Consider the following 115,343-nt stretch of genomic DNA (forward strand, 5'->3'; position numbering starts at 1 on the left):
TTATCTGCTAAATATCCAGACACTTTTGATAAATACTACCGTCCAAAATGGGAGCTGGCTCGCAAAATGGAAGCCGAAGGTAAACGCTTCTACAGCGCAGGTTTACCACAGCTTTGTCAGGTTTGTCAGATACCAATGACCTTTACCGAAATGGGCGATGATCCGACTCAGTTTAGTTATCGCCATAGCATCTACCAAAGCGAACGCTACCACACCTGTTCAGATGGTTGTCATGACATTTTCGAACGCGAGCCTGAGAAATATATACAAGCATGGCTACCTGTAAATCAAATTTTACAAGGCAATTGTGGTGGCGGTGACCTTGAAACCATGCTCCGCGATTATTACCGCATGAATGTGGGTGCCGACAATCTGGATATTGAAGGTTCACCAGATCAACAGCGCTGGAAAAAATGGAAAGGCAACGCAGCTTAAGCACAAGGAATTGTTCAGGCAGTCATCAAGCTGCCTGATAGGAAATAAGGAGATTGAACATGACTGTTCGCGCGATACACAACAACTATCAATTTGAACCGCTTGATCTGCAAAAAAACTATGGCGATCAATTCCTACTTTACGTGGGTTGGGATCATCACACCCTTTTTTGCTCGGCACATGCCATGCTTGTCTCGCCTCAACAAACTTTTGGGCAGTTGATTGAGCAACAAATTACAGGTGGTTTTGCCCAACATCCAGATTTTGCCAAAATTGATTGGTCAAAAGTGCAGTACATCTTAGATGATCAAACAATCACTCCAGAGAGTACAAAAACTTTGGCAGAGCTGGGTTTTGGTCATAAGTCATTACTTCGTTTCGTTACGCCAGAATTAAATGGCTATAACGACAGTTACGTTTAATTCGGAGGTGTGTCATGAGTTATCAAGTCACCATTGAACCGATCGGAACAACGATTGAAGTAGAAGAAGACCAAACCATTTTAGATGCCGCTTTACGCCAAGGCGTTTGGTTACCCTTTGCCTGTGGTCATGGCACTTGCGGGACATGCAAGGTTCAAGTCACCGACGGTTTTTACGATTTTGGTGAAGCCTCGCCATTTGCACTCATGGATATTGAACGCGATGAAAACAAGGTGCTTGCTTGTTGCTGCAAACCACAGTCCGACATGGTTATTGAAGCCGATGTCGATGAAGACCCAGATTTCTTAGGTCATTTGGTTCAAGACTATCAAGCGACCGTAATTGAAATAAAAGACCTGTCGCCGACCATTAAGGGTATTCGTCTACAGCTAAATCGTCCAATCGAGTTCCAAGCGGGTCAATATATCAATGTCCAGTTCCCAGATATTGAAGGAACACGTGCATTTTCAATTGCCAATTCTCCAAGTGAAGTGGGCATTGTTGAGCTGCATATTCGTAAAGTTGAAGGCGGTGCAGCGACGACTTATGTACATGAACAGCTTGCCACGGGTGATCAGCTTGATATTTCAGGCCCTTACGGTCAATTTTTTGTACGCAAGTCAGATGATCAAAATGCTATTTTCATTGCAGGTGGCTCAGGTCTTTCAAGTCCACAATCGATGATTTTAGATTTGCTTGAGTCTGGAGATAGTCGCACGATTTACCTATTCCAAGGAGCGCGAGACTTGGCAGAGCTATATAACCGAGAATTGTTTGAACAACTCATGAAGGACTATCCGAACTTCCGTTATATCCCTGCTCTTAATGCGCCAAAAGCAGAAGACCAATGGACTGGATTTACCGGATTCGTGCACGAGGCTGTCGCTAATTACTTTGAAAATCGATGTGGCGGACACAAAGCGTATTTGTGCGGCCCACCGATCATGATCGACTCGGCAATTTCAACGCTCATGCAGAGCCGTCTATTCGAACGCGATATTCATACTGAACGTTTCATAAGTGCAGCCGATGGTGCTGCTGGACAGGCGCGTTCGGCTTTGTTTAAACACATATAGAGAAAACCCTTAAATAACCCGATTTATAAACATGGGCTTTGTATTTGTAATTTAGAAAGCAAATACAAAGCTCACAGGAGTTCTGCATTCCAAATTTACAGGTTAAACAGACTCAGACTTTTAAAGACCGTTAAGGAATAACGTTTTTTTAGTGACAAGCCAAACAACACAGAATAGGACATTCTATGAATAACAAAATTGCTGCAATCATATGTGGTGTAATCAGCACCCTTTACCTTCCTTCTGCATTTGCGACAGAAAATGGTTCCGACTCTTTTGCCTTAGGTGCTGAAGGTATGATGGCCGGTGCCCTACCACCTGCTGGTGTCTACTTACTTAGTTATTATCAAAATTATCATGCATCAGAGTTTCAAAATGGTCCCGATCAGTTCCATGTTGATGTCAACGCCGTGGTTCCTCGTTTGGTCTGGATGACCGATCAAAAAATAATGGATGGACAACTCGGGTTTTATGCAGCCCAGCCATTGGTTGATCTACGCCTTAAAGTAAATGGAATGGCCGACTCAAACCAAGGTCTCGGAGACTTGATTTTGGGTGGTATGCTCGGCTGGCATCAAGGAAATCATCACTGGATTGCAGCTCTAGAAACCGTACTGGGGACAGGTGAATACGACACTCCAAGTGAGACACATCCAGTTGAAGCTAATCTCGGGAAAAACTATCACACCATTCGACCTATTCTTGCCTATAGTTATGCCAATGCGGCAGGTTTAGATCTTTCAACTAAATTTTCTTATAGCTGGAATACGCGTAACGACGCGACCGACTATAAGTCGGGACAATACATTGCGGGCGACTATAGCTTAGGTTACCGCATTAATCCCAAACTCAAAGTTGCAGTTGAAGGCTACGCTTTTAAACAAACTACAGATGACAAAGTAAACGGAAGTGACATTGGGTTTAAAGGACAGGCTTTTGCAATTGGTCCAGGCATTCAATATGCCGATAAAAACTGGTCTATTGAAGCCAAATTTTTAAAAGAAACCGAAGTCGAATATCGTCCCGAAGGCCACACTAGCTGGCTAAAACTGATTTGGGCTTTCTAAAACACATCAATGCATAGCTTCAATCTTTGAGGCTATGCATTCACTTTATTTAAAAATCAATACCGTTTGAATCATCTATCGGGTTCTGATCGAGCGTAAAAACGGTGCGTTTATATGGAATACCTTCTAAATCATAAACCTGATAAATACAGTCAAATAAAAGCTGTAAGTCTTCACTTCGGTCCATTGCGCGTGCAGTAATGAAAATCGGGCTGACTGCACCGTTATCTAAAATCGGAATGTAGTTTAAATGAGGAAAACGGATGGTGTCGGCACTTGCTGGAATAATACATATCCCTTCTCCCGCTGCGACTAGGCCCAGAGCCAATTGAATTTCGCGTATTTCATGCAAATTTTTCGGAACCAAACTATGCTCGGCAAAGATGTTTAAAAGCTGAGTGGAAAAATTAGGTTTAGGCGATGTGGGATACATAAACATCTTTTCATCAATCAAGTCAGCTAGATATACCCCTTCCGTACGCTGAGCTATGGGATGACTCGTATGCGCGGCAACTACCAAACGCTCTTTACGTAAAAGAATACGTCTCACAGCAGGGTCACTAATTCTTAAACGACCAAACCCGACATCAATACGCCCTTCTTTTAATGCCTGTAACTGTTCAGTTGTGCTTAACTCCATGAGTTGAATGTTCAGATGAGGTTGCTGCTGGCGAAATAAATAAATAATTCGTGGCAGTAAACCGTAGAGCAAAGACCCAACAAAACCAATGGTCATACTTCTTTCAATGAGACCAATACGCTTGGTCATACTTTTTATTTCTTCAGCATTCGACAAAAGTTTAACAGCATGCTGATAAAAGAAATGTCCGGCTGGGGTTGTCTGTAAAGGACGGCTTCCTCGCTCAAACAGTTGAATTCCAAGCTCACTTTCCAGATTTTGAATCTGTCGACTCAAAGGTGGTTGAGCAATAAATAGTTTTTCGGCCGCCTTTGTAAAGCTCTGTTCTTCAACAACAGCCACAAAATACCGTAAATGTCTTAGTTCCATCAGGTTTCCATACCTTTAAGATATAAAAAAATGCAAATTCAGTCTTAGACACAGTTTAACCATTCTTTTAAGGTATATACAAGCAACAAACCGATGAAGTGATGAATCGCTTGGTGAAAAAAGCCTTCTTGCCAACCTTCCCGTGATTCATCTTCATCAATTCACGGTTAAACACCCAGCGCACTCAGGCGCTTCATTGACAATATTAGGATATCAAGACCTTTAAGAGTAGCTAAGGCCTTGGTGACTTCCACACTTTTGGAAAGTCGGAGAACGGACATGCCACGTATTCCTGTAATCAATACTAGCCATCTTGACCGTATTGATGAATTACTTGTCGATAACATCGATACAGGTGAATTTAAACTTCATCGCTCAGTGTTTACTGACGAAGCTCTATTCGACCTCGAAATGAAATACATCTTCGAAGGTAATTGGGTTTATTTAGCACACGAAAGCCAAATTCCAAACAATAATGACTACTACACCACGCACATTGGTCGTCAGCCGGTCATTATTGCACGTAACCGTAACGGCGAACTCAATGCCATGATCAATGCGTGTTCACACCGCGGAGCACAACTTTGCCGATACAAACGTGGTAACAAAGCAACATATACCTGCCCTTTTCACGGTTGGACGTTTAATAACTCGGGTAAATTGCTCAAGGTTAAAGATCCAAGTGAAGCAGGCTATTCTGACTGTTTTAACCAAGACGGCTCACATGACCTGAAAAAAGTGGCTCGTTTTGAGAGCTACAAAGGCTTCTTATTCGGTAGCTTAAATCCCGACGTTCCGTCACTTGAAGAGTTCTTGGGTGAAACCACCAAAATCATCGACATGATTGTTGATCAGTCTGAACATGGCCTTGAAGTTTTACGTGGTTCATCTACCTATACCTACGAAGGTAACTGGAAACTCACCGCTGAAAATGGTGCCGATGGTTACCACGTTTCTGCTGTTCACTGGAACTATGCAGCAACAACTCAACACCGTAAAGAAACTCAAGCTGCCGATAACATCCGCGCGATGAGTGCAGGTTCTTGGGGTAAACAAGGCGGTGGCTCGTATGGCTTTGAAAATGGCCACATGTTGCTGTGGACACAATGGGCAAACCCAGAAGATCGTCCAAACTTCCCGAAAGCAGATGAATACACCGAAAAATACGGTGAAGCGATGTCGAAATGGATGATTGAGCGTTCACGTAACTTGTGTCTCTATCCAAACGTTTATTTGATGGATCAGTTCGGTTCACAAATTCGTGTACTTCGCCCACTTTCAGTCAATAGAACCGAAGTCACCATTTACTGTATCGCGCCTAAAGGCGAAGCACCAGAAGCACGCGCACGTCGTATCCGTCAATATGAAGATTTCTTTAATGCCTCAGGCATGGCAACACCAGACGATTTAGAAGAATTCCGTGCTTGTCAGGCAGGCTACGCAGGTATTGCACTTGAGTGGAATGACATGTGCCGCGGTTCAAAACACTGGATTTATGGACCAGACGATGCAGCAAACGAAATTGGTTTAAAACCCATGTTAAGTGGTATCAAAACTGAAGATGAAGGTCTTTATCTTGCCCAACATCAATATTGGTTACAGACCATGAAACATGCGATTGCATCAGAGAAAGAAATTGCTGATCAGGGAGAAACAGCATGAGTGCTCAAGACAAAGCAACTTTAGAAAATATTGCTCAGTTTCTCTATCGTGAAGCTCGTTTTTTAGATGATGAACAATGGGATGACTGGCTTGAATGCTATGCACCGGAAGCATCTTTCTGGATGCCAGCTTGGGATGATGACGACAGATTAACTGAAGATCCGCAATCTGAAATTTCACTTATTTATTATCCGGACCGTCAAGGTTTAGAAGATCGAGTGTTCCGTATTAAAACCGAGCGCTCATCTGCAACCATGCCGGACACACGCACAAGCCACAATATTGCCAACGTTGAAGTCGTAGAGCGTGATGGCGACAAAGTCACTGTTCGCTTTAACTGGAATACTTTGAGTTTCCGTTACAAGACAAATTACAGCTATTTCGGTATGTCACGTTATGTGATCGATTTTTCAGGTGATCAACCAAAAATCTTGAGCAAGTATGTCGTTTTAAAAAATGACTACATCAACCAAGTAATTGATATCTATCACCTTTAAAACATACCCCCTCAGCTAAACGGATTGTTGGCTGAGGGTGAAAGTTTCAAATATTTTGTAGGATACATGCCATGTCAAACCACAATGTTGCACTTCAATTTGAAGATGGTGTTACACGTTTCATTAACGTCGCTCAGGGCGAAACCTTATCTGACGCAGCCTATCGCCAAAAAATTAATATTCCTTTGGATTGCCGAGATGGTGCATGTGGAACTTGCCGCGCATTTTGCGAGACCGGTAGTTATGACATGCCAGAAGAAACCTATATTGAAGATGCATTAACCCCTGAAGAAGCTGAGCAAGGCTATATTCTTGCTTGCCAATGTCGACCAACTTCAGATGCGGTATTCCAAATTCAAGCGTCGTCAGATGTTTGCAAAACAGAAATTCATAGCTTCCAAGGCACATTAGCCCGCGTTGAAAATTTATCAGATTCAACCATTACATTTGATATTCAACTTGATGAAGGTCAACCGGATATTCATTTCCTTGCAGGCCAGTATGTAAATGTTGCAATTCCTGAAACTGGCGAAACACGTTCATATTCATTTAGCTCAAAACCGGGCAATCGCTTAACGGGCTTTGTGGTACGTAATGTACCAAATGGCAAGATGAGTGAATTCTTAAGTAAAAATGCCAAAGCTGGCGACAAAATGACGTTTACCGGTCCATTCGGTAGCTTCTATTTACGTAATGTAGCTCGCCCAGTACTGATGTTGGCAGGCGGTACAGGCATTGCCCCATTTATGTCGATGTTACAAGTGCTTGAAGAAAAAGGTTCAGAACAGCCTGTTCGTTTAGTCTTTGGTGTCACTAATGACTTTGATTTGGTTGCTCTAGAAAAACTCAATGAATTGCAGGCGAAATTCCCGTGGTTCGAATACCGAACTGTGGTTGCAAGTCCTGAAAGTCAGCATGAGCGCAAAGGCTATGTAACGGGTCATATTGAAAGTGAATGGTTAAACGGAGGTGATGTCGATGTTTATCTATGTGGTCCAGTACCAATGGTAGAAGCGGTACGTGGCTGGTTAGAAACTGAAAATATCAAACCTGCTAATTTCTTGTTTGAAAAATTCTCTGCAAACTAACTCAAGGTGGAGAAGTGATCTATGTCAAACCGTCAAAGATTTACTAATAAAGTCGTGATTGTTACAGGTAGTGCCCAAGGTATTGGCCGTGGCGTGGCACTACAAGTCGCGGCTGAAGGCGGCCAAGTCATCATGGCTGACCGCTCTGAATATGTTGAAGACGTTCTCAAAGAAATTCAGAGTGCAGGCGGTGATGCTGTCACGATTAACGCTGACCTTGAAACCTATGCAGGCGCGCAAGCAGTTGTTGCAAAAGCCATTGAACATTATGGTCGGGTAGATATCCTGATTAATAACGTAGGCGGCGCGATCTGGATGAAACCTTTTGAAGAGTTTTCTGAAGAAGAGATCATTAAGGAAGTGAATCGCTCGTTATTTCCAACGTTATGGTGTTGCCGCGCTGTGTTGCCCGCTATGATTAAGCAACAATCGGGTGTTATTGTAAATGTATCTTCAATTGCAACCCGTGGTATTAACCGTATTCCCTACTCTGCATCTAAAGGCGGTGTAAATGCTCTAACAGCATCACTCGCTTTTGAACATGCTAAAGATCGGATCCGAGTCAATGCCGTTGCGACTGGTGGAACTGAAGCACCACCTCGTAAAGTGCCACGTAACACCAACCCATTAAGTCAAAATGAAAAAGACTGGATGCAGCAAGTGGTTGATCAAACCATAGATCGAACATTTATGGGCCGTTATGGCACAATTCAAGAACAAGTGAATGCAATTTTATTTCTTGCATCAGATGACGCATCCTATATGACTGGCTCAGTTATTTCGGTCGGAGGTGGAGATCAGGGTTAACCCTGATCTTTTTACATGATTGGGTAAATAATATGATTTGCATGGAGGCAATCAAACAATGGCAACCCTGTTCAAGACATTAAAAAATGACTGGTCCATATCAGCCACTGTTGCTGGCTTTCTTGCGGTTTTAATTTCTTACTCAGGCCCACTGATTATTTTTTTCCAAGCTGCTCAACGTGCCCATGTCTCTACCGATATGATGGTGTCATGGATTTGGGGAATTTCAATTGGTGCCGCCGTTTCAGGGATTTATCTTTCAATTAAATATAAAACGCCTGTCATAACTGCGTGGTCTGCACCAGGTACTGCCCTATTGGTTACCCTGTTTCCAAACGTCTCACTGAATGAAGCAGTAGCTGCCTATATTACTTCTGCCATCGTTATTTTTTTAATTGGCGTTACTGGTTACTTCGATAAGTTACTTAAATGGATTCCGCAAGATGTCGCTGCCGGCATGATGGCAGGTATTCTTTTTCAATTCGGTATTGGCCTATTTACTGCATCTGATAGCATGCCTTTTATTGTCTTTAGCATGCTCATTGTTTTTTTAATTGCCAAACGTTTAATGCCGCGCTACACCATGATTTGGGTATTAGCTGCCGGAGTTTTATTAAGCCTCATTTTAGGCAAGATGAATCCGGTTGATGTGAGTTTTAGTTTAGCGATCCCGCAGTGGATTAGCCCAGAATGGACATGGAACTCAACGCTCAACCTCGCTGTTCCTCTCATTCTAGTCAGCCTAACCGGCCAATTTTTACCGGGTATGGCGATTATGAAACTCAGCGGTTACGACACGCCAGCCAAACCGATTATTACTGTCACTAGTATTGCCTCTTTAGCCGTTGCCTGTGTCGGCGGTATTACAATTGTGCTTGCCTCAATTACCGCAGCTTTATGTATGGGCAAAGATGCACATGAACTCAAAGAAAAACGCTATATCGCAGGAATCGCCAACGGAATTTTTTATATTTTAGGAGGCTTATTTGCTGGCAGTATTGTCATGCTCTTTAGCCTCCTTCCTAAAGAGTTGGTTGCAGCACTAGCAGGTTTAGCCTTGCTTGGAGCAATTGCCACCAATATTTCTGTTGCCATGAAAAATGACAATCAACGTGATGCCGCACTTATTACCTTTTTAGCCACGGCATCAGGCATGCATTTTCTTGGATTAAGCTCAGTTTTTTGGGGTATTTGTATTGGTGTAATCGCCCATTTCATTCTTACACCACGATCAGCTCCCATCACAAATTAAGTTTTTTATCTAAATCCCCCAGCTAAAATAAAGCTTAAATCGCCAAATCAGACAGCAAATAATTTGCTCATTCTGATTTGGCGATTTTTTATTGAATATAAATTAAATTTCATTTTTAAGATCAATCTCTAAAATAATTAAATAATAGACTTTAGTATTTTATTTTTATATTTTCACTTCAATTCATAATATAAATCTATCTATATTTTTAACTGTGATTCTCACCAATAAAATCTATAAAAAAACATCTATAAAACCCTCAGAATTCTCATAATACAATATTCGACCCCATTTTAAACATTGTAATAAGACCAACTCAACCAATTAAAATAAACAATATTTTTCAATTATTTAAATCAACAAAAGTAAGATACCTAAAAGACATAAAGATATATCAATTAGGTTTTTGACTCTAATCCAATAACAAAATAGTTTATTAAAAAATAACGCGATGCTTCACAAATTGGAGGTGAAGAAAATGGATACGAGCAAGGTTAATATTAATGAGTTAATTGATAAAGCCAGTTTTACATCTTTTCATTGGAAAGTTTTAATCTGGTGCTTACTTATTATTATTTTTGATGGATATGATTTAGTTATTTATGGGGTTGCTCTTCCTCTGTTAATGCAGCAATGGTCATTAACTGCGGTAGAAGCTGGGTTACTCGCCAGTGCTGCGCTATTCGGGATGATGTTCGGTGCCATGATTTTCGGCACACTTTCAGACAAACTGGGACGTAAAAAGACTATTCTAATTTGTGTCACCTTATTTAGTGGTTTTACCTTTATAGGTGCCTTTGCTAAAGGGCCAACTGAATTTGCTATTTTACGCTTTATCGCAGGCCTTGGTATTGGTGGCGTTATGCCAAATGTCGTTGCGCTTATGACCGAATACGCACCAAAAAAAATCCGCAGTACATTAGTGGCAATCATGTTTAGTGGCTATGCAATTGGCGGCATGACATCAGCACTACTCGGCGCATGGCTGGTTAAAGATATGGGCTGGCAAATCATGTTTTTAATTGCGGGTATTCCCCTGTTATTGCTCCCGCTCATTTGGAAATTTTTGCCAGAGTCTCTCACCTTTTTAGTGAAATCAAACCATAGCGAGCAGGCAAAAAATATTGTTAGTAAAATTGCACCTCAAACTCAGGTAAACGCCAATACACAACTGGTGTTAAACGAAAGCACAACCACAGATGCACCTGTCCGTGCGCTTTTCCAACAAGGCCGTACCTTCAGCACATTTATGTTCTGGATTGCTTTCTTTATGTGCCTACTCATGGTGTATGCCTTAGGAAGCTGGTTACCTAAACTCATGCTGCAAGCGGGCTACTCATTAGGTGCGAGCATGTTATTCCTCTTTGCACTTAATATTGGCGGCATGGTCGGTGCAATTGGTGGCGGTGCTTTAGCAGACAGATTCCATTTAAAACCTGTTATTACGATCATGTTTATTGTGGGATCGGCAGCTTTAATTCTGCTTGGCATCAATAGTCCACAATTTATTTTATATAGCCTGATTGCAATTGCTGGTGCTGCCACAATTGGTTCTCAAATCTTACTCTACACTTTCGTTGCACAGTTCTATCCGACAGCACTTCGTTCAACTGGCATGGGCTGGGCATCTGGAATTGGACGTATTGGCGCAATTATCGGACCAGTTTTAACCGGAGCTCTACTCACCTTTGAGCTTCCTCACCAAATGAATTTCTTAGCGATTGCAATTCCTGGTGTGATTGCTGCACTTGCAATATTTATGGTCAATCTAAAAGCGTCTGTTGCTGCACAAACTCCATCAACTTTTAACCCTCAAAACACACTTACCCAGCAGTAAATATATGCGCCGAGGACTGGCGCATCTTTTTGGAAATGGATTATGGAATTATTACACTGCTTTAAGCCACATGCTTTAGCGATAGCAACATTATTAGGTTTCTTGACTAGCTCAAGTTTATGGGCAGCAGATACGGCTCAACAAAGCGAAGATGAATGGAAGTTCACGCTAAAGAATGCCTATATCAACCGTAATTTTGATAATGATGCACTCAAAGATACTGGTAGCTGGTCTCAGGCAGCATCGCTATTTTATAAATCGAAAATGCATGACACCCCTCTGCAAATTGCAGATAAGCCCATTACCATTGGTGCCGATGCTTCTGTTCAATACGCCGTGCGCTTGAGTTCAGATAAACATGTTGCGGACACGGTTTTGCCTTTTAATAAAGAAACTCAGTCACAAGCATCTGACTTTTTAAAATATGGTGCAACATTAAAGCTGGGCTATGACAAAACCCTTTTAAGTGTCGGTGAACTCTGGCTAGACTTACCTGTAACGGCTGTCGATGCTAGCCGACAACTGCTTGCCTCTTATTGGGGAACCAATCTTAAATCACAACTTTCAGATCAGCTTTATGCAGAAATTGGTCGGGTTGAAAAAGTATCTCCAAGAAATGAAGAAGACTTTAAAAAGTTTTCATTTACTGCAAATGGAGTTACTAAAGAATCTGATGGCTTAAATTACATAGATCTGCGCTATCAATTTACACCGTCACTCAAGGGCGAATACTACTTTGGTAATTTGGAAGACCTCTACAACAAACACTATGTCGGGCTTGAGCATAATTGGAAACAACCTAATTTTGCCCTCACCTCTAAGTTTAAATACTTCAATGCAAAAGATGACGGCAATACTTTTGATATTGATGCACAAAACATTGGGGTGTTAGAAACACTTAAAGTAAAGAACCATACCTTTGGTTTGGGTTATCAACAGATTATGGGTGAGTCGGCTTATCCATTACCAGATGGTTTCTTACCAGAGACCTATTTCATTAATTGGAATGCTACAGGTTTCTTTAAAGAAGATGAAAAGTCTTACCATGTTATGTATGGCTATGACTTTAAAGATTATGTACCGGGCTTAAATGCGATGGTGAAATATGTGTATGGCCATGACTTTAAAGCAGCCAATGGTGAGAAAAACCATGAGACTGAGTCAAATGTGATTTTAAATTATGCATTTCAGCAGCCGTTCTTAAAAGGCGTTGCCCTGCAATATATTCGGATTGATTACAACGTTAAACACGGCAATGACTTTGGTGAAGACCGCCTGTTTGTAAACTACACCAAAAAGTTTTAATAACTTTTGATTCAATCTAAGCGGGCCAATTTTGGCCTGCTTTTTATATTATTTCGCTAATAAAAAAACGCTCTTACGAGCGTTTTTTTATTAGCCTTGCAAATTAAGCAACATGCTTTTGTACAATAATCGAACCGACCGAATAACCAGCGCCGAAAGATGAAATCACGCCATATTCGCCATTATCCACTTCGTGGCCTGTACGGTGTAAAGCAATAATCACACCTGCTGAAGAGGTATTGGCAAACTCATCTAGAATAATTGGTGCTCGGCTTAGATCTGCCTCTTTACCAGCCACATATTTCAAGATTAATTCATTCATGTTGGCATTGGCTTGGTGTAACCAGAAGCGCTTAATATCGTTTGCAGTTAACTGCATTTTTTCCAACTGTGCATTAATGATTTTTGCTACGAGCGGACAAACATCTTTAAAGACTTTGCGGCCATCTTGACGGAATAACTTGTCGTCAACCACTGCATCTTCGCTACGGTTTAAGAAACCGAAGTTATTGCGAATGTTGTTTGAAAATTGAGTAAATAAATGAATATCTAAAATTTCAAAACCAGTTTTAGTCGTGGTTTCTTCAATAATAGAAGCCGTTGCAACATCACCAAAAATGAAGTGACAATCACGGTTACGGTAGTCTAGGTGACCCGATGTAATCTCAACGTTCACCAATAAAACACGGCGAGCACCCGAACGAATTGCATCAGCCGCTTGTTTCAAACCAAAAGTGGCAGCTGAACATGCTACGTTCATGTCGTAGGCATAACCTTGAATGCCAAGTGCCGATTGAATTTCAATCGCTACTGCCGGATAAGCACGCTGCATGTTTGAACATGCCAAAATTACAACATCGATATCTTCAGCAGTTACGCCTGCATTTTCCATTGCCTGCTTCGCAGCAATCACGCCCCACTCTGCTTGAAGTGAAAGTTCATCATTTGAACGTTCAGACAAACGAGGACGCAAGCGATTTGGATCGAGAATACCCGATTTCTCAATGACGTAACGGCGCTTAATACCAGACGCTTTTTCAATAAATTCAGCACTAGAACCACGTAACTCTTCTAGCTCACCTGCTGCAATTTTCTCTGCATTCTCTTGGTTATATTGTTCCACATAAGCATTTAAACTGTCGGCCAGTTCTTCATTAGAAATGATTTCTGTTGGGTGAAATAACCCAGTACCTGTGATACGAATGCCCATGTAAAACTCCTAAAAAAATGAATAGGGTCTGTTAATCTTTCATTTATAAATTGCGTTGTAGGCTAAACAACAACATAAACAGACCCCGATCTATCTTAACTGATTCCCAAACGATCCCATAACTTTTGCAGTCGAGTTGGCGAAATAGGCATCTTGGTTTTCATCGGCTGAGAAAATAAAGAAATGCGAAATTCTTCCAACATCAAATACAATTCTTTGATTTTTGGATCGTTTTTGAATTTAAATACCTTGTCCATCCATGGATCGACATCGTCAATAGCAGCATGATCTCGCTGTAGATTATTTGGCAATCGATCTAAACGCAATAGCAATGCTTTTAAATAACGCGGGTATTCCTGCCAAAGATCAACCGGTTGGCGGTAAACAAAATTGCCAAGTGACATGAGATCTAGTTGATCTTCAATATCATCAATACTGCGTCCAAACACATCTGGATCAAGCACTAAAAGCTGACGACGGATTTGTTGCCATTGAATATAAATATCACTTAATTGCTCAAGTGCTTGCTGACCATAACTCAAAAATTGCTTTTTGACCTGCTCGAGCAGTTTGTTAAATTCATCTGCATTAATTGGCAAAGTTGTAATTGCCATCTGCAACGTTGCATAGACCAACATCTGCTCAAGCTTAGCTTTATCACCCAAAGGTGAATAAGCCAACGCGAGCGGTTTTGAAATCTGCTTTTTCAACTGACGAACCAAGTCGCCAAGCTGCATATGGACCAGACGAATAATCCCTTCACGATGCTGTTTAATGGCTTCGGCCTGATCATTAAAGGTTTGAATAACAACGCCTGAGTCATCTTTAGCTTCAATTTCAGCAAAAGCTTTTGTCGGGACCAAAGCCTGATATTGTTTCACAACAACACCCGTCACTTTATGTGAAGCCTCAAAAGTAAAATTCTCAGGGAAGTTTTTAAACTCACCTTTTTGCTGTTTCACTGGACGATGTGTTTCTACACGGCAACGCGCTTTTAATTCAGGTAAATCACGGCCTTTAGCAATCAACTTACCTTTTTCATCAATAACCTTAATGAAAGGCACCAAATATGGATCAATGCGTTCAAACGAGAAATCTTTGTCAGTAATTTGCTCACCACGCAAGGCAAAAGCTAAATAACTAAAGATATGTTCACGTAAATGTACAGCATCAATGCCTTGCATGAGCTTACGGGCTGTATCAGGAATTGGCACCACATTACGACGCTTGTCTTTTGGTAAAGCTTTAAGTAAAGCCTCAATTAAATCTTGGCGCCAACCCGGAATTCCCCATGACCAAATATTTTCATCAACCTGAGGCAGCGCCTGCACAGGAATTTGAACAGTTGCACCATCTTCGTCATGGCTCGGGTCAAAATGATATGTGGTTGCTAAACGTAGCTGACCATTGTGCAAATGATCTGGAAATTGCTGCGTTGTTGGTCGGTCATTGAGCCAAAGCGCGTCATCGTCAATAAATAAATAACGTGGATTATTTGCTTCTACTGTGGCACGCCAGTCTTCAAAACTACGACGGCTCGCAATTTCTTCCGGAATTTTAGACGCATAAAACTGATAAATCGTTTCTTCATCGACCACTAAATCACGACGACGCAATTTATCTTCAACTCGCTCCACTTCTTCAAGTTTAAGCAAGTTGTGTTTTAAAAATGGTGGGATCGTACCCAAATTACCTGTGGTTAATGCATCGCGTAAGAAAATCTCATGAGCAGCAGGTTGGTCAACTTTCTCAAAATTAATTAACCGTTTTGGTTCAATAATTAAACCAAACAGTGAAATTTGAGCATACGCATTTACGATCCCAGCTTTCTTAGACCAATGTGGCTCAAAATAGTGATATTTCAATAAGTCACGTGCAGCAAGCAAAATCCATTCAGGGTCAATTTTGGCTAAAGTACGTAAGTACACTTGAGATGTTTCGACCATCTCAAAAGCCATCACCCAAGAGGTATTGGTTTTGTGCAACGTACTTGCTGGAAAAACTTTAGCCTTTTGCTGACGCACCGCCATAAAGGTATTGCGCTCATCAGTTTTATTGGCAATGAACGATAATAAACCTGTCAGCAATGCACGATGCAAGTTTTCATAATTTGCAGGTTTTTCATTAAAGCTGAGTTTTAAACCTTCTGCTAACTCAACTAATTGCTGGTGTGTCTGTTTCCATTCACGTAAACGTAACCAACTTAAAAAATTCTGCTTAGCAAACTGACGTCGTTTATTTTCAGACATCCCTGCTTCACCTTTAGGATTTAAAGTCTCCCAAAGTTTCAAATAAAACAGAAAATCTGAATCTGCTTCTTTAAACAAAGCATGCTTTTGGTCAGCCTGCATTTGTTTATCTGCTGGACGCTCACGCGGATCCTGAACAGCTAAAGCACTCACCACAACCAAAATTTCTTTAAGTACACCAAAATGAGCGCCGCCAACAATCATACGAGCGAGTCGTGGGTCAATTGGCATACGCGCCATCATTTGCCCGACTTTAGTCAGCTCATTTTTCTTCTCGTTAAGTGCACCTAACTCAATCAACAATTTACGGCCATCATTTACAAGGCGGAAATCTGGTGGCTCAATAAAGTCGAAGTTTTCTAGCTCACCTAACCCTAAGCTCTGCATTTGCAAAATAACAGATGCTAAGTTGGTTCGTTTAATTTCTGGTTCGGTAAACTCAGGGCGACTTAAAAAATCTTCTTCGCTATATAAACGAATACACACACCTGGAGCAATACGACCACAACGCCCTTTACGCTGATTGGCTGCGGCTTGAGAAATTGCTTCAATTGGTAAGCGTTGTACACGTGAACGGTAGTTATAACGCGATATACGAGCAAAACCACTATCAATCACATAACGAATATTTGGAACCGTAAGTGCAGTTTCGGCTACGTTCGTCGCAATAATAATACGACGACCTTTTCCACCCGGACTAAAAATCTTTTGTTGTTCAGAAACAGCTAAGCGTGCATACAACGGTAAAATTTCAGTATGTCTTGGTCCGTACTTTTGCAACGTTTCCTGCAACTCGCGAATTTCTTGCTCTGTGCTTGAGAAAATTAGAATATCAGCATGTTCTGGATGATCTTTTGCTTCTGCATCCGCAAAGCATTCTTCTACCGCTTGTACAACTGCACGAGGAAGGTTTTCTTCGAAATCATCAAACTCGTCGTCATCACTGCCGCCAATATTCATTTCTGAAATTGGGCGGTAAAGCACTTCGACAGGATAACTACGCCCTTCTACTTCAAAAATAGGTGCGTCATTAAAATAATTACTAAAGCGATTTACATCTAAAGTGGCCGAAGTCACAATCACTTTTAGATCTGGGCGTTTTGGCAGTAATTGCTTTAAATAACCCATAATAAAATCGATATTGAGTGAGCGTTCATGCGCTTCATCAATAATGATCGTGTCATATTTAGACAAGAAGCGGTCATTGCCTAACTCGGCAAGCAAAATACCATCGGTCATTAACCGCACAATTGAATCTTGCGAACCTTGTTCATTAAAACGAATTTTAAAACCAATCGATTCACCAAGCTTTTCGCCAACTTCTTCTGCAATACGCTGAGAAACACTACGTGCAGCTAAACGACGTGGCTGGGTATGACCAATCATACCGGTTAAGCCGCGGCCTGCTAACATTGCAATCTGAGGAAGCTGTGTGGTTTTACCCGAACCCGTCTCACCCGCCACAATAATGACCTGATGCTTTTGAATTGCATCAATTAAACGATCAGCATATTGAGAGACAGGTAAATCCTGATTCAGTTTAATTTTAGGGAGACGTTCAAAACGCTGTCTTACTTTGGCATTCGATTGTTCAAATAATTTTTCAATCTCTGCTGCATTGGCTTTTTTATCTTTACGCAAACGATTTAAACGGTAACGATCTCTTGCCATTACCCACTGATCAATATTTAAATCATTCTGCACAGACAAATTTTCCTGAAAATACAACAATCCTCTATTTTACGCTCTAATGACCATAAGGTAAAACAATTGGGTTTTTATATATTTTTAATTTTTTAAAATTTTGCCCTTGAATTTTGTCTCACTAGACTTCATGTTGTTAGGCAAGTTTCTTTTACGATAACTGTCATTTGATTTACATGTTTTTGCAGTCAAATCGAATACAGTGTTTGGGGACTTAAAAATCGTAAATTTATTACTTATTCGATTTTCCGATTTTAGTCATGTAAAAATACTATTTCCCCAATAAAGAATTTTTATTTATTCTAGATCTCGTAAACAAGTTTAAATATAAACCTCAATCATGGAGACAATGATGAGCTTGATTAATACTGAAGTTAAACCATTCCAAGCAACTGCTTACCACAACGGCCAATTTGTTGAAGTTAACGAAACTAACCTTAAAGGTAAATGGTCTGTTGTATTCTTCTATCCAGCTGACTTCACTTTCGTTTGTCCAACTGAACTTGGTGACTTAGCTGACAACTACGCTGAATTCCAAAAACTTGGTGTTGAAATTTATGCTGTATCTACTGATACACACTTCACTCACAAAGCTTGGCACGACACTTCTGAAGAAATCAAAAAAATCCAATATCCATTAGTTGGTGACCCAACTTGGACTCTTTCTAAAAACTTCGACGTTCTTATCGAATCTGAAGGTTTAGCTGACCGTGGTACTTTCGTTATCGATCCAGAAGGTAAAATCCAAATCGTAGAACTCAACGCTGGTGGTATCGGCCGTGACGCATCTGAACTTCTTCGTAAAGTAAAAGCTGCTCAATACGTACACGCTCACCCAGGTGAAGTTTGCCCAGCTAAATGGAAAGAAGGCGAAGCAACTCTTGCTCCATCTATCGACCTAGTTGGTAAAATCTAATCTCTTATTAGATTTTAAAAACTCAAAGAACCACCCCTCATCGGGTGGTTCTTTTGTTTTGAATAAGCACATCACATTTTCTACTGATACTTTTACAATTATGCCCTTCCCCATTACAAGAAGTTTGAGTAATGTCGAATAAATAACCGATGTTTTTTGAGCTTAAATCATATGAAATAAAAGGGGAAAAATTTATGGCGAATACTGTGGCAGTCACTTCATGGAAATACAATGCGACTTCACGTCATCTAAAAATATTTTATAGCGATGGTTCGGGCGAACTTTATCATCCTGTACCAGAATTTATTTATGACAACTTATTACGCTCAACAGACAAAGCTGCTTTTGTACATAAATATTTAGAATTCGACTTACACTTTACTCGCCTGTCTTTAGTCAATGCGTTATAACCTAATAAAGTAAGGCCTGCGTTGAACAGGCCTTTATGAACGACTAAATCATATTTTTAAATGACTTATCTCGCCACTACAATACATAAACCAGCGCCTACGGGTAAAATACTGCTCATAAAATTTTCATCTTTTTTAATTAAAGACAAGAATGAACTGACCTCAGCCGCATGTGAAATGACATTATCAATAATGAGTACGCCACCTTTTGGCTTCATTAAACGTTTTAAATCTGGCCAATAATTCTCATAAGCAGGACGCTCAGCATCTAACAAAATAAAATCGAAAGTTTCCTGAGCTTCTTTTAAATAGTCGGCTGCATCTCCTACCCAAAAATCAACCAATTCATCTAATGCCAGTTCAGTCGCATGGCGTTTCGCCTCATTACTCCGATTGGCATCGATTTCAAGCGTGGTTACTTTACCGTGTGTTGCTTGTGCCGCCTCAGCAAGCCATAAAGTAGAATAACCTGTTGAAGTCCCGATTTCTAAAATTGATTTGGCTTGCTGCATTCGAATAAATTGCGATAGCAGTTTCGCAGACTCAGCCTCAATATTGCGATACCTTAGCAAACGATCTGCCTGCTGGGCATCATGTCGTTTAAAGGTGTCATATAAATCGGCAACTCTTTGTAAGAAAAAAGTATTTGGCATATATCCACCCTTTAAAATCGTTATTTTATATGACAGCCGTTTGAATTAAGTGCTTTGAATTAACTTAAAGCGCGGCACGATACTTCCATCAGCCATTTGAACCGTTTCAGTAAACATATCTAGTGGACGTACCCAAGTTGAATAGTCACCATAAAGACACTGATAAACGACTAATTCTTCTTCAGTCTCGCTGTGTTTTGCTACAGAAAAAACTTGATAGAGATTACCTTTATAATGCTGATAAATGCCGCGTTGCAATGACATGAAAGTACCTTTTAATGTTATGACATAAAATCTTTACAGCCATATAACATATATAAATTTTTAAATACTTTCACTTTAAAACGCTACAAAAGATAAAAAAGCTTATTTTAGAGATAAATTATTGATCTTATTTATGAATGGTTTCAATAATTCAAAAAACCGATTAAATATATAAAAACATACTGTTTTACCTATTTTATGTTTTAACGTACTATGCATCTATTGAAAGAATTTGGATGCATTGGAGTAAAAAACAGATGTTAGATCAAAACATTAAAACTCAATTAAAAGCTTACTTAGAACGTTTAGAAAGTCCAATCGAATTAGTTGCTGCTTTAGATGAGTCAGATAAAGCTGCTCAAATTAAAGAACTCGTCACTGAAATCGCCGAGCTTTCTGACCAAGTCACTGCCCGTTTTGATGGCAACAATACACGTCGTCCAAGCTTTGGTGTGGCTAAAGCAGGTGAACAGCCTCGTGTGTTCTTTGCAGGATTACCAATGGGCCATGAGTTTACGTCTTTGATCTTGGCACTGTTACAGGTATCTGGCTATGCACCTAAAGTGTCAGATGAAGTGCTCAACCAGATTAAAGGCTTAAACCTCAAAGCAAACTTTGATGTGTTTGTATCGCTAAGCTGTCATAACTGTCCTGATGTAGTACAGGCGCTTAACCTGATTGCGATTTATAACCCGAACACAACAGCAACCATGATTGACGGTTCCTTCTTCCAAGACGAAGTCGAACAACGCAAAATCATGGCTGTACCGATGGTATTCCAAGACAACGAACACATTGGCCAAGGTCGTATGACCCTTGAAGAGATTGTGGCGAAACTTGACACTAACTCAGCTGAAAAAGACGCAACAGCACTAAATGCCAAAGATGCATTTGATGTATTGGTGATTGGTGGTGGGCCTGCTGGTGCTACAGCTGCGATCTATGCTGCTCGTAAAGGCATTAACACAGGTATCGTAGCTGAACGCTTTGGTGGTCAGGTCATGGATACCATGGACATTGAAAACTTCACCTCTGTGCAAAAGACACAAGGTCCTAAGTTTGCTGCCGAGATGGAAGCCCATGTCCGTGAATATGATGTTGATATCATGAACTTGCAACGTGTGAGCAAAATCACGGGTGCCAATCAAACTGCAAATGGCTTGGTTGAAGTTGAACTTGAAAACGGCGCAAAACTTGAATCAAAAACAGTGATCCTTTCAACAGGTGCACGTTGGAGAGAAATGAATGTACCGGGTGAGCAAGAATACCGTACCCGTGGTGTCGCGTACTGCCCACACTGTGATGGTCCGTTGTTCAAAGGCAAACGTGTTGCAGTGATTGGTGGCGGTAACTCAGGTGTTGAAGCTGCGATTGACCTTGCAGGAATTGTTGAGCATGTGACACTGGTTGAATTCGATACCAAACTTCGTGCTGACCAAGTGTTGCAAAACAAATTGCATAGCTTGCCAAACACAACTGTGATTATGAATGCGTTAAGTACAGAAGTGCTGGGTGATGGCTCACAAGTGACTGGTCTTAAATATAAAGACCGTGCCACTGATGAAGAGCATGTGGTAGAGCTCGCAGGGATCTTTGTACAGATTGGTTTACTGCCAAACACTGACTTCTTGAAAGACAGTGAAGTTGAGTTAACCAACCGTGGCGAGATCATTGTCAATGACCGCAACGAAACCAATGTTCAAGGTGTGTTTGCTGCGGGTGACTGTACGACTGTACCTTACAAGCAAATCATTATTGCCACAGGTGAAGGCGCTAAAGCATCACTCTCTGCGTTTGATTACATCATCCGTTCTGGGCAGTAAAATCGGTCAAATCATTATGGTTTAGTTCAAGCCTAGCATTACAAAATGCTAGGCTTTTTTAATAATAGAGTTACAACTTCTTAACAATTTTCGATCTTTATTAATCATTTACTTTATGTTTATATTTTAGACATCCATATTTGGATGCCATGAATTAGAAGGAAAAACACAATGAATAAATTACTTGTTGCTTTAGGTCTTGCTGCGACTGTTGCCCTTGTTGGTTGTAATAAAGATAAAGCTCCAGAAACTGGCGCGACTACAGGTGAACATTTAGAAAATGCTGCTCAACAAGCAAGTGCTGATATCAAGTCTGCTGGTGATAAAGCTGCTGATGATATTGCAACTGCAACAGACAACGCTTCAGACAAAATTGATGCTGCTGCTGACCATGCTGCTGATGCAACCGCTGATGCTGCTGCGCAAACTGAAGCGACTGCACGTAAGGCAACTGCTGATACAGCTCAAGCTGTTGAAAATACTGCTGCTGAAGTGAAAAAAGACGCTCAACACTAATCGTCTTTAGTATAAAAAAGCCCCTATTGATTAGGGGCTTTTTCATGTCTTTAAAATCTATTATGAAATTAAGCCTTCATCACGCATCGCAATTTGTACAGATTGACGTTCTGCAACTTTATTACGTAATGCAATAATGTGCTTATATGGTGTTAAATCATGCTCAATTGAGTTTGACCAATTTGTTAAAACAAATAGATAAGCATCTGCTGGACCGAAATTATCATTTACTAAATAATCGTAATCAGATTCAGACAAATAATTATCGATATATTTTAAAAGACGATCAATTTCTGCATAAGCTTTGGTTTTTTCATCAGTGGTTAACGGCGCCCCAAAGAAGACTGCATAAGCATCATGTAATTCAGAGTTCAAATATCCCAACCACTCCAATACTTTCGCACGGCCCATCCCTGATGGCGGAATTAAATCCTGCTTAGGATCATGCTGAGCAAGGAAAGGTAAAATCGCAACATTTTCAGTTAACATTAAACCCGGATTAATTTCTAATGCCGGTACATATCCCTTTGGATTAATTTCGTAATAGTCGGCGCCTTTTTCTGTTTTATGTGTTTTTAAATCTACTCGTTCTAAGTCAAAATCAACATTAATTTCATTTAAAATAATATGTGCAGCTAAAGAACATGCGCCTGGCGAATAATATAATTTCATATCTGATCCTTGTTATCTCATATTAACGTTTTAAATTGCTTCTAGAAAACCTGCAAGGTTTGCACAATTCCTTAATTGTAAAAAAGCGTAAACTTATAAAATACTTACACCATCTAATATTCTTGAAAAATTTATTCCTTGCAAGTTGTCTTGCGTGACGATTGTTTAAAATATGATAAAACACATTTGCGTCACGCAACTTTTCCGTTAATTACGCTTAAAAAGCTGACTAAGCCAATTCATTAATTCAGTTAAGAAATCAAAAATACCGTTTTTCTTATCATCATCAGGATGGCTTGAGTCTTTTCCATTTAAATCTAGATCGACAATTACAGGGTCATGATCTGAAGAACGATAAGCATCTTCACCATAGAACAAGGCCTTTTGCTCATCAGTTTTATATTCTTCATTGTAGTCTAAAGCTGTTGGCTCATCTGCATTGATATGCCATGCAAAAGTTCTTACCACTTTTGGATATAAAGAGGCATCTGCAATTGCATGGTCTAAGTTACCTGCTCCACCATTACCATTGGCATCACTTGCAACACCAAAAACATAGCTATATGCCTGAGCCCCTTGCCCTACCTTGGCGTCATTCAGCAAAACTTTGTAGTTCGCTTTTTCAAATGACAAAATTGGTTCTTCTTTTGCATAGCTGTTCATATCCCCGACAAGTAAAGCATTTTGCTTAGGCACTTGAGTTGGATTTTTCGCGAGCCACTGCACAATTTGATCAACTGCTTTTACACGAGTCGGGTTCCAGCAACCTTGACCATCTTTCTGGTCTGCATCACTTGAGTTAGCATCAACTCCGCTACAGCTTTTCGATTTTAAGTGGTTTGGAATAACAGTAAAGGTTTTATTGCCACGAACGGCTTGGAAACTTTGCGCCAATGTTGTTCGGTTCTTGTCGCCTAAATCAAGCACAACAGCTTTGTTTAAAGGCTTAACACGCTTGCTGTTATAAATAATAGCAACCGCAATTGCATCACCACCTAAACGGTCTAAGTTTTCAGGAACGACGTATTTCCAGTCGCTACCTAAAGCACTCGTTAAATGAGCAATTGCACTGTTAGGCCCATAACCATTGTTCGCAATTTCCATTAAACCGTAGACATCGGCATCAATCGCTTTGAGTGCACTCACAATTTTACGGTGCTGTTTATCAAACTCAGCTTGTGTCGTTGCGCCGCGCTCTGTTGGGAAACCCGTTGCACCATTGTCATAATTCAAAACGTTAAATGAAGCTACGCGAATGTGATTAGCATTTTTGGTAATGACACTTTGACGCGGGTTTGTTTGAGTAATCACTTCAGGTTGATTGCGCCCAAGTACAGGTTGCACACGCCAACCATTAAAACGGTATTCCAAAATACCTTCAGCATTTTTAAGTTGATAACCCGAACGTAGCGTATTGGCAGCGCTAAAATTTGTCGGTAACCAAGGAGTACGGTTTTGATTGTTATAGCCGTCATCAAAAATAATTTTCGACAGTAAGTTTTTCTGGGCTAGAGCTTTAGCTTCAGGAGATAACGCTGGGTATAAATTGGTTGGAATATATAAGCGACCTAGGCTTAAGGATAGTTCACCATAACGACCGTAATTGTAGTTCTCGCTCACCGTTAAAGTCTGAGGTAATTTGACCAACATGCCTTGATAACGCTGCGGTGAATTAATTGAGCCACCCGTTAAACTAGCAAACGGAAGTTCAAGGTTAATCGGCTGAACTTGATTTGCCATATCGCTATTACAAGCTTGAATATCTTGTTGTAATTGATCTAATTGCAACTGGTTTTGGTAGGTCGTTAAACGTCCACGTAAAATAACCTCATCGCCAACTTGCCCACCTTTCACGGCACTACTATTCGGAATATAAACAAAAATGGCATTGCTGACATTTGCACGTGCTTTCGTATCAGGTGTTTGAACATAAAAACCTGAGAAACCATTGGCATAACGATAGTCGGCAGTAATCACCCCACGTACGGTATAAGTCTGGTTTTGCGCTGCGGTTGCTAAATCAGCAATTGGTGTATCTGGGCTTGAACAACTTACTGTTTCAACCGGAGGCTGAGTTGTAGAACCCGATAAATTTGAAAAGTCATTTCGGTTTGTCCATACCGACCATGAACGATCCAAATCAAATGCTGCGGTTGCATCAATACTTAAAGCTGGGTTCTCAGTTTCAAGACGCTTAAAACTATTTCCCAAGCTTGAAACTGCTGTCCCCCATCCCGCAGCTGGACGTTCACCAATACGGCCAAAACGGTCTACAGGCATTCCTTTATAAACCAGTACAACCGCATCATCTCCATTAAAAGATAAAGCAGCGACCTGATTTACTTTACTACCAAGTTCAGCCTGTAACTCTGAGCGACCTACCAAAAACTTCTGCTTAGTGGTTAATGACCCTTGTAAACGGAAAGTCGCTGTTTTTGCGGTTCCACCATTATTAAATTGTTGAATTTCATAGTCGGCTAAATTAACTGTAGTGCCGTCTGGATTATAAATTTCCAAACCTTTGCGGTTACTACTGCCGTCAACATATTGACTAAACATGAGCTGTGCTTGTGCCCAAGGACTATAGGTAAAAGCACCCAGTGCCCCTAATAGCACAGAAAGTGTGCGTAATTGAAAAGTTTTCATGAGTAAATATGTTCATTTGAAATTTATATAGATTCTTAGATTAAATATTGAACATGACATCTACATGAAGAAAAACACCGAAACATTTGACTTGACCACATGAAGACTTAAAATACCGCATTTGAATTTCAATATTGCCAAGGTTATGTCGATCGATCAGTTAGAAACGCAAATTGCAGACTTAGATAATTTGCCTGAACACCGTGAAATTGTGACGTTTATGCGTCGTTCAGCACCCCTTAATACGTCTCAACGCACGGCATTAGAACAACATCGCGATTTAATTTTGGAATATCCTGTTGGTGACTTACGCCAACACTTCGAACATCCAGAACGTCCTTTAACTGTTGAAATCGGTTTTGGTATGGGTCGTTCATTAGTGCTTATGGCAAAAGCAAACCCTGAACGTAACTATGTGGGTATTGAAGTCCACGTACCTGGTATTGCTCAGTGTCTTTATGAAGCTGGTATGGCAGAACTTAAAAACTTACGTGTACTTGATGCAGACGCAATTCAGGTTTTACGTGAAATGCCAGACAACAGTATTAACTGCGTACAACTTTACTTCCCAGACCCTTGGCAAAAGAAACGTCATTTCAAACGCCGTTTTGTTATTCATGAACGTATGCAATTGGTTGAACAGAAACTTGAGCTTGGTGGCACATTCCACGCAGCAACAGATTGGGAACCGTATGCGGAATGGATGCTTGATATTTTAGATAATCGTCCAGATCTTGAGAACTTGGCGGGTAAAGGCAACAGTTACCCTCGTCCAGACTGGCGTCCAATCACTAAGTTCGAACGTCGTGGTATTGAGTCAGGTCATAAAATTAATGACTTTATCTTTAAAAAGATTAAGTAAATAATAAAAAAAAGGCTTAGTAATAAACTAAGCCTTTTTATTTTAAAACCAATCTAGTGAAAAAGTAGAATTAAAAATTAGCTGAGCATAAAGAGTTAAATGAAAATAACTTTTGAATTATTAGTTATATAAATATAATAATAACCATCATTTTAACCAAACAGAAATAACAATGAAGCTTTTCACATTTCTAATTTGCATAATTGTCTCAAGTGGCTGCTTTGCCTCAACTCAAGAAGACTTTGAACTTAAATATTACAAGTTAATGGAACGATACATTCAAACACAATCGGACAGAAATCAAATCATTTCCACAGAAGCAAAAACTGAGCAAGAAGATCTTGTTAGGTCTAATAAACTCAAAGCTCTTGATTGCAAAGGATGGAAAGAAAATATTGAACTTTTTGACTTTATCTTAAGTAGATTTAAAGAATATGAATCAGCCTCAGAAGAGGTTAGAACAATGGGATATACTAAAGAAAATCTACAGGAAGATTCTGAATGGCTGCGTGAGCAATTACACAAGCCAGAGAACCAATGTAGATAAACCAAAATTCAAAAAACCGCCGAAGTGCGGTTTTTTATTACCTGATAAAAGCGGATACAGACAACTTAAGGAGCGGATGCTCATTTTGTTTCCAAGTAACTCTTGAGGTATGTTAAATCCTTCTTTAATCCACCCTCAAAACAAAAAACTCACAAGCAATATAATTTTCTTTAAATACCACTTTATTTATTCTCTAGACTTATTAATATTCATAAATCATGTTAAAGATATAAGAATGAACGCTTCACTAACTAATTACTTAAACTCACGAAAAGTCAGAAAACAATATGTTAAAAATTTTAGGGCGCGATAACTCCATTAATGTTCGCAAAGTCTTATGGCTGTGTGAAGAACTAAATCTTGAATATGAAAGAGAAGATTGGGGACGAGGCTTTCGCTCTGCTCAATCACCTGAATATTTACAATTAAACCCAAATGGACAAATTCCGGTTGTTTTAGATGGCGATTTAGTCCTTTGGCAGTCCAACAGTATTATCCGTTATTTGGCAAATGCTTACGATAAAGAACATCAGCTTTACCCTTCTCAAGCTAAAGAAAGATTCTTTGTTGACCAGTGGATTGACTGGCAAGCGATCGAGCTGAATAACAGCTGGACTTATACGATTATGTCTCTACTTAGACATTCTCCAGATCATCAAGATCCAAACTTATTACAACAAGGTATTGATGACTGGAATCATCATATGCAGATTCTTGATCAACAACTCGAAAAAACTCAGGCCTATGTTGCAGGTACTGAGTTCACTCTAGCGGATATTCCAATTGGTCTATCTGTACAGCGCTGGAAAGCCACTCCTTTTAACCATCCAACGCTTAAGCATGTCGACCAATATTTTGAACTGTTAAATCAGCGTGCTGGCTTCTTAAAATGGGGCAATAACGGCGAACCTTAATTTTAAAAATAAGCTTTAAGCTGAGTGATGGCGCTTCAAAATGCCATCACTTAAAAGTTGATACACCTGTTTTAAATCATCTCGATTTGCTTTAGCCAATAAGTCTTGATGCATTGCCAAGATATTATGATCTCCCCTTACCGCAGGCCCAGTTTGCATTTGCTTTGGATCATTCTCAGTCGCTTTTTTAGCTGTTTCCAAAATTAAAGGATAGAGCAAGCTAAAGTCCACCTGCTCTTTATCTACAACCTGTTTTGCCATATCAAAACAGTAATTACTAAAATTACAAGCGAACACAGCCGCTAAGTGTAAAGTTAAACGTTGTTTTGAAGTATATTGATATACTCGGTTACTTAGGCTATTTGCTAAATCTGAAAGTAGCTCCTGATCGACATCTCTTATTGCTTCAACAAATAACGGCGTTGCAGACCAAACAACATCTCTTTCTAAGCTAAATGTTTGTAATGGATAAAACACCCCTGCTTTTTTATGTACATGACTGATGACTTCAATATCAGTACTGCCCGAGGTATGAACAATAAGTGTGTCAGGAAAGAATTCATGAACTTGTTTTACAAGCTCTGCAATTGCACTATCTGAAACTGCCAGAATAATTAACTCAGTCGGTTGAAATTCGCGAAGAGACTGACAGGCTTTTGCTTGGATTTTCTCTGCAAATTTCTGGGTCTTCTCAAAATCACGCGCATAGACTTGTACGATGTGATGACCTTGAGCCAAAAGTACTTTTGCCAAATGAAAGGCAACTCGCCCACTTCCCACCAAACTGATTTTCATATCAATCCAACACTATTTGTTTCAACAAAAAAGCTTCTCAAAATGAGAAGCTTTTTTCAAATTAAAATAACTAATTTTTTAATTCATCAGAGCATTATTGAGCTACTGAAAACTCAATACGACGGTTTTTAAAACGCCCTTCTTCTGTCGTGTTCTCTGCAACTGGTTGATCAGAGCCATGACCTTGTGCAACTAATTTAGACCCATCTACACCTTTAGATGTTAAATAGTCGACCACAGCTTGAGCACGGCGTTGTGATAAAGCTTTATTTGCCGCAGCATTACCAGTCGAGTCAGTATGACCGCCTACATTTAATTTCACACCGCTTACTTTATTTAAAAGTGTTGCAGCTTGATCAAGAATAGCTTTGTTATCTGCCGGAATGTCACTAGAGCCACTCGCAAAATTAATGATTTGCAAGTTAAGCGCTTTCACTAACGCATTTACATCGACATTGTTCGGGTCAATTGAGCCCAAAGCAGTTTGCGAAGCAGTTAAGCTATTACTTACAGACTGTTCAGTTGTTTCTGGTGCTGTAGAAACGACTTCAGTGTGAGGAACAAGTGCTTTTACTTTTGCGGTTAATGCTGCTAAAGCTGCTGCATCACCTGCTTTCAAAGTAATTTTGTCACCTATCCATTCTAAAGATGCATTTGGCACACCTTTTAATGCACCAAGTACGCCCGCCAGCGCATCTTTGTCTGTAAATCCAGCCGCATAAGTTTGACTAGTATCCACATTACAATCTTGAGTTGATGAGAAAACTTGCTTAACTTGGGTTTGTAATGTTGCTAAGAATCCTTGATCACCAATACCTGCCTGACACTGGCTCACAGCACCTTTATCATCTGTACTTAAAGTTAAACTCGCAGGCGCGGCTGCAGTAGTTGCTTCAACACCACTAGCAGCCGTAGGTTCAGGTGCTGGTACAGCTTCTTTATGCTGGCAAGAACGCCATAACCAAGCAATGATAAGACCCAAAATAATTAAGGCAATAATAGGGAGGAACCCACGAGATTTGCCTGTTTTTTCGCTGGCTGCAGCTAATGGCGGGGCTGCTGAAGTTGCATGTGGAACTGAAGATAAACCTGCACCAAGTCCTAAAGGAGCTAATAGACCTACTGCCCATCCCGGTAAATGCGAACGAATGGTTTCTGCGTGCTGACGTAAATAATTCACAATACTCTGTTGATCATTTCCGGCAACATCCGAAATTGCATTAAGGCTAGGTTTAATTGCACTGTTAAGTGTGCTTTCGATTTCATTATTTGGTGCTGTACCACTTAAATGAGTCAGTACAGTATTCTTGATTTGGTCATTATGAGAAAAAAGGTCTGATAACGAGGGAGCCAAACTGTTTTTTAATTGTCCAATAAGATCAGGTTTAGCAGCTAATAATGAAAGTAAAATGGGATAAAACTTAGATAAAGCATTCGATTTTTCGCCTAGGTATCCGTCCTGGTTATTTAATAATGTTGATGATACTTTTTCTTTAAGCAGTTCTATAGGGTTTATCGACATTGATTATTCTCCCGAATCTTATAAGTCGTAACCAGCAACTTTTGATTATTCAAATACTTCTCTTTGCTGATAGTTTTTTATTCTAATCCGTGCTCAATCTTTTGTTGTTTTTTAAATAATTTATATACAAATTTCCATCTATTATTTACAAAACAGGTAGACCTCATTGATCTACCTGTTTATATTTTAAATTTAATTTAACTAAGCGTTTGATCAATTAGCAAAAGTTTGAAGTACTTTACCCGTAAGGTTTTGACCCAATAATGGGGTGTTTTTCCCTTGTGATAAAATAGTTTCTTTGCTTACCGTCCAGCTTAATTCAGGATCTACTAATACCCATCCTGCTTCATCTTTCCAACGCGTAGTCATATTAGCAACCTGCGCAGGCACGCTGGTCACTTTTTCAACCCACTCTAAAGGTTCGAATAAACCTTCATTAATAAGCTGAATACCTAAAGATACATAGGTATCAAAAGCGGTAATTCCCGGTTGAGTTTCAGCAAACGGCGCCATTTTTGCAGAACTGCTTAAAGGCTCATGATGCGTACAAATCGCATCAATCACGCCTTCTTTTAAGCCTTGACGTAAAAGTTCTTTATCTTGCTCAGAACGCAATGGTGGACGAACATGCGCAAGCGAATTGAAACCATCCGTTAAATGTTCAGTTAAATGCAACTGATGCATTGCGACATCGGCAGTTACAGGTAAACCCTTTGCTTTTGCTGCACGAATTAATTCAACTGATGCACCACACGACAACAAACCAAAGTGCGCTTTTACACCAGTTGCTTCAATCATAAGCAGATACTTTGCAATTGCTACAGTTTCAGCAATTGCAGGAATCATTGGCAAACCTTGGCGAGAAGCAATAAAGCCTTCGTGTGCACATCCGTCTTTAGCAATTTGAGGCTCTTCGGCATAAAACACGACTGTTAATCCGAGACCCGCTGCATATTCCAAGGTACGAATAACCACATCATCATTTTCAAAAGCAGCATTCGCGTTAGAAACAGCAGTACAACCACCTTTTTTCAGGCCCGCCATATTTGCAGGTTGTTTACCATTTAAGCCTTGGGTTTGGGCACCAATGATATGCATGTGAATGCCACCATCATGCCATGCCTTTTCAATCAAGCCATGAATAAGCGCACCATTGTCTTGTACAATCGGCTTTGAGTCAGGTGGAGTAATGACATGCAAAATACCATTGCCACGTGCTGCCTTGCCTTCCGACTTTAATGTCCCATGCTGTTGTTGACCCGGTTCACGTAAACGCGCACACAAATCAACCATGGTTGGCATTAACCATTTACCTTGTCCATCAATGGTTTGTTCAACTTGCTCTACCGGAGCAACCAACTTGCCATTTTCAAGATATACAGTTTGTACGCTGTCAGTTTTCTGGATTGGGTCTAACACACGTACATTTTCAATTTTTACAATACTCATGTGATCCATTCCTTACAACGTAATCGCTTCAATTAAACCTTGCTCTTGGAGTTGGCCTTGCATTGATAACGCCAATACAGCCATACGAACTGCAATACCATTAGTTACTTGTTTCAAAATAACCGACTGGTCTCCATCAGCAACACTTGAATCAATTTCTACACCACGATTCATCGGTCCCGGGTGCATCACGATACAGTCCGGTTTAGCTAAACCAAGACGTTCTTTGTTTAAACCATACATTCTGTAAAATTCAGACTGTGAAGATAATGCTGGAGAGTCAATACGCTCATTTTGAATACGTAAAGCAATAATTACATCACAATCTGCAATTCCAGCATCCATGTTGTTGAATAAGCGAACATGCTCGCCATATTCAGAAAAGCCCACCGGCAATAATGTATTCGGTGCAATCACACGAATATCTTTACAGCCCAATGTTTGCAGTGCAGCCACATCTGAACGAGCAACACGAGAGTGTTTAATGTCACCAATAATGGCAACACTTAAATCTTCAAACGGTTTTTTAGTTTCACGGCGAATCGTCAGCATATCGAGCATCGCTTGCGTTGGATGTGCATGACGGCCATCCCCTGCATTAATAATTGCGACTTTTGGACATACATCTTTAGCAATGAAATGTGCAGCACCCGAAGATGAATGGCGAACAACAAAAATATCCGCTGCCATTGCTTCAAGGTTCCAGAGCGTATCGCGGAGAGTTTCACCTTTTGAAGTACTTGAACGTGCAATATCAATGTTCAATACATTGGCAGACAAACGTTTAGCTGCTGCTTCAAAAGTAGTACGGGTACGGGTGGAATTTTCAAAGAAGAGATTCATAACCGTTAATCCCTCTAAGAGCGGACGGTTAATTAAATTATTATTATCATCTAAAAAGCTTTGTGCGGTATCTAAAATCTTGGTGAGGTTTTCTTTTGAAAGTCCCTCAATCGTTAAAAAATGTTTTAAATTTCCGTCTTGATTGAGCTGAACCTGGCTCGGTTGATGCAACGCTGCAATATGCATAATGGATTCCTATGGGTCGAATCGCGAAAACGTGCATAGTGTAGCTGAATTCCGCTCTTTTCGCAGAAGAACTTTACAGAATAAGGCCCTAAATTGACCAGAAAATTTAGAACCTTATTGGCAATTACCTTAATGCACCAATGTAATGGTGTGGAACTTGTGCCCGATAAATATCTTCGGCGGTAATTTCTGACTCTTCTTCGACTTTTATAGCAGCAATTTTTTCTTTTTGAGAAGGCTCAGATATTGTATCAAGCAACGATTTCAATCGCTCAACACATCGTTTTAATTCGTCATCTTCAGTTTCTAGTGCAAGCGCAATGACATATTTTGCATAATCTTTATTTTGAACCATGTACATTGCATCTATTACCCGCCCCGTTACTCTACGCATGCGTACATAGATCTGTGTGGCTACCGAGAAAGCATCTGCATTGGCAATAAAACCATTCCCCATCATGTCTTTCATTTATTATTACCCCATCACTTTAAAATAATAAAATGGTTAAAAAATAGCTTTGCTTGTTAAATAAATAACCATTGATAGGATAGAGTTAGCAAAATACATACCACTTTTACTGTATTAATCTATAAAAATCAGTTTATTGGTTGGTTTGTGATAGGTTGCAATAATTTAAAAACCTTTATACATCAAAATAAGTTAAACTTTGCATCGTTAATATTTATATGTTTTGGTCAATCGAGTTTATGAATACCTCTTTACGTTTAAACCACTATTGGATTACTTGTGCTGATGGTTTAGAAGCCCTTTTACAAGAAGAAATAGAACAGCTTGGCACCAAAGTGACAGAACGTAAAGCAGGACGTTTAATCATTGAAGGAACGCTTGAACATGCTTACCGCATCTGTATGTGGTCGCGTCTTGCTTCTCGTGTTTTACTTCCAATTCATACTTATGAACTTGAACATACACACGATGCACGTGATGTAGCTGAAGAGCTTTATGAAGGTGCAATTAGCTTTGACTGGTCACTTATTTTTGCACCACAAAGTACTTTTGCAATTCGTTTACATGCAGAGCGTGAAATTAAGGTTAACACTCAATTTGCAACACTTCGAGCAAAAGATGGTGTTGTCGATTCCTTTATGGAAGCTGTAGGTCGTCGTCCAAGCATTGACACCAAACAACCAGAAATTACGCTCTATGTTTTAGCAGGTAAAACTGAACATACCTACTGCCTAGATTTATCTGGTGATTCATTACATAAACGTGGTTACCGTCGTTATATGACGGATGCGCCAATTAAAGAAAATCTTGCTGCGGCAATCTTGCAAAAAGCTCAGCTTCAGCAACGTAAGCCAGAGATCGTGCTCGACCCAATGTGTGGTTCAGGTACATTTATTATTGAAGCATTAATGATTTTGACTGACCGTGCACCAGGACTTGTTCGCCGTTTTGGTTTTAATGGTTGGCATGGTCATGATCGCGAACTTTGGCTTTCACTTAAAGCTGAAGCAGCAGAACGTCATGAAAAGGCGCTAGAATTACCTTTACCTAAATTTTATGCCTACGATGCAGATTGGGAAGCGGTAAAAGCGACTCGTGAAAATATTATTGCGGCGGGCTTTGAAAAAGTATTAGGTCAAATTCAAATTGAAGAACGTACTTTAGCTGACTGGCCTGATTTTTCTACTGAAGGCAAAACTGCATTTATTGTGACAAACCCTCCATACGGTGAACGTTTAGGTGATAAAGCCTCTAACCGCTCTCTTTACTTAGGTTTATCTGCACTTCTACAAAAACATTTCCCAAATCAATATGCAGCTATTATTGCAGCTCAAATTGAACAAGCCGATGTTTTAGCATTTGAAGCACCTGAAACCTTACGTTTAATGAATGGTAAGTTACCAATTTACATTCGTTTTGGTTCAATTAAGCCAGAAAAAGTAACTCAGCCATTTTTAGCAACTTGGCAAGCTCAACCTATTGAAATGGAAGAAGCTCAAGATTTTGCTAACCGTCTGCAAAAAAATATGACTGCCTTGAAAAAATGGGCAACCAAAGAAAATGTTTATTGCTTACGTTTGTATGATGCAGACTTACCTGACTTTAATGTCGCTGTAGATTTATATGGCGATCGCTTACATGTTCAGGAATATGCACCACCAAAAACGATTGATCCTGAAAAAGCAAAAAAACGTTTTAATTTGGCACTCGCTGCGATTCGTGCTGTTACCGGTTTAAACCGCGATGCCATCTTTATTAAGACACGTGCGCGCCAAACAGGTACTAATCAATATACGAAACAAAGTACAGCTTCAAAACGTTTTATCGTTCAAGAAGGTAAAGCTAAAATTTTAGTGAATCTAACAGATTACCTAGATACAGGTTTATTCCTTGACCACCGTCAAATGCGTTTACGTATTGCTCAAGAAGCTCGTGGTAAGCACTTCTTGAACTTATATAGTTATACGTCTACAGCAAGCTTACATGCTGCTTTAGGCGGTGCTGCAAGCACGACAAGTGTAGACTTATCTAATACCTACTTAAGCTGGTCAAAAGAAAACTTCGTTTTAAACGGTCTTACTGTAGATCATGCAGATGAACAGCACATGTTCTTTGCGAGCGACTGTTTTGAATGGTTAAAAGAAGGTCATGAACAATACGATCTTATTTTTATCGATCCACCGACATTCTCAAACTCGAAAAAATTCTATGGTACTTTCGACGTTCAACGTGACCATGTTTCACTCATTAAACGTGCAATGAACCGATTAAACAGTGAAGGAACGCTCTATTTCTCAAACAACTATCGTGGTTTCGAGATGGATGAAGAGATTGAAGCTATTTTTCAGGTTGAAGAAATCACTTCTGAAACGATTGGACTTGATTTTAAACGTAATCAGAAAATCCACCGTGCTTGGAAAATCCAGCATCCTAGTCTAGATCAATATTAATAAGATTAAAGGTTATTATTACTTCACGGTAATAATAACCTCACCATGAACATTTTTTGATTCAAAATCATATTTGGTAAAGCGGTCTGCTCTTTCGGGTAACGCAATCATTTCCAGTTTCTTCTTTTCTTTACTATCTAAAACATGATTTTGTTTTTGTTCTTGATAAGGAGAAAGTACGCTAGTTCTAAGCGCATCCCATCGAACTTGCTGTAAATAATTATCGCCCAATGCCTGACGTGCTTGTTGTTGTTCTACCACAGGTTTCTTAGCATCGTCTTGAGCTTTCGCAATAATTACAGGTAAAGCTGCATTTACCGCTCCAGTTTGTGTCGCTAATGCCCCTTCACTCAGAGGCTGCGCTGCCAAAACATTCATTGGTATCAGCGTAATAAGGCCCAAAACACACAGTGCAGATCCTTGTTTATTGTTCATTGCATCTATCCTAAATTGTTATTGTTCGTTATATCGAACAAAATTAACAATTTTTTAAACATGTCGCAATCTTATAAATAGACTTCCCGACCATTAACATTGATCATTTTAAAATCTGAAGTATTTCACACGTATTTTGTGAAGATTCACGTTGTTTTATAGATTTTTATCTTAGGTCTGTACGTCAGTGCCAACTCTATAGAAAATAAAAAAGAGAATATGTTTCCATATTCTCTTTTCGGTTTTAGCAGAACAAGCTTAGCTGAGTTTCATTTTATCGAAGACTAAATGCCCATTTTCGCCTTTAACTAAAATGGTATCACCTGCAACAAAATCACCCGACAAGATTTTTTGAGCTAATGTGTTTTCAATCTGTTGTTGAATCGCACGTTTTAATGGACGCGCGCCATAGACAGGGTCGAAGCCAGCATCAATCAATAAATCAAAGGCAGTGTCATCTACAGTTAAACTCATGTCACGATCAACAAGACGTGAACGTAAACGATCCAACTGAATATCGGCAATGCCACGAATTTGTGCTTTTTTGAGTGAATGGAAAATCACAAGCTCATCAATCCGGTTAATAAATTCCGGACGGAAATGCTGACTTACTGCATTCATTACAATAGTACGCACTTCATCGTCTGTTGCACCCTCACCTAGTTCACGTACATCTTGTGAACCTAAGTTCGAGGTCATCACAATGACCGTATTTTTAAAGTCGACTACTCGACCTTGTGAGTCTGTTAAGCGTCCATCATCCAACACTTGTAGCAAGATATTGAATACATCGGGATGCGCTTTTTCAACCTCATCAAACAACACCACACTATAAGGTTTACGGCGGACAGCTTCAGTTAAAACACCACCTTCTTCATAACCCACATAACCCGGAGGTGCACCAACCAAACGACTCACCGAATGTTTCTCCATGAATTCACTCATGTCGATACGAATCATGGCATCATCACTGTCAAACAAGAAGTTAGCCAGTGCTTTGGTCAATTCTGTTTTACCAACACCAGTTGGACCCAAGAATAAGAATGAACCACTAGGACGATTCGGGTCAGACAAGCCTGCACGTGAACGACGAACCGCATTCGATACAGCTACGACCGCTTCATCTTGCCCAACAACACGATCATGTAAAAACTCTTCCATATTAAGAAGCTTTTCACGCTCGCCTTGCATCATTTTAGCAACCGGAATTCCTGTTGCAGCACTAACAACTTCAGCAATTTCATTTTCAGTTACTTTAGTACGAATGAGTTTTGGCTCTTCGTTCTCTTCTGCAACTTCATCTTGCTCCAGTTGTTTTTGAAGCTCTGGAATTACGCCATACTGTAAACGTGCTGCCTCTGCCAAATCACCTTCACGCTGAGCTTTTTCAAAAGCAATACGGGCTTTATCAAGTTCAACCTGAGCCTGTTTAGTACCTTCTACCAAAGTTTTTTCAGACTTCCAGATTTCTTCAAGATCGTTGTATTCTTTCTCGACTTCAGCAATCTGTTTTTCAAGATGAGTGACTTCAGCTTTGCTGCCGACATCTTCATCTTTTTTCACCGCTTCCAATTGCATTTTTAACTGAATTAAACGGCGATCAAGTTTATCAAGCGCTTCAGGTTTAGAGTCAATCTCCATTTTAATACGAGAAGCTGCCTCATCAATCAAATCAATTGCCTTGTCCGGTAATTGACGGTCGGTGATATAGCGATGAGACATTTTCGCCGCAGCAATAATCGCAGAGTCTAAAATTTGCACACCATGGTGAGTGGCATATTTCTCTTTTAGACCACGCAAAATTGCAATCGTATCTTCAACACTTGGTTCATCAACTAGTACTTTTTGGAAACGACGCTCTAAGGCCGCATCTTTTTCAATATATTGGCGATATTCATCTAAGGTTGTTGCACCCACACAGCGCAATTCACCACGAGCCAACGCAGGTTTTAACATATTCCCTGCATCCATCGCGCCATCACCTTTACCTGCACCTACGAGTGTATGTAACTCATCAATAAACAGGATGATTTCACCTTCGTGTTTTGCCAAGTCTTTTAAAACAGCTTTTAAACGTTCTTCAAACTCACCACGATATTTAGCACCAGCCAGTAATGAACCTAAGTCGAGGGATAAAACACGTTTATTTTTTAATCCCTCTGGCACTTCGCCATTCACAATACGCTGTGCCAAACCTTCAACAATAGCAGTTTTACCTACACCCGGCTCACCAATAAGAACAGGGTTGTTTTTGGTACGACGCGATAACACCTGAATGGTACGGCGAATTTCATCATCACGCCCAATCACAGGATCAAGTTTTCCAGATAAAGCCCGCTCAGTTAAATCAATCGTATATTTATTAAGTGAGTCACGTTGGTCTTCGTGATTATTACTCATGACTTTGTCATTACCTCGAATATGTTCAATTACTTTGCGTAAGCTGTCGGGAGTTACACCTACCGCACTTAAAATATTTTTAGTTTCGCCAGTCTCTGCCAAGCCTAATAAAACCCAGTCAGTTGATAAAAATTCATCACCTGCTTTTTGCGCATATCTGTCTGCCAAATTAAGCGCTTTAACCGCTTCTGGGTTTAAGTTGACATCACCTGTTGGATTGGCAATAGTCGGCGCATCTTTTATAGCTTGCTCAAGCTTTTGTTTAAGTTCAGGTAAGCGCGCACCTGCTTGTTGCAACAAACTAATATTTGATGGCTCTTCTAATAAGGTAGACAAAATATGAATACCTGCAATAGCAGTATGGTCTTTACCCATCGCTAAAGATTGAGCATCTGAGAGGGCTTGCTGCAAGCGGTTTGTAAATTTTTCAAAACGCATTCTTGTTATTCCTCACAACAAATTTGTACTTGTCTAATAGATGGGAACACTTCTTCGGATTTCAAATAAATTTTTATATATTTTTCATAATGTTATTTAAATAACAATGAGTAAAACTCCATTATAATATGGGATTGTTTTGTATATATTTCAAGTACAGTTCAGCTACATTTTATTAAAATGCTTGATTATTTAAATTCATGCTTATTCATACTACACTTTTCACAAAGTCTTCATTGAGAATTTAATAATTAAGCTTTAGTTTATCTGGCTAGTTTCCTACTCGTTTTGAAATGAAAAATGCACTTTAAACATATTATATTAACAACAACTTGTCTTTTTACTTCGGCACTGGCAATCGCTCAGCTTCCACAAGATTCCAGAAGACCTGGTGGAATTGCAGTTGTTCCTCTAAGTGCTGATATTACTCAGGTCACTTTTCAACAAAAGCCCGTTTTAATCAGTCAAGAAGGTCAGCAGCGTTATGCTGTATTTGGCATTCCGTTGTCTACTCCAATCGGCAGTATTCAGCTCGACACGAATAAAGCTCCGATTCAAGTAGAAGTTAAGTCTTATCCTTACGCTGAACAACGAATTAAAGTCACTAATCAAAATTATGTGAACCCTAATCAAAGTCAGTTAGACCGTTACGCTCAAGAAGCTAAAGAACAAAATGATGTGTATACCTCATTTACACAAAGTTCATGGCAAACCCTACCAATATTTATACGCCCGACTTCAGGGAAATTTACCAACTCTTTTGGCAGAAAACGCTTTTTTAATGGTGAAGAACGCGCGCCTCACTCAGGGTTAGATATTCCAGCGCCAGTAGGACAAAAAGTAGTTGCTCCTGCAGATGGTGTGGTTATCCAAACTGGATCTTATTTTTTTAATGGACAAACCGTTTTGATTGACCATGGTCAAGGTCTAATCAGCATGTTCTGCCATTTAAGCGCAATTAAAGTAGAGAAAGGCCAACACATCCGCCAAGGAGAAACGTTAGGCTTAGTGGGCAAAACTGGACGTGTGACAGGCCCTCATCTGCATTGGGGCATGAGTCTTAATAATGCTCGGGTAGATCCTCAGCTTTTTCTAAATACAGCTCGTTAATTTAAAGCTTTACGAAAATACTTTGGCGCCTCGATATAGCCTTCTCTTAGGTAAAATTGATGTGCCAAAGGTCTTTGCATGCCAGAATGAAGTTCCATTCTGTCACAACCACGTTGTCTTGCTAACCTTTCTGCTTCTTGCACCAGTAAATGTCCCACTCCTTTGCTACGCATCTTCTCGTCAACGCATAGATAACATATTTTGGCAAAGTCACCTTGCAAAGCTATTTGCGGAATAAAGTAGAGAGATAAAAAACCACAAATTTTATCCTCCTCTTCAGCAACTAAAATTTTTGAGTTAGAGTCATTATTTAATAATTCAAATTTTTCTTGGATAAGAGCGAGAGGTTGTAGATATCCCATCTGTTTGAGTAAGTCACATATTGTTTGAGTATCTTCCGATTTCGCAAAACGAATATTCACTTTTATTCTCCTTATTATTTTTTAGTTATTTTTGACAATAAAAAAGCCAACTCTCATGTCAGCTTCTTTTAATTACTAGCTATCAAAAAACTGCTTTATTCTGCTTCAATAATTTCGAAGTCATGTGTAATTTCCACACCACCATCAGAAAGCATTTTACTCGCTGAACAATATTTCTCGGCAGACAATTCAACTGCTTTTGCGACCTGCTTTTCTTTCACAGCTTTACCAGTTACCACAAAGTGTAAGTGGATTTTAGTAAAGACAGCCGGAATTGCGTCAGCGCGCTCAGCTTTTAAGTTACATACAACATTCGTCACATCTTGACGAGATTTTTTTAAAATTGTCACAATATCAAACGAAGCACACCCACCAAGTCCCATTAATAATAACTCCATAGGACGTGGACCACGGTTTTCACCACCATACTCAGGTGAGCCGTCCATGATGACACTATGCCCACTATCCGATTTCGCTTCAAAAGCAACATTCTCTAGCCAATGTACACTTGTTTGCATTGCAACTACCCAAAAAAAATTATAAATTTAAGCAGGGTCTGTTGACATTTCATCTATGGATTGCGTTATAGCTAAAAATTAATCCAAATAAGACGCAAAACCCAGACAATGGCAATCCTTTGTCCAGTTTTGTAATAAAGTTTGTGAAATTTCAGCCATAATCTGAGTTGCAATTAAAGCAGCGCAGGCATAGCGCAAGACCAAGTTATTTTGTACGTTCCGTTGTTAAGATCTATTTATTTAGAATGGCTAAATTTCATAGTTCTTATTTGGTACGTCTAAAAGAATTGTCTTATGTCGCAACCATCTGTGAAATGTCAACAGGCCCTTGTTTTGTACACTAACATAAAATGAGTTGATAAGGAATTTCATCTCTTCTGTGTAATAGCTCATCTCGAGCTTGTGTGAATTGTTTACCCTATTCGGAACATATTAAGCATGACTTCAAATTTTTCACAACTCAGCACAGATGCTTTATCTCCGGGGCAACTACCTGAATCCGTTAAAGCATTGTTAAAACGTGCTCACATCAACAGATATCCAAAACGAACCACAATTGTTGATGCCGGAACAGAGTCAAAATCTTTATATTTAATTTTAAAAGGCTCAGTTTCAATTATTTTACGTGAAGATGATGAACGTGAAATTGTTGTCGCATATTTGAATCCGGGCGATTTCTTTGGGGAAATGGGGCTTTTCGAACCGAACCCTCAACGTACAGCCGAAGTTCGTACTCGTGATGTCTGTGAAATTGCAGAAATTTCATATGACAACTTCCACGAACTTAGCAAACAATATCCAGATTTAAGTTATGCTGTTTTTGCACAATTAGTTCGCCGTCTAAAAAATACGACACGTAAAATGACAGATCTTGCTTTCATTGATGTGTCTGGCCGTATTGCACGTTGTTTAATCGATCTATCTTCTCAGCCAGAAGCAATGATTTTGCCGAATGGTCGTCAAATTCGTATTACTCGTCAAGAAATTGGTCGTATTGTTGGATGCTCACGTGAGATGGTTGGCCGTGTACTCAAAACCTTAGAAGATCAAGGTATGATCCAAACTGATGGTAAAGCTATTCTTATTTTTGATGCTTCATTAGAAGAAAACCCAGTTTCTGATGATGACTACGACGATGAAGAATAATATTCTTTAAATTTTTAATAAAAAGCAAACTTCGGTTTGCTTTTTTTATATGCAACAATGAGTTAATACACAAAACTTACAAACTATTCTAATTTTATGATTTAAGTTGAATACATATTCTCCGTTAGGCTAACTCAAAATTTCCAAGGATTTCGCTGTATGCAATTTAACCCACTTAGTCGCACAGGCCTTAAACTTCCAGAAATTTGTTTAGGCACCATGACATTTGGCGAGCAAAACTCCCAACAAGAAGCTTTTGAACAACTCAATTACGCCTTGGCACATGGTTTATATTTTTGGGATACGGCAGAGATGTATTCTGTTCCACCCAAACCGGAAACCTACGGTGCAACTGAAACGATTATTGGCAATTGGTTTGCTCAGTACGGACAACGTGACAAAGTCTTTCTTGCATCTAAAATTGCAGGCCCAGGCTTTGGAGGAACCCACATCCGAGAAGGCCATACTCGCTTTAACAGCGACCATATTGCCAAAGCCCTAGATGGTTCACTTAAACGTCTCCAAACGGACTATATCGATCTTTATCAACTGCATTGGCCTGAACGTCATACCAATTTTTTTGGTACACTCGCTTATGGCAATCAGCAAGCACAAAATGATTACGACACAACACCTCTAGAAGAAACATTATTCGCTCTACAAGAAGAGATTAATCGCGGGCGTATTCGCTATATTGGTTTATCAAATGAAACCCCGTGGGGCACTATGAAATTTTTACATTTGGCTGAAAAGCTGGGTGTCAGTAAATTTGTAAGTGTTCAAAACCCGTATAGTCTTCTCAACCGCACCTATGAAATAGGGATGTCAGAGATTGCTAAATATGAAGATGTCGGCTTGCTCGCTTACTCTCCTCTGGCTTTTGGTTACTTAACGGGTAAGTTTAGAAATGGCGCTCGTCCTGCTAATGCCCGTGTAACACTATTTCCTCGCTTTAGTCGCTACAGTAACCCTCAAAGCGAATGGGCAACTGAACAATATGCACAGCTAGCAGAAAAACATGGGCTAAGCTTAACTCAGATGGCTTTAGCTTTTATTAAACAACAGTTCTTCGTGACCAGCACAATTATTGGTGCTACGAATTTAGACCAACTCAAAGAAAATATTCAGGCATTTGAGATTGAGTTACCAAGTGAAGTTCTAAAAGGTATTGAGGCCATCCATACTCAACAACCCAACCCTGCTCCTTAAACAAAAAACGGATGCTTAAGCATCCGTTTTCTTTATCTATAAAGGATTTTATATCTTATTTACGGCTATTATAAACTGCCATTGCCGCAGGTAAGTTTTTACGCATATCACCAATACGCTGAGAGTTAGATGGGTGAGTAGACAAGAATGATGAACCACCGCCACCTTCAAGCTTATTCATTTTTTCCCAAAGTGTAATCGCCGCATTTGGATTATAGCCTGCACGCGCCATCAGCATTAAACCGCCTTGGTCCGCACGACTTTCCAAGCTACGAGAATATGGCAAGCCCACACCTACTTGTGTACCCAACTGAGCAGCAGCAGTACCAAGTTGGCCTACATTATTACCCGCATAGCTTAAACCAATGCCTAGAGCTAAATCAGTTAAAGCTTGAGCACCAATTTTACTTTTCGCATGCTCTTCCAAGGCATGAGTCATTTCATGGCCCATAACAGCTGCGATTTCAGCATCTGTTAGGTTCAGTTTATTCACAATACCTGTATAGAACACTACCTTGCCACCAGGTGCAACGTAGGCGTTAATTGTATCTGACTTCAACACCGCTAACTGCCAGGTAAATGGCTGGCCAGTCTGATTCATCTGGTTGGCATATGGTTTTAAACGGTTGAATACAGCATTAATACGGTTATATGTACTAGAACTTGTATCGAGAGCACCCTTACCACGTGCTTCCTGCACCATCTTATTAAAACCTTGAGCAGATTGAGCATTTAAGGTTGCAGTATCTGCACCAGCCATATCCGCTACTGTTGCACAGCCAGAAATGGTCATCACACTTGCAGCACACAAGCTCAAAAAGAGTTTTTTATTCATAACATTGATCACCTAAATCATTAAAAAGCTGTTTATTCTTTTGCACTTATTATAAGAAATACCACTCATGCTTTGAATCTCTCATTTCTTCATGATCATAGTATTTATGTAACGATCAAGCCGATAATGTCATCAAATAAATCCAGAAAATTAAACAGATTACATTTAAACCCAGATAAACATGACTTAAGGTCTTAACTTTGTTTTCAAGATTAGAACTTTCCCTTTTCCAGAGTAAATAACTATTTTGTATGAGGACGACAGGAATTAACACGCATGCAAACAGAACTGACAAGCTCATAAAAGCGGTCATAAAGAAATCTTCATGATATTCCTGTCCATAAATAACCAACATGGCCAGCGTGGGTGAACCGCCAATAGCAAATAAAAAAGAATAAAAAATTGTTTTTGAAATAGTTGGTTGCAGCTTCATCCTGAGCCCATCATTCCTTATCTATATATAACGTTTTAATCTGAATCTAATAAAACGAAAACTGCACTTTAGTCGGGTATAAAAAAGCCCCCTGTTTGGAGGCCTTTTTTAATCTTTGCTAATTAAGCAGAGAATGGGTGACGTAAAACAATTGTTTCTGCACGGTCTGGACCAGTTGAAACGATATCAATCGGACATTCGATTAATTGTTCAATACGCTTAACATAAGCCAAAGCATTTGCTGGTAATTGGTCGATACTAGTTAAACCAACAGTTGACTCACTCCAACCCGGCATAGTTTCGTAGATTGGCTTCAAGCATTCAAAAGAAACCGCATCTGAAGAACCTACACAACCTGAATCTGTATTTTCATAACCCACACAGATTTTCACTTCTTCTAAACCATCTAAAACGTCAAGTTTAGTTAAGCAAATACCTGAAAGAGAGTTTACATCTACAGAACGGCGAAGAATTTCAGCATCAAACCAACCACAACGACGTTGACGACCAGTAGAAGCACCAAATTCATGACCAACTGTACCTAGGTGTTTACCAATTGGATCACCAGAATCAGCCGCTGCATCGTAAACCAATTCAGTTGGGAATGGACCAGCCCCTACACGTGTTGTATAAGCTTTAGTAATACCTAATACATAATCAAGATGTAAAGGTCCCATACCTGAACCTGAGCTTACGCCACCAGCAGTTGTATTTGAACTTGTAACATACGGGTAAGTACCGTGATCGATGTCTAGAAGTGAGCCTTGAGCACCTTCAAACATTACCGCTTTACCTTCTTTGCGATAGTCATGCAACACTTTAGTCACATCAATCACTAATGGAGCAAGAACTTCACGCCACTGGTTGCAAAGAGCTAATACATCTTCAAATTTAACTGCTTCTACACCGTAGAACTGAGTTAATTGGAAGTTATGTAACTCAAGCATTTCAGACAGTTTTTCTTCTAATGCTGCACCACCACGAACAAGGTCAGCAACACGCACTGCACGGCGAGCTACTTTATCTTCGTAAGCAGGACCAATACCACGACCTGTAGTACCGATTTTAGCGTTACCACGTTTCTTTTCACGTGCCTGATCAAGTGCAATATGGTTAGGCAAAATGAGTGGACAGTTTGGAGAAATACGTAGACGTTCTTTAACAGGAACACCTTCCGCTTCCAAAATTCCCATTTCTTCAATTAACGCGGCTGGTGAAAGTACTACACCATTACCAATTAAGCACAATACGTTTTCACGTAAAATACCTGATGGAATGAGGTGCAAAACAGTCTTTTTACCACCTACGACAAGAGTATGACCTGCGTTATGTCCGCCTTGATAACGTACTACCGCAGCCGCCTGGTCTGTGAGCAGGTCGACGATTTTACCTTTACCTTCGTCGCCCCATTGGGTACCAAGTACCACAACATTTTTGCCCATAATAGCCTCATTACATCATGCTGTTAAAATTGGAAACCACCAGTAAAAAAACTTACCGTTGGCGATTAAATCTTTTCAATATTCCATTGTCCATTTTGCGACACGAATTGATGGGTCGCATATGGAATAGAACTTAAATCATCATTACCCAACAATTGAACGACACGTAAACCTTGAGCACGTGCATTCGAAATTGCTGAGAGTAAATCCTGTTCTGAACCTTTTGGAGCAACAACAGTTTCGATTTCGGCGAACTGATTTGCACCTAAAGCATATAAATCACAACTGAAGCCAGTAGCAGGACGTGCGCGGCCAAAGTGCTCACCAATACCATCGTAACGGCCACCCTGTGCTAAAGGTGCAGCACGGTTCGGTGCATAGACTGCATACATTAAGCCAGTGTGATAGTGATAACTGCGTAGCTCTACAACATCAATACCGATATTGAGATTTGGCCAACGACCTTTAATTTGCGCAAGCGTTGTTTTAAGTGCATCTAACGCTGACTTAAATTCAGCATCTTGTAAGATGTTTGCACTTAAATTCGCCTGTAATGCTTCTAGATCACTAGAATAGCGGCCAAGCGCATAAAAATCAGAACCCATATTAAGGTTTTGAGTAAATTCAGCTAACTCTGGTAATGCTTTTCTTTGGTAAAGATCTGAAAGCTCACGCTCTTCATTTTTTGACAGGCCAGCATACTTTACTAAACTGCGGAACAACCCTACATGGCCCAAATCTAGATGCGCGCCTTGTAAAGTATAGATGTTCTCAATCAACCCCAGCATAACATCGACCATTTCGACATCAGCTTCGATACTGTCATGCCCGTATAACTCTGCACCTAATTGTAGAGGTGCACGTGTGGCATTAAAATTTTGTGGTTTAGTATGTAATACAGTCCCTGAATAACAGTAACGTGCAACGCCTTCAACTGGTCTTACATGTGCATCGATACGTGCAACTTGTGGCGTCATATCAGCACGAACACCGAGTAAACGGCCTGAGAGCTGATCAATGACCTTAAAAGTTACTAAATCCAAGTCTTGATTTGATTCTGATAATGAAGACAACGATTCGATGTATTCAATAAATGGTGTATATACCAATTGATAACCTCGTACCGCGAGGAAATCTAAAGCTTCACGGCGAAGTTTTTCAATGACTTGTGCCTGTTCCGGCAATACATCTGCTACCCCGTCAGGCAGCAACCATGTCTCTGAAATGGTCATATTTCAAGCCTAAAATCTGATCAACGTGGAACGACCCCACATAAAAAAATCGGGAACACACCCGATTTCTCTTAGTGTAGCATGATACTTTCTGCCATGCACCTGACAATTTGCATAAATCTTTCTTAATAAACTCTAAAGTCAAAAAGAAGATTTTATGAATTAACAAGAATATTCAATACCTTATTCTGCTTCACTCACATTATAGGCAAAAGTTCTTCGACCAAAGAATGGGCCAATATCTGAACTATCACCTGGTTGCCAGTTAACTAAATTTAATCTTTGAAGAGCTTGAGCTGCTTGAGTATTAAAAGCAAAACAACCTTTTTCAAGATTTGCGATTTTTAGCTTTTGTTTGAAAGCAATTAATGAGTGCACCTCATTAAGCGGGTTATCATCGGTAGAATACAGATGAGACTTCTCATAAGCTAAATTTCTATCGGCATCCCACCGACTACTTGATATAAAATTAATAAAAAAAGCAGACTGGTTATTATTATTTCCCAATGCGCTTTGAATATCACTAGTTTCTAAGTTTTCTAAAACAGTTAAGTTATAGCCGTACCACTGTGAATTTAGAAGCCTAAAATACTTTTTATCTGAACCTAGATTATTATATCTTTCAATAATTTTCTGCTTTTTCTCACTAAATGATGGATTTGAATCAAAACCAGATATATCTGAAATATAAGATTGATTCCATTGAGCCTCTTTTAAACGATAACAATAACTATTTTTTGGAAATCTAACATTCTTATAGTTTTGATAAAATTCAATTAAATTTTTATCAAGTTGATTATGAAGACCTGTTTCTAGATTTTTATTTTCTTTATAGCCCGGCAATACACGGTCAAAGATATTTTCACCATCCAACTTCACAATTTCAAACTTTAAATTCTTTTTCAAATCAGGGGTTAATTCATAAGTCCAACTGCTAGATGTTAACCTTTTCACAATATTGGTTTGTAAGGTCCCTTTATTTAAAATTTTCTTTTCAGTTAAAACCTCAGTTTCTAACGGCTGGTTATGTGACTTTGCAAAGAAGATTTCATTATTCTTAATTGGATATTGAGTAATTTCAAAAGAATCACTATAGATACCTGAGGAAATATCAGAAGGTTGATAATAAACTTGGTAAATTTTGTCTTCTTTTTCTAAATTATTTTCAGCTTGATCATGGGTATTTTGATCTGAGCCTTCACCACCACAAGCAGCTAAAATAATAGTAGATGTAAAAATTAAAAAACCACTTATTTTTTTTGAGTTAAATTTCATATGAACTCTATAATTAAAATTTTAATGTTTGCGAATCATACAAATAGATATAATTTTACACAACATGAATATTTAGAGTTTTAATTATTTTTAAATTAATAATCATAATAAGGATGTTAATTCAACACCCTTAAATGATTTAAATTTACATTTAGAAAGAGTCACACAGATCCAATAATCGATTTGCATATCCCCACTCATTATCGTACCAGGCGAATACTTTAGCTTGATGTCCAACGACCATAGTTTGGGTTAAATCAACAATGAGTGAATAAGGTGAATGATTAAAATCACTTGAAACCAATGGCTCATCTGTTACTGCCATAATTTCTGCATAGTCTGTTTGAGATGCTTTAATGAGTAACTCATTAATATGATGCACAGTAATTGGAGATTGCGCGATAAAAGTTAAGTCAATTGCAGCCACATTAATAGTTGGCACTCGAATTGAATAACCATCAATACGGTCTTCCATTTTAGGCATAACACGTTTTAATGCTCCGAGTGCACTAGATGTGGTCGGAATAATATTTTGTCCTGAAGCTCTAGCACGGCGTAAATCACGGTGCGCGTGATCAAGTACGGACTGGTCTGCCGTTACTGCATGAATCTCGGTCATAAGCGCAGTTTCAATACCAAAAGCATCATCAATAATTTTTACTAATGGCACCAAAGCCTGCGTAGTACATGACACACTCGATATAACTTGATCAGTCACTTTGACTTCATTATGGTTCACACCATAAACAATAGCTGCATCTACATGATCAAAAGGTGCTGCCCCAATAATGACACGCTTCGCCCCTGCTTGTAGATGACGTGTTGCATCTGCATGAGAACGGAACAGTCCAGTACACTCAAGCACCACATCAATATCTAAACTAGACCATGGTAAAAGTTCAGGTTGTTTCTGCTTTAAAACCTCAACTTTTAGTGTTCGTTGATTTGACTGAATATTCAAAAAAACTTTTTTATTTTCAATCAATATTTCTACATTTCCATTGAAACGGCCATGTGTAGAATCATATTTAAATAAATGCACTAATGTCTGGACATCTGCTATATCGTTAATCGCCACGATTTCAAAATGAAATTGTTTTGGGCTCTCGAACCAGGCACGTAAAACATTACGTCCAATTCGACCAAACCCATTAATGGCGATACGTTGCATGACCTATCCTTATCAACAAAACTACAAACTAAAGAAGGCATATAGTAAAGCACGTCACAGCCAATTGAATATAGATTTTTAGCCAAATCACAGTTTTGTAAGATATTCCTTTTAAAATCGTTGGTTCGGTGGGGTTTTTCCGCTACAATTTAGCGTTTTTAAAAAATAAGCCCCGTATCACATGCTCAGGTTTTGTATAAAACAAACAGGCATTGATACTTTTAGCCAAATTCGAAAATATGGAGTGACTTGGTTGTGAGTACTCGTTTAATGACATCTGCTGAAATTCGTGAAGCATTTTTGCGCTACTTTGAAACGCAAGGGCATACACGTGTCGCGTCGAGTTCTCTTGTTCCTGCCAACGACCCAACTTTATTATTTACAAATGCTGGGATGAACCAGTTTAAAGACTGCTTTTTAGGTCTTGAGAAGCGTGACTATGTACGTGCAACTACATCACAAAAATGTGTACGTGCTGGCGGTAAACACAATGACTTAGACAACGTTGGCTACACTGCACGTCACCATACATTCTTTGAAATGTTAGGTAATTTCTCATTTGGTGATTATTTCAAACGTGATGCACTTAAATTCGCATGGGAATTTTTAACCAGCGAACAATGGCTTGCTTTACCAAAAGATAAACTTTATGTCACGGTTTACCATACTGATGACGAAGCGTACGACATCTGGAACAAAGAAATCGGTTTAGCGCCAGAACGTATTATCCGTATTGGTGATAATAAAGGCGAAAAATACGCATCTGATAACTTCTGGGCAATGGGTGATACAGGCCCATGTGGTCCATGTTCTGAAATCTTCTTTGACCATGGTGACCACATTTGGGGTGGTTTACCAGGCTCACCTGAAGAAGACGGTGATCGTTTCATTGAAATCTGGAACAACGTTTTCATGCAGTTTAATCGTACTGCTGATGGCGTACTTCACCCTCTCCCTGCTCCATCTGTCGATACAGGCATGGGCTTGGAGCGTATCTCTGCTGTATTGCAACATGTTAACTCGAACTACGATATTGACCTGTTCCAACACCTATTAAAAGCTGCTGCAAATATTATTGGTATTGAAGACCAAGGTCAGCCTTCTTTACGTGTTGTTGCCGACCATGCGCGTTCATGCTGTTTCCTTATTGCTGATGGTGTAAACCCAAGCAATGAAGGTCGTGGATATGTACTTCGCCGTATTATCCGCCGCGCTGTGCGTCACGGTAATAAACTTGGGGCAACTGGTACGTTCTTCTACAAAATGTTGCAACCTTTAATTGAAGTTATGGGTGATGCATATCCAGAACTTGCAGCTCGTAAAGATGTGATTGAAGCAACTTTAATTCGTGAAGAAGAACAGTTCGCTAAAACACTTGAGCAAGGCTTAAAGCTACTTGAGGGCGAGCTTGCTCAATTAAAAGATAAGACAATTCCTGGTGCGACTGTATTTAAACTTTACGACACTTACGGCTTCCCAACTGACTTAACTGCTGATATTGCACGTGAACGTGGCTTTATCATTGATGAAGCTGGTTTTGAAGTAGAAATGGCTGCACAGCGTCAACGTGCTCGTGATGCTGGTAAGTTTGCAGTCGACTACAACAACATTGTAAAAGTTGAAGGCGAAACTCAGTTTGATGGTTACATTAACACCACTGGTCAAGGTCAAATTGTAGCGATCTATAAAGATGGCGTACAAGTTGACGAAGTTTCTGAAGGTGATGAAGCGCTTATCGTTTTAAACCAAACTCCTTTCTATGCTGAAAGTGGTGGTCAGATTGGCGACACTGGTATCTTCAAAAACGAAACTGGTATTTTTGAAGTTCAAGATACTAAAAAGTCAGGCGGTGCCTTTGTTCATCAAGGTATTGTGACCGTTGGTAGTCTTAAAGCCGAGCAAAATGTTGAAGCGATTGTTAAAGCAGACATTCGTGATGCAACAGCTCGTAACCACTCTGCAACTCACCTATTACATGCTGCCCTTCGTCAAATCTTAGGTTCACATGTACAACAAAAAGGTTCTTTAGTTGCAAGTGATATCTTACGTTTCGACTTTGCTAATGATCAACCTGTAACTTTTGAACAGTTACAACAAGTTGAGCGTTTAGTGAATGCAGAAATTATCGCAAATAGTGCTGTAACAACCGAACTTCTTGACATTGAAGCTGCAAAAGCTAAAGGTGCCATGATGTTGTTTGGTGAAAAATACGGTGATGAAGTACGTGTACTTTCTATGGGTTCAATTATTGATGAGAAAAACTTCTCAATTGAACTGTGTGGTGGTATTCACGTTAAACGTACAGGTGATATTGGTTTATTCAAAATCACTTCTGAAGGCGGTGTAGCTGCTGGTGTACGTCGTATTGAAGCCGTTACAGGTACTAAAGCGCTAGATGTAGTACAAAAAACTGATGCTGATATCCAGCACATTAATGGCTTATTAAAAGCACAGAAAGACCAAACTGTTGAGCGTGTACAAGCCAATGTTGAATTGGTTTCTGCATTACAAAAGCAGATTGAACAACTCAATCAGAAATTGGCAAACTTCCAAGCGTCAGAATTGATTGATCAGGTACAAACCATTGCTGGTCGTCAAACGCTTATTACCACTGTCCAAGGTGTAGATGCAAAATCACTTCGCAACTTGCATGACAGTGTTAAATCAAAATTAGAGAATGCAGTTATTGTGTTAGCTGGTGTAGAGGGTGACAAAGTTAGCCTGCTTGCTTCAGTTGCATCACAATACACTGCAAATCTAAAAGCAGGTGACATCATCAAGCATCTAGCAACCGAGTTAGGTGGTAAAGGTGGTGGTAAACCTGACTTAGCACAAGGTGGCGCGCCACTTAACGAGAAGTTTGGACAAGTGATCGCAGCATTGCCTGCATGGCTTGAACAAAAATAAGACTTCACTTTTTGTGTAACTGACCCTGAAAAGCCTCTCAGGGTCATGGCTTATATGGAACAACTATGGCATTAATCGTTCAAAAATATGGCGGTACTTCTATGGGTACCCCCGAGCGCATTTTAAATGTTGCTCGTCGTGTGAAGCGTTGGCATGATCACGGTCACAAGGTTGTTGTGGTCGTATCTGCAATGAGTGGTGAAACAAACCGCTTACTTGCTCTCGCTAAAGCCATTACCGAAACACCTGACCCACGTGAGTTAGACCAAATGGTTTCAACCGGTGAACAGGTGACGATTTCCATGTTAGCTATGGCACTTAATTCGATTGGTGTGGAAGCTAAATCCTATACCGGACGTCAAGTCGGTATTAAAACTGACAGTGCATTTACCAAGGCGCGTATCGAGTCTATTGATACAGATGTCATGACCAATGATCTAGATGCAGGCCGTGTTATTGTGGTTGCTGGTTTCCAAGGTTTTGATGCCAATGGAAATACTACAACACTAGGTCGAGGTGGTTCAGATACTTCTGGTGTTGCCCTTGCTGCTGCTTTAAAAGCTGACGAATGTCAGATTTATACTGATGTAGATGGCGTTTACACCACTGATCCTCGTGTTGCTCCTAAAGCCAAAAAAATCGACCGTATTTCTTTTGAAGAAATGCTAGAAATGGCATCATTAGGTTCTAAAGTTTTACAGATTCGCTCAGTAGAATTTGCCGGAAAATATCAGGTTCCTTTACGCGTATTATCAAGTTTTGATAATGATGACGACGGCGCATTTGACGACGAATTTAAAGAAAATGTAGGTACACTCATTACTACTGAGGCAGAAGACACTATGGAACAGCCAATCATTGCAGGTATCGCTTTTAACCGTGACGAAGCAAAATTAACAATTTTAGGTGTACCTGATGAGCCAGGTATTGCTTCTAAAATTTTATCACCAGTAAGTGATGCCAACATTGAAGTGGATATGATAGTCCAAAATGTTGAAGAAGATGGCACAACAGATTTTACTTTCACTGTAAACCGTGTTGATTTAGCGAAAGCTGAAAAAATCTTAAATGAAACTGCCAAAAATATTGGTGCACGTGAAGTTTCAACACGTGATGACATCGTTAAAGTGTCTATCGTTGGTGTAGGTATGCGTTCACACGCAGGTGTAGCGAGCAAAATGTTCACTGCCCTTGCTGATGAAGGTATCAACATCCTTATGATTTCAACTTCTGAAATTAAAGTTTCTGTCATTATCGACGAGAAATACCTTGAGCTTGCAGTTCGTTGCCTACATACCGCTTTTGGTTTAGATCGTGAACATGGTGAAAGCAGCGCACGCGCTTAATTTTACCGAACGGTCAAGAATTCATTAAAAAATGTTTACTTGTCCGACAATAATCAAAGAAAACACAGAGCCGCTATAGTTTTTTTTATAGCGGCTCTGTTATATTAAACGGAAAGTTTTTTGGCAGAGATTATCAAAATATGACTTTGTTCTCATATTTCTGTTAGAATCTGACTGAAAACTGAGGTTGAGCTTTTTATTTGGGTACCAATATTGCAGTTTTAAGCGTTTAGCAAGGAGATAAACATGCTGATTCTGACCCGCCGTGTCGGGGAAACATTAATGATTGGGGATCAAGTCAGTGTTACTGTGCTTGGCGTCAAAGGAAACCAAGTTCGAATTGGTGTGAATGCACCAAAAGAGGTTTCTGTTCATCGCGAAGAAATTTATCAACGTATTCAACATGAACGTGCAATGCATGAACACCTTCAACATCTTGATCAAGATTATCAAGTTTCTTATGAAGATGATAATTATGCACAGAAAAACTTCAATCGTTAGTATGAAGTTGTTCTCTCCCTAATTAAAGCGACTTTATAGTCGCTTTAAATTTTTTAGGTGTTTGTATTTATAGACCTAAAGCACGTTTAACAGGTGCATAACTACGGCGATGCTGATCAATCACGCCATGCACAGCAATCGCTTCAAAGTGCGCTTTGGTTGGATATCCTTTATGTTTGGCAAAACCAAATAACGGATATTGCTGATCTAATTCTGCCATTTGTCGATCTCGTGTTACTTTTGCCAAGATGCTTGCTGCACTAATTTCAGCATGGCTTGCATCTCCACCAACAATCGCTTCACAAGGAATAATAATTCCTTTAGGAATTTGGTTACCATCTACAATTACTTTTTGTGGTTGGGTTTTTAAACCATCAACAGCACGCTGCATAGCCAAAAAAGTTGCCTGTAAAATATTTAGTTCATCAATTTCAGCATGTGTTGCTTCGGCAATTGACCAAGCTAAGGCTTTTTCTTGTATTTCAATAAACAACTTTTCACGTTTCTTTTCAGTTAATTTTTTAGAATCATTCAATCCCAAAATTGGATTATTCGGATCTAAAATCACAGCTGCTGCCACAACCGAACCTACTAAAGGCCCCCGTCCTGCCTCATCTACACCAGCAATAAACATCGACTCACTACCTTTAAAAACAAAAGAGGCTGATCAATAGTAATCAGCCTTCTTTAACACAAAATTATTAATTACTTTTGTAAAGCTTCTGCCACACAAGCGTTTACAGTTTTAGAAACCACTTGGTTTACGATTGTAGCACGTGTGTTTACATCAAGTGCAGCTGCTGCTAATTCTACTGCAGTCACACTATTCGGAGCTTTTTCGCTTACACAACCACATACATTGGTTTGGATGCTATCACGTTGCTCAGCAGTCATATATTTTGTTGCTGTTTTCCAAGCCGCAACATTATTAATCTCTGTAATACATTTTGCATTTACCGCAACTTTTAACGCAGCAACGCCTAATTGTTGAGTTGTCGTTTGTGCAGAACCTGTGTCAGTGCCTGTAGTCGTTGCGCATGCTGTTAAAGCTAAAACAACTGGTGCTAGAGCGAGCATCAATTTTTTCATCATTTTTTCCTTTTGATTGAACCTTGGCAGCGCGTATTGTGCCTAAACTCGACTTTAGAAGAAACAAATAATTTGATGCATTTATGCAAACTCTTTTCCGAAACGAAACTCAGCTCATCAATTGCTTTTTTTAGCTTAATACGTTCTGTTTTTAGCACGCTCCGTTACATTTAAAATATTTCTCAAAATCTGCGATTTCCCCTAAAATCACAAATCAAAACGACAAAAAAAGGGTCTTTTATGCCTGCTGTTTCCTCTCAGTATTACACCCGTACCGCACAAATTCTGCATTGGGTGATGGCAATCATTTTCATCACAGCATGGGTTATTGGCTTTTATAGTGGAAATTTTTTAAGTTATGACGTTGATGGCAGCTTTAAAGGCGATGTCATTACATTCCACAAAAATATTGCAACGACCATTATCTTTTTAGTCATTATCCGGATTTTATGGCGCTATACTCATCCAGCTCCAAAACTACCTGATACCATGTCTCCAATGATGAAAACTCTGGCACATGTTGGTCATCTATTCTTGTATGTAATTTTGGTGGCTTTACCTGTCACTGGTTGTTTGTTTAGTTGGAGTGCTGGTCACCCTGCTCCAGTTTTATATTTATTTGAAATTCCGCGTTTAGTGCAAGATAACCCAGAGCTTTTAGCTGTTGTTAAACCATTACATATTTATATTTCTTGGTTTGCAGGTTTTCTTGTTGTTGGGCATGTACTTGCAGCTTTAAAACATCACTTTATCGATAAAGACAATATTTTAAATAGCATGACCAAACAACCTAAATAAACCTGATGTATAAAAAAACCGCCTGAGATAGGCGGTTTTTTTATTTAGATTTTTTGGATTTCTGCAATCCACTTTTGTTTCTCTTCATCTGAAATGAAAGAAGCTTCAAAAGAATTAATTGCGAGTTGCTTCAACTCATCATTGTTTAAATCTAAAGCTTGCTGGATGGCAAAGAAATTGTCATTCATATACCCACCGAAATATGAAGGATCATCTGAGTTAACCGTCACGTGTACGCCTTTTTGCAATAGACGACGGATATTATGATCTTTCATATCTTTAACAACACATAGCTTTAAGTTACTTAAAGGACAAACGGTTAAAGGCATTTTTTCGTTAATTAAACGCGCCATTAATTGTTCATCTTCTTCAGAACGCACACCATGATCAATACGGTTCACTTTAAGTAGATCTAAAGCTTCCCATACATATTCAGGCGGACCTTCTTCGCCAGCGTGAGCAACGATTAAGAAACCCTCTTCACGTGCCTTAGCAAAAACACGTTCAAACTTAGCTGGTGGATGCCCTACTTCACTTGAATCGAGTCCTACTGCAATAATGTCTTGCTTAAACGGCAGCGCCTGTTCAAGCGTTTCAAATGCAGCTTCTTCGCTTAAATGACGTAAGAAACACATAATCAGTTGAGAGCTGATACCAAACTTAGCTTTAGCATCTGCACAAGCACGCTTTAAACCGTTAATCACTGTTGAGAACGCAATCCCACGGTCAATATGGGTTTGCGGGTCAAAGAACATTTCTGTGTGAACAACACGATCTTCGGCACATTTTTCAAAATAAGCCCATGCTAAATCGTAAAAGTCTTGTTCATGTACAAGAACATTCGCACCAGCATAGTAAATATCTAAGAATGATTGAAGATTATGAAAGTTATAAGCTTGCTTTACTTCTTCAACAGATTTGTAAGGAATCTGAATCTGATTGCGCTGGGCAATTGCAAACATTAATTCAGGTTCAAAAGTCCCTTCAATATGTACATGCAATTCGGCTTTTGGTAAGGCGCGAATCAGCTCGACTTGATTCATATTAACTCCACGTCTAAAGAAAAAAGGGTGTGGTCAAAATCACACCCTTTTATAATTTTCTTCTTATTGAAAACTATGTCTAAGATAGCTCAAGAAGAAAATTATAAAAAATCATATTAACCGCCAAACGCGATAAATTTAAATACCCAAAGCGCAGCAATAATCCATACCATGTACGGTACAGTTTTTGCCTTACCCGTGAATAATTTAACTAATGCATAGCTAATAAAGCCCATTGCAATACCATCAGCAATTGAATAGGTAAATGGCATAAATACAATGGTTAAAAATGCTGGAACAGCTTCAGTAATATCATCCCAATCAATATGAGTGATCCCTTGAATCATCAGCACACCAATGAACAATAAAGCTGGCGCAGTTGCAAAACCTGGTACAGATTGAGCAAGAGGTGCTAAGAATAAACAGCAGATAAATAAAACTGCAACGACAACAGCGGTTAAACCAGTACGCCCCCCTGCTGCTACACCTGAAGCTGATTCAATATATGGCGTAGTTGAAGATGTACCTAATGCAGCACCAGCAACAATTGCAGTAGAGTCTGCAAATAATGCTTTTTTCAAACGAGGTAATTTACCATCTTGTAAAAGACCAGCACGGTGCGATACACCAACCAACGTACCCGTACTGTCAAACAAGTCGACAATAAAGAATACAAAGATGACACCGACCATACTTGCTGTAAATAGACCTTCAAAATCCATTTGCATGAACGTTGGTGCAATTGAAGGAATTTGCCCCACCACACCCTTAAATTCGTTTAGGCCTAAAGCAGTAGCAATTGCAGTAACAACTAAAATACTAATGATGATTGCACCGCGAACCTTTAATTGGTGTAAAACCACAATCAGTAAAAATCCGAATAACGCCAATAACACTGTTGGTTGTTTGATATCACCCAAACCAACCAAAGTTGCTTGGTTATCAACAATAATTCCGGCATTTTTTAGTGCAATCAGTGCTAGGAATAAACCAATACCACCGCCAATTGCAAACTTAAGCGACATCGGAATCGCATTGACAATCGCTTCACGAATTTTAAAGAAGCTAATTGCAAGAAAGACAAGGCCTGAAACAAAAACAGCCGCTAAAGCTGTTTGCCATGGCACGCCCATTCCCATACAAACCGAATAGGTAAAGTAAGCGTTTAAACCCATACCAGGGGCCAGTGCGATTGGATAATTAGCAATGATCCCCATCACTAGACATCCGATTGCTGCTGCCAAACAGGTCGCAACGAATACGGCACCATGATCCATGCCGGTTTCAGATAAAATGAGTGGATTGACAATAATGATGTAACACATCGTTAGGAATGTAGTTACACCAGCAAGAACTTCAGTTCGGAAAGTGGTTTTATTGTCGCTTAACTTAAATAAACGCTCTAACCAGCCTGCCGAAGAATTGGGCGCCGCCATAAGTAGCCTCTATGCAAAATCTGAACTGTGGAATATTTACGTCTATGTAGGTCACTGAACAATATTGTTTTTCTGTTCAGCCCTATAAACAAGAATCACAAACTTATGAAGCAACAAATATGCCACTCATTTGATGTCTGTTTTCATGCATAGAAAACAACCACAGCCCCTCTTGAAACACAAAAAAGCTGCATAACCCCTATGCAGCTTTTTTACTATACGTTCAATAAGTTTAACAGATTCAACAGAAACATGATCAAAATTTATGAAAAGATATGACCAATGACACTGTAAAAGTTAGAAATTTATAGCTCAATACTGCTAGAAAATAATTTTTTGTCACCGATATATTCTTGCATATTATAAGAAGCTAAATTGCTGTGATGAGCATGGTTTGGATTACGTTCGATACTTTGTAGATTTCTTTCAGCTTCTTGTATGATCCGCATGAGTTCTTGATGTCTTTTATTTTGACTATCCAAATAAGCCCAATATCCTAATACAAAGACAATACTCACACACAACACTATTAATACTTTATTGATCATTATTATTATCTCTATGTTTTTAATGTTAATGATCTTAACAAAAAATTATAGCTTTGTGAATATTTTCACATTTATTTACAATAACACACTCTTACTCAAATATTTGAAAATAAAAGTGATTTTTAATTATTTATAATACTCTTAATAATTATTAAACTTTTCAATTGAAAAGTAACTTTATTTTATATCAGCTTATTTTAGTTATTTTTAATATTAGCTTTTTATCAGTTTTAATTATTAAGTTATTTTAAAGATAGAGCATAGACAAATGTGTATATGGCTTAAAATTTCTTTGTATTTAGTAAGCCTTAAATAAAATAAAAATAAGTTAGTTTTGTCGATGGGGTTTTCTCGAAACTTGTTTCTTTAGCGACTAATTTTTTGTATTTGCTGTTTAACTTATAAACTAAAAACTTCTACCCAAAGAATTCCACATATCGTTTAAAAATAATTTTTTTTGTTTCTTTGCTTTTCTGTCTATAAGCAAAACTACGTCCTATTTTTTATCGTTCCATAAATCGCACCAAGCTTTCTATTTTCAGTGCTTCGCTCCTATAAACGCTACGATAAACTGTGCTCAGATAAAAAATTAAATGAGGAGAATACATCATGTTTGATATGCGTTTATCTCACGAACGTGGTGCAGCACATCATGGTTGGTTACAATCAAAACATAGCTTTTCATTTGCTAACTATTGGGACCCTAAACAAGTTGGTTTTTCAGACCTACTTGTAATTAATGATGATAACGTTGCTCCATCTAAAGGCTTTGGTACCCACCCTCACCGTAATATGGAAATTATTTCTTATGTGCTTGAAGGTGCATTAGAGCATAAAGACTCGATGGGTACAGGTTCTGTGATTGTGCCGGGTGATATTCAGCTCATGAGTGCAGGTCGTGGCGTTGCTCATAGTGAATTTAACCATTCAGCTCAAGAAGGCGTTCATTTCTTGCAAATTTGGGTTGTTCCAAATAAAGTGAATACAGATCCGGGCTATCAACAAGTTCATATTGATGAAGCAGACAAACGCGGTAAATTGCATTTGATCATCTCACCAAAAGGTGGCGAGAAAACTTTGTCGATCAAACAAGACATTAATATTTACTCAGGTCTTTTTGATGGTGAAGAAACTACTGAATTTGTGATTCCTGAAAGTCGATATGTTTACCTACACGTTGCTAAAGGTCGTGTCGATGTAAATGGTAAAACATTTAACACTGGCGATGCTGCACGTATTCGTGAAGGCGGAAGTTTATCGTTTACCAATGGTGATAACGCCGAAATTTTGATTTTCGATATGCGTCCTGAAGAAGTTCCAACCATGCCATAATGCAACTAAGCCCTCGCATAAAATTTATGTGAGGGCTTTTTTATTGTTGATCGGACTTATAAAAATTCTAACTCAGCTCAATGTTCTTCTGAACGTGCCATCTCTGTATTGATATAGCTCATAATCATCGTGGTTAGCCCCTGCACCATTTCGTCAAAACTAATATAAGGGTTTGGCAAAATAAGATGCCGTGCGACGTTAAAAATTCCACTGTTAATACAGATATAGGTAATTACAGGCAAATTATTAATTTTTAGGTATTTAGGATTATGCATCATATATTTCATGATGACTTCCATTAAAGCCTGTTCAATTTTGGGAATATATTTGTCGTACTGTAATTCTCCTGCATAACGTAGAACAGTCAAATAGCGGTCGTTATTTTTCTTTAATAAATCACTAAAAGTATAAAAAATCATTTCAATGACAGGCTCTAACTCCAACTGTAAAATCGTCGGGGTAAGCTCTGTAATCATGTCCAGAATTTCCCGAACAAAAAAGTGATTCATCGCATCATAAATTTCTTCTTTATTTTTAAAATATTCGTATAAAGACCCGACACTCACACCTGCAATCTCTGCAATATGACGTGTTGTAGTACCACTTGGTCCATGAAGTGCCACTGCAATAAAACCTGCTTCAATAATCGTGTCGACAGTGACTTTGGCTCGAGTTTGACGAGGTTTACGCGTAGTCATACGATCTAATCAATAATCCGAACATAAAGTCAGATTAGCATGTAATTTGACTCGGTAGAAATAAAAAAACAAAATCCGAATAGTTGTCAAACTTAGTTGGAAAAATTCAGAAAAGCAAAGCTTAATCTCTCAATCAATTTATAATTTAACTTATTACTTTTGTAGAAAAATATATATTTAACTTATTGTTTTTTAAAAATATATGGCAAAATTAATTAAAAATCTTATCTCAAAAAATGTCTATAAAATACTTTTATATATTTAAAAATTTACCCGAATTGAATCCGAACATAATGTCAGATTAATATGAAAAAATTAAAGAAGACTCATTAAGTAGCTCTTGTCTACATCGGCTCTTCTTTCCGTTATTCAGCCAAATAATCAAACAAATAACGGAGCAACAACACCGTAGTCAATGCAGAGAATCATCTGCTTTTGAAAATGGAATTTTATAGTGCTTTGTTGATCATTGAGTTTATTCATTTTCATCAAAATGCACCACTACTTTGCCTCAGGGTGTCGCCATGATCTCGACCGCAGTTAAAAAATCATTCAAAAAACTTACATTTCAGCGTGAAATTGAGTTACCCGATTTTGCTAGCAAAAGTTCAATTCCAATTCGTCATTTAAATATTGGTTTTGATGGTAAGGAAATTGATGTCAGATTCTATATGGACAACCAATTTGCTACTTTGTTTTTTGCCACGCTTTCGGTGTTTTTAACCTATGGTGAAGATCTAGTGATTGAAACCGCTCGTCACCACCGTGAATTTATTAAAGATCCAATTTTAAAACAGCGCGTTACTTCGCTGATTGGCCAAGAGGCAATTCATTCAAAATTGCACAATGAATATAACGATGCCCTTCAAGATGCCGAATATCCTGTTGCGCTCTATCGTTTTCTTGGCTCGAACTTCTTTAAATATGTTTTCTTAAAGTTTCCACAACCACTCAAACTATCAATGATGGCGGGTATTGAGCATTTTACTGCGGTACTTGCTGAATACATGATGAAGCATGAAAAGAACTTCTATTATTCAGATGATGCAAAAAGCCGTGCATTGTGGATGTGGCATATGCTTGAAGAATCTGAACATAAAGATATTGCCTACGATGTCTATCAACTTTTAAATGGTAGTTATCCACTGCGCGCATCTGGTTTCTTCCTCGCTTTAATTACCATTTTAGGTTTAATCCCTGCGACTACATTATTTGTGCCTGTATTAAGAAAGCCGCAAGAGATGCTGACTTTAAAATTCTGGAAAGATGCTCGTCGCGGTGTAGGCTTAATCTTTGGTCCAAAAGATGGAGTTTTTGGCAGTACAATTGGTCAAATTCTTGACTACTTACGTCCAGACTTTCATCCGAATGATCATGATACAACTGAATATCTTGAGTATTACAAAAAGAAATTGCTGACCGAAGGCGGTGCAATTGCTCCTTATTTTGTTAAAGAATTTACCCCACCAGTACGCATGTCTTAATCGTCCTGCATTTCCAGCTATCAAAAGGTAGCTGGTATCTTTTCAAGCTATTTATGGATGAATCATGATTTTATTTGGCAAAAAGAAAGTTAAACCAAGCCAAAAAGCTTATGCCGTAGTGACGGGTGCAGGCAGTGGGATTGGTCGAAGTTTTGCAGTTGAACTGGCAAACCGTGGTGGCAGTGTAGTGTGTGCAGATATTAATCTCGAAGCTGCTGAAGAAACTGTAAAGTTAATTGAACAGTTAGGACAAAAAGCATTTGCTGTAAAGTGCGATGTTGGGCAAGCAGAACAAGTACAGGCTTTGGCTGATCAAGCAGAACAGTTACTTGATCATCCGATAACACTCATCATTAATAATGCGGGTGTGGGATTGGGTGGTAAGTTTGACGAGCTAAGCCTAGAAGACTGGAACTGGGTCATGAATATTAACCTTTGGGGTGTCATTCACGGTTGTCATGCCTTTGTTCCAAAGTTTAAAAAGTTAGGTTACGGCGCGATTATTAATGTGGCATCTGCGGCATCGTATACGGCTGCACCAGAAATGACTGCTTATAACGTGACTAAAGCTGGTGTGCGTGCGCTCTCAGAAACGCTTTCTGCCGAACTGAGTAAGTTTAATATTAAAGTGAATGTACTCTGCCCTACCTTGGTCCCTACCAATATCATTAAAAATGGTCGGATTCCTGGACGCTATTCAAAGCTTGCAGACCATGCACTGATGAACTATGCCTTAACAACAAGTGATGATGTTGCAAGATTAACGCTTAATCGCCTTGATCAAGATGGGCTTTATACCATTCCTCAAATTGATGCGAAGTTATTCTGGCTCATGAAACGTGCATCTCCAAGCTTGTATACCAAGTTCCTTGGCACATCGTACAAATTATTTAAATAAGAAATTTATAGGTAGTACACATATGACTGCGCAAATGAAAACAAATGCTTCAGCAAAAAAAGCTGTCAAATCACCAAACCATATTTTCGATACTTTTATTGTGGGTGCAGGCATTTCAGGGATCGCTGCTGCCATTCGCCTAGATCAAGTTGGTTATACCAATTATAAGATTATTGAAAAAGCTGGCCGCGTGGGTGGAACATGGCGTGAAAACACCTATCCAGGTTGTGGTTGCGATGTACCGTCTGCTCTTTATTCTTATTCATTTGCACCAAGTGCAAAATGGAGCCATTTATTTGCGCGCCAACCAGAAATCTTAAGTTATCTGGAAGATGTGAGTAACGAATTTAATGTTACCTCTAAAATCGAATTTAATAATGAATTGCTGAATGCGGCATGGGATGACTCACGTCACGTGTGGGTACTGGATACCACGACTGGTCAATATTTGTCTAAAACCGTTATTTTTGCCACAGGTCCAATTACCGAAGCTCAAATCCCACGTCTTGAAGGCCTAGAAACATTTAAAGGCGAAATGTTCCATTCGGCTAAATGGAACCATGATTATGATTTGACAGGTAAACGTATTGCCGTGATTGGTACTGGCGCATCTGCCATTCAGTTTGTGCCACAAATTCAACCAAAAGCGAAAGAACTTTTTGTATTCCAACGTACAGCACCTTGGGTACTACCAAAACCAGATACGGACTTGGGTGAATTTAGTAAATCAGTGATTGCTAAATATCCAGCTATTCAGGCGAGCTGGCGTAAAAGTGTAGCGTTAACACTCAATGCAATTAACTTTGGTTTACGTAACCCCCTTGCCCTAAAACCAGTAAATGTTTTGGGTAAGCAATTACTTAAATTGCAGATTAATGATCCTGTGCTACGCAAAAATGTCACGCCAAACTTTGATATTGGCTGTAAACGTATTTTATTCGCTAACAATTACTACCCTGCGCTACAAGCACCAAATACGACTCTCATTCCTCATGGTTTAGTGAAAGTTGAAGGCAATACGGTGGTTGCTGCCAATGGTGAACGTCACGAAGTTGATGTGATTATTTGGGGTACAGGCTTTGAAGTATCTCACCCGCCAATTGGTAAACGTGTCCACAATGAAAAAGGTCAATGTTTACAAGATATATGGAAAGATAGTTCGCCAGAGGCTTACTTGGGTACCAACATTGAAAATGTACCAAATGCATTTTTAGTTTTGGGTCCTAACGTACTGGTCTATGACTCTTTCATTGGTTTGGCAGAAGCACAGCTCGACTATATCGTAGATGGCTTATTGAAAATTAAAAACAAAGGAATTAGCAAATTAAATGTTAAATCTGATGTGATTAAAAAGCATAACGATTTAGTGCAAAAACACTTGCAAACAACGGTATTTAATAGCGGCGGATGTAAGAGTTACTATCTTGATGCAAACGGACGTAACTTTGCCGCATGGCCTTGGTCATTGAAAAAGCTGAAACAACGTTTGAAAAAAGTAGATTTGAAAGATTATGAAGTGACGTATCAAACGACAAAAACTCACTAATTTGTAATTTCGATCAAATCAGTTGTAAGAAACAGGCAGTGTATTTTAGGTTTTCATGAAATACACTGCCTTCTTCGTTGAATATCTTCAAGAAATAAAAAAACAGGATAAAGATGAAAGAAGGTCAATCAAGTCGTACCGCCGAAGCTGCCGCTGCATTACGGGCCAATCATTTTCAAAATGCAAAGAACCCTGTATTTTCAGACCCTTATGCTTTTGAGCTAACCAGTAAAGGCTGGAAAAAACTGCTCTCTAACCCACTGATTGTTAAAGTCATGAATTCTTCGGTTTTAAACCGCACTTTAGGTTTACTTACTGGGCAAGTGGTCGGACGCTCTCGCTATGCCGAAGATTTACTTGATCAGGCAGTTCAAAAAGACACTCAACAATATGTGTTAGTGGGTGCTGGCCTAGACTCTTTTGCACTACGTGAATCACACCATTACCCTACTTTGAAAATCTTTGAAGTAGACCATCCTGACACTCAAGCTGCCAAACAGGCCAAGCTAAAAAAACTAGGAAATATTCCTGCTACCGTTGAGTTTGTCGCGATTAACTTTGAAAAAGAGTCTATTTCGGAAGCTTTGACTAGAAGTCTCTATGAGCCAACCGTTCCTGCATTTTTTTCGTGGTTAGGCACAACGCACTATTTAAACCCTCAAACTACCCTAGAAACTTTAAAAAGTATTGCTAACTTTGCTGCAAACGGTAGTGAAGTGGTACTCGACTATTCAACCGATTTTCAGGAATTAAACGGTATTGAGCGACTTGGAAGCATGGGTGTTGCACAATTTACTCATTTGCTGAAAGAACCTTTATTAGGCCAATTCAAACCAAAAGATTTACATCAGTCCGTGGAGCAGATGGGATTTGAAGTAGTCGAAGATCTTTCTGGTGAAGCCATTACTGAACGATATTTTAATGCGCGTATTGATGAAATTCGCCACACTTCAGCCACACGTTTATTACATTTGCGTTTAAATAGAAAATAATGTTGAAAGCCAACTTAGACTTTAAGTTGGCTTTTTTATAATTAAGATTAGTCCTATCATTACCAGCTTGAACGCGGCTCTGGCCCATCGACATGCTGATTTAAAAATTGGCGTAAATGATCTAAAAAGTGCGCGACTTTAGGTGATAGATTCAGTCTCTCTAAATACACCGCATAGACATCTGCGGGTGGTGTTTCATAGTCCGCTAGCACTTGAACCAATCTGCCACTTCTTAAATATTTTGCTACGTCCCATTCTGCTCGCATCAAAATACCGTAGCCTTCTAAAGCCCAATTTAATGCGACTGCCCCATCATTGGTACTCAGTTGCCCATGAACTTTAACAGTTTCAACCTGTTTGCCATGACTTAACCGCCAATTCCCATAAGCAGAATCATTTTGCCGAATCACAATGCACTGATGCTGTGTTAAATCATGGGGAGTGAGCGGTTGCCCTGCCATTTTTAAATAGCTAGGTGATGCACATAATAAACGGCGGTTGGCTGCCAATTTTTTGGCAATTAGACGTGAATCGGGTATTTCGCCAAAGCGGATTGACACATCAATGGCTTCATCTGGCAGATTAATCGGGCGGTCAGTTAAATGCAGTTGAACATCGACATCAGGATAGATTTTGGCAAATGTAGAAATTGCTGGCGCAATATAAGAACGACCAAAGCCTAAAGGTGCATTCACACGCAATACCCCTTTGGGCGCTGCCCGACTACTTGAAACCAAACGCTCCATTTCGTCAATCTCTTTTAAAATACGAACCGCATTTTCAAAGTAGACCTCACCCTCACTGGTTAAGCTAATTCGGCGTGTTGTTCTATTTAAAAGCCTTACTCCTAAACGCTCTTCAAGTTGAGTTAAACGTCTAGAAACCGCAGGTGGAGTCAAGTTTAACTCTCGTGCCGTCGCGACAAGACTTCCCTGTTTAACCAATAAACAAAAGAAAGCTAATTCCGTATCTGCGTTCATGATTATTAAGTTTTTTGCAATAGTGATTTAACTTTATATCGATTCATCAGTTTTTTAAAGGGTTTAACATCCATTTCATTGTTTCCCGACATAAGTCGCCTCTTATTTAAGAGTATAAAAACGTCCGCAGAAGGAATGCTGTGGATGAACGGGAAAAAGCCATCTAGCCGAATGAATAGCGGTAAAGAAAGCGAAAACTACCAATCAGGATTGGTAGTCATGAATATGGAGTCATGACATGGAAATGGATATTGAAAAGCGAACGTTACGTCGAATCACGTGGAGAATCGTACCGTTTATTATGTTGTTATACCTTGTAGCCTATATCGACCGCGTCAATATTGGCTTTGCCGCACTCACCATGAAAGAAGACCTAGGCTTTACCGCCTCAGTTCTCGGGTTTGGTGCCGGAATTTTCTTTTTGGGCTATTTCTTATTTGAAGTCCCATCCAACATTATTTTGCATAAAGTCGGTGCCCGTATCTGGATTGCTCGAGTCATGGTGACTTGGGGTCTGATTGCAGCGGGAATGGCATTTGTAGAAAGCTCAACCAGCTTTTACGTTATGCGATTTTTACTCGGTGTTGCCGAAGCGGGTTTCTTTCCGGGCATTATTTTGTACTTAACTTACTGGTTCCCTGCACGCCATCGCGCTGGTGTGATTGCTTTATTTATGGCAGCCGCCCCAATTGCCACAGCAGTTGGCTCACCAATCTCTGCCGCGTTACTTGAAATGCATGGAATTTGGGGACTCGCTGGCTGGCAATGGATGTTCATTATTGAAGCAATACCAGCACTCATTTTAGGCGTTGTCGTTTTTAAATATATGACTGACCGTCCTGAACAAGCCACTTGGTTAAAACAGGATGAACGCGAATGGCTTGTAAAAACGATGAAAGAAGAAGATGTCGGGAAAAATGCACCTCAGCATCACAGCATTCTTCGCGGTCTTGCCAACCCACGAGTACTTGCCCTTGCATTGATTTATTTCGGAACATCGGCTGGACTTTATACCCTCGGCATCTGGGCACCACAAATTATTAAACAGCTTGGCGTAACGTCTATGACCGTCGGGCTTTTAAATGCCATTCCACCAATCGTTTCTGTCATTGCCATGGTTTTATGGTCTCGACACTCTGACCGCACCAATGAACGTACATGGCATGTTGCTCTCGCATGTTTAACCGCAGCAGTTGGCCTCGCAATTGCAGCTGGCACACACAATGTCATTGGATTAATTGCGGCACTTACCATTGTGAATGTCGGTATTAGCTGTGCCAAACCACCACTATGGAGCATGCCAACCATGTTCTTGTCAGGATCAGCCGCAGCAGCAGGCATTGCCACGATTAACTCAATCGGAAATTTAGGTGGGTTTGCAGGCCCTGCCATGATCGGCTGGATTAAAGATCAAACTGGAGATTTCACAGGTGGACTCTATTTTGTTGCAGGACTACTCATTATCTCGACCTTACTGACACTAGTGCTGAGCTTCTCCCAAAAAGTGAAAGTAAACACTGCCAAAGCCACCCACTAACCTTATTTACATCAATTAGATCTGAACAAGTTTCTTCAAGGAGCACAACATGGACAAAGATATTGCCGTCCAGTCCCTTACGGACACCATGGCCAAATTTACAGCTTATATTGGAAAACGCCTACCTAAAGATGTGAAAAGCAAGTTAATTGAACTGCGTACTTTAGAAACCAATCCTCTTGCTAAATCAGTTTATGATTCGATGGAGGAAAATCAGCAAGCTGCGGATAAACTCAACCGCCCAAGCTGTCAAGACACGGGTGTCATTCAATATTTCGTTGAAGCAGGTGCTAACTTCCCTTTGCTTGGTGAACTTCAAGATATTTTGAGCGAAGCAACTGCTGAAGCAACACGCATAGGTCCTTTACGTCACAACGCTGTTGAAACCTTTGATGAAAAAAATACGGGCACCAATACGGGTACTCAAATTCCATGGTTAGACTGGCGTATTGTGCCTGAACTCGACACTTGTACCATTGATGTCTATATGGCTGGTGGCGGTTGTACCCTACCGGGTGCGGCAAAAGTTTTAATGCCAGGTCAAGGCTACGAAGGTGTTGCTGAATTTGTGATGGATGTTATTACCGAACGCGGTGTAAATGCCTGCCCACCGTTGCTGGTTGGTGTTGGCGTATCAACTTCGGTTGAAACCGCAGCTCGACTTTCTAAGCTCGCCATTATGCGTCCGGTTGACTCAACAAGTGATAATCCACGCGCTGCCTTAATGGAGCAACTGTTAGAACAAGGTCTTAATGAAATTGGTATTGGTCCTCAAGGACTCACAGGTAATAACAGTGTAATGGGAGTCAATATTGAATCTTCTGCACGCCACCCATCAACCATTGGGGTTGCCGTAAATACAGGTTGCTGGGCACATCGCCGAGGCAAAATTAAGATTAACCCAGATATGTCTTATGAAATCTTATCTCATGAAGGAGTTGTACTATGAAAAAAATTCTGACAACCCCTATTAAAGATGAAGATCTTTTAGACCTTAAAGTCGGTGATGTGGTTTATTTGACTGGCCGTTTAGTGACTTGTCGCGATGTTGCCCATCGCAGACTGATCGAACAAGGTCGAGAACTACCAGTTAATCTTGAAGGCGGAGCGATTTTTCACGCTGGCCCTATTGTGCGCAAGAAAGGTGAAAATGACTTCGAAATGGTTTCGATCGGACCAACAACAAGTATGCGAATGGAAAAATTCGAGCGGGAATTTATCAAACAAACTGGCGTTAAGCTTATTGTGGGTAAAGGCGGAATGGGTCCAGAAACAGCTGCTGGATGTCAGGAAAATATTGCTGTTCATGCCATTTTTCCAGGTGGATGCGCAGTGCTTGCAGCAACTTTGGTTGAAGAGATTGAAGGTGCTGAATGGCAGGATTTAGGTATGCCAGAAACTCTTTGGATTAATCGAGTAAGAGAATTTGGTCCTCTCATTATTTCTATCGATACAAAAGGCAATAATCTGATTCAACAAAACAAAGTTGAGTTTCAGGCCAAGAAAGCTCCAATTTTAGAAAAAATCAGCAAACAACTGAGCTTTATTAAATAAATCACTCTTTAGATGAAGGGAAAGCAAAAGCCCCTTCATCTTTTTTATTTTTGTACTAAACGCATGGCATGAGGTGTTTTGCCATGCCATCTTTTATAAGCATGAATAAAACTGGCTGTTTCTGCATAGCCCAACCACTCTGCAATCTGTTCAACTGAAGCCTTAGGCACGGTCAAATATTGCTCTGCTAAAACCTGTCTAACTTCTTCACGAATCTGGATAAACGTCATCTCTTCTTGCGCTAAATGGCGACGTAAAGTTCGAGCATTTAAATGCAGTCGATTGGCAACCACTTCCATGGATGGCATTTCACCGCGAATATTCATCAATTGTTGTTGCACCAATGCAGTAAACTTCTTTTGTGACTGACGTTTATCAAGAATTTGCCGACATTGCTCTTCAGCTGTATGTAAAACCAGATCATTCGCCATCTGCAATTTCTGGTCGACTTTGTGCGCATCGAGTAGAACAAAATTCCGGCCTGCGCCAAACTCTGGCAAGATGCCAAACAAATCTATATAAGGTTGTACATCGTGTTTAGGCTGAAAAGAAAAAGCCAAATACTGGCAAAAATTATCTTGTACTAAGTCGCGTTGCACCGTAATAAGCGCGGCAGCATCACGTTGAATAATAAATTGTCTAACCGAAGATGGTATATCTCCATCTGTGAGTTCAATAAGAGTGCCGTCTTTAGTGTCTGAAACAATAAAACGGGTAAACGCAAATGTTAACGAAAAATAAGTCAGTGCAAAATCAAGCGCTTCACGGATGCTAGCACTACTTATAAGCGCCATGCCTAAAGGTCCAAATGTGGTGAAATGGTAACGTGTACCTACTTCTAAACCTAAAGTTGGCCGATCTTCAAAGAGTTCGACTAAATTATGAATGAGCTGTAATTCCTGTTGTCCTGACACCACCATATTCGGGTCAAGCAACTGCTGTTGACTCAGTCCTGTTCCGTCTAAAATGGTCTGATAAGAAGCACCTGCCTCTACTGCAAAATCAGCCATGAGTCGGACACTATGTATGCTGCGTTCAAATGCCCAAGCGTACGTCACTGTACTTTCCAAAATGTCCTCGAATCACAATATTTTGTCCTCATCCATCCTCTAAATCAAGTTAATAAACGTCTATTCTGCATACAGGAAATTGCGATTTCTTCGCCCACTGTTTTTAAGGATTTTAGAGCAGCCTATGTTTAATTCGACGTCTAATTCAAATAAAAATGTACGTATCGCTATTATAGGTACTGGTTTCGGAGGCTTAGGTTTAGCCATTCGACTCAAACAAGCAGGTTTTGAACAATTTACCCTCTTTGAAAAAGCTGCTGATGTCGGCGGTGTATGGCGTGACAATACTTACCCTGGTGCTGCATGCGATGTACCTTCTCATTTGTATTCTTTTTCTTTTGAACAAGAGCTGGGCTGGAAAAATCGCTACGGGACATCTCAAGAGATTTATCAATATTTACGCCACTGTGCCGACAAATATGATATTCGTCCGCATGTCCAATTTAATACTGAAATTGCCAGTGCCGAATTTGATGCCCTACAGGGTGTATGGCGCATTCAAAGTACGACTGGTGAACAGTTTGAAGCTGAATTTTTAGTCGGTGCGGTGGGTCAGCTTAACCGCCCTGCCTATCCGAAACTTAAAGGTATTGAAAACTTTAAAGGTAAAGCATTCCACTCAGCGCGTTGGGATCATGACTATGATTTAACTAGCAAACGTGTTGCGGTAATCGGTACAGGTGCAAGCGCAATTCAGTTCGTACCTGAAATTGCAAAACAGGTTGCTCATCTCGATGTTTACCAACGCTCAGCACCCTACGTGATTCCTAAACCAGATCGGGTTTACCAACCTTTAGAGAAAAAGGCTTTCCGTAAATTGCCAATTTTGCAAAGTCTGGATCGAGCTTTGCAGTATGGTCATCATGAAATTCGTTTGCTGGCCTTTACCACTTCTTTAAATGAAATGCCTTTGGTGGAATATTTATTCCAGCGTCACATCCGTAAAGTCGTCAAAGATGGGAAGTTACGCCATCGTTTAATGCCGGATTATCCTATTGGCTGCAAGCGTATTTTAATTTCAAATCATTGGTATGAAACCCTGACTCAGCCTCACGTAGACGTCATTAATACAGGCATTCAAGAAATTACCGAAAACGGCATTTTAGATACGAAAGGAAATCTACGTGAAGTCGACACCATTATTTATGGTACAGGCTTTGCCGCAACAGAATTTATGGCGCCAATGCAGATTACAGGTCTTGATGGTCGTACCTTAAAAGACACATGGAAAAATGGTGCAGAAGCTTATCTCGGCTTAACTGTGAGCGGCTTTCCAAACTTCTTTATGCTCTATGGCCCAAACACCAATCTTGGGCACAACTCAATTGTTTATATGATTGAAAGCCAAGTGAATTATATTTTAGATGCTATCCAGACAACCTTACAAAACAAACTTTTGTTCACCAATGTTCGTGCAGAAGTTCAACATGAGTTCAATCAAAGCATTCAAGAAAAAATGAAAAAAACTGTCTGGGCACAAGGTTGTACCAGTTGGTATCAGACTGCTGACGGCAAAAATACCAATAATTGGCCAGGTTTTACCCTTGAATATCGTCAACGCACTCGTCGCTTCGATATTGAAAACTACAATCAGGTTTCGGCTGTTTCTTAAACAAGCTTCACCATAGGAAATGAGAAAAATAAACGGAGAATTTTATGAAGTCTTTTAAAAATAAAGTCGCAGCTGTGACAGGTGCAGGTTCTGGGATTGGACAAGCACTTGCCATTGCACTCGCCAAACAAGGTTGCCATCTGGCACTTTCTGATATTAGTGAAACAGGTCTAACCAAAACTGTCGAGCTGTTAGCACCCTATTCTGTCAAAGTGACTACTCAAAAAGTTGATGTCGCTAAACGTGATGAGATTGCGGCTTGGGCAAAGACCGTTGTAGATGAACATGGTCAAGTTAATTTAATTTTTAACAATGCGGGTGTCGCAATTGGTAGCACGGCTGAAGGTGTGAGCTATGAAGATCTTGAATGGCTCATTGGTATTAACTTTTGGGGTGTGGTTTATGGCACCAAAGAGTTTTTACCTTACTTAAAGCAAAGTGGTGATGGGCATATTATTAATATTTCTAGTATGTTTGGCTTAACAGCTCAACCGACCCAAAGTGCTTATAACGCCAGTAAATTTGCTGTTCGTGGTTTTACCGAGTCTCTACGCCAAGAACTCGATATGCAAAATGTTGGAGTGAGTGCGACCTGTGTGCATCCGGGTGGTATTCGTACCAATATTGCCAAAGCTGCCCGTATAAACAATAGTGTCCAGTCTTTAGGAATGGATCCTTTAAAAAGTCAGGATGCTTTCGATAAATTACTTCGCACCCCAGCCGATGATGCAGCTCAACAAATTTTAGAGGCTGTGCGCAAGGACCGTCGCCGCTTACTCATTGGAGCCGATGCGAAGGCCGTTGATGTCATTCAACGTATTCTTCCACAGGGTTACCAAAAGATTTTTGCAACTGCGACTGCATTGCAAACTCGTCTACTCAATAAATCAGCAAAATAAAAATAGTGGTCAGCATACACTTAATTTTAAGAGATGCTGACTGATATTAAATGCTTAGTATGAGTCCTTATTATGAAGCAGCTTCTTGCATGGACTATTCGTACCACACTACGTCCAGCTTTATCTCCAAAAACACCCGTAAAGCTTCAGCGCTTATGTAGCGATGCAGCTAGTGCTATCGTGCTTGGGCCACGTGGCTATAAAACAAAAAAGCAAACCATCGCTCAAGTACCGACAGTCCATATTCAGCCCAAAACGACTCAATCAGGACTTGGCATCTTATATTTACACGGCGGTGGCTATGTAGTTGGTAGCTCAAAAAGTCATACCAAGCTTGCTGCACAAATCGGACATGCAGCTCAAGCACAAGTCTGGTTACCTGAATATCGCCTAGCCCCTGAACACCCAAGCCCAGCTGCTCTTGAAGATGTCATTGCAGTTTATAAAGCCTTACTTGCTCAAGGACAAGACCCTAAAAAACTTGTGATTGCTGGCGACTCTGCGGGTGGTGGACTCAGTTTAAGTACTACTATTGCAATACGAAATGCAGGGTTACCGTTACCAGCGGCATTAGTTTTACTTTCACCTTGGGTTGACTTAAGCCTTTCTGGAAGCACGATGAAAACGCATGCTATTCAAGATGCAATGCTGTCCAAAGACTGGTTAGCTTGGTGTGCAAATAACTACTGCGGCCAAAAATTGCTAACCGATCCAACCTGTTCTCCACTCTATGCTGACTTAACTGGTTTACCACCTATTCTGATTCATGTCGGTACCGAAGAAGTTTTATTAGATGATGCAAAACGCCTCGCTGAACAGGCTAAAAATTACGACATTTCGACGAACTTACGGGTTTATGACAAAGTCGGTCACGTTTTTCAATTTCATGCAGGTATACTAAACGAATCCGATGACTCAATTGAGCGCATTGGGCAATTCATTGATAAACATACGCAGTCAATATAAAAAATATCACAGACAGGAGCCTTTGGCATGGCATCAAACAGTTATGATTATGATTATTTAATCATTGGTTCAGGCTTTGGCGGCAGTGTTTCTGCCTGCCGACTAACCGAAAAAGGCTACTCAGTTGCTGTAATGGAAATGGGGCGACGCTGGAAAGCTGAAGATTTTGCTAAAAACAACTGGAATACCCGCCGCTGGATCTGGCGCCCGGGCATGAAACTTTTCGGTTATTTCAATATGCGATTTTTTCGCCATGTCACCATTATTTGCGGTAATGCTGTAGGCGGTGGTTCAATTACTTATGCTAATACCCTGCTCGTTCCACCCGAACATATTTGGGATGAAGGTACGTGGGCAGATGCAGCAGACTGGAAAAATGAAATGCCACAGCACTATGCTGAAGCAGAGCGTATGCTTGGAGTGACGGATAATAAAATTTTAGGTCCTGCCGACCATATGCTAAAGAAAATGGGCGATGCAGTTGGGGTTGGACACACATTTAAGCCCACTCGTGTTGCAACGTTCTTTCCACCCGAAGGTGAAGAAGGCGGGAAAACCTACCCTGACCCTTATTTTAACGGTGAAGGACCAGACCGCGGAACCTGTACCGCATGTGGCGGCTGTATGACAGGTTGCAAACACAACGCAAAAAATACCTTAGATAAAAACTATTTGTACTTTGCCGAAAAAAATGGCGCCAAGGTTTACGAAGAAACCAAAGTTGTTGATGTTAAACCCCTCAATGGTAAAGCAGATGGCAGCGATGGCTATGAAGTCACTACCGAATGCTCAAGCTCATGGTTCAATAAACAACGTCGTACATGGCGTGTTCGCAACGTCATTTTCTCGGCTTCCTCTTTGGGCACCCAAGAGATGTTGTTCCGCTTAAAGCAATCAGGTTCGCTGCCAAATATTTCCGATGATTTGGGTAATCGGGTACGTACCAATGCCGAGTCGATTTTAGGGGTTCGTTTCTTTGATAAAGATGTCGACATGAGTAAAGGCGTTGCGATTGGCTCAAGTATTTACATTGACCATGATACTCATATTGAAGCGACTCGCTATCAAGGTGGTTCCGATGCCATGGGCCTTATGTGTACTTATATGGCAAAAGGTAAACCAGGTTGGACCCGTATTTTTTATTGGTTATGGATACTCATTAGCCACCCACTTATATTCTTACGCATGAGCAACCCTGTTGGCTTTGCACGGCAAACCTTAATTTTCTTGGTGATGCAAACTGCCGATGCTTCCATTAACATGCGTTTAAAACGAAATTGGTTCTGGCCTTTTGGCAAGGTTTTATCTAGTGAAGGTAAAAAACTTCCTGTTTATATTCCTCAGGCCAACACCTTTACTGAAAAAGTCGCAAAAATGTTTAATGGTCACCCGATAACTACCATTACTGAAATTTTGTTTAACGTGCCTTTTACTGCTCACTGCATGGGTGGCTGCGCGATTGCATCTAGCTCAGAGCAAGGTGTAGTCGATGGAAAAAATCGTGTGTTTAACTATAAAAACTTATATGTCGTAGATGGTTCAATGTTAGGTGCCAATTTGGGCGTTAACCCAAGTCTCACCATTACAGCTCTAGCAGAACGTGCGATGTCTTATATTCCGGCTAAACACACTTTGGATGAGCAACAAGATCATCTAACCTCTACACAAACTGTAGAGATCACAAAAGCCTCTGCTTAACATAGCAATTTGTTTTATAAAAAAAGCCTATTTAAAAATAGGCTTTTTTTTCACGTTTTAAATTACATCGCCACGGCTTTAGCACGAGCTGCATGCAATTTTTTATAGCTCTCGATCAGACGTAAATGGCGATCAAGTCCTTCTAGTTTCATGCTGGTTGGTGTTAAACCATAGAAACGAACACTACCATCAACAGAACCTAATACCGCGTCCATTCGCGTGTCACCAAACATACGACGGAAATTCGTAAGGTAATCTTCAAGCTCGAGTTCTTCATCCAACATCACTTCAAGCACTACGTTCATGCACTGATAGAATAAGCCACGCTCAACGGTGTTGGTGTTATATTGCAAGTAAGTTTCGACAAGCTCTTTTGCTTCTTCAAATTGTTGTAAGGCAACATAAATCAGCAATTTCAGTTCTAAGATGGTGAGCTGCCCCCAAACTGTATTGTCATCAAATTCGATGCCAATGAGGGTAGTGATTTCAGTGTAATCATCTAGCTCGCATTCTTCTAAACGCTCAACCAATGCTTCAAGCTGCTCATCATCCAAACGATGCAGATTTAGAATATCTTCACGGAATGAAAGTGCCTTATTGGTATTATCCCAAATCAAATCTTCAACAAGATAAATTTCTGAATAATCCGGTACTAAAATACGGCAAGCAGTCGCACCTAAGTGCTCATACACTGCCATATACACTTCTTTGCCCATTTCTTCGAGAATACCGAACAATGTTGCAGCTTCTTCTGCATTCGACTCTTCGCCTTCTCCAGAAAAATCCCATTCCACAAAGTCGTAGTCAGATTTAGAACTAAAGAAGCGCCAAGAAACCAAACCGCTCGAGTCAATAAAGTGCTCAACAAAGTTGTTTGGCTCAGTGACCGCATTACTTTGGAAAGTCGGTTGTGGTAAATCATTTAAGCCTTCAAAACTACGACCTTGAAGTAATTCTGTCAGACTACGTTCTAATGCAACTTCAAAACTTGGATGCGCACCAAAAGATGCAAACACCCCACCCGTACGTGGGTTCATTAAAGTCACACACATTACTGGGAACTGACCGCCTAACGATGCATCTTTAACTAATACAGGGAAACCTTGCTCTTCTAAACCTTTAATACCGGCAACAATACTTGGATATTTCGCTAATACGTCTTCAGGAACGTCTGGAAGTGCAATTTCACCTTCTAAAATTTCACGTTTAACAGCACGTTCAAAAATTTCTGACAAGCATTGAACTTGGGCTTCTGCCAAAGTGTTGCCTGCACTCATACCATTACTTAAGTATAAGTTTTCAATTAAATTTGATGGGAAATAGACAACTTCACCGTCAGACTGGCGCACAAAAGGTAACGAGCAAATGCCACGCTCTACGTTGCCTGAGTTAGTGTCATATAAATGTGTGCCCAACAACTCATCATCTGGGTTGTAAATCTCAAGACAATATTCATCTAAGATTTCTTTAGGTAATTCACCATTTGGACCCGGTTTAAACCATTTTTCATCTGGATAATGCACAAATTCAGCATTGGCAATATCTTCACCCCAGAACTGGTCGTTATAGAAGAAGTTACAGTTTAAACGCTCAATAAACTCGCCTAATGCAGAAGCTAAAGCACTTTCTTTTGTTGCGCCTTTACCATTGGTAAAACACATTGGAGACTGTGCATCACGAATATGTAATGACCATACATTTGGCACGATATTACGCCAAGATGCGATTTCGATCTTCATGCCCAAATTTGCCAAAATGGCAGACATATTGGCAATGGTTTCTTCTAACGGTAGGTCTTTACCTTGAATATAGGTATGGTTTTCAGAAGTTAAGCTTGGCAATAACAATGCTTGTGCATCTGCATCGATGCTTTCCACTTCTTCAATAATAAATTCAGGACCCGTTTGAATCACTTTTTTAACAGTACAACGGTCTATCGAACGTAAAATCCCTTGGCGATCTTTCTCTGAAATATCGGCTGGTAATTCAATTTGAATTTTAAATGTTTGCTTATAGCGGTTTTCAGGGTCAACAATATTATTTTGCGATAAACGAATATTATCGGTTGGGATATCTCGAGCGGCACAATACACTTTTACAAAGTACGCTGCGCACAATGCTGACGATGCTAAAAAATAGTCAAATGGGCCCGGTGCCGAACCGTCACCCTTGTAGCGAATTGGTTGATCGGCAATTACCGTAAAGTCATCGAACTTAGCTTCCTGTCGAAGATTGTCGAGATAATTAACCTTGATTTCCATGCTGGCACCTAAATATTTTTATGTGTCAGCACAGACACATAAAATTCTAAATATTGAAAAATAAGCCGAATCACAGCGAAGAAATTGACTTAAAAAAATGAGAGATTAAAGCCATGTGTTTAATGAGAGACTCAATTGGCTTTAATAAGATTGGCGGTATTATAGAGTGATTTTGTGCAGTTGATAACTAAAGTTAAAACATTGCTGCTCACAATGTTTTAACTTGTCTTAAATTTAGTTAAATATTAATCATTAAAATTTAAAGGTGTAATCGACATTTAACCGCGTTTCATTTGTCGAATGAAAGGTCATATTAGTCGGCATATCGTTGCGATAATGAGAAAAGCGAGCACGCATTCCCAAACCTTTTAACTTACCTTCAGGAATTTTATAGCCCAAATCAAATTCCATCGACTCTTCTTTAAAACGCTGATCGCCGTATTGCAACAAATCAATGTCTTCACCTTTTGCATAGCGGGTCATAAAGCGTAATCCGTTTAATGAAACATCACCTATCCGCGCATTTTTAAAGTCATATTCGTAACGAATCGAATAGACTTTTTCATCTTTATTCGAATAGTCCGAACTCATAAAATCAAGCACAACAGGACTTTCGGTTCCTGACAAAAACGGCAGACCAGTTGAGCCAAATGACTGCATGTAGCCCAAAGAAACCGTATGGTTTTGATAGTTCAAACCAAATAGGCCGCTCACATGTCGGTTATCAACCTCTCCTATTTTTTTACTTCCAGCTTCCTCACTATTAAAAAAACGTACATCACTTAAAAAGTTAAGCTGATCATTTAAAGGTTGTTTGCCGTTAAAGCCCAAAAATTGTTGCTGGTAAATATCTTTGAGTTCAGCATGATAAGCACGTAAACGATAGTCCTTTAACTGATAGCTTCCACCTAATGTATAAAAAGAATCAGTTGTTGCCGCTTTGTCGAAACGATGGTTAATATTGTCCGTTCCAACATCGGTATAACGAATCGAATCACGCTGCCGTACTTCGTCGACATAAAATCCTTCAAGTTGAAGATTGGGAATTTCATTTGAAACAAAACGGATACCGCGATAAGTCTGTGGAAACAAACGCGCTGGCGATGAAAATATAGTCGGTAATTGCGGAACTAAATCACCCACAAAAAGCTCATTTTTTCTAAATTTAGCCTTCCCTGTAATGCCGATTTTTCCATAATAATCATCACGCGAGTTATCGGTATTCACTGGTAATAAGCCACTACGTGCATAGTCATCAGCATGGCTTCCCATCAGGTTAAAACCTGCCATTGCCAGTACATCAACACCAAACCCAACTGTCCCTTCGGTATAACCAGACTGTCCTTTAAAAATTAAACCCTGCGCCCAGTCTCTGGCTGCTGTATAAGGATAAGGATCTTTTTTATAGTCTCGGTCAAAGTAAAAATTACGTAGTGTCAGCTCAGCTTTACTGTCTTCAATAAACTCGGCATGCACGACTTGACTAAATAATGGGCACAAGCATACCCCCACCCATAATGGTGTCTTTTTCATTTTTTATCTCAACTATTTAATTTTTAATGGATTAAGGTGCTGTTTTAAGCGAGTAGTTTTGCTCTTTTTGACTGCGGTAAAAAGCATTACCTAAACTTAAAATCAGGAAAATAGCTAAAATAAAGACCACACCGTAATAGGCATAAAGTGTTGCGGGAGCAATACCTTTATCCAGAAAAACACCTGCAACTGTTGGTGATAAAATTGCCCCAATACGACCAAAACCAATCGCATAGCCCACGCCACGACTACGGATTTCGGCATTATAAATTGTTGGAGAAATCGAATATAAACCTGCCACACAGCCATTAATGAGTGTGCCGAGTAATAAGCCGACTATGAGAGCAATACTCACTTGAGCCGAGACTGCGACAAATAGGAAAACACATGCCGAAGTTAGCCCTAAAAACAGGCTTAAGGCATAGAAAATTTTCATGCGCGAAGCGAGTAAACCAATAATGGCTGCCCCGAAAATTCCGCCAATACTAATTAAAATACCGGTACTTACGCCTTGCTCTGGTGACATTCCCATTGAAATTAGAATTTTTGGTGTCCAGCTCATGACAAAGTAAAAGCCAAACATCACTAAAAAGAATGCAAACCACAAACAAAGCGTTTGAAATCCAAGTTGTCCAGCAAATAATTTGCCCAGCTCACTGCCATTTTGCGTGCTGATTTTTTCATAACGCGGTATAACTGGTAATTCGTTTAGCCCCATACGATTTACAGTTGCATTAATTCGTTCTAGTGCCTGTTTTGGTCGTTTCGCGAGTAAGTAATCTAAAGATTCAGGTAATAACCATGCGCTGATCAGCAGCATTGCAATGGTAGTAACCCCTCCTGCTAAAAAGATTGAGCGCCAACCTAAATGCTCAATCAATGCCAGTGATAGTACCCCGCCAAGTGTCGCGCCAATTCCGTAACCGGTAGACATTAAACTCACTGCAAGACTGCGCCAGCGAGCATTGGCATATTCACTTGCCAATACATTACTACTCGCAAGGATGCCCCCCACCCCAATTCCGGTAATAAACCGAAGTGCAGCTAACATGCCGTGGCTTTGTACAAAAGCACAGCCCAGCATGCTAAGACCTGCAATGACAAGACAAACTAAGATGAGTAAACGGCGACCGATTTTATCGGCTAAAGGCGCGAGAAAAATTGAACCAGCAGCCATTCCAAAAAGGCCAGCACTTAACAACAAGCCAATTTGTGCGCCTGAAAGTGACCATTCTGCTGACACGGATGGAGCAGTAAATGCCATTACCATCACGTCAAAGCCATCAATAATATTGAGACAAATACAGATCAAAATGACGAACCATTGATAGCGGCTCATGTTGTTTTGATTGATCTCACTTAGAACGTCTCTTTCCATTTGTGTATCTCCCTTGGATAAGACATACACACGACATTGCTAGATGAGCGATTGGGTGGTTATGCATATCCGTATCCATAATGACCTAGAGGAATATTTGTTTTTTGAGCATCCTGCTCTTTTTCTATACTGAATATTTGGATCCAAAAAATCAACTAAAATTATAAACGGATTATTAAAAAGTATATAAACATATAAATTATATAAGTATAAAATTATTAAAAACATAAAATTAGGATGCCTGAATATTTTTATGGATCCATATTAAAAAATCTATTATGATCGATTCCAGAGCATTTTTTAGCCAAAAAAAGCTCAGTTTATTTCCAGGAAATGCAAGATGCATTTTTAAAACTTCAAAGGATTGTTGTTATGAAACTCAAAAGAGTAAGCCAGCTTACATTAGGACTTTTTTTTGCCAGCCAATTGTTTTACACAGCGCAAGCAGCACCTCCAAAAAATCAACAACCACCTAATATCATGATTATTTTGGCCGATGATCTTGGATTTTCAGATATTGGTGCCTATGGCGGCGAAATTAAAACTCCTCATATTGATAGCCTGTTAGAGCAAGGAAAAATGCTTTTTAATTTTCATGCTTCATCGATGTGTTCACCTACTCGTGCACAGCTTATGACAGGTGCAGATAACCACTTGGTGGGTTTAGGTGCCATGTATGAAACTTCAAAAAGACAAGAAAAATTGGTTGGCGCCGATAGTCCTCGTGCACTACTCAAAATTGACGGATATTCAGGTCACTTAACGCAAAATGCTTATACACTCGCAGAAATTTTAAAGACTAAAGATTATTACACCTTCATGGTCGGTAAATGGCACTTAGGTTATGCTCCCGAACAAAACCCTAAAGCCCGTGGTTTCGATCAATCTTTTGCCCTGCTCGATGGCTTCGATTTACACTTTAAAGACCAACCTAAAAACTATCCGCGCAATACCCAGTACACTGAAAATGGTCAAAAGGTTACTTTGCCTGACAACTACTACTCCACCGACTTTTTTACACAAAAAGCCTTTGAGTACTTAGATAAAAATAAAGCACAAAAACCATTTTTTGCTTACCTAGCCTATACGGCACCACACTGGCCATTACAAGCACCTGCTCATTATAGAGACTTATACAAAGGTAAATACGATCAAGGCTACGATGCGATTCGCAAACAACGCTTTGAACGTCAAAAGAAATTAGGATTAATTCCTGCAAATGCAGAATATCCAGTCGAGCGCGGCAATCAAGCTTTAGGGACCAAAAGCTGGAATGAACTCACCCCACAAGAGCGCAAATATGAAGCGCGCAAAATGGAAGTTTATGCCGGCATGGTCACTCAGTTAGACGATCGCGTGGGTGATGTCATTCAGTATCTTAAAAAGCATCATTTATATGACAACACTTTGATTGTGTTTATGTCAGATAACGGCGCTGAAGGTGGTGATCACAATTTCCCAATGGGTGATGCCGACAATCGTTATGAAAATATAGGCAACGCCAGCTCATATGTTTATATGGGGCCACGCTGGGCTGAAGTGAGTAGCACACCATTTACCCACTGGAAGTCAGCTGCTTCAGAAGGAGGAATACGAGTTCCATTTATTGTTAAATCGCCTACGCAGATTTCTAAACAACGTGGAATGAACAACAACTTTGCGACAGTCAGAGATATATTCCCAACTGTGATGGAGCTAGCTGGGATTCAAAATAATCAAATCTATCCAGCCACAAGCACCAAAATTAAACCGTCGGGCTTTAGCTTGATTCCTGCTTTTAAAAACAATAATGCGCGCATTCGACCAGTCAATTATTATGACTTCAAAGAATTACATGGCAGCCGCTACGCCAAAAATGACGAATGGAAACTCGTTGAAAACTCACCTTCTAAATTTAAGAGCCACGGCTGGGAACTCTACAACTTAAAAACAGATTTCAATGAGCAACATAATGTTTACGCAGCACATCCCGATATCGCTAAAGTCTTAAATGATAAATATCTAAGATATGCCGATGAAAATGGTGTCGTGGATTTTGAGCAATACAACAAAAAGTAGGAAAAACCAGATGAAACAGATCATGATGCTTTCATCGTTCCTCTTACTTTGTGCATGCCAAAAAACCACACCTCAACTAGAACAGACCACCTTGCCCGACTTAGGTACTCAAGCTAAATGTTCTTCTTATTCAGGCCTTCCTTCGGGTTGGCCTAAAAATAAAGAAGCCGGTATGGTCAAACTTCCGCAAGGAAAAATTGTTTTAGGCACCACACAAGGTTATGAAGATGAACGCCCATTAAACTTACAGGCAACTTCAGTTTCCGCGTTTTTAATCGATGCAACTGAAGTCACCAATGCTCAATTTCAAGAATTTGTTAAGCAAACGGGTTATGTCACCGATGCAGAAAAGCAAGGTGGTGCAGCTATGTTTGTACAGCCAGATCATCCAGTTGAAGAGCTACAATGGTGGCGATTTGAAAAAGGCGCCAATTGGAAACACCCATGGGGTTTAAACACCCCAAAACAACCCGCGCCACACGAGCCCGTTCGCATGGTGACATGGAATGATGCCTATGCTTATGCAAACTGGCTAGGTCACGACTTACCGACCGAGCTTGAGTGGGAATATGCAGCCAAAGGTTTTCAGCAAAATTCCGATATTGGCCCTACTCATGAAGGCCATATTGTAGCCAACTTCTGGCAAGGTGAATTTCCATACAAAAATGTTCAGGAAGATGGTTTTAAGGATATTGCCCCTGTTGGCTGTTTTAGTAAAAACCCGTTTGGGTTATATGACTTGATTGGCAACGTATGGGAATGGACGCAAACACCTTATACAGGTCCAAGAGATCACCATATGGGAGATCCATCAAAGCATCGGCAAAGTCACGAACAGATTTTGCAATACACGATTAAAGGTGGGTCTTATTTATGCGCGACCAATTATTGCGCGCGTTATCGTGCTGCCGCGAGGCATCCACAGGAACTCGACCTTGCAACTAGCCATGTCGGATTTAGAACAGTAAAACGCTTTTAAACGGATTTTAAAATGAAGCATATTTTTATTTATGGGATTCTCTTCTCAGGGACAGCTTTTGCCTGCTGTTTAGTTCATAGTGAAGCAGATGTTAATTTTCAAAATACACTCACACTCAAAACATTCAATTTCGACAGACAATATGAAAATGGGGCCAGCCCCGATACTCATAGCCTGAGCCAAGGCTTGATCTATCGTGGCGACTGGACAACAAAACTTAATGAGGTTCAGGTACACCTCAACCCAAGCATTCAATATGCATATCGCCTAAGTAGCGACCAACACACCAATGATATGGTCATACCCTTTGACCCTAATACCAAGAAACAAGCACAAGACCAAATTAAATATGGCTTAGGTGCTGGAGTTGAATATCAAAACTTTCGCATAAATGTAGGTGAAATCACTCCCGATTCACCACTTACTCCACAAGTCGACACACATCAATTACGAGTGAACTACAAAGGCTTAGAATTAAAATATAAAACACCACAACAAAATTTCGAGCTGGGTTTGATTAATCGTTATTCATCCAAAAATGAAGAGGACTACCACAAACTCGCCATATCAAAACATGAATCTGACGGGCTTTACTTTTTTCAGTGGGATAGCAAAACACCTCGGTACCATTGGAAATTTTATAATGGTTACTTAACAGATCTCATCAATCAAAGTTACTTCGCTTTTGATTACCAATGGACAAAGCAGCACACCACAAAATTACGTGTGTTTCGCCACGACGATATCGGCAAATCAAAGCTTGGTGAATATGACAATACATCTGTAGGGGCCATGCATTTCATTAAACATGGAAACTTTACAACTGGAATTGGCTATCAAGAAAACTTTGGTAAAGATGGTATTCCAAAACTCGACAATATGCCCATTCCTCATATGGTGAACTGGACCTTAGGCGCGTTTACCAAAGCAGATGAAAAGTCTTATCATTTCGTTGCTTCGTATGACTTTAAAGATTACATCAAGGGTCTAAAAGTGACCTATAAATATATTTATGGCGACTCTTTTCAAACCATGAATCAAAATGATTTTGAGCAAGAAAATGATGTGTTGATTCAGTATGATCTCAATGCTTGGATTAAAAATCTTAAGTTTCTTTTCTTAAATATTAACTACGACACCAAACACGGCAAAAGTTTGGATGAACAGCGCATGATGCTTCACTACACGATTAATTTCTAAATCTTTACACTCCCATAATGGCTTAACCAAAGCCATTATGGATCCAAACAAAACCAATAAAAATTTCGCTCTAAAATTCCAAAGAATAGCAGAAGTCCTTAACAATACTTAAAAATATACAAATTAACCAATTTTAAAGAACAATATTTTTGAATAAATATACTGCTTATCAATTGACCAATATTTTTATTTGTTATAAATTGGATCCAATAAGTGATAAGGAGTCGTCACAATGTTTATTAAAAATGCTTGGTATGTTGCCTGCCGCCCAGAAGAAATCCAAGACAAACTACTAGGTCGCACCATTTGTGGTGAAAAAATCGTTTTTTATCGTGGCAAAGAAAACCAAGTTGCAGCTGTTGAAGATTTTTGTCCGCATCGTGGTGCCCCACTCTCACTTGGCTATGTCGAAGATGGCAACCTTGTCTGTGGTTATCATGGCTTAGTCATGGGTTGTGACGGAAAGACCGTTTCAATGCCAGCTCAACGTGTAAATGGTTTTCCTTGCAATAAATCATATGCAGTTATTGAAAAATTCGGTTTTATTTGGATATGGCCAGGCGAGAAAGCTTTAGCAGATGAAGCAAAACTTCCAACTTTAGAATGGGCAGATCATCCCGAATGGAGCTATGGCGGAGGCCTGTTCCACATTCACTGTGACTATCGCTTGATGGTCGATAATCTGATGGATTTAACCCACGAGACCTATGTTCACTCAAGCAGCATCGGACAAAAAGAAATTGATGAATCATTACCAGTCACTAAAGTTGATGGTGACCATGTGATTACCGAACGCTATATGGAAAATGTGATCGCACCTCCATTTTGGCAAATGGCCCTTCGTGGTAACCACTTAGCAGATGATGTACCAGTTGACCGTTGGCAACGTTGTCACTTCTTTGCACCAAGCAATGTGCATATTGAAGTAGGTGTAGCGCATGCTGGACATGGTGGTTATTACGCACCAAAAGACAAAAAAGTTTCCTCAATCGTGGTCGATTTTATTACACCGGAAACTGAAACATCACATTGGTATTTCTGGGGAATGGCACGTAACTTCCAACCTGATAATGCTGAACTCACCAATCAAATTCGTGAAGGCCAAGGCAAAATCTTTACTGAAGATTTAGAAATGCTGGAGCAACAGCAGCAAAATATTTTAAACAATCCACATCGCAAGTTACTCATGCTCAACATCGACGCAGGCGGTGTGCAGTCTCGTAAAGTGATTGAGCGACTACTTGCCGAAGAAAATAAAACACCTCCTGAAACATCCGCACAGAAGTTTCCAAACATTCGGATTATTTAAAGGAGCATAAACATGGACGTTATTATTCAAAAAATTCACCAGCTCACCCCGACTATTCGTGCATTTGAATTGGTTGCAGCAAATGGCACAGAGCTACCGAGTTTTGAAGCAGGTGCGCATATTGATGTGCACCTAAAAAACGGTCTAATCCGTCAATATTCACTTTCAAACTGCTGCACTGAAAAGCATCGCTATGTCATTGGTGTTTTACATGATGCCAATTCACGCGGTGGGTCACGTTGCATCCACACTGAATATCGTGAAGGCGATCATTTAAAAATTAGTGAACCACGCAATTTATTTGAGATTCACTCTCAAACCAAACAGGCAGTCTTATTTGCAGGTGGTATTGGTATTACTCCTATTTTGTCGATGGCATATCGACTTAAGTCGGCCAATATTCCTTTCGAATTGCACTACTTTGTTCGTAGTCATGAAATGATTGCTTTCTATGGCAACTTAACCGAGCACTTTGGTGAGCAAGTCCAGTTTCACATTCAAGACCAACCAGACACTGAATGTAATATGGCAGAGGTTTTGGGCCAAGCTTCACCTGATAAACACTTATATGTGTGTGGACCTACAGGATTTATGCAGTTTGTCATGAACTCAGCCGAACAAGCAGGTTGGCATAGCGAACAGTTACATCAAGAGCATTTTGTCGCGCAAAAAGTAGATACGTCTAACGATGAAGCTTTTACTATTGAAGTAAAAAGTACAGGCCGTCGAATTGAAGTATTACCAGAGCAGACTGCTACTGAAGCATTAATTGCAAATGGTTTTGACATTCCTGTTTCATGTGAACAAGGCATTTGCGGCACATGTATTACCCGCGTTGTAGAAGGCACGCCTGATCATCGAGATCTATTTATGACCGATGAAGAACATGCTTTGAACGACCAATTTACACCCTGCTGTTCTCGTGCAAAAACTAAACATCTTGTGATTGAGCTTTAACTTGAAAGTTCCTTTATTCAAAAAATAAAGGAACTTTCAAGTTAAGCACTGAGAACATTTCTGAGCGTTTCACCCAAAATCACTACACTACTGTGCTCACGCATTAAGGTTTCAGCACGCCCTGCCTGACGATGTACCAACGCATCGAAAATCGAACAATGCTGTAAATGTGCGTAGTGCAAACGGCGATATTCCGACAAAGCTTGATTCTGGTCATAGGTAATGGCTTGGGCAGAAGCCATAGGCAATTGGTTGTTTTTCGCTAAGGCTTGTATAAGTGCGACGTTTTGCGCGCCTTCAATAATGGTGTCATGAAAAATGACGTTAAAATGGTGATAACGTTCTAGTTCAGCATCACCAAACTCGTCTTTTTCATTAAAAAGTTTTTCAGTTTCCTGAATGCAATGTTGTAGCGTCTTTTTCTGCTCTTCGCTTAAGCCTTGTTCTGCCAAAGTTTTCGCAGCCAACCCTTCCAGCACCCCGCGTACTTCGAGCGCATCATGAACAAGTTGTTCTGAAATTTCACGAACCGTGTAACCACGAGTTGGGTTTTTGATGAGGAGCCCTTCTTGCTCGAGCAAGCGAAAGGCTATCCGAACAGGCTGCCTTGAAACCCCAAGTAACTCGGCAGTCGGAATTTCGGCAATTCTGGCACCGCCTTCAAGTTCCCCTGAAATAATCATTTTTCTTAGTTTTAGTAAAACTTGTTGTCCTGAAGACATTCGTTGCCACACATCACCAAAAACGTCACTTCGATGCTAGCAAGTTCATTTGTAAAATGAAATAAATTTTCTGTTTGAATCAGTGCTTAAGTATTTCTATTGAGTTTAAGAAATTAAACTACACACTACACTCGATTAAAGGTTTTTAAGATTATTCACCATAATATCGAGATTATTACGAATTAAATAAGCCAAGTTAATATCAATGCCTTCAAGCATTTTTTCTTCGACTTTTAAAACCACTTCATTGCATTTATTGAGCTTATCAACACCGCTGTCAGTCAGTGTAATTAAAATACGGCGACCATGGGTTGGGTCAGGTTTTTTCTCAATCCAACCATTCACCAGTAAATCTTGCAGAATTTTATTAGCAGATTGCGGCTTTATAAAAGAACGCTCAGCAAGCTTGGCATTGGATAAATTACTTTTTGAAGCTAAAACAGAAAGTGCAGTAAATTGCGGTAAGGTAATTTCAAGCTCTTTTAAATGTTCTGATAAATGTTTACTAATAATTCGATCAACGCGAGCAATCATATAGCTTAACTTAGGCTCATCTTCTACTTTTTTTGGAACTAAATTCGAACGTACCATAACCTTTCATTCATCATAAGAAAATCTGTAGTGAAAGTATGAGGATCTACCCCATACTTTCGTTAAAACTTAGCGAGCACCTGAGCTTTGTACTAAATGTACAGGCTGTTTAGGTTTTTTGACAAGAAGTAATGCAGAGATCGCTGCAATTAAAATCACTGGAATACTTGAACCAATCACGATGGTCGAGCTTTGTCCAAGCGAGAGTAAAAAACCAGCCATTAAAGGACCTGCAAAGGAACCTATACGTCCAATTGCAACTGCTGAACCGACTCCTGTTCCACGCATTTCAGTCGGATAATACATGGCAGCCAGACCATACAACGCAGATTGTCCACCCACAATAAACAGACCACAACCTACTGCTGAAAGTGCAAGTAAAGCTACTGTCGGAGAAACTGCCAAACAGCACAGCGAAAATAAAATACCGAGGTAAATCAGCTTAATCACAAAACTCATGCGTAATTTATCAAGCAATACCCCCATGAGAATCGAACCTAAAATTCCGCCAACGTTGTAGCCCATCTGTACATAGTTTGCCTGTAGTTTCGATAGACCTTGCGCACCCATCAGTAACGGCAACCAATTCAATAAGAAATACAGTACCACCAACGTACAGAAAAAGCTTATCCAAAGCTGAATGGTCGACATACGGCGTTCTTTAGCAAATAAAACATCCAAGAATGGTGTCGTTTTTTGTGCTTGAACTTTACGTTGCAGATAGTCATTTGACTCAGGTAAAAAGCGCATAATCAGGGGAATGAGTAAAATAGGTGCAATCCCACCAATATAGAAAATATGGCGCCACTCTGCATCACCTGCCAACGACATAGCAACCACAGAAGTGAGTAATCCACCAAAAGGAATTCCGCTATACATAATACTTACTGCTGTCCCTTTGTGCTGGTCAGGCACAGCTTCAGAGGCAAGTGTAATCATCATTGGAAGTGCCCCGCCCATTCCTAAACCGGTACAAAAACGGATGAGCAGTAATAGGCTGAAATTGGCCGCATAGGCGGTCAGTAAAGACATAATTCCAAAAAGTAAGATACTAAAAATCAGAATTTTCTTACGCCCGACAATATCAGCAAACCGACCGCCCAATATTGCACCTGGCAGTGTTCCTAAAATAGCAGCACTAAATGCCCACGCCATTTGAGCATTGTCTAACATAAACTCAGCCCGCATTCGTGGAGCGGCTACCCCCATTGATTGAAGATCAAACCCTTCAAAAATTGCTATGGCAAAGCACAGTAGCAATGTGATTTTTGCCCTTGAAGGCTGTCCTGATATTTTTTCCATTGTGTTGTCCTTTATTGACTAGTCGTTCCATTTAGCCCTTTGTGTATTGTTGTTTAAACACACCAAAAAATATCAGTTAAACTTACTAAAAAATCAACACATTTTTATATTAAATTATTATAAAACTTATTTAATATTTAAAATACAATGAATTATAAAATATTTATGAAATTTTATAAAAAAGACTTGAATGTAAGTTTAACTGATATTAGATTAAATCCCAGAACAGCAAAAAATCATTCAAGGAGTATGAAGATGAGTTATGAAAACCGCTGGGAAACAGTAGATGTTAAAGTTGAAGAAGGAATCGCATGGGTCACTCTAAACCGCCCAGAAAAGAAAAATGCCATGAGCCCGACACTCAATCGTGAAATGATTGATGTGCTCGAAACGCTTGAGCTTGATCAAGAGGCGCGTGTTTTAGTATTGACGGGTGCTGGCGATTCTTGGACAGCGGGTATGGATTTGAAGGAATATTTCCGTGAAGTCGACACTCAACCAGAGATTTTCCAAGAACGTATTCGCCGTGATTCATGTCGCTGGCAGTGGCAACTTCTTCGCATGTATTCAAAACCAACGATTGCCATGGTCAACGGCTGGTGCTTTGGAGGCGGTTTCTCACCTTTAGTGGCGTGTGACCTCGCAATTGCAGCAGATGAAGCAACTTTTGGTTTATCTGAAATTAACTGGGGTATTCCTCCTGGCAACCTCGTAAGCAAAGCAATGGCAGACACTGTAGGTCATCGTGCATCTTTGTACTACATCATGACGGGTAAAACCTTTGGTGGTAAAGAAGCAGAAACGATGGGCCTTGTGAATAAAAGCGTACCACTTGAACAGCTAAAAGCAGAAGTGACTGAACTTGCAAATTGTCTACTTGAGAAAAACCCTGTGGTTCTTCGTACCGCTAAAAATGGCTTTAAGCGTTGCCGTGAACTGACATGGGACCAAAACGAAGATTACTTATATGCCAAACTCGATCAATGTATCCACCGAGATACTGAAAATGGTCGCCAAGAAGGTTTGAAACAATTCTTAGATGAAAAATCAATTAAACCGGGTTTACAGAGCTATAAACGTACTGGTTAACTTTTGATTCTTTAATGGCAATGTAAGGACGCAACCCATGCAAAATGTACAGTTACTTATTCACGGTCAATCTGTTGATGCATCAAATCAGGCAACTTTTGAGCGTATTAGCCCTATTGATGGATCAGTGGCCACTAAAGCCGCTGCTGCAACATTGGAAGATGTTGATCGTGCAATCGATTCGGCACAACAGGCTTTTAAGGTTTGGTCCAAGCTCTCGCCTACCGAACGTCGCTTACGCTTATTAAAAGCAGCCGATTTAATGGATCAAAAGACCGAGCAATTCATTCAAACTGGAATGCAAGAAACAGGTTCAACTGCGACATGGTATGGGTTTAATGTTCATCTTGCTGCCAACATGTTACGTGAAGCAGCAGCCATGACTACACAAATTGACGGAAGCCTCATTCCGTCAGATGTGCCGGGCAATCTCGCAATGGGCGTGCGAGTTCCTTGTGGTGTCATTGTTGGCATTGCGCCTTGGAACGCTCCTGTCATTTTGGCAACACGTGCGCTTGCTATGTCTTTGGCTTGTGGAAACACAGTGGTATTAAAAGCATCGGAAGCCTGCCCAGCAACACACCGTCTCATTGGTGAAGTGTTACATGAAGCAGGTCTTGGCGAAGGTGTAGTAAATGTGATTACCCATGCCGCCGAAGATGCCCCACAAATCGTGGAACGTTTAGTGTCTCATCCAGCCGTGAAACGCATTAATTTTACCGGTTCAACCAAAGTCGGAAAAATTATTGCAGAGACTGCTGCAAAATATTTAAAACCAGTTTTACTCGAATTGGGTGGTAAAGCGCCAGTTGTGGTTTTAAATGAAGCTGATATTAATGAAGCCGTAAATGCTGTGGCTTTTGGAGCATTCTTTAATCAGGGGCAAATTTGTATGTCGACCGAACGTGTTTTGGTTCAAGACAATATTGCCGACCAATTTATTGAAAAACTGATTGAGAAAACCCGCTCTATTCAAGCAGGTAATCCAACTTCAAAAGACAATGTACTCGGTGTTTTAGAAAGTCGCCGCGCCGCAAACCGTATTCAGCATTTGCTGGAAGATGCTCAAAACAAAGGTGCTGACTTACCTTTAGGTATCCATATTGAAAACACCACCATGCAACCGACGTTGGTGCTGAATATTAAACCTGACATGCTGCTTTACCGTGAAGAATCATTTGGCCCTGTATGCACAGTTCAACGCTTTTCAAGTATTGAAGAAGGTGTAGCACTGGCAAATGACAGTGAGTTCGGCCTTTCTGCGGCAGTGTTTAGCCAAAATATTTCGCAGGCATTAGAAGTCGCTAAACAGATTGATTCGGGTATTTGTCATATTAACGGCGCAACCGTACATGACGAAGCTCAAATGCCATTTGGTGGAACAAAATCGAGTGGTTATGGACGATTTGGTAGTAAAGTCTCTGTTGCCGAATTTACCGAACTACGCTGGATCACCATCCAAACCCAATCACGTCATTACCCGATTTAGTCAGGCTAATGCGAATAACGACATATTAAATAAAAATTGCATGATGCAAAAAAATAAAGCGCAGTGATGCGCTTCCCATGGAGTGAAAGAAATGCAAATGAATGCCACTCAATCACAAGACCGCGAACGGTTCGTAAAATTAGGGCAACATGATATTCATTATCACCATAAAGATGACACGCTCTATATCAGCCCAAAAGAGCAATTAAAACCGTATCCACAAAAACTGACAGATCGGTTAATTCATTTTGCGCAAACCAAACCAGACCATATTTTTGCAGCAAAACGCAATGCTCAAGGTGAATGGGTCAAACTAAGTTATGCAGAAGTTTTACAACGTGCATGGCACATTGCTCAGGCTTTACATGAACGTAATTTAAGCCAAGAAAGACCTCTGGTCATTTTAAGTGGTAATGATCTCGAACATTTAACTCTCTCTATGGGTGCGATGCTGGCAGGTGTGCCTTTCTCTGCTATTTCCCCCGCCTATTCTCTTATTTCTCAAGACTTTGGCAAACTCAAACATGTGTTTGAAGTGCTTACACCGGGTATGGTCTATGCCAGCGATGGACAAGCTTTTGCCAAAGCCATTCAAGCATCTATGGCACCTGATATTGAAGTGGTGACCAATAAAGGAATTGTAGGCGATCAGATCTGCACGTCTTTTCAGTCGCTATTAGATACGCCAGTTTCAAATGTTCAAGAGTTTTATCAAACCCTTGATGAAAACCAGATTGCTAAATTCTTATTTACATCAGGTTCAACCAAATTGCCTAAAGCTGTGCCAACAACGCACTTAATGTTGTGTGTTAATCAGCAAATGCTACTACAGACTTTCCCTGAGTTTGAAGAAACGCCACCTGTCCTACTGGACTGGCTGTCTTGGCATCACACATTTGGCGGCAGTCACAATGTCGGCATCGCACTCTATAACGGCGGTACGATTTACATTGATGATGGTAAACCCGTTGCAGGAAAATTTGACGAAACCATTCGTAATCTCAAAGAAATTTCTCCAACTGTTTATTTAAATGTGCCAAAAGGTTGGGAAGAACTCACCGAAGCCTTAGAAAAAGATGAAGAATTAAGAGACCGCTTTTTTGCCAAAGTTAAAATTTTATTCTTTGCAGGTGCAGCGCTTTCAGAAGCAGGCTGGAACCGACTCGATAAAATTGCTCAGCAACATTGTGGAGAAAAAATCCGCATTATGAGCGGCTTAGGCATGACTGAAACTGCTCCCTCTTGTGCTTTTACCACTGGCCCACGTGTGATGGCTGGCTTTATTGGTTACCCTGCTCCGGGGTGTGAAATTAAGCTGGTTCCATGTGGCGACAAACTTGAGTTCTGTGTTCGCGGCAAACATGTCATGAAAGGCTATTGGCGCTTAAAGGCAGACCAACAAAGTACTGTGTTTGATGATGAAGGCTTTTTTCATACAGGCGATGCGGTGCGTTTAGTCGATGTCAATGATCCAACCAAAGGACTGATGTACGACGGACGAATTGCCGAAGACTTTAAACTTAACACGGGTACTTTTGTGAATGTCGGCACACTACGCAACAAAGTACTGATTCAAGGTAATTTACTGGTTCAAGATGTTTGTATTACCGGTTCAAACCTAAATGCTGTCGGTTTTTTGATTTTTCCAAAACTTGAGGCGTGTGCTCAATATGCAGGCCTTAAGCTTGGCGAGCATTCTGCAACAGAGATATTACAGCACCCCAACGTCCAGCAGTGGTTCCGCCAATTTTTAACGAATTTTAATAAAGATGCGACTGGTAGTTCAAATACAGTCTCAATGCTTTATTTAATGACAGAACCACCTCAACTCGATGCAGGCGAAGTGACCGATAAAGGCAACCTCAATCAAAGCAATATTACCAAGCGTCGAGCCGCTTTAATTGATGAGCTTTATCAAAAGCAAACTGATAATCCGCTCATTATCCGAGTGCCCACCTTAAAGCAATAAACAATTGAAATAAAAAAAGGAAGCTCAAACTTCGGTTTGGGCCTTAGCCTCACTTTTGCCTAAAAAAGGTTCAACATGCCATACGATACAGAATTTGAACTATTTCGGGACAGCTATCGCAGGTTCTTAAAAGAACAGGTTGCTCCTTACTATGAACAATGGGAACACGACGGCCTCATCCCACGTAATCTATGGCTTCGTCTTGGGGAAAATGGCTTTTTGTGTGTTGATGTGCCTGAGGAATATGGCGGCTATGGCGCTCCTGTTCATTACTCGCTCATGCTGGTTCAAGAAACTGCTCAAGCGGGCTTTGCGTCTCTGGCTGTTGCCATTGGTGGGCAAAATGAGTTGGTCTCTCCTTACCTGCAAAATATTGGAACTGAAGAGCAAAAACGTTATTGGTTACCAAAAATGGTGACAGGTGAAGTCGTCACTGCAATTGCCATGACCGAGGCCAATGCGGGTTCAGACTTACAAGCCATACGCACTCAAGCGATTTTCGAAAATGACCACTACCGTATTAATGGGTCAAAAACTTTTATTTCAAATGGTTTGCATGCTGACCTGATTGTTTTGGTGGCAAAAACCGATCCACAAGCCAAAGCAAAAGGTATTTCGATTTTACTAGTCGATGCCGCTTTAGACGGCGTTAAAAAAGGTCGTTCATTACAAAAAATCGGACTACATGCCCAAGATACAGCCGAACTATTTTTTGATGATGTTTGTGTGTCTGCAACTCAGCGTTTGGGTGAAGAAGGACAAGGCTTTGCTTATTTAATGCAAGAATTACCTCGCGAACGTTTAAGTATTTCCATGATGGCTTTGGGGTCCATTTGGGGGGCTATTGAAATAACTAAAGACTATGTACTAGAGCGCAAAGCTTTTGGACAACCTTTAAGCCAAATGCAAAACACGCGCTTTGTTCTCGCAAACGCGCAAATTAAAGCAAAAGCCGCTCAAGCTTTTGTAGACCAATGTGCAGCACTGTATCAACAACACCTGTTAAGCGTGACTCAGGTTGCCGCATTGAAATGTTTTATTACCGAGGTCCAATGTGAAGTGATTGACCAATTACTCCAGCTTTTTGGTGGCTACGGTTACATGCAGGAATACCCAATCTCACGCTTTTTTGTGGATGCACGGGTACAAAAAATCTATGGGGGAACCAATGAAATTATGAAAGAAATCGTGGCCCGAGAACTGCTCGGAAAATAATTCGATTTAAAAACCAAATAAGGCAGACACAACAACTATGCCTTAGTTGAAAACAAAAAAATGTTATTTCAGGAAGAAATGCGATGTCGAAATTATGGATGTACTCTACCCTTATGCTCTCTGGTTCAGTGTGGGCTGGCAATTTTATTGATAACAGCTCAGTAGAACTCACCACGCGAAATTTCTATTTTGACCGCGACTACCAAGAGCAATCTGCTTACCCTGCTGCCAAGGACTGGACACAAGGGTTTATTCTTAAAGCCAATTCAGGCTATACCGAAGGGACTATCGGTTTTGGGTTGGATGTGCTTGCAACGGCAGGCTTTAAACTCGATGCCGATGCCGAGCACGGAGGTACAGGAAACTTACCTAGAGACACCCGCACCAACGAACCTGCTGACTCTTACGGAGAAATTGGCGTTACAGCAAAAGCCAAAATGAGCCAGACGGAGCTACGCATTGGTACGCTCGTGCCCATGAACCCTGTTTTAGTGGCGTCACCTGCTCGTTTGCTTCCTCAAACCTATCGAGGCATTTCACTGACCAGTAAAGATATTAAAGATTTTGATTTACAGGCAGCCTATCTCGATAAAGTGAATCATCGTGATTCGACCAACTATGAAAAAATTAAAATTTCTGGGGTGAATGGACGATTTAAAGGCGCCGAAACTGATGGGCTTTATTATTTAGGTGGAAACTATCAGTTTAATCCCGCACTCAAACTCACCGCTTTTTACATGGATGTTGATGATCTTTATAACCAAACCATGGTCGGTGCATTACACCAACACAAAATTAATGACACCACCAACTTTAGCTCACAACTACGTTACTACCGCAGCCGAGATGACGGACAAGCAAAAGCAGGCTTAGTCGATAATGATCTTTATCATGCGCATTTCGAACTTAAACATCAAAACCATAAATTTATTTTTGGAACCTTCCAACATCATGGCGACACCGCGTTTCCGTATTTAACAGGAGGTGAAACTGGGCTTCTCATTGACACGTGGCCGGGTGAGTTTTTAAACCCAAAAGAAAAAGCCTATAGCTTCCGCTATGAATACGACTTTAAAGATTATGTACCGGGTTTACGTTTCATGACTCGTTACACCACAGGTCACAACATTTATGCACCCAACTTAGGCGGAACCAATTTAAAAGAACGCGAAACAGACTTTGATTTAGGCTACACCGTTCAAAGTGGCTGGTTAAAAAATCTAGGGTTACGCGCGCGTTATGCCATCTATGACAACAACATGCTCTCTACAGCCAACATCAAACCTGTAAATGAAACCCGTATCAATATCGACTACACATGGAAATTTAAATAATTCAAAAAACAGAGGTTCTATCACACATAGAACCTCTTTTTATTTCGGGAAATAAATAATTCAGCATGGACCCTTCACTATGGACCCAAAAATTTTAGAACATTTACCACCCATCCATCACCATTTGGGTGGACACAATATTTATTGGAATAAAGAAAATACTGAACTCACCATCCACTACACAGCGCTAGAAAGCTTTACCAATCCACGCGGCACCGTTGAAGGCGGCATGATCTGCGCCATGCTTGACGACGTAATGGGGCTTTTTGCATATCTCGCCAATGACCGTAAACCAGCCACCACCATCAACTTAACAATGGATTTTTTAAGGCCCTGTGCTGTGGGCGAAGTCATTACAAAATGCCGATTCATTAAACAAGGCAAAACCGTACTGAATCTCGAAAGTGAAGCTTGGCAAAACAACAAAATGATTGCACGAAGTACAGCTAATTTTTTGGTTTTAGATTAATTACAAACATTCATTCAATAAGGATATGAATAAATGAATTACACCAACAAAAAACGTTTTTGGACCCAATCAACCTTATTACTTGCCGTTGCAGCAGTACTGGTGGGCTGTGGTAATGACAATGACAGTACAACATCATCACCAGCCCTCCCCAAGCTTACTCCTGCTGTTGGCGTAAAAATGACAGGAAGCTGTTCAGACTTACTCGGCTTTCAATACAACAATACCGTCATTAGCTCAGCTACTCTTCAAGAAGCAGGCACTTTGACTGTCGCCAACAAACCGATTAGCGCTCATTGTTTAGTCAAAGGCTATATGGAACAACGTGTAAGCCCAGTCGATGGACAAACCTACCAAATTGGTTTTGAAATGCGCTTACCTGTTGATTGGAACGGCCGTTTTCTCTATCAAGGCAATGGTGGAACCGATGGTAACTTAGTGCCTGCAACGGGTCAGGTTGGTAGCGGTGGTCCACTCACCAATGCCCTGCATGATGGTTTTGCGGTTATTTCTTCCGATGCCGGACATAATGCTTCACAAAATCCAATGTTCGGTTTAGACCCTCAAGCCAGAATTAACTACGGCTACGGAGCAATTACCAAACTCACGCCTATGGCAAAAAACCTAATTAAAGCCGCATATGGTAAATTGCCAGACCGCTCTTATGCAGGCGGTACATCGAACGGCGGCCGTCATGCCATGATTGCAGCAACTCGTTTGGGCGACCAATATGATGGAATTTTAGCAAGTACACCGGGTTTTCATTTACCTCGTGCAGCCGCGGCTCAACTCTACACAGCGCAGCAGCTTCGTCGTGTCGCAATAGATGAAAATGACCTAAGTACCGCGCTTACCCTCTCGGAACGTAAAGTTTTAGCAAAAGCGATTTTAGATCGATGCGATGCTTTAGATGGTGTTGCAGATGGCTTGGTTCAAGATGTCGAGGCTTGCCGTACAGCTTTTGATATTCACAAAGATGTACCCGTTTGCTCAAGCACAAGAGATGGCACTTGTTTAAGTACCGAACAAATTGATGTATTAGCCAACATTTACCGCGGCCCTGTAAATTCGGCTGGACAAGCGCTCTATGCAACCCAGCCTTTCGACCCCGGTTTAGTCGGCAGTAACTGGGCAAGCTGGAAATTTGAATCTTCGGTGGGAACAGCGCGTGACCCAGTTGCTGTTGGTATTCTTTTTCAGGTTCCGCCCGACCCAATTGTGGCTCAAAACTCTAGACAATTTGCCTTTAATTTTAACTTTGATACCGACTATCCAAAACTCTCGGCAACCAATGATGTCTATACCGAAAGTTCCATGTCATTCATGATGCCACCCGATGAATTGAATCTGGATAAACTCCGTAATCACGGCGGAAAAATGATTGTGGTACAAGGCACAGCAGACGGTGTTTTCTCTGTAGATGACACCCAAAATTGGTACGATCAACTACTCCAACACTATAAAAATGATGCAAAAGGTACAGCGCCTGAATTTGCACGTTTCTTTAGAGTCCCGGGCATGAACCATACCCGTGATGGCATTGCGACCGACCAATTTGACGCATTGACTGCTTTAGTCAACTGGGTGGAATATGGCCAAGCACCTGACAAAATCATTGCAACCGCACGCGGCGCAGGTAATCCAAGTGGTCAAGTGAATACCGAGCTTCCACCAGACTGGGCGCCTGATCGTACTCGCCCACTTTGCCCTTACCCACTGATTGCCCGTTACAATGGTCAAGGTGATAGCGAAAAAGCTGAAAACTTTAGCTGTAAATAACACACCCAATAAAATTAAAAGAGAGCTTAAATAAGCTCTCTTTTTTATCTTAGTCTTAGCTCAAGCTTTACTGCTTAAACTTTTTAATACTTTTAGATAGATGAGCTCGCATCATTTGTCGAGCCAACAAACCATCCTGATCGACAATTGCGTTATAAATATTGACATGATCATGGTGAACCGCTTTTAAATATTCTTCACGGTTTTCGGGACTTTGCTCAATCGATTTTAAGCGTGCACGCGGAATAATTTTTTCACCCAGATACTTTAAAAAATCAACGAAATATTGATTTTCAGAAGCTTCAGCAATGGCAATATGAAAATCATAATCAGCTTTTACTGTGCCATCATTTGCATCTGATGAAATATGACGTTCAAAATCTTCAAGTGCAGCTTTCATTTTATCGATGTGGATTTGCTTACGGCGCTCAGAGGCTAAAAAAACAGCTTCAGACTCAAGGCTAATCCGAAGCTCAAGTAAAGAAACAATATCGTTAATGGTTTCTAAACTGGCATTAGACAGCAAAAAATTCTGTTCAACCGTCTGCTCTTTTACAAAAGTACCAATCCCGTGACGAGTCTCGACAAACCCTAAAGAACGCAATTCAGTGATTGCTTCACGAATAACAGAACGGCTTACTTCAAAAGTTTCAATTAATTCAAGTTCGGTCGGAATTTTCTCTCCGACTTGGAAGTCTCCAGACTGAATTTTTTCGATCAGTTGTTCTACAATAATCTGGCTTAGTTTTTTTGTTGATCTAGGTTTAATTGCGCTAGACATAATCTGAAGAACTCATGAAATGTTGAAAAAATTAGAAAATTCATTTTACTATAAACTTAGACGATAGTCATATTCGGTTTTTATACCTCTAAGTTATTAAAATCAAAATATTTTATCTCCCTTATCAAACCCTCACACATATTTAAAAAGTAAGCAACTTATGCTTCTGTTGATATTTAATAATGCGTTGAATAAGTTAAAAAATATGCAGCCCAATAGCTTTAATTGAGCCGCACAACTTTTAAATTTGAACCTGACTTAACTGTCCATTGACCAGACGAGTAATCTGTAGTGGATTACTATCTTTTAATGCATCGGGTAATAAAACTTGTGGTGTATTTTGGAAGCATACCGGACGCAAGAAGCGCTCAATTGCTCCCGTACCTACTGAAGTTCCGCGTGCATCACTCGTTGCAGGGAAAGGACCACCATGTACCATGGCATCAGACACTTCAACTCCAGTCGGAAAGCCATTAAACAATACACGGCCAGCTTTTCCGGTTAGCAAATGAAGAAGCTCGCCTGCTTCGGACAGCTCATTTTCATCACCAATAATGGTTGCCGTAAGCTGTCCACCTAAAGCCTCAATTCCTTTTAATAAAGTCGCTTCATCCTCTACGCCAATCACAATCGACATTGGCCCGAAAACTTCATGTTGTAGTTTTGGATTGCCTGACAGTAAAACAGATTGGTCCGCTTTAAATAGATGTGCTTTTGCTTGAGAAACTAGCTCGGCCTCTTGACCTGTCGCAATAACTTCAAAACCAGCTTCGCTGTTTAGAGCATAAATACCTTGACGGTAGCTTTTTAAAGTTCCTTCATTCAGCATGACCTGAGGCACAGCTTTTTGCGTGCTTTCAGCTAAAGCTGCTACGAAACTGTCAAATTCAGGACCTTGTATGCCTAAAATTAACCCGGGTTTTGTACAGAACTGACCACATCCCATATTAAACGAGGCAACCGTGTCCTGAGCGATTTGTTCACCACGAGAACTCAGCGCTTGAGATAAAACCACTACAGGGTTCACACTCGACATTTCAGCAAAGAATGGAATTGGCTGAGGACGACTCTGCGCAAGGTTATAAAGCGCCATTCCACCCTCAAGAGAACCTGTAAATCCAGCTGCTTGAATGAGTGGATGTTCCACCAAGTTTGCGCCAATACGGCCGCCAAAAATCATATTGAATGTGCCTTTAGGCATATCGCAAACTTCGATTGCTTTTTCAATGGCTTCTGCAACAAGCTCGGCAGTTGCCATATGGCCAGAGTGTGCTTTAAAAACAACCGGACAGCCTGCTGCTAAAGCAGCTACGGTATCACCGCCTGCAGTTGAAAATGCAAGTGGGAAATTACTTGCGCCAAACACAGCAACCGGTCCTACTCCAACTTTATATTGACGCAAATCAACACGTGGCAAAGGCTTACGTTCTGGCAATGCCACATCAATACGAGCACCGTAAAAATCGCCACGACGTAAAAGTTCAGCAAACAGTCGAAGCTGACCAGTAACACGGCCTGTCTCTCCTTGAAGACGAGCAAGTGGCAAGCCTGTTTCAAGTGAAGCGACTTCTTGCAGGTTCGCACCTAATGCTTCAATTTGGCGAGCAATTTCTTCAAGAAAAGAGGCCCGTTGCTCTTGAGAAGTTTGGCTATAAACTAAAAAAGCCTTATGAGCGGCTTGAGCAGCTTGATCCACTTCTTCAAGTGTTGCCTGACTAAATACATAGCCTGTTGGCTGATAGTCTTTTGCTGCTACACTTTCTAACGCTGGCGCATTTGCAGCAACGCGTTGACCATTAATAAACTGCCGACCGTTATTTTTACTCATTTTAAAGCTCCAATACCTAAACAGTTAAAATTATTGCGGACCAAGTGTCGCAATGAGCGCAGCCAAATCTTCATAGTCTGCTTGGGTTAAATCACTTAATGGAGGACGTACTGGACCTGCATCGTGCCCAACAATTTTGGCACCTGCTTTAATCATACTTACCGCATAACCAGATTTACGGTCGCGAATTTTAATCAGTGGCAAGAAGAAATCTTTAATTAAACGATTGGTTGTTTCAAAGTCATCACTACGAAGCGCGTTATAAAACTCCATTGCAGTCTTTGGAATAAAGTTAAATACAGCTGATGAATAAACTGGGCAACCTAAGGCTTTATATGGCGCTGCAAAAACTTCTGCTGTTGGTAAACCACCTAAATACGACAAACGGTCACCCATAGTCTGAGTCACTGCCGTCATCATATCGATTTGACCAGAGCTGTCTTTAAAGCCGATTAAGTTCGGGCACATCTCGGCTAACTTTTGGATTGAATCGAGATTTAATCTTGAAACGCTACGGTTATAAAAAATTACGCCAAAATCTACTGAGTTACATACTTGCTTAACGTGTTCGATCAAACCTTCTTGGCTTGCTTCAGTTAAGTAATGCGGCATTAACAAAATACCGTGTGCACCTAAACGCTCTGCTTCTTTTGCCTGTTCAATCGCCTGACGTGTCGGACCACCTGCCCCAGCAATAATCGGTACACTACCTTTACAAGTATCGACCGCAGTTTTAATCACATCAGAGTATTCATTTCCAGTTAACGAGAAAAACTCGCCTGTACCACCCGCAGCAAATAATGCGCTTGCACCATAAGGCGCTAGCCATTCAAGACGTTTTGCATAAGAAGATTTATTAAAGTCCCCATTTTGGTCAAAGTCAGTAACCGGAAAAGAAAGAAGGCCATCAGAAACAATGTTTTTTAACTCAAGAGCATCCATTAGAAAATATCCATACATGTTTATGTTGTCAGACATCTTACATCATAAATTTTATTTTAATCAATATATTTTTCCTCTGAAAAATTAAATTTTTTAAAAAGATTAAAGTTCATTACCCAAAATGATTTAACCTATTGTTTTATAAAATATAGTTAAAATTCTTTATTTTAGGACTAATCGTTAGACATAAAAAAAGCTGCCCATATGGACAGCAAAGCATTAAGAAAACTCAAAAAGCGAATTTTTCAAAAATATCGGTAAAATATTAACGAACCAAACACGGCTTTTTATTATTAAACGACCAATTTGGTATTAAAAATTGCATCGCATCGGCATCATTACGAGCCCCTAAACCTTTTAATTTATACAGTTCATGGGCTTGATTAATTCGATCCCAGTCCAGCTCAACCCCAAGTCCCGGTGCTGTTGGTACCTGAATTTTACCGTCTTTAATTTCAAGCGGCGCTTTCGTTAGCTGATCTGTACCTTCTTGCCAAATCCAATGTGTATCAATTGCCGTAACCTTACCTACCGCGGCGGCAGCAACATGAGTAAACATCGCAAGTGAAATATCAAAGTGATTATTAGAATGCGAACCCCACGTTAAATTGTACATATTGCAGAGTTGTGAAACTCGAACCGAGCCTTCCAATGTCCAAAAATGCGGATCAGCCAAAGGAATATCAACAGCTTGCAATTGGATACTATGCGACATTTCTCGCCAGTCCGTAGCAATCATATTGGTCGCAGTCGGTAGGCCTGTTGCACGTTTAAACTCGGCCATAATTTCACGGCTTGAATAACCTTGTTCTGCACCGCATGGGTCTTCTGCATAGGCCAACACCCCTTTAAGATGTTTACCTAAAGCAATTGCTTCATCTAAAAACCATGCACCGTTTGGATCAAGCGTCACACGCGCTTCTGGAAAACGGCGCGCGATTGCTGTAACAGCTTCAGCTTCTTGTTCGCCCTGTAACACGCCACCTTTTAATTTAAAGTCTTTAAAACCATAACGGTCATAAGATGCTTCTGCTAAACGCTGCACAGCCTCAGGTGTTAACGCTTTTTCATGACGAACTTTATACCAATCATGGTGATGTTGAGGGGTTGTTGCATAGTCTAATGAAGTCTGTTTTCGGTCACCGATAAAGAACAAATATCCTAAAACTTCAACTTCACTACGTTGCTGACCTTCACCAAGCAAACTTGCGACATTCACATTCAAATGCTTACCAAGCAAATCAAGTAATGCTGACTCATAGGCCGTTACAACATGAATTGTGGTACGTAAATCAAAGGTTTGATTGCCTCGCCCACCACTGTCGCGGTCAGCAAAGGTTTGCTGAATTTTCTTGAGTAGATTTTTATATTCGCCAATCGGCTGCCCTTCTATCAGCGCTTTAGCATCATTTAATGTCGCTAAAATTTTTTCTCCGCCAGGAATTTCTCCAACGCCAATATTTCCAGAGTTATCTTCGATAATGAGTATATTACGAGTGAAATAAGGTCCATGGGCACCACTCAAATTGAGCAGCATGCTGTCATGTCCAGCAACAGGAATTGCTCGAATTGATTTAACGATAGGTGTAGAGGTCGCCATTAAAAATACTCCTTGGCATTTTGATACTATTTTTTCATGATCAAAACTTATAAGACATCATACAACTTGTCAATATAAACCCGTATAAAAATTATTTTTCGACCCTACTTGCCAAAATAATATTTTTAATCATATGATGTCATACATCTAAAGACGCGGTTTTAGAACTAGGACTATAGAGTAGATACAAAATTCCGTTTTCTCATCTATTCTATCGATGAATTTGACATGACGTCACCTATTTCACGGATATGCAAATAGGTCGATTATTAAAAAGAGTTTGTATATGGATAATCTGCAAACAAATCTTGCTGCTGTAAATCAGCAACGAGCGAAGCATAATAAAACCCGCTATTACATTTTAGCGATGATTTTCTTAGTCACTTCATTAAATTACGGTGATCGGGCAACCCTTTCAATGGCTGCTGCTCCAATGTCTCAAGAGCTTGGATTAAACTCAGTGACCATGGGCTATATCTTCTCTGCATTTGGTTGGGCTTATGTTATCGGCCAAATTCCGGGTGGATGGTTACTCGATAAGTTTGGTGCTCGACGAGTCTATTTCTGGAGCATTATGCTCTGGTCATTTTTCACGATTCTCTTAGGTTTTGTCGATATTTTAGGTTCTATCCCTCTCATTATCGCATCATTATTCATCTTACGTTTCTTGGTTGGATTATCTGAAAGTCCTGCCTTTCCTGGAAATAGCCAGATTGTAGCAGCATGGTTCCCAACCAAAGAACGTGGAACCGCCGCAGCGATATTTAACTCGGCTCAATATTTTGCCACTGTCATATTTGCACCCTTCATGGGATGGCTCGTTGCCCATGTTCACTGGCAATCTGTGTTTTGGATTATGGGTGGACTAGGCATTGTGATTGCTTTTATCTGGTTAAAAGTCATTTATAGCCCAGAAAAACACCCTACTATTAATTCAAATGAGTTCAAATATTTACAAGCAGGCGGTGCTATTACCAACATGGGTGAAAATCAGCTTAAAGTTGCTGATGAAAACAATAAAATGAATTTTAAAAATATTAAGAAGCTGCTCTCATCTCGTATGCTTTTAGGTATTTTTATCGCTCAGTATTGTATTACCTGTTTAACCTATTTCTTTATTACTTGGTTCCCTGTTTATCTTGTTAAAGAACGCCACATGTCGATTTTAGAAGCTGGTTTTGCGGCTGTATTACCGGCGCTTTGCGGATTTATTGGTGGCGTATTAGGTGGTGTGATTTCCGATAAACTCATCAAGATGAATAAATCTCTGACCTTCTCACGCAAATTCCCCATTATTTTTGGCATGTTGCTCTCAACCAGTATTGTGGTTTGTAACTATGTCAATTCGCAAACAGCCATCTTGTTCTTTATGTCGCTCGCCTTTTTTGGCAAAGGTTTTGGTGCATTAGGTTGGGCAGTCATGTCGGATGTCGCACCAAAAGAAATGGTTGGTTTGTCGGGTGGATTATTTAATACCTTCGGTAATACAGCGGGCATTGTGATTCCTATTGCTATTGGCTACATCATCAACTCGACAGGTTCTTTCAATGGTGCACTTGTTTTTGTAGGCATACATGCTGTCATCGCAATTATTTGCTACCTCTTTATGGTCGGCAAAATCCAGCGCTTCGAGTTAAAACCTACTTCTTAAAAATGCTTCGCTATAACGCTTAAACAAATTATGCGTTATAGCCCTCTCTTCAAATGTATACAAGGAACGATCATGCTGAAGCCTCTCCTCATAAAAATTAGTCCTCTTGATAATGTAGCCATTGTCGTCAATGACGGCGGCTTACCACCCTCTACACATATTGAAGAATACCAACTCATCTTGGTTGATCATGTACCACAGGGACATAAAGTTTTATTAGAGTCATTAAAGCAAGGTGAAGCAATTGTTCGTTATGGCGAAGTTATTGGCTATGCCAATAAAGATTTACCCGCAGGTTCTTGGGTAAATGAAGCCGTTACCCAAATGCCTGAGGCACCTGAGCTAGATGATCTTGAGTTAGCAACTCGTCCTGATCCAAAGCTTCCAGCCTTGAGCGGCTATACATTTAAAGGTTATAAAAATAAAGATGGCAGCGTCGGCACAAAGAATATTTTAGGTATTACGACCAGTGTTAACTGTGTAGAAGGTATTGTCGATTATGTCGTTAAAATTATTGAACGTGATTTACTTCCTAAATATCCAAATGTAGATGGTGTAGTCGGATTAAATCATTTATATGGTTGTGGGGTGGCAATTGATGCACCCGCTGCAATTGTTCCAATTCGTACAATTCATAATCTTGCACTCAACCCTAATTTTGGTGGAGAAATTATGGTTGTGAGTCTGGGCTGCGAAAAAATGCAACCCGAACGACTTTTAAATATTCCTATAGAAAACAAATATATTCCCCTAGCAAACGAAGATATTATTCAGTTGCAAGATGAACGTCATAACGGTTTTGAAAGTATGGTGGACCATATTTTAACCGTGGCAGAACAACACCTTGAAAAGCTTAATCAACGTACTCGAGAAGAAGTTCCGGCTTCTCATTTGGTTGTAGGCATGCAATGTGGTGGGAGTGATGCATTTTCGGGAGTTACCTCTAACCCTGCCGTTGGTTTCGCAGCTGACCTGATTGTGCAATGTGGCGGTACTGTCATGTTTTCGGAAGTTACGGAAGTCCGCGATGGTATTCACTTACTTACTCCACGTGCAGCAAATGAACAAGTTGCCAAGGATCTAATTCGGGAAATGAAATGGTACGATGACTATTTAGCAGCAGGCCAAGTAGACCGAAGTGCTAATACCACACCGGGTAATAAAAAAGGTGGACTGAATAACATTGTAGAAAAAGCGATGGGATCGATTGCAAAATCGGGCCGTTCACCGATTGTAGAAGTTCTCGCACCGGGCCAAAGACCGACAAAAAAAGGATTAATTTTTGCGGCAACACCATCAAGTGACTTTATCTGTGGTACGCAGCAAATGGCATCTGGTATTACCGTTCAAGTATTTACCACAGGTCGCGGTACACCCTACGGATTGGCAGCTGTGCCGGTTATTAAAATGGCAAGCCGAAACAATATTGCAAACCGTTGGTATGACCTGATTGATATCAGTGCTGGCGATATTGCAATTGGGAAGAAAACTATTGAAGAAGTGGGCTGGGAACTTTTTGAACTAATTTTACAAGTGGCTAGTGGCGAAAAACAAACGTGGTCGGACCGTTGGGGTATTCATAACTCACTCGCTGTATTTAACCCTGCACCCGTGACCTAATAAAGTTTAAAAGATGAGGCATATCACCTCATCTTTTTCACATTTCCCATATTAATTACGACACATTTCACCAAAACTTAACATCGCTGCTAAAATAACATCGAAAATTAAGAACTCTATTTCTCTATGCAAAATCAGACTGCTTCAAACCTCCCCTCAACTCAACTTGGAAAAGCCCTGCTTTGTCTTATGACATCGGCATTATTATTTTCCATTATGGGAGTGTGCATTCGTTTTGCCTCACAAACGGTAGACAATGCGACTGTCGTGTTTTTTAGAAATGCAGTGGGTTTATTTATTTTTATTCCGATGCTGTTTAAACAGGGTCTAGACTTTATTAAAACCGATAAACTCTGGATGCATACGTGGCGAAGCCTAGTTGGGCTTGCCGCAATGTATGGTTTTTTCTATGCCATTGCGAACTTAAAGCTATCAAATGCTATGGTTTTTAGTTATTCATCTCCTATTTTTATTCCGCTGATTGCATGGCTTTTTTTAAAAGAAAAAATCACCAAATCGATGATTTTTGCCGCAGTTATTGGGCTCATTGGAGTTTTATTTGTAGCTAAACCCGACCAAGGTTTATTTAACGCATTATCTTTTATTGGCTTGGGTGCATGCTTTTTATCCGCAATGGCTTTTGTCACCGTAAGAGCTCTAACCAGTACAGAGCCGCCTGAGCGTATCGTTTTTTATTTCTGTATTTTTGGTAGTTTAATTTCATCTATTCCAATGTTCTGGCATTGGCGCATTTTCACTTGGCATGAACTAGCTCTACTCATTGCCGCAGGACTTTTAGCTAATATTAGTCAACTGTTTATGTCTTATGCCTACAGCTTGGCACCGGCAGGACAAATTGGCCCAATGAATTACATTGCTATTATTTTTGCAGGAATATGGGGATTTGTTTTTTGGCACGAATTACCGGATCTATTCAGCATTATCGGCATATTTATTATTTTATTTGCGATTTTGCTCTGTAATCCATTTTTGCAAAAAAAGTTGCTCTCTCGATTTAAATAGCAGACAAACCTTATTCTAATTTAGGTACTGTATTCGATACTCATTTGGTGAAATGCCTGTCCAGTGACGATAGGCTTTTCGAAAGTTAGAAGTATCTGAAAAGCCAATTCTCTCAGCAATTTCATCTATGGTTAAAGTTGTTTCTCGCAAATATTCATCGGCAAGACGGCGCCGAGTTTCATCTAATAATTCTTGATAAGTCAGACTAAAACCTGCCAAGCGCCGATGTAAGGTACGCTTTGACATATGTAAGCGTTCAGCCATTTCTTGGGCCGATGGGAAAAGCCCTGTTCCATCCAATAATATTAAACGGATTGTTTTCACCAACTCAGGCTCTTCAAGTTCAGCAGCACCTAGCATCCGCTCACAAAACGACTTACACATATCAGCAGTAATCGGGTTGGCATTTGGACAAGGTACATCGAGCCACTTTAAATCAAAGTGCCATTGCATCACTCCAGCATTAAACTGAACGGGGCAATGAAACACTTTTTCATATTCTTCTGCATAGTCAGGCGCTGGATAGGGCAACAAAAGCTTCTTGGCTTGAAATGGTCCTTCAAGCACACGTTCAATTAAGGTTTGCATGGAGCTAAACCAAAACTCGCACACTAAAGGCAGAAGCTTACCAAGTGCAATAATGTCCTGCCCTTCAAAAATCGCAGCATCATCTCGAATATAAAAAGACTTCTTTAAAATAGGCCCTGCAAGCTTAATGTGCCGAATGCCCAGCTCTACTGCTTGTCTAAAATTACGCGAAGAATATAACGCGTAGCCATACACTCCAAAATCTGACAGCCGCTGCTTTTGCCCTGCACGTAAACCAATGAGCGGATCATGAGATAGCTTTTGAATATTGTGAAATAGCTGAATTTTTTGAAACTGAGAAATATATAAAGAGGATTGGTTCAACGCATCAGGTGAAATATTTGTGCCAGCTAAAACATCTGATATTGAATGGCCTTGCAAACCCATTTCATCAAATAAACTGGTCAAACCTAGCAAATATGTATTGGTACCTAAGGATGTATTATCATAATTTCCTTCGATAATAGCATTTGTATTTTTATAAATATTTTTAGGCATTTAATTCACACCATCCCTAGAGTGACGTGCATAATGGCACTAAACTACCTCTTGTTGTCTCAATTTAACATCGACCATACGACGCTTCAAGCATAAAGTATGATAAGCAAAAGTATGGAAGGAACAATAATGGAACACTCCACTTTAAAAGAATATAGCGGCTCTGCCACTGAACATATGGAACTTATTTTTTCCAAACAACGTGCCAATTTTGAGGCAGATCCATACCCAACTCTTGAAGCACGCCGCACAAAACTGCATCAACTCAAAAAACAAATTATTCGTTATCAAGATGCTTTGGCTGCCGCGATTAATTCCGATTTTAGTTCAAGATCACTTGATGAATCTAAACTATTAGATTTGCTTGGCTCAGTGTTAGAGGCTGATCATGCAATTCATCATTTACGCCGCTGGATGCGCCCAAGTAAACGCCGTACCGAGCTTTTATTTTTATCGAACCGTTTAAGTGTGCAATACCAACCTAAAGGCGTGGTTGGTGTCATTGTTCCTTGGAACTTCCCCGTTTATTTAGCACTTGGTCCGCTCATTGCCGCATTAGCTGCAGGCAACCGAGTTATGATTAAGCTACCTGAAATTACCCCAAATACCAATGCAATGCTTCGACGCATGCTTGCTGAAGTCTTTAATGAAGATGAAGTAGCCGTGTTTGGTGAAGAAATTACAGACCCAGCAAAATTTACCTCTTTACCGTTTAACCATATTGTATTTACAGGTTCTCCTGCCATTGGCAAAGTCGTCATGCGAGCTGCTGCTGAAAACTTAACACCTGTTACACTTGAGTTAGGTGGTAAATCACCTGCAATTGTCAGCCGCAATTACCCACTTGCCGATGCAGCAAAACGTATTACGCATGGTAAAGCGACAAACAGTGGTCAAATCTGTGTAGCGCCTGACTATGCGTTGGTTCCCAAAGAAAGTATTGATGAGTTCGTGGATGCTGCAAAATCAAGTTTTATAAAAATGTTTGGTCAAAACATTGAAAATAATGAGAATTACACCTCGATTGTAAATGACCGCCATTTAAAACGTATTCAAGATATTTTGACCGATGCGCAAGAAAAAGGTGCCCGTATTATTCCTTGCGACACTTATAGCTTTGACCAACAAGGTCGCAGAATGCCTGTACAGATTGTACTGAATTGCACGCCAGATATGCGCATTATGAAAGAAGAACTCTTTGGCCCTATTTTACCAGTGGTAGCTTATGACTCTTTAGATGATGCGATTACCTATGTGAAATCGGATGAACGACCTTTAGCGCTTTATTGCTTTACGCATAGCTCAGTAGAACGCGACCGGATTTTACGTGAAACTCATTCGGGTGGTGTGACCATTAATGACTGGGGCTGGCATGTAGTTAACCATGATGCTCCTTTTGGTGGTATCGGCAACTCAGGCATGGGGTCATATCATGGTGAAGAAGGTTTCCGTGAACTTTCTCATGCAAAAACTGTATTTATTCGCCATAGGTTCTTCCCAACTCAGCTTTTCCACCCTCCTTATGGAACGTTTCTTCAAAAATTAGCAATACGCTTTTTCTTGAAAAAAGGCGATCCGAATATTAAATAAAGAATATAAAAAAAGCCTCATAATGAGGCTTTTTTTATATTCTAAATTAATAAATTTTCTTATAAAGTTACTGTAATTTATTTAAATATAATCAGCTTTTTGTGCTTTCAAAATATCAAGTTGCAACATCTTTTTCTTTTTATATTTATAGGCAATAAATAAACCAATAAACCAGATCGGTGAGCATTCAAGCGCAATTAAAGTGTCATGATCCAAAGCCAAAATTACAATAGTAAAAACTAAAAATAACATGGTCAGCCATGCCATAAATAAACCACCTGGCATTTTATATTGAGATTGAATATGTAACTCAGGAAATTTTTTACGATAAGAAATATAAGAAAGCACAATCAACATAAATGTAAAAATACATAAAATTGAAGTCAGTGCTGAAATAATCGTAAATGCGGTCATTACATTAGGCACAATAAATAAAATAGATGTTCCCGCTGTCACGCATGCCATTGAAAATACTAAGCCTCTAATAGGAACTTTTCTTTTTGACAGTTTACTAAAGCTTTTAGGTGCATCGTTGTCTAACGCTAGACCGTATAACATCCGGCTAGTCGCAAAGATTCCACTGTTTGCAGAAGATAAAGCCGAAGTCGCAACAACAAAATTGATTAAACCTGCTGCAATTGGTAATCCAACTAAAGTAAACATTTCTACAAACGGACTTTTTTCTGGTGAAACCTTAGCCCAAGATGTGACCGCAATAATACAAACCAATGCGCCTACGTAGAATAACAAAATGCGTAAAGGAATAGAGTTAATCGCTTTTGGAAGTGATTTATGCGGGTCTTTGGTTTCAGCAGCAGTTGTACCAACAAGCTCAATACCCACAAACGCAAATATGGCAATTTGGAAGCCTGCCAAGAAACCTGTAACGCCATAAGGAAACATCGATTGTGTTTCAAACAAATGGCTCATTGAAGCCTTAACACCATTTGGTGAAGTAAACCCAGTACCAATTAAATAAATACCAGCCAGAATAAATAGAATAATTGCAGTAATCTTGATGAGTGAGAACCAAAACTCAAGTTCACCGAACAATCGAACGGCCACAAAGTTAAGTATGGTTAAGATGGCCAATGATGTAAATGCCGGAATCCAGACGGGTAAATCGGGATACCAAAACTGCATGTACCCTCCGATTACAATTACATCGGCAATCGCAGTAATAATCCAGTTACACCAGTAGGACCAACCAAGGAAAAACCCCGCCCATGGACCGAGATAAGCTGTTGCAAAATCGGCGAAGGTTTTAAAATTAGTGTTCGCAAGCAACAATTCACCCATTGCCCGCATCACGAAGAAAAAGAAGAAACCAATAATTAAATAGGTTAAAACAATTGAAGTACCCGAAACACTTAATGTTTTCCCGGAACCCATAAATAATCCAGTACCAATTGCACCACCGATTGCGATCATCTGAATATGACGATTTGTCAATGAGCGCTGCAATTTCTCTTCTTCTTGATCAGTCATATGTTGACTACCAAGAAGATCTCCTTCCAGGAACTGCTTTCCTTTATTCTTACTCATGTAATATTTACTCCAATTTATAGCAACCGTCGTAAATGCTTTAATAATAAATAAATTATATGATTATTAATTTAATCCATTAAACCATTCTAAAAATATTATTAAATCACTTAAGACCTTATAAATTCCTTTTTAAAAGCTATCACCTATAACAATAAAAATTATTCATCATTCCTTTCCTTCATTATTATATTAGCCCGCTCTTCTCAATATATTTTCAATAAATACCTAAAATATATAAATTAATTAAATATTTTACTTACTTACCCTTTATATATAGAAAAACAGGCTAATTAATCTCAGCTCAGCGAGCAAGATTGTATTTATCCATATACTCATCTTGCGCTAGCGATAATATATTATTCCTTCTTAAATTTGGTGAAATGTGTAGTATTACTGATTAATTAACAGCCATTCGAAAATGATTAGTCTCTTTGAGCTTCTTTACCACTTCTGGACTCGCAACCTGTTTAACTTGAACACTTAGCACACGAACCAAAGAGCCATTTTCGACATTCAATTGTTTTGCCTGTTCTTTTGTTAACTGCAATATGTTCTGATGAGGCTGGCTATACACAAGAATAGCCCGATAATTTTCATAATCATCATTAGCCACAATGTAAGACTCATCCCCTACAGCGATATTTTGAGGCTGTTCAATTTGAACCGTTACAGACTGACTTTCTTTAATTGCCCGTAAATTTTCAATATCCGCTTGTAGCGTTGCGCCCCCATCAAAAATATCGACATAGCCTTTATAGCGTAGTCCCTCTTCAAGCAGCAGGTTGTAGGCCGGACGAGTATTCGGATGCACAATGCCAATTGCGGCTTTAGCATCGTCAGGTAACATATCGACATAGAGTGGATGTCTTGGCATCAGCTCAGCAATAAAAGCCTTCTGCCCTACACCACTTAAATAATCGGCCTTGGTAAATTCGATATTAAAAAACTTATGACCTACCGCATTCCAAAATGGTGACTGCCCATTGGCGTCAGAATATCCGCGCATTTCGGCAACAATCGTTTCTTCAAAATATTGACGGAATGCTGAGAGAAATAAGAAACGGACTTTAGATAAAAATTTGCCATTTTTATTTAAGCGATAGTCAGGATCTAAAAATAAAGTACAAAGCTCACTACAGTTGGTATGGTCATTACTCAAATATAAAGTCGGTAAAGCGTTATAAACACTTAACGGTTCTGACGCATGCACTTGTGTCCCAACATGGAAGTTATACCAAGGCTCTCTTAACCCAAGTGCCACTTCAATACCGCAAACGCCGACAACTTTGTTGAGTTCAGTATCTTCTAAAACAAATAAGTAAACCTGATCTGCCTTTGGGAGTTCGCCTGCGACTGTTTTACATGCCCGTTCAATCCGAGCAGCAAGCTTTTCCATATTTGGCTGCAAAGAGGTCAAACCAAAACCTGCTTTTTGCGCCAACAGGTAAAGGTCATTAACATCTTTAGGTTCAATATAGCGAAT

General features: G+C 40.0%; 97 protein-coding genes and 2 pseudogenes (2 of these 99 running past the window's edge). 54 read left to right on the forward strand and 45 right to left on the reverse strand.

The window, feature by feature from the left end:
* From POD11_RS01360 to POD11_RS01375, 4 genes are all read left to right on the forward strand, one after another.
* A protein-coding gene (locus POD11_RS01360; RefSeq protein ID WP_239968068.1) for an aromatic/alkene/methane monooxygenase hydroxylase/oxygenase subunit alpha crosses the window boundary here: on the forward strand, positions 1 to 435 show its final stretch. The gene continues 1,092 nt to the left of window position 1, outside the view; the window shows 435 of its 1,527 coding nt (coding positions 1,093-1,527); its start codon lies off the left edge, out of view; it ends in the stop codon at positions 433 to 435.
* A gap of 59 nt (positions 436 to 494) precedes the next feature.
* Positions 495 to 857: a phenol hydroxylase subunit P4 gene (locus POD11_RS01365; RefSeq protein WP_239968066.1), complete on the forward strand. Its 363-nt coding sequence runs from the start codon at positions 495 to 497 to the stop codon at positions 855 to 857.
* Positions 858 to 871: 14 nt separating this feature from the next.
* The gene (locus tag POD11_RS01370) at positions 872 to 1,933 is read left to right on the forward strand and encodes an NADH:ubiquinone reductase (Na(+)-transporting) subunit F (protein ID WP_262456051.1); all 1,062 of its coding nucleotides are present in this window, start codon (positions 872 to 874) and stop codon (positions 1,931 to 1,933) included.
* Between the two features lie 185 nt (positions 1,934 to 2,118).
* Complete coding sequence (locus POD11_RS01375; RefSeq protein ID WP_239968062.1) at positions 2,119 to 3,000, forward strand: SphA family protein; 882 nt, start codon at positions 2,119 to 2,121, stop codon at positions 2,998 to 3,000.
* 49 nt (positions 3,001 to 3,049) lie between these two features.
* Here POD11_RS01375 and POD11_RS01380 read toward each other — a convergent pair whose 3' ends face one another.
* On the reverse strand, positions 3,050 to 4,009 hold the full coding sequence (locus POD11_RS01380; RefSeq protein ID WP_016141656.1) for a LysR family transcriptional regulator: 960 nt from the start codon (positions 4,007 to 4,009) through the stop codon (positions 3,050 to 3,052).
* A gap of 44 nt (positions 4,010 to 4,053) precedes the next feature.
* Positions 4,054 to 4,184, reverse strand: a pseudogene (locus POD11_RS01385) (hypothetical protein).
* 104 nt (positions 4,185 to 4,288) lie between these two features.
* Here POD11_RS01385 and benA point away from each other — a divergent pair.
* From benA to POD11_RS01420, 7 genes and pseudogenes are all read left to right on the forward strand, one after another.
* A complete protein-coding gene (benA, locus tag POD11_RS01390; RefSeq protein ID WP_031947818.1) occupies positions 4,289 to 5,671 on the forward strand; it encodes a benzoate 1,2-dioxygenase large subunit in 1,383 nt (460 codons plus the stop codon).
* Positions 5,668 to 6,187, forward strand: a pseudogene (gene benB, locus POD11_RS01395) (benzoate 1,2-dioxygenase small subunit). Before benA ends, benB begins: the two are co-directional and overlap by 4 nt.
* A 52-nt stretch (positions 6,188 to 6,239) precedes the next feature.
* A complete protein-coding gene (gene benC, locus POD11_RS01400; RefSeq protein WP_262456052.1) occupies positions 6,240 to 7,256 on the forward strand; it encodes a benzoate 1,2-dioxygenase electron transfer component BenC in 1,017 nt (338 codons plus the stop codon).
* A gap of 21 nt (positions 7,257 to 7,277) precedes the next feature.
* Positions 7,278 to 8,063, forward strand: a complete 786-nt coding sequence (locus POD11_RS01405) for a 1,6-dihydroxycyclohexa-2,4-diene-1-carboxylate dehydrogenase (RefSeq protein WP_262456053.1) — start codon at positions 7,278 to 7,280, stop codon at positions 8,061 to 8,063.
* A gap of 58 nt (positions 8,064 to 8,121) precedes the next feature.
* Positions 8,122 to 9,315, forward strand: coding sequence for a benzoate/H(+) symporter BenE (gene benE / locus POD11_RS01410; protein ID WP_262456054.1), 1,194 nt, complete (start codon positions 8,122 to 8,124; stop codon positions 9,313 to 9,315).
* A 478-nt stretch (positions 9,316 to 9,793) separates the two neighbouring features.
* Positions 9,794 to 11,152 carry an aromatic acid/H+ symport family MFS transporter gene (locus POD11_RS01415; RefSeq protein ID WP_262456055.1) on the forward strand — a complete coding sequence of 453 codons (1,359 nt, stop codon included), beginning with the start codon at positions 9,794 to 9,796 and terminating at the stop codon, positions 11,150 to 11,152.
* A gap of 42 nt (positions 11,153 to 11,194) precedes the next feature.
* Entirely contained in the window at positions 11,195 to 12,457 is a 1,263-nt protein-coding gene (locus POD11_RS01420; RefSeq protein ID WP_262456056.1) for an OprD family porin, read from the forward strand.
* A 103-nt stretch (positions 12,458 to 12,560) separates the two neighbouring features.
* On the opposite strand, the gene POD11_RS01425 is transcribed toward POD11_RS01420, so the two are convergent.
* Together POD11_RS01425 and hrpA are read right to left on the reverse strand one after the other, a co-directional pair.
* Positions 12,561 to 13,667, reverse strand: a complete 1,107-nt coding sequence (locus POD11_RS01425; RefSeq protein ID WP_262456057.1) for a beta-ketoacyl-ACP synthase III — start codon at positions 13,665 to 13,667, stop codon at positions 12,561 to 12,563.
* Positions 13,668 to 13,762: 95 nt separating this feature from the next.
* Positions 13,763 to 17,620 carry an ATP-dependent RNA helicase HrpA gene (hrpA, locus tag POD11_RS01430; protein ID WP_262456058.1) on the reverse strand — a complete coding sequence of 1,286 codons (3,858 nt, stop codon included), beginning with the start codon at positions 17,618 to 17,620 and terminating at the stop codon, positions 13,763 to 13,765.
* Positions 17,621 to 17,972: 352 nt separating this feature from the next.
* On the opposite strand from hrpA, the gene ahpC reads away from it, so the two are divergent.
* A complete protein-coding gene (gene ahpC, locus POD11_RS01435) occupies positions 17,973 to 18,536 on the forward strand; it encodes an alkyl hydroperoxide reductase subunit C (protein WP_003652649.1) in 564 nt (187 codons plus the stop codon).
* Positions 18,537 to 18,730: 194 nt separating this feature from the next.
* Entirely contained in the window at positions 18,731 to 18,946 is a 216-nt protein-coding gene (locus POD11_RS01440; protein ID WP_262447753.1) for a KTSC domain-containing protein, read from the forward strand.
* 65 nt (positions 18,947 to 19,011) lie between these two features.
* On the opposite strand, the gene POD11_RS01445 is transcribed toward POD11_RS01440, so the two are convergent.
* Together POD11_RS01445 and POD11_RS01450 are read right to left on the reverse strand one after the other, a co-directional pair.
* A complete protein-coding gene (locus tag POD11_RS01445; RefSeq protein ID WP_016141665.1) occupies positions 19,012 to 19,599 on the reverse strand; it encodes an O-methyltransferase in 588 nt (195 codons plus the stop codon).
* Between the two features lie 45 nt (positions 19,600 to 19,644).
* The gene (locus POD11_RS01450; RefSeq protein ID WP_004702746.1) at positions 19,645 to 19,863 is read right to left on the reverse strand and encodes a DUF1653 domain-containing protein; all 219 of its coding nucleotides are present in this window, start codon (positions 19,861 to 19,863) and stop codon (positions 19,645 to 19,647) included.
* A gap of 257 nt (positions 19,864 to 20,120) precedes the next feature.
* On the opposite strand from POD11_RS01450, the gene ahpF reads away from it, so the two are divergent.
* Positions 20,121 to 21,686 carry an alkyl hydroperoxide reductase subunit F gene (gene ahpF, locus POD11_RS01455; RefSeq protein WP_262456060.1) on the forward strand — a complete coding sequence of 522 codons (1,566 nt, stop codon included), beginning with the start codon at positions 20,121 to 20,123 and terminating at the stop codon, positions 21,684 to 21,686.
* Between the two features lie 171 nt (positions 21,687 to 21,857).
* Positions 21,858 to 22,202 (forward strand): hypothetical protein, encoded by a 345-nt coding sequence (locus POD11_RS01460; RefSeq protein ID WP_057074217.1) that lies wholly within the window; start codon positions 21,858 to 21,860, stop codon positions 22,200 to 22,202.
* 60 nt (positions 22,203 to 22,262) lie between these two features.
* On the opposite strand, the gene POD11_RS01465 is transcribed toward POD11_RS01460, so the two are convergent.
* Both POD11_RS01465 and POD11_RS01470 read right to left on the reverse strand, forming a co-directional pair.
* The gene (locus POD11_RS01465; RefSeq protein WP_016141668.1) at positions 22,263 to 22,874 is read right to left on the reverse strand and encodes a glutathione binding-like protein; all 612 of its coding nucleotides are present in this window, start codon (positions 22,872 to 22,874) and stop codon (positions 22,263 to 22,265) included.
* Positions 22,875 to 23,081: 207 nt separating this feature from the next.
* The gene (locus POD11_RS01470; protein WP_262456061.1) at positions 23,082 to 25,520 is read right to left on the reverse strand and encodes an ExeM/NucH family extracellular endonuclease; all 2,439 of its coding nucleotides are present in this window, start codon (positions 25,518 to 25,520) and stop codon (positions 23,082 to 23,084) included.
* A 145-nt stretch (positions 25,521 to 25,665) separates the two neighbouring features.
* On the opposite strand from POD11_RS01470, the gene trmB reads away from it, so the two are divergent.
* From trmB to POD11_RS01485, 3 genes are all read left to right on the forward strand, one after another.
* A complete protein-coding gene (gene trmB, locus POD11_RS01475; RefSeq protein WP_163119994.1) occupies positions 25,666 to 26,382 on the forward strand; it encodes a tRNA (guanosine(46)-N7)-methyltransferase TrmB in 717 nt (238 codons plus the stop codon).
* Between the two features lie 172 nt (positions 26,383 to 26,554).
* A complete protein-coding gene (locus POD11_RS01480) occupies positions 26,555 to 26,929 on the forward strand; it encodes a hypothetical protein (protein ID WP_016141671.1) in 375 nt (124 codons plus the stop codon).
* A gap of 287 nt (positions 26,930 to 27,216) precedes the next feature.
* Positions 27,217 to 27,843 (forward strand): glutathione S-transferase family protein, encoded by a 627-nt coding sequence (locus POD11_RS01485; protein WP_262456062.1) that lies wholly within the window; start codon positions 27,217 to 27,219, stop codon positions 27,841 to 27,843.
* Between the two features lie 15 nt (positions 27,844 to 27,858).
* On the opposite strand, the gene POD11_RS01490 is transcribed toward POD11_RS01485, so the two are convergent.
* From POD11_RS01490 to POD11_RS01510, 5 genes are all read right to left on the reverse strand, one after another.
* Entirely contained in the window at positions 27,859 to 28,638 is a 780-nt protein-coding gene (locus POD11_RS01490) for a Rossmann-like and DUF2520 domain-containing protein (protein ID WP_262456063.1), read from the reverse strand.
* A gap of 94 nt (positions 28,639 to 28,732) precedes the next feature.
* Complete coding sequence (locus tag POD11_RS01495) at positions 28,733 to 30,160, reverse strand: OmpA family protein (protein WP_239968028.1); 1,428 nt, start codon at positions 30,158 to 30,160, stop codon at positions 28,733 to 28,735.
* A 213-nt stretch (positions 30,161 to 30,373) separates the two neighbouring features.
* A complete protein-coding gene (locus POD11_RS01500) occupies positions 30,374 to 31,609 on the reverse strand; it encodes a dihydroorotase (RefSeq protein ID WP_262456064.1) in 1,236 nt (411 codons plus the stop codon).
* Positions 31,610 to 31,621: 12 nt separating this feature from the next.
* Positions 31,622 to 32,638 (reverse strand): aspartate carbamoyltransferase catalytic subunit, encoded by a 1,017-nt coding sequence (locus POD11_RS01505; RefSeq protein WP_016141676.1) that lies wholly within the window; start codon positions 32,636 to 32,638, stop codon positions 31,622 to 31,624.
* Between the two features lie 124 nt (positions 32,639 to 32,762).
* Positions 32,763 to 33,107 (reverse strand): hypothetical protein, encoded by a 345-nt coding sequence (locus POD11_RS01510; RefSeq protein WP_262456066.1) that lies wholly within the window; start codon positions 33,105 to 33,107, stop codon positions 32,763 to 32,765.
* 239 nt (positions 33,108 to 33,346) lie between these two features.
* Here POD11_RS01510 and rlmKL point away from each other — a divergent pair, with 239 nt between their 5' ends.
* Positions 33,347 to 35,557, forward strand: a complete 2,211-nt coding sequence (gene rlmKL, locus POD11_RS01515; RefSeq protein WP_262456067.1) for a bifunctional 23S rRNA (guanine(2069)-N(7))-methyltransferase RlmK/23S rRNA (guanine(2445)-N(2))-methyltransferase RlmL — start codon at positions 33,347 to 33,349, stop codon at positions 35,555 to 35,557.
* Between the two features lie 18 nt (positions 35,558 to 35,575).
* Here rlmKL and POD11_RS01520 read toward each other — a convergent pair whose 3' ends face one another.
* A complete protein-coding gene (locus tag POD11_RS01520; RefSeq protein WP_239975731.1) occupies positions 35,576 to 35,992 on the reverse strand; it encodes a hypothetical protein in 417 nt (138 codons plus the stop codon).
* 258 nt (positions 35,993 to 36,250) lie between these two features.
* Complete coding sequence (gene clpB, locus POD11_RS01525) at positions 36,251 to 38,830, reverse strand: ATP-dependent chaperone ClpB (protein WP_005070314.1); 2,580 nt, start codon at positions 38,828 to 38,830, stop codon at positions 36,251 to 36,253.
* Positions 38,831 to 39,130: 300 nt separating this feature from the next.
* Here clpB and POD11_RS01530 point away from each other — a divergent pair, with 300 nt between their 5' ends.
* Positions 39,131 to 39,940, forward strand: coding sequence for a peptidoglycan DD-metalloendopeptidase family protein (locus POD11_RS01530; RefSeq protein ID WP_262456068.1), 810 nt, complete (start codon positions 39,131 to 39,133; stop codon positions 39,938 to 39,940).
* Here POD11_RS01530 and POD11_RS01535 read toward each other — a convergent pair.
* The 3 genes from POD11_RS01535 to POD11_RS01545 form a co-directional block, all read right to left on the reverse strand.
* Positions 39,937 to 40,362 (reverse strand): GNAT family N-acetyltransferase, encoded by a 426-nt coding sequence (locus tag POD11_RS01535; protein ID WP_239968021.1) that lies wholly within the window; start codon positions 40,360 to 40,362, stop codon positions 39,937 to 39,939. The two genes, POD11_RS01530 and POD11_RS01535, sit on opposite strands and share 4 nt — an antisense overlap.
* A 95-nt stretch (positions 40,363 to 40,457) precedes the next feature.
* On the reverse strand, positions 40,458 to 40,880 hold the full coding sequence (locus tag POD11_RS01540; protein WP_004642007.1) for an OsmC family protein: 423 nt from the start codon (positions 40,878 to 40,880) through the stop codon (positions 40,458 to 40,460).
* Positions 40,881 to 40,958: 78 nt separating this feature from the next.
* On the reverse strand, positions 40,959 to 41,078 hold the full coding sequence (locus tag POD11_RS01545) for a hypothetical protein (RefSeq protein ID WP_002121587.1): 120 nt from the start codon (positions 41,076 to 41,078) through the stop codon (positions 40,959 to 40,961).
* A 240-nt stretch (positions 41,079 to 41,318) separates the two neighbouring features.
* Here POD11_RS01545 and crp point away from each other — a divergent pair, with 240 nt between their 5' ends.
* Positions 41,319 to 42,026, forward strand: coding sequence for a cAMP-activated global transcriptional regulator CRP (gene crp / locus POD11_RS01550; RefSeq protein ID WP_016141682.1), 708 nt, complete (start codon positions 41,319 to 41,321; stop codon positions 42,024 to 42,026).
* Positions 42,027 to 42,185: 159 nt separating this feature from the next.
* Positions 42,186 to 43,235 (forward strand): NADP(H)-dependent aldo-keto reductase, encoded by a 1,050-nt coding sequence (locus tag POD11_RS01555; protein WP_262456069.1) that lies wholly within the window; start codon positions 42,186 to 42,188, stop codon positions 43,233 to 43,235.
* 55 nt (positions 43,236 to 43,290) lie between these two features.
* Here POD11_RS01555 and POD11_RS01560 read toward each other — a convergent pair whose 3' ends face one another.
* The 6 genes from POD11_RS01560 to POD11_RS01585 all read right to left on the reverse strand — a co-directional run bounded on the left by POD11_RS01560 (position 43,291) and on the right by POD11_RS01585 (position 49,623).
* On the reverse strand, positions 43,291 to 44,070 hold the full coding sequence (locus tag POD11_RS01560; RefSeq protein ID WP_016143296.1) for a M48 family metallopeptidase: 780 nt from the start codon (positions 44,068 to 44,070) through the stop codon (positions 43,291 to 43,293).
* A gap of 115 nt (positions 44,071 to 44,185) precedes the next feature.
* Positions 44,186 to 44,503 (reverse strand): hypothetical protein, encoded by a 318-nt coding sequence (locus tag POD11_RS01565; protein ID WP_262456070.1) that lies wholly within the window; start codon positions 44,501 to 44,503, stop codon positions 44,186 to 44,188.
* 122 nt (positions 44,504 to 44,625) lie between these two features.
* Positions 44,626 to 45,945 (reverse strand): adenylosuccinate synthase, encoded by a 1,320-nt coding sequence (locus tag POD11_RS01570; protein ID WP_044101722.1) that lies wholly within the window; start codon positions 45,943 to 45,945, stop codon positions 44,626 to 44,628.
* Between the two features lie 65 nt (positions 45,946 to 46,010).
* On the reverse strand, positions 46,011 to 47,177 hold the full coding sequence (locus tag POD11_RS01575; RefSeq protein ID WP_016141687.1) for an ATP phosphoribosyltransferase regulatory subunit: 1,167 nt from the start codon (positions 47,175 to 47,177) through the stop codon (positions 46,011 to 46,013).
* A gap of 183 nt (positions 47,178 to 47,360) precedes the next feature.
* Entirely contained in the window at positions 47,361 to 48,452 is a 1,092-nt protein-coding gene (locus POD11_RS01580; RefSeq protein ID WP_262456072.1) for a hypothetical protein, read from the reverse strand.
* Between the two features lie 151 nt (positions 48,453 to 48,603).
* Complete coding sequence (locus POD11_RS01585; RefSeq protein WP_262456073.1) at positions 48,604 to 49,623, reverse strand: type I glyceraldehyde-3-phosphate dehydrogenase; 1,020 nt, start codon at positions 49,621 to 49,623, stop codon at positions 48,604 to 48,606.
* Between the two features lie 270 nt (positions 49,624 to 49,893).
* On the opposite strand from POD11_RS01585, the gene alaS reads away from it, so the two are divergent.
* From alaS to csrA, 3 genes are all read left to right on the forward strand, one after another.
* On the forward strand, positions 49,894 to 52,530 hold the full coding sequence (alaS, locus tag POD11_RS01590; protein ID WP_262445252.1) for an alanine--tRNA ligase: 2,637 nt from the start codon (positions 49,894 to 49,896) through the stop codon (positions 52,528 to 52,530).
* Positions 52,531 to 52,595: 65 nt separating this feature from the next.
* Positions 52,596 to 53,876 carry an aspartate kinase gene (locus POD11_RS01595; protein WP_016141772.1) on the forward strand — a complete coding sequence of 427 codons (1,281 nt, stop codon included), beginning with the start codon at positions 52,596 to 52,598 and terminating at the stop codon, positions 53,874 to 53,876.
* Positions 53,877 to 54,122: 246 nt separating this feature from the next.
* A complete protein-coding gene (gene csrA, locus POD11_RS01600; protein WP_000906487.1) occupies positions 54,123 to 54,377 on the forward strand; it encodes a carbon storage regulator CsrA in 255 nt (84 codons plus the stop codon).
* Positions 54,378 to 54,444: 67 nt separating this feature from the next.
* Here csrA and rnhB read toward each other — a convergent pair whose 3' ends face one another.
* Positions 54,445 to 55,011 (reverse strand): ribonuclease HII, encoded by a 567-nt coding sequence (gene rnhB, locus POD11_RS01605; protein ID WP_002163155.1) that lies wholly within the window; start codon positions 55,009 to 55,011, stop codon positions 54,445 to 54,447.
* Between the two features lie 71 nt (positions 55,012 to 55,082).
* Positions 55,083 to 55,466, reverse strand: a complete 384-nt coding sequence (locus POD11_RS01610; RefSeq protein ID WP_016141773.1) for a hypothetical protein — start codon at positions 55,464 to 55,466, stop codon at positions 55,083 to 55,085.
* Positions 55,467 to 55,706: 240 nt separating this feature from the next.
* Between POD11_RS01610 and POD11_RS01615 the strand changes: the two genes are divergently transcribed.
* Positions 55,707 to 56,264 (forward strand): cytochrome b, encoded by a 558-nt coding sequence (locus tag POD11_RS01615; protein ID WP_262456075.1) that lies wholly within the window; start codon positions 55,707 to 55,709, stop codon positions 56,262 to 56,264.
* A 44-nt stretch (positions 56,265 to 56,308) separates the two neighbouring features.
* Here the strand turns inward: POD11_RS01615 and POD11_RS01620 are convergent, their stop codons facing one another.
* From POD11_RS01620 to POD11_RS01630, 3 genes are all read right to left on the reverse strand, one after another.
* Positions 56,309 to 57,307 (reverse strand): adenosine deaminase, encoded by a 999-nt coding sequence (locus POD11_RS01620; RefSeq protein ID WP_262456076.1) that lies wholly within the window; start codon positions 57,305 to 57,307, stop codon positions 56,309 to 56,311.
* A 116-nt stretch (positions 57,308 to 57,423) separates the two neighbouring features.
* Positions 57,424 to 58,743, reverse strand: coding sequence for an NCS2 family permease (locus POD11_RS01625; RefSeq protein WP_216969224.1), 1,320 nt, complete (start codon positions 58,741 to 58,743; stop codon positions 57,424 to 57,426).
* A gap of 305 nt (positions 58,744 to 59,048) precedes the next feature.
* On the reverse strand, positions 59,049 to 59,291 hold the full coding sequence (locus POD11_RS01630; RefSeq protein WP_016141777.1) for a hypothetical protein: 243 nt from the start codon (positions 59,289 to 59,291) through the stop codon (positions 59,049 to 59,051).
* Positions 59,292 to 59,900: 609 nt separating this feature from the next.
* On the opposite strand from POD11_RS01630, the gene POD11_RS01635 reads away from it, so the two are divergent.
* Positions 59,901 to 60,623 carry a pirin family protein gene (locus POD11_RS01635; RefSeq protein WP_262456077.1) on the forward strand — a complete coding sequence of 241 codons (723 nt, stop codon included), beginning with the start codon at positions 59,901 to 59,903 and terminating at the stop codon, positions 60,621 to 60,623.
* Between the two features lie 77 nt (positions 60,624 to 60,700).
* On the opposite strand, the gene POD11_RS01640 is transcribed toward POD11_RS01635, so the two are convergent.
* Positions 60,701 to 61,321 (reverse strand): TetR/AcrR family transcriptional regulator, encoded by a 621-nt coding sequence (locus tag POD11_RS01640; RefSeq protein ID WP_002163161.1) that lies wholly within the window; start codon positions 61,319 to 61,321, stop codon positions 60,701 to 60,703.
* Positions 61,322 to 61,845: 524 nt separating this feature from the next.
* Here POD11_RS01640 and POD11_RS01645 point away from each other — a divergent pair.
* The 4 genes from POD11_RS01645 (at position 61,846) to POD11_RS01660 (ending at position 66,241) form a co-directional block, all read left to right on the forward strand.
* The gene (locus POD11_RS01645) at positions 61,846 to 62,805 is read left to right on the forward strand and encodes a metal-dependent hydrolase (RefSeq protein WP_125698620.1); all 960 of its coding nucleotides are present in this window, start codon (positions 61,846 to 61,848) and stop codon (positions 62,803 to 62,805) included.
* 64 nt (positions 62,806 to 62,869) lie between these two features.
* A complete protein-coding gene (locus POD11_RS01650) occupies positions 62,870 to 63,703 on the forward strand; it encodes an SDR family NAD(P)-dependent oxidoreductase (protein WP_262456080.1) in 834 nt (277 codons plus the stop codon).
* 22 nt (positions 63,704 to 63,725) lie between these two features.
* Positions 63,726 to 65,249 (forward strand): flavin-containing monooxygenase, encoded by a 1,524-nt coding sequence (locus tag POD11_RS01655; protein WP_262456081.1) that lies wholly within the window; start codon positions 63,726 to 63,728, stop codon positions 65,247 to 65,249.
* 113 nt (positions 65,250 to 65,362) lie between these two features.
* Positions 65,363 to 66,241, forward strand: a complete 879-nt coding sequence (locus POD11_RS01660; protein ID WP_262456083.1) for a class I SAM-dependent methyltransferase — start codon at positions 65,363 to 65,365, stop codon at positions 66,239 to 66,241.
* A 59-nt stretch (positions 66,242 to 66,300) separates the two neighbouring features.
* Here the strand turns inward: POD11_RS01660 and POD11_RS01665 are convergent, their stop codons facing one another.
* A complete protein-coding gene (locus POD11_RS01665; RefSeq protein WP_016141783.1) occupies positions 66,301 to 67,221 on the reverse strand; it encodes a LysR family transcriptional regulator in 921 nt (306 codons plus the stop codon).
* 238 nt (positions 67,222 to 67,459) lie between these two features.
* Here POD11_RS01665 and POD11_RS01670 point away from each other — a divergent pair, with 238 nt between their 5' ends.
* From POD11_RS01670 to ttdB, 3 genes are read left to right on the forward strand one after another with little or no spacing between them, the layout of a single operon-like run.
* The gene (locus tag POD11_RS01670; RefSeq protein WP_086400112.1) at positions 67,460 to 68,758 is read left to right on the forward strand and encodes an MFS transporter; all 1,299 of its coding nucleotides are present in this window, start codon (positions 67,460 to 67,462) and stop codon (positions 68,756 to 68,758) included.
* 49 nt (positions 68,759 to 68,807) lie between these two features.
* Positions 68,808 to 69,707 (forward strand): L(+)-tartrate dehydratase subunit alpha, encoded by a 900-nt coding sequence (ttdA, locus tag POD11_RS01675; protein ID WP_002163154.1) that lies wholly within the window; start codon positions 68,808 to 68,810, stop codon positions 69,705 to 69,707.
* On the forward strand, positions 69,704 to 70,312 hold the full coding sequence (gene ttdB / locus POD11_RS01680) for a L(+)-tartrate dehydratase subunit beta (RefSeq protein ID WP_000722967.1): 609 nt from the start codon (positions 69,704 to 69,706) through the stop codon (positions 70,310 to 70,312). The genes ttdA and ttdB overlap by 4 nt, the downstream gene beginning before the upstream one ends.
* A 44-nt stretch (positions 70,313 to 70,356) precedes the next feature.
* On the opposite strand, the gene POD11_RS01685 is transcribed toward ttdB, so the two are convergent.
* The gene (locus POD11_RS01685; RefSeq protein WP_262456085.1) at positions 70,357 to 71,370 is read right to left on the reverse strand and encodes an AraC family transcriptional regulator; all 1,014 of its coding nucleotides are present in this window, start codon (positions 71,368 to 71,370) and stop codon (positions 70,357 to 70,359) included.
* Positions 71,371 to 71,506: 136 nt separating this feature from the next.
* Here POD11_RS01685 and POD11_RS01690 point away from each other — a divergent pair, with 136 nt between their 5' ends.
* From POD11_RS01690 to POD11_RS01705, 4 genes are all read left to right on the forward strand, one after another.
* Positions 71,507 to 72,994: a flavin-containing monooxygenase gene (locus POD11_RS01690; protein ID WP_262456087.1), complete on the forward strand. Its 1,488-nt coding sequence runs from the start codon at positions 71,507 to 71,509 to the stop codon at positions 72,992 to 72,994.
* Between the two features lie 44 nt (positions 72,995 to 73,038).
* Positions 73,039 to 73,893 carry an SDR family NAD(P)-dependent oxidoreductase gene (locus POD11_RS01695; protein WP_262456089.1) on the forward strand — a complete coding sequence of 285 codons (855 nt, stop codon included), beginning with the start codon at positions 73,039 to 73,041 and terminating at the stop codon, positions 73,891 to 73,893.
* Positions 73,894 to 73,965: 72 nt separating this feature from the next.
* Positions 73,966 to 74,859, forward strand: a complete 894-nt coding sequence (locus POD11_RS01700; protein WP_262456090.1) for an alpha/beta hydrolase — start codon at positions 73,966 to 73,968, stop codon at positions 74,857 to 74,859.
* A gap of 27 nt (positions 74,860 to 74,886) precedes the next feature.
* On the forward strand, positions 74,887 to 76,557 hold the full coding sequence (locus POD11_RS01705; protein ID WP_262456091.1) for a GMC family oxidoreductase: 1,671 nt from the start codon (positions 74,887 to 74,889) through the stop codon (positions 76,555 to 76,557).
* A gap of 62 nt (positions 76,558 to 76,619) precedes the next feature.
* Here POD11_RS01705 and POD11_RS01710 read toward each other — a convergent pair whose 3' ends face one another.
* The 3 genes from POD11_RS01710 to POD11_RS01720 all read right to left on the reverse strand — a co-directional run bounded on the left by POD11_RS01710 (position 76,620) and on the right by POD11_RS01720 (position 81,729).
* A complete protein-coding gene (locus POD11_RS01710; protein ID WP_016802978.1) occupies positions 76,620 to 78,818 on the reverse strand; it encodes an OsmC domain/YcaO domain-containing protein in 2,199 nt (732 codons plus the stop codon).
* Between the two features lie 252 nt (positions 78,819 to 79,070).
* On the reverse strand, positions 79,071 to 80,351 hold the full coding sequence (locus POD11_RS01715) for an OprD family porin (RefSeq protein ID WP_262456092.1): 1,281 nt from the start codon (positions 80,349 to 80,351) through the stop codon (positions 79,071 to 79,073).
* 31 nt (positions 80,352 to 80,382) lie between these two features.
* Positions 80,383 to 81,729, reverse strand: coding sequence for an MFS transporter (locus POD11_RS01720; RefSeq protein WP_262456093.1), 1,347 nt, complete (start codon positions 81,727 to 81,729; stop codon positions 80,383 to 80,385).
* Positions 81,730 to 82,101: 372 nt separating this feature from the next.
* On the opposite strand from POD11_RS01720, the gene POD11_RS01725 reads away from it, so the two are divergent.
* The 5 genes from POD11_RS01725 (at position 82,102) to POD11_RS01745 (ending at position 88,232) form a co-directional block, all read left to right on the forward strand.
* Complete coding sequence (locus POD11_RS01725) at positions 82,102 to 83,787, forward strand: arylsulfatase (RefSeq protein ID WP_262456094.1); 1,686 nt, start codon at positions 82,102 to 82,104, stop codon at positions 83,785 to 83,787.
* Between the two features lie 25 nt (positions 83,788 to 83,812).
* Positions 83,813 to 84,766, forward strand: a complete 954-nt coding sequence (locus tag POD11_RS01730) for a formylglycine-generating enzyme family protein (protein ID WP_262456281.1) — start codon at positions 83,813 to 83,815, stop codon at positions 84,764 to 84,766.
* A 12-nt stretch (positions 84,767 to 84,778) separates the two neighbouring features.
* On the forward strand, positions 84,779 to 85,966 hold the full coding sequence (locus POD11_RS01735; RefSeq protein WP_262456095.1) for an OprD family porin: 1,188 nt from the start codon (positions 84,779 to 84,781) through the stop codon (positions 85,964 to 85,966).
* A gap of 232 nt (positions 85,967 to 86,198) precedes the next feature.
* Positions 86,199 to 87,275 (forward strand): aromatic ring-hydroxylating dioxygenase subunit alpha, encoded by a 1,077-nt coding sequence (locus tag POD11_RS01740; RefSeq protein WP_262456097.1) that lies wholly within the window; start codon positions 86,199 to 86,201, stop codon positions 87,273 to 87,275.
* Positions 87,276 to 87,287: 12 nt separating this feature from the next.
* Positions 87,288 to 88,232 carry a PDR/VanB family oxidoreductase gene (locus tag POD11_RS01745; protein WP_262456098.1) on the forward strand — a complete coding sequence of 315 codons (945 nt, stop codon included), beginning with the start codon at positions 87,288 to 87,290 and terminating at the stop codon, positions 88,230 to 88,232.
* Positions 88,233 to 88,273: 41 nt separating this feature from the next.
* On the opposite strand, the gene POD11_RS01750 is transcribed toward POD11_RS01745, so the two are convergent.
* From POD11_RS01750 to mhpT, 3 genes are all read right to left on the reverse strand, one after another.
* On the reverse strand, positions 88,274 to 88,966 hold the full coding sequence (locus POD11_RS01750) for a GntR family transcriptional regulator (protein ID WP_080947713.1): 693 nt from the start codon (positions 88,964 to 88,966) through the stop codon (positions 88,274 to 88,276).
* Positions 88,967 to 89,089: 123 nt separating this feature from the next.
* Complete coding sequence (locus tag POD11_RS01755) at positions 89,090 to 89,545, reverse strand: MarR family winged helix-turn-helix transcriptional regulator (protein WP_262456099.1); 456 nt, start codon at positions 89,543 to 89,545, stop codon at positions 89,090 to 89,092.
* A gap of 69 nt (positions 89,546 to 89,614) precedes the next feature.
* Positions 89,615 to 90,847 carry a 3-(3-hydroxy-phenyl)propionate transporter MhpT gene (mhpT, locus tag POD11_RS01760; RefSeq protein ID WP_262456100.1) on the reverse strand — a complete coding sequence of 411 codons (1,233 nt, stop codon included), beginning with the start codon at positions 90,845 to 90,847 and terminating at the stop codon, positions 89,615 to 89,617.
* Between the two features lie 249 nt (positions 90,848 to 91,096).
* On the opposite strand from mhpT, the gene POD11_RS01765 reads away from it, so the two are divergent.
* From POD11_RS01765 to POD11_RS01795, 7 genes are all read left to right on the forward strand, one after another.
* On the forward strand, positions 91,097 to 91,936 hold the full coding sequence (locus POD11_RS01765) for a p-hydroxycinnamoyl CoA hydratase/lyase (RefSeq protein WP_171067916.1): 840 nt from the start codon (positions 91,097 to 91,099) through the stop codon (positions 91,934 to 91,936).
* A 37-nt stretch (positions 91,937 to 91,973) separates the two neighbouring features.
* Positions 91,974 to 93,425 carry an aldehyde dehydrogenase gene (locus POD11_RS01770; RefSeq protein WP_262456101.1) on the forward strand — a complete coding sequence of 484 codons (1,452 nt, stop codon included), beginning with the start codon at positions 91,974 to 91,976 and terminating at the stop codon, positions 93,423 to 93,425.
* Positions 93,426 to 93,507: 82 nt separating this feature from the next.
* Positions 93,508 to 95,394 (forward strand): feruloyl-CoA synthase, encoded by a 1,887-nt coding sequence (locus POD11_RS01775; protein WP_262456103.1) that lies wholly within the window; start codon positions 93,508 to 93,510, stop codon positions 95,392 to 95,394.
* 75 nt (positions 95,395 to 95,469) lie between these two features.
* Positions 95,470 to 96,609, forward strand: coding sequence for an acyl-CoA dehydrogenase family protein (locus tag POD11_RS01780; protein WP_262456104.1), 1,140 nt, complete (start codon positions 95,470 to 95,472; stop codon positions 96,607 to 96,609).
* An 83-nt stretch (positions 96,610 to 96,692) separates the two neighbouring features.
* Positions 96,693 to 97,943, forward strand: a complete 1,251-nt coding sequence (locus tag POD11_RS01785) for an OprD family porin (RefSeq protein ID WP_262456106.1) — start codon at positions 96,693 to 96,695, stop codon at positions 97,941 to 97,943.
* A 79-nt stretch (positions 97,944 to 98,022) separates the two neighbouring features.
* Positions 98,023 to 98,412, forward strand: coding sequence for a PaaI family thioesterase (locus tag POD11_RS01790; RefSeq protein ID WP_262456107.1), 390 nt, complete (start codon positions 98,023 to 98,025; stop codon positions 98,410 to 98,412).
* A 33-nt stretch (positions 98,413 to 98,445) separates the two neighbouring features.
* Positions 98,446 to 100,191: a tannase/feruloyl esterase family alpha/beta hydrolase gene (locus POD11_RS01795; RefSeq protein WP_262456108.1), complete on the forward strand. Its 1,746-nt coding sequence runs from the start codon at positions 98,446 to 98,448 to the stop codon at positions 100,189 to 100,191.
* A gap of 67 nt (positions 100,192 to 100,258) precedes the next feature.
* On the opposite strand, the gene POD11_RS01800 is transcribed toward POD11_RS01795, so the two are convergent.
* The 4 genes from POD11_RS01800 to gudD all read right to left on the reverse strand — a co-directional run bounded on the left by POD11_RS01800 (position 100,259) and on the right by gudD (position 105,342).
* Positions 100,259 to 100,972 (reverse strand): FadR/GntR family transcriptional regulator, encoded by a 714-nt coding sequence (locus POD11_RS01800; protein WP_005042034.1) that lies wholly within the window; start codon positions 100,970 to 100,972, stop codon positions 100,259 to 100,261.
* A gap of 241 nt (positions 100,973 to 101,213) precedes the next feature.
* On the reverse strand, positions 101,214 to 102,800 hold the full coding sequence (locus POD11_RS01805) for an aldehyde dehydrogenase (NADP(+)) (RefSeq protein WP_262456109.1): 1,587 nt from the start codon (positions 102,798 to 102,800) through the stop codon (positions 101,214 to 101,216).
* A gap of 30 nt (positions 102,801 to 102,830) precedes the next feature.
* Positions 102,831 to 103,742 carry a 5-dehydro-4-deoxyglucarate dehydratase gene (gene kdgD / locus POD11_RS01810; RefSeq protein WP_016141809.1) on the reverse strand — a complete coding sequence of 304 codons (912 nt, stop codon included), beginning with the start codon at positions 103,740 to 103,742 and terminating at the stop codon, positions 102,831 to 102,833.
* 265 nt (positions 103,743 to 104,007) lie between these two features.
* Positions 104,008 to 105,342, reverse strand: coding sequence for a glucarate dehydratase (gene gudD / locus POD11_RS01815; protein WP_262456110.1), 1,335 nt, complete (start codon positions 105,340 to 105,342; stop codon positions 104,008 to 104,010).
* 286 nt (positions 105,343 to 105,628) lie between these two features.
* On the opposite strand from gudD, the gene POD11_RS01820 reads away from it, so the two are divergent.
* The 3 genes from POD11_RS01820 to POD11_RS01830 all read left to right on the forward strand — a co-directional run bounded on the left by POD11_RS01820 (position 105,629) and on the right by POD11_RS01830 (position 109,636).
* The gene (locus POD11_RS01820) at positions 105,629 to 106,993 is read left to right on the forward strand and encodes an MFS transporter (RefSeq protein WP_262456111.1); all 1,365 of its coding nucleotides are present in this window, start codon (positions 105,629 to 105,631) and stop codon (positions 106,991 to 106,993) included.
* Between the two features lie 72 nt (positions 106,994 to 107,065).
* Positions 107,066 to 108,613 (forward strand): galactarate dehydratase, encoded by a 1,548-nt coding sequence (gene garD, locus POD11_RS01825; RefSeq protein ID WP_262456113.1) that lies wholly within the window; start codon positions 107,066 to 107,068, stop codon positions 108,611 to 108,613.
* A 126-nt stretch (positions 108,614 to 108,739) separates the two neighbouring features.
* Positions 108,740 to 109,636, forward strand: coding sequence for a DMT family transporter (locus POD11_RS01830; protein WP_057106428.1), 897 nt, complete (start codon positions 108,740 to 108,742; stop codon positions 109,634 to 109,636).
* 15 nt (positions 109,637 to 109,651) lie between these two features.
* Here the strand turns inward: POD11_RS01830 and POD11_RS01835 are convergent, their stop codons facing one another.
* Complete coding sequence (locus tag POD11_RS01835; RefSeq protein WP_262456114.1) at positions 109,652 to 110,722, reverse strand: AraC family transcriptional regulator; 1,071 nt, start codon at positions 110,720 to 110,722, stop codon at positions 109,652 to 109,654.
* A 129-nt stretch (positions 110,723 to 110,851) separates the two neighbouring features.
* On the opposite strand from POD11_RS01835, the gene POD11_RS01840 reads away from it, so the two are divergent.
* Positions 110,852 to 112,312, forward strand: coding sequence for a coniferyl aldehyde dehydrogenase (locus POD11_RS01840; protein WP_262456115.1), 1,461 nt, complete (start codon positions 110,852 to 110,854; stop codon positions 112,310 to 112,312).
* Positions 112,313 to 112,393: 81 nt separating this feature from the next.
* On the opposite strand, the gene POD11_RS01845 is transcribed toward POD11_RS01840, so the two are convergent.
* Both POD11_RS01845 and astA read right to left on the reverse strand, forming a co-directional pair.
* Complete coding sequence (locus POD11_RS01845) at positions 112,394 to 113,857, reverse strand: amino acid permease (protein WP_239968816.1); 1,464 nt, start codon at positions 113,855 to 113,857, stop codon at positions 112,394 to 112,396.
* A 400-nt stretch (positions 113,858 to 114,257) separates the two neighbouring features.
* Positions 114,258 to 115,343: the 3' portion of an arginine N-succinyltransferase gene (gene astA, locus POD11_RS01850; protein ID WP_224992417.1), read on the reverse strand. 9 nt of this gene lie beyond the right edge of the window; 1,086 of the gene's 1,095 nt are visible here — the last part of the coding sequence; its start codon lies beyond the right edge, outside the window; it ends in the stop codon at positions 114,258 to 114,260.

It is taken from the genome of Acinetobacter sp. P1(2023) (genome assembly GCF_028367635.1).
GTDB classification, from domain to species: domain Bacteria; phylum Pseudomonadota; class Gammaproteobacteria; order Pseudomonadales; family Moraxellaceae; genus Acinetobacter; species Acinetobacter pittii_E.

Coding starts and splice junctions, on each gene's coding strand:
- POD11_RS01365 (WP_239968066.1), top strand. CDS start 495: ATGACTGTTCGCGCGATACACAACAACTATCAATTTGAACCGCTTGAT.
- POD11_RS01370 (WP_262456051.1), top strand. CDS start 872: ATGAGTTATCAAGTCACCATTGAACCGATCGGAACAACGATTGAAGTA.
- POD11_RS01375 (WP_239968062.1), top strand. CDS start 2,119: ATGAATAACAAAATTGCTGCAATCATATGTGGTGTAATCAGCACCCTT.
- POD11_RS01380 (WP_016141656.1), bottom strand. CDS start 4,009: ATGGAACTAAGACATTTACGGTATTTTGTGGCTGTTGTTGAAGAACAG.
- benA (WP_031947818.1), top strand. CDS start 4,289: ATGCCACGTATTCCTGTAATCAATACTAGCCATCTTGACCGTATTGAT.
- benC (WP_262456052.1), top strand. CDS start 6,240: ATGTCAAACCACAATGTTGCACTTCAATTTGAAGATGGTGTTACACGT.
- POD11_RS01405 (WP_262456053.1), top strand. CDS start 7,278: ATGTCAAACCGTCAAAGATTTACTAATAAAGTCGTGATTGTTACAGGT.
- benE (WP_262456054.1), top strand. CDS start 8,122: ATGGCAACCCTGTTCAAGACATTAAAAAATGACTGGTCCATATCAGCC.
- POD11_RS01415 (WP_262456055.1), top strand. CDS start 9,794: ATGGATACGAGCAAGGTTAATATTAATGAGTTAATTGATAAAGCCAGT.
- POD11_RS01420 (WP_262456056.1), top strand. CDS start 11,195: ATGGAATTATTACACTGCTTTAAGCCACATGCTTTAGCGATAGCAACA.
- POD11_RS01425 (WP_262456057.1), bottom strand. CDS start 13,667: ATGGGCATTCGTATCACAGGTACTGGGTTATTTCACCCAACAGAAATC.
- ahpC (WP_003652649.1), top strand. CDS start 17,973: ATGAGCTTGATTAATACTGAAGTTAAACCATTCCAAGCAACTGCTTAC.
- POD11_RS01440 (WP_262447753.1), top strand. CDS start 18,731: ATGGCGAATACTGTGGCAGTCACTTCATGGAAATACAATGCGACTTCA.
- POD11_RS01445 (WP_016141665.1), bottom strand. CDS start 19,599: ATGCCAAATACTTTTTTCTTACAAAGAGTTGCCGATTTATATGACACC.
- POD11_RS01450 (WP_004702746.1), bottom strand. CDS start 19,863: ATGTCATTGCAACGCGGCATTTATCAGCATTATAAAGGTAATCTCTAT.
- ahpF (WP_262456060.1), top strand. CDS start 20,121: ATGTTAGATCAAAACATTAAAACTCAATTAAAAGCTTACTTAGAACGT.
- POD11_RS01460 (WP_057074217.1), top strand. CDS start 21,858: ATGAATAAATTACTTGTTGCTTTAGGTCTTGCTGCGACTGTTGCCCTT.
- POD11_RS01465 (WP_016141668.1), bottom strand. CDS start 22,874: ATGAAATTATATTATTCGCCAGGCGCATGTTCTTTAGCTGCACATATT.
- POD11_RS01470 (WP_262456061.1), bottom strand. CDS start 25,520: ATGAAAACTTTTCAATTACGCACACTTTCTGTGCTATTAGGGGCACTG.
- trmB (WP_163119994.1), top strand. CDS start 25,666: ATGTCGATCGATCAGTTAGAAACGCAAATTGCAGACTTAGATAATTTG.
- POD11_RS01480 (WP_016141671.1), top strand. CDS start 26,555: ATGAAGCTTTTCACATTTCTAATTTGCATAATTGTCTCAAGTGGCTGC.
- POD11_RS01485 (WP_262456062.1), top strand. CDS start 27,217: ATGTTAAAAATTTTAGGGCGCGATAACTCCATTAATGTTCGCAAAGTC.
- POD11_RS01490 (WP_262456063.1), bottom strand. CDS start 28,638: ATGAAAATCAGTTTGGTGGGAAGTGGGCGAGTTGCCTTTCATTTGGCA.
- POD11_RS01495 (WP_239968028.1), bottom strand. CDS start 30,160: ATGTCGATAAACCCTATAGAACTGCTTAAAGAAAAAGTATCATCAACA.
- POD11_RS01500 (WP_262456064.1), bottom strand. CDS start 31,609: ATGAGTATTGTAAAAATTGAAAATGTACGTGTGTTAGACCCAATCCAG.
- POD11_RS01505 (WP_016141676.1), bottom strand. CDS start 32,638: ATGCATATTGCAGCGTTGCATCAACCGAGCCAGGTTCAGCTCAATCAA.
- POD11_RS01510 (WP_262456066.1), bottom strand. CDS start 33,107: ATGAAAGACATGATGGGGAATGGTTTTATTGCCAATGCAGATGCTTTC.
- rlmKL (WP_262456067.1), top strand. CDS start 33,347: ATGAATACCTCTTTACGTTTAAACCACTATTGGATTACTTGTGCTGAT.
- POD11_RS01520 (WP_239975731.1), bottom strand. CDS start 35,992: ATGAACAATAAACAAGGATCTGCACTGTGTGTTTTGGGCCTTATTACG.
- clpB (WP_005070314.1), bottom strand. CDS start 38,830: ATGCGTTTTGAAAAATTTACAAACCGCTTGCAGCAAGCCCTCTCAGAT.
- POD11_RS01530 (WP_262456068.1), top strand. CDS start 39,131: ATGCACTTTAAACATATTATATTAACAACAACTTGTCTTTTTACTTCG.
- POD11_RS01540 (WP_004642007.1), bottom strand. CDS start 40,880: ATGCAAACAAGTGTACATTGGCTAGAGAATGTTGCTTTTGAAGCGAAA.
- crp (WP_016141682.1), top strand. CDS start 41,319: ATGACTTCAAATTTTTCACAACTCAGCACAGATGCTTTATCTCCGGGG.
- POD11_RS01555 (WP_262456069.1), top strand. CDS start 42,186: ATGCAATTTAACCCACTTAGTCGCACAGGCCTTAAACTTCCAGAAATT.
- POD11_RS01560 (WP_016143296.1), bottom strand. CDS start 44,070: ATGAATAAAAAACTCTTTTTGAGCTTGTGTGCTGCAAGTGTGATGACC.
- POD11_RS01565 (WP_262456070.1), bottom strand. CDS start 44,503: ATGAAGCTGCAACCAACTATTTCAAAAACAATTTTTTATTCTTTTTTA.
- POD11_RS01570 (WP_044101722.1), bottom strand. CDS start 45,945: ATGGGCAAAAATGTTGTGGTACTTGGTACCCAATGGGGCGACGAAGGT.
- POD11_RS01575 (WP_016141687.1), bottom strand. CDS start 47,177: ATGACCATTTCAGAGACATGGTTGCTGCCTGACGGGGTAGCAGATGTA.
- POD11_RS01580 (WP_262456072.1), bottom strand. CDS start 48,452: ATGAAATTTAACTCAAAAAAAATAAGTGGTTTTTTAATTTTTACATCT.
- POD11_RS01585 (WP_262456073.1), bottom strand. CDS start 49,623: ATGCAACGTATCGCCATTAATGGGTTTGGTCGAATTGGACGTAATGTT.
- alaS (WP_262445252.1), top strand. CDS start 49,894: ATGACATCTGCTGAAATTCGTGAAGCATTTTTGCGCTACTTTGAAACG.
- POD11_RS01595 (WP_016141772.1), top strand. CDS start 52,596: ATGGCATTAATCGTTCAAAAATATGGCGGTACTTCTATGGGTACCCCC.
- csrA (WP_000906487.1), top strand. CDS start 54,123: ATGCTGATTCTGACCCGCCGTGTCGGGGAAACATTAATGATTGGGGAT.
- rnhB (WP_002163155.1), bottom strand. CDS start 55,011: ATGTTTATTGCTGGTGTAGATGAGGCAGGACGGGGGCCTTTAGTAGGT.
- POD11_RS01610 (WP_016141773.1), bottom strand. CDS start 55,466: ATGAAAAAATTGATGCTCGCTCTAGCACCAGTTGTTTTAGCTTTAACA.
- POD11_RS01615 (WP_262456075.1), top strand. CDS start 55,707: ATGCCTGCTGTTTCCTCTCAGTATTACACCCGTACCGCACAAATTCTG.
- POD11_RS01620 (WP_262456076.1), bottom strand. CDS start 57,307: ATGAATCAAGTCGAGCTGATTCGCGCCTTACCAAAAGCCGAATTGCAT.
- POD11_RS01625 (WP_216969224.1), bottom strand. CDS start 58,743: ATGGCGGCGCCCAATTCTTCGGCAGGCTGGTTAGAGCGTTTATTTAAG.
- POD11_RS01630 (WP_016141777.1), bottom strand. CDS start 59,291: ATGATCAATAAAGTATTAATAGTGTTGTGTGTGAGTATTGTCTTTGTA.
- POD11_RS01635 (WP_262456077.1), top strand. CDS start 59,901: ATGTTTGATATGCGTTTATCTCACGAACGTGGTGCAGCACATCATGGT.
- POD11_RS01640 (WP_002163161.1), bottom strand. CDS start 61,321: ATGACTACGCGTAAACCTCGTCAAACTCGAGCCAAAGTCACTGTCGAC.
- POD11_RS01645 (WP_125698620.1), top strand. CDS start 61,846: ATGATCTCGACCGCAGTTAAAAAATCATTCAAAAAACTTACATTTCAG.
- POD11_RS01650 (WP_262456080.1), top strand. CDS start 62,870: ATGATTTTATTTGGCAAAAAGAAAGTTAAACCAAGCCAAAAAGCTTAT.
- POD11_RS01655 (WP_262456081.1), top strand. CDS start 63,726: ATGACTGCGCAAATGAAAACAAATGCTTCAGCAAAAAAAGCTGTCAAA.
- POD11_RS01660 (WP_262456083.1), top strand. CDS start 65,363: ATGAAAGAAGGTCAATCAAGTCGTACCGCCGAAGCTGCCGCTGCATTA.
- POD11_RS01665 (WP_016141783.1), bottom strand. CDS start 67,221: ATGAACGCAGATACGGAATTAGCTTTCTTTTGTTTATTGGTTAAACAG.
- POD11_RS01670 (WP_086400112.1), top strand. CDS start 67,460: ATGGAAATGGATATTGAAAAGCGAACGTTACGTCGAATCACGTGGAGA.
- ttdA (WP_002163154.1), top strand. CDS start 68,808: ATGGACAAAGATATTGCCGTCCAGTCCCTTACGGACACCATGGCCAAA.
- ttdB (WP_000722967.1), top strand. CDS start 69,704: ATGAAAAAAATTCTGACAACCCCTATTAAAGATGAAGATCTTTTAGAC.
- POD11_RS01690 (WP_262456087.1), top strand. CDS start 71,507: ATGTTTAATTCGACGTCTAATTCAAATAAAAATGTACGTATCGCTATT.
- POD11_RS01695 (WP_262456089.1), top strand. CDS start 73,039: ATGAAGTCTTTTAAAAATAAAGTCGCAGCTGTGACAGGTGCAGGTTCT.
- POD11_RS01700 (WP_262456090.1), top strand. CDS start 73,966: ATGAAGCAGCTTCTTGCATGGACTATTCGTACCACACTACGTCCAGCT.
- POD11_RS01705 (WP_262456091.1), top strand. CDS start 74,887: ATGGCATCAAACAGTTATGATTATGATTATTTAATCATTGGTTCAGGC.
- POD11_RS01710 (WP_016802978.1), bottom strand. CDS start 78,818: ATGGAAATCAAGGTTAATTATCTCGACAATCTTCGACAGGAAGCTAAG.
- POD11_RS01715 (WP_262456092.1), bottom strand. CDS start 80,351: ATGAAAAAGACACCATTATGGGTGGGGGTATGCTTGTGCCCATTATTT.
- POD11_RS01720 (WP_262456093.1), bottom strand. CDS start 81,729: ATGGAAAGAGACGTTCTAAGTGAGATCAATCAAAACAACATGAGCCGC.
- POD11_RS01725 (WP_262456094.1), top strand. CDS start 82,102: ATGAAACTCAAAAGAGTAAGCCAGCTTACATTAGGACTTTTTTTTGCC.
- POD11_RS01730 (WP_262456281.1), top strand. CDS start 83,813: ATGCTTTCATCGTTCCTCTTACTTTGTGCATGCCAAAAAACCACACCT.
- POD11_RS01735 (WP_262456095.1), top strand. CDS start 84,779: ATGAAGCATATTTTTATTTATGGGATTCTCTTCTCAGGGACAGCTTTT.
- POD11_RS01740 (WP_262456097.1), top strand. CDS start 86,199: ATGTTTATTAAAAATGCTTGGTATGTTGCCTGCCGCCCAGAAGAAATC.
- POD11_RS01745 (WP_262456098.1), top strand. CDS start 87,288: ATGGACGTTATTATTCAAAAAATTCACCAGCTCACCCCGACTATTCGT.
- POD11_RS01755 (WP_262456099.1), bottom strand. CDS start 89,545: ATGGTACGTTCGAATTTAGTTCCAAAAAAAGTAGAAGATGAGCCTAAG.
- mhpT (WP_262456100.1), bottom strand. CDS start 90,847: ATGGAAAAAATATCAGGACAGCCTTCAAGGGCAAAAATCACATTGCTA.
- POD11_RS01765 (WP_171067916.1), top strand. CDS start 91,097: ATGAAGATGAGTTATGAAAACCGCTGGGAAACAGTAGATGTTAAAGTT.
- POD11_RS01770 (WP_262456101.1), top strand. CDS start 91,974: ATGCAAAATGTACAGTTACTTATTCACGGTCAATCTGTTGATGCATCA.
- POD11_RS01780 (WP_262456104.1), top strand. CDS start 95,470: ATGCCATACGATACAGAATTTGAACTATTTCGGGACAGCTATCGCAGG.
- POD11_RS01785 (WP_262456106.1), top strand. CDS start 96,693: ATGTCGAAATTATGGATGTACTCTACCCTTATGCTCTCTGGTTCAGTG.
- POD11_RS01790 (WP_262456107.1), top strand. CDS start 98,023: ATGGACCCAAAAATTTTAGAACATTTACCACCCATCCATCACCATTTG.
- POD11_RS01795 (WP_262456108.1), top strand. CDS start 98,446: ATGAATTACACCAACAAAAAACGTTTTTGGACCCAATCAACCTTATTA.
- POD11_RS01800 (WP_005042034.1), bottom strand. CDS start 100,972: ATGTCTAGCGCAATTAAACCTAGATCAACAAAAAAACTAAGCCAGATT.
- POD11_RS01805 (WP_262456109.1), bottom strand. CDS start 102,800: ATGAGTAAAAATAACGGTCGGCAGTTTATTAATGGTCAACGCGTTGCT.
- kdgD (WP_016141809.1), bottom strand. CDS start 103,742: ATGGATGCTCTTGAGTTAAAAAACATTGTTTCTGATGGCCTTCTTTCT.
- gudD (WP_262456110.1), bottom strand. CDS start 105,342: ATGGCGACCTCTACACCTATCGTTAAATCAATTCGAGCAATTCCTGTT.
- POD11_RS01820 (WP_262456111.1), top strand. CDS start 105,629: ATGGATAATCTGCAAACAAATCTTGCTGCTGTAAATCAGCAACGAGCG.
- garD (WP_262456113.1), top strand. CDS start 107,066: ATGCTGAAGCCTCTCCTCATAAAAATTAGTCCTCTTGATAATGTAGCC.
- POD11_RS01830 (WP_057106428.1), top strand. CDS start 108,740: ATGCAAAATCAGACTGCTTCAAACCTCCCCTCAACTCAACTTGGAAAA.
- POD11_RS01835 (WP_262456114.1), bottom strand. CDS start 110,722: ATGCCTAAAAATATTTATAAAAATACAAATGCTATTATCGAAGGAAAT.
- POD11_RS01840 (WP_262456115.1), top strand. CDS start 110,852: ATGGAACACTCCACTTTAAAAGAATATAGCGGCTCTGCCACTGAACAT.
- POD11_RS01845 (WP_239968816.1), bottom strand. CDS start 113,857: ATGAGTAAGAATAAAGGAAAGCAGTTCCTGGAAGGAGATCTTCTTGGT.